At 67.7% G+C, this 112,340-nt stretch carries 109 protein-coding genes, 1 tRNA gene and 4 pseudogenes (1 of these 114 running past the window's edge); 57 read left to right on the forward strand and 57 right to left on the reverse strand.

Annotation, left to right across the window (positions count from 1 at the left end):
• Together GVV77_RS02795 and GVV77_RS02800 are read right to left on the reverse strand one after the other, a co-directional pair.
• Positions 1-199 (reverse strand): annotated as a pseudogene (locus tag GVV77_RS02795) (acyl-CoA desaturase); the annotation flags it as partial.
• 123 nt (positions 200-322) lie between these two features.
• Entirely contained in the window at positions 323-625 is a 303-nt protein-coding gene (locus GVV77_RS02800; RefSeq protein WP_159616218.1) for a hypothetical protein, read from the reverse strand.
• 286 nt (positions 626-911) lie between these two features.
• Between GVV77_RS02800 and GVV77_RS02805 the strand changes: the two genes are divergently transcribed.
• The gene (locus GVV77_RS02805) at positions 912-1,592 is read left to right on the forward strand and encodes a TetR/AcrR family transcriptional regulator C-terminal domain-containing protein (RefSeq protein WP_246199605.1); all 681 of its coding nucleotides are present in this window, start codon (positions 912-914) and stop codon (positions 1,590-1,592) included.
• Between the two features lie 213 nt (positions 1,593-1,805).
• On the forward strand, positions 1,806-2,084 hold the full coding sequence (locus GVV77_RS02810) for a hypothetical protein (RefSeq protein WP_159616222.1): 279 nt from the start codon (positions 1,806-1,808) through the stop codon (positions 2,082-2,084).
• A 255-nt stretch (positions 2,085-2,339) separates the two neighbouring features.
• Here GVV77_RS02810 and GVV77_RS02815 read toward each other — a convergent pair whose 3' ends face one another.
• Complete coding sequence (locus tag GVV77_RS02815) at positions 2,340-3,086, reverse strand: GAF and ANTAR domain-containing protein (RefSeq protein ID WP_246199606.1); 747 nt, start codon at positions 3,084-3,086, stop codon at positions 2,340-2,342.
• Between the two features lie 285 nt (positions 3,087-3,371).
• Positions 3,372-3,620, reverse strand: coding sequence for a hypothetical protein (locus GVV77_RS02820; protein WP_159616224.1), 249 nt, complete (start codon positions 3,618-3,620; stop codon positions 3,372-3,374).
• A 730-nt stretch (positions 3,621-4,350) separates the two neighbouring features.
• On the opposite strand from GVV77_RS02820, the gene GVV77_RS02825 reads away from it, so the two are divergent.
• On the forward strand, positions 4,351-4,632 hold the full coding sequence (locus GVV77_RS02825) for a hypothetical protein (protein WP_159616226.1): 282 nt from the start codon (positions 4,351-4,353) through the stop codon (positions 4,630-4,632).
• 32 nt (positions 4,633-4,664) lie between these two features.
• Here the strand turns inward: GVV77_RS02825 and GVV77_RS02830 are convergent, their stop codons facing one another.
• Together GVV77_RS02830 and GVV77_RS02835 are read right to left on the reverse strand one after the other, a co-directional pair.
• A complete protein-coding gene (locus GVV77_RS02830; RefSeq protein WP_159616228.1) occupies positions 4,665-5,288 on the reverse strand; it encodes a Pr6Pr family membrane protein in 624 nt (207 codons plus the stop codon).
• Positions 5,289-5,567: 279 nt separating this feature from the next.
• The gene (locus GVV77_RS02835) at positions 5,568-6,878 is read right to left on the reverse strand and encodes an AI-2E family transporter (RefSeq protein ID WP_159616230.1); all 1,311 of its coding nucleotides are present in this window, start codon (positions 6,876-6,878) and stop codon (positions 5,568-5,570) included.
• A gap of 213 nt (positions 6,879-7,091) precedes the next feature.
• Between GVV77_RS02835 and GVV77_RS02840 the strand changes: the two genes are divergently transcribed.
• Together GVV77_RS02840 and GVV77_RS02845 are read left to right on the forward strand one after the other, a co-directional pair.
• Positions 7,092-7,520 carry a YidH family protein gene (locus tag GVV77_RS02840; RefSeq protein ID WP_159616939.1) on the forward strand — a complete coding sequence of 143 codons (429 nt, stop codon included), beginning with the start codon at positions 7,092-7,094 and terminating at the stop codon, positions 7,518-7,520.
• A 53-nt stretch (positions 7,521-7,573) separates the two neighbouring features.
• On the forward strand, positions 7,574-7,876 hold the full coding sequence (locus GVV77_RS02845; protein WP_246199607.1) for a DUF202 domain-containing protein: 303 nt from the start codon (positions 7,574-7,576) through the stop codon (positions 7,874-7,876).
• Between the two features lie 324 nt (positions 7,877-8,200).
• Here the strand turns inward: GVV77_RS02845 and rsgA are convergent, their stop codons facing one another.
• Entirely contained in the window at positions 8,201-9,370 is a 1,170-nt protein-coding gene (gene rsgA / locus GVV77_RS02850; RefSeq protein ID WP_201293161.1) for a ribosome small subunit-dependent GTPase A, read from the reverse strand.
• 326 nt (positions 9,371-9,696) lie between these two features.
• Positions 9,697-10,725, reverse strand: a complete 1,029-nt coding sequence (locus GVV77_RS02855; RefSeq protein WP_159616232.1) for an acyltransferase family protein — start codon at positions 10,723-10,725, stop codon at positions 9,697-9,699.
• A 267-nt stretch (positions 10,726-10,992) separates the two neighbouring features.
• On the opposite strand from GVV77_RS02855, the gene GVV77_RS02860 reads away from it, so the two are divergent.
• Entirely contained in the window at positions 10,993-12,000 is a 1,008-nt protein-coding gene (locus tag GVV77_RS02860; RefSeq protein ID WP_159616234.1) for a zinc-dependent alcohol dehydrogenase family protein, read from the forward strand.
• 36 nt (positions 12,001-12,036) lie between these two features.
• Here the strand turns inward: GVV77_RS02860 and GVV77_RS02865 are convergent, their stop codons facing one another.
• A complete protein-coding gene (locus tag GVV77_RS02865) occupies positions 12,037-12,987 on the reverse strand; it encodes a GlxA family transcriptional regulator (RefSeq protein WP_343033034.1) in 951 nt (316 codons plus the stop codon).
• Positions 12,988-13,362: 375 nt separating this feature from the next.
• Here GVV77_RS02865 and GVV77_RS02870 point away from each other — a divergent pair, with 375 nt between their 5' ends.
• Positions 13,363-13,782 carry a hypothetical protein gene (locus tag GVV77_RS02870; RefSeq protein ID WP_159616236.1) on the forward strand — a complete coding sequence of 140 codons (420 nt, stop codon included), beginning with the start codon at positions 13,363-13,365 and terminating at the stop codon, positions 13,780-13,782.
• A 130-nt stretch (positions 13,783-13,912) separates the two neighbouring features.
• Here GVV77_RS02870 and GVV77_RS02875 read toward each other — a convergent pair whose 3' ends face one another.
• The 8 genes from GVV77_RS02875 to GVV77_RS02910 form a co-directional block, all read right to left on the reverse strand.
• Positions 13,913-14,647, reverse strand: coding sequence for an SDR family NAD(P)-dependent oxidoreductase (locus GVV77_RS02875; protein ID WP_159616238.1), 735 nt, complete (start codon positions 14,645-14,647; stop codon positions 13,913-13,915).
• 118 nt (positions 14,648-14,765) lie between these two features.
• Positions 14,766-15,200, reverse strand: coding sequence for a hypothetical protein (locus GVV77_RS02880; RefSeq protein WP_159616240.1), 435 nt, complete (start codon positions 15,198-15,200; stop codon positions 14,766-14,768).
• A 433-nt stretch (positions 15,201-15,633) separates the two neighbouring features.
• Positions 15,634-16,383, reverse strand: a complete 750-nt coding sequence (locus GVV77_RS02885) for an SDR family NAD(P)-dependent oxidoreductase (protein ID WP_159616242.1) — start codon at positions 16,381-16,383, stop codon at positions 15,634-15,636.
• Between the two features lie 112 nt (positions 16,384-16,495).
• The gene (locus GVV77_RS02890; RefSeq protein ID WP_159616244.1) at positions 16,496-17,335 is read right to left on the reverse strand and encodes a sulfite exporter TauE/SafE family protein; all 840 of its coding nucleotides are present in this window, start codon (positions 17,333-17,335) and stop codon (positions 16,496-16,498) included.
• A 43-nt stretch (positions 17,336-17,378) separates the two neighbouring features.
• Entirely contained in the window at positions 17,379-17,807 is a 429-nt protein-coding gene (locus GVV77_RS02895) for a nuclear transport factor 2 family protein (RefSeq protein ID WP_159616246.1), read from the reverse strand.
• 180 nt (positions 17,808-17,987) lie between these two features.
• Entirely contained in the window at positions 17,988-18,947 is a 960-nt protein-coding gene (locus GVV77_RS02900) for an alpha/beta hydrolase (protein WP_159616248.1), read from the reverse strand.
• 49 nt (positions 18,948-18,996) lie between these two features.
• Positions 18,997-19,359, reverse strand: coding sequence for a cupin domain-containing protein (locus GVV77_RS02905; RefSeq protein ID WP_159616250.1), 363 nt, complete (start codon positions 19,357-19,359; stop codon positions 18,997-18,999).
• Positions 19,360-19,407: 48 nt separating this feature from the next.
• Positions 19,408-20,142, reverse strand: a complete 735-nt coding sequence (locus GVV77_RS02910; protein ID WP_159616252.1) for an alpha/beta fold hydrolase — start codon at positions 20,140-20,142, stop codon at positions 19,408-19,410.
• A gap of 158 nt (positions 20,143-20,300) precedes the next feature.
• Here GVV77_RS02910 and GVV77_RS02915 point away from each other — a divergent pair, with 158 nt between their 5' ends.
• The 3 genes from GVV77_RS02915 to GVV77_RS02925 are packed head-to-tail and all read left to right on the forward strand — an operon-like array spanning position 20,301 to position 23,353.
• Positions 20,301-20,660, forward strand: coding sequence for a response regulator transcription factor (locus GVV77_RS02915; protein ID WP_159616253.1), 360 nt, complete (start codon positions 20,301-20,303; stop codon positions 20,658-20,660).
• Positions 20,661-20,669: 9 nt separating this feature from the next.
• Positions 20,670-21,347: a response regulator transcription factor gene (locus GVV77_RS02920; RefSeq protein ID WP_246199608.1), complete on the forward strand. Its 678-nt coding sequence runs from the start codon at positions 20,670-20,672 to the stop codon at positions 21,345-21,347.
• Positions 21,348-21,349: 2 nt separating this feature from the next.
• Positions 21,350-23,353 (forward strand): GAF domain-containing protein, encoded by a 2,004-nt coding sequence (locus GVV77_RS02925; protein ID WP_159616255.1) that lies wholly within the window; start codon positions 21,350-21,352, stop codon positions 23,351-23,353.
• 70 nt (positions 23,354-23,423) lie between these two features.
• Here GVV77_RS02925 and GVV77_RS02930 read toward each other — a convergent pair whose 3' ends face one another.
• The 4 genes and pseudogenes from GVV77_RS02930 to GVV77_RS02945 all read right to left on the reverse strand — a co-directional run bounded on the left by GVV77_RS02930 (position 23,424) and on the right by GVV77_RS02945 (position 26,782).
• On the reverse strand, positions 23,424-24,482 hold the full coding sequence (locus tag GVV77_RS02930; RefSeq protein ID WP_159616257.1) for an LLM class flavin-dependent oxidoreductase: 1,059 nt from the start codon (positions 24,480-24,482) through the stop codon (positions 23,424-23,426).
• A 124-nt stretch (positions 24,483-24,606) separates the two neighbouring features.
• Entirely contained in the window at positions 24,607-24,858 is a 252-nt protein-coding gene (locus tag GVV77_RS02935; RefSeq protein WP_159616259.1) for a hypothetical protein, read from the reverse strand.
• A 160-nt stretch (positions 24,859-25,018) separates the two neighbouring features.
• Positions 25,019-25,393, reverse strand: a pseudogene (locus GVV77_RS02940) (SDR family oxidoreductase); the annotation flags it as partial.
• 60 nt (positions 25,394-25,453) lie between these two features.
• Positions 25,454-26,782 carry a hypothetical protein gene (locus GVV77_RS02945; protein WP_159616261.1) on the reverse strand — a complete coding sequence of 443 codons (1,329 nt, stop codon included), beginning with the start codon at positions 26,780-26,782 and terminating at the stop codon, positions 25,454-25,456.
• Between the two features lie 447 nt (positions 26,783-27,229).
• Between GVV77_RS02945 and GVV77_RS02950 the strand changes: the two genes are divergently transcribed.
• The 11 genes from GVV77_RS02950 to GVV77_RS03000 all read left to right on the forward strand — a co-directional run bounded on the left by GVV77_RS02950 (position 27,230) and on the right by GVV77_RS03000 (position 37,934).
• Positions 27,230-28,588, forward strand: coding sequence for a hypothetical protein (locus GVV77_RS02950; protein ID WP_201293162.1), 1,359 nt, complete (start codon positions 27,230-27,232; stop codon positions 28,586-28,588).
• Positions 28,589-28,762: 174 nt separating this feature from the next.
• Positions 28,763-29,683, forward strand: coding sequence for a metal ABC transporter substrate-binding protein (locus GVV77_RS02955; RefSeq protein WP_159616263.1), 921 nt, complete (start codon positions 28,763-28,765; stop codon positions 29,681-29,683).
• Positions 29,676-30,473, forward strand: coding sequence for a metal ABC transporter ATP-binding protein (locus tag GVV77_RS02960; protein ID WP_159616265.1), 798 nt, complete (start codon positions 29,676-29,678; stop codon positions 30,471-30,473). The genes GVV77_RS02955 and GVV77_RS02960 overlap by 8 nt, the downstream gene beginning before the upstream one ends.
• Complete coding sequence (locus tag GVV77_RS02965; RefSeq protein ID WP_159616267.1) at positions 30,473-31,366, forward strand: metal ABC transporter permease; 894 nt, start codon at positions 30,473-30,475, stop codon at positions 31,364-31,366. Before GVV77_RS02960 ends, GVV77_RS02965 begins: the two co-directional genes overlap by 1 nt.
• Positions 31,367-31,641: 275 nt before the next feature.
• A complete protein-coding gene (locus GVV77_RS02970) occupies positions 31,642-32,817 on the forward strand; it encodes a phytase (protein WP_159616269.1) in 1,176 nt (391 codons plus the stop codon).
• A gap of 29 nt (positions 32,818-32,846) precedes the next feature.
• The gene (ligD, locus tag GVV77_RS02975) at positions 32,847-33,869 is read left to right on the forward strand and encodes a non-homologous end-joining DNA ligase (RefSeq protein WP_159616271.1); all 1,023 of its coding nucleotides are present in this window, start codon (positions 32,847-32,849) and stop codon (positions 33,867-33,869) included.
• Positions 33,870-34,221: 352 nt separating this feature from the next.
• Positions 34,222-35,925, forward strand: a complete 1,704-nt coding sequence (locus GVV77_RS02980; RefSeq protein ID WP_246199609.1) for a GAF domain-containing sensor histidine kinase — start codon at positions 34,222-34,224, stop codon at positions 35,923-35,925.
• A 94-nt stretch (positions 35,926-36,019) separates the two neighbouring features.
• A complete protein-coding gene (locus GVV77_RS02985; protein ID WP_159616273.1) occupies positions 36,020-36,274 on the forward strand; it encodes a hypothetical protein in 255 nt (84 codons plus the stop codon).
• Between the two features lie 13 nt (positions 36,275-36,287).
• Positions 36,288-37,208, forward strand: a complete 921-nt coding sequence (locus GVV77_RS02990) for a hypothetical protein (RefSeq protein WP_159616275.1) — start codon at positions 36,288-36,290, stop codon at positions 37,206-37,208.
• Between the two features lie 59 nt (positions 37,209-37,267).
• On the forward strand, positions 37,268-37,525 hold the full coding sequence (locus GVV77_RS02995) for a PLD nuclease N-terminal domain-containing protein (RefSeq protein ID WP_159616277.1): 258 nt from the start codon (positions 37,268-37,270) through the stop codon (positions 37,523-37,525).
• Positions 37,526-37,538: 13 nt separating this feature from the next.
• The gene (locus GVV77_RS03000) at positions 37,539-37,934 is read left to right on the forward strand and encodes a response regulator (RefSeq protein WP_159616279.1); all 396 of its coding nucleotides are present in this window, start codon (positions 37,539-37,541) and stop codon (positions 37,932-37,934) included.
• Between the two features lie 22 nt (positions 37,935-37,956).
• Here GVV77_RS03000 and GVV77_RS03005 read toward each other — a convergent pair whose 3' ends face one another.
• The 3 genes from GVV77_RS03005 to GVV77_RS03015 form a co-directional block, all read right to left on the reverse strand.
• Positions 37,957-38,481 carry a hypothetical protein gene (locus GVV77_RS03005; RefSeq protein WP_159616281.1) on the reverse strand — a complete coding sequence of 175 codons (525 nt, stop codon included), beginning with the start codon at positions 38,479-38,481 and terminating at the stop codon, positions 37,957-37,959.
• 57 nt (positions 38,482-38,538) lie between these two features.
• Entirely contained in the window at positions 38,539-38,742 is a 204-nt protein-coding gene (locus GVV77_RS03010; RefSeq protein ID WP_159616283.1) for a hypothetical protein, read from the reverse strand.
• A 130-nt stretch (positions 38,743-38,872) separates the two neighbouring features.
• Complete coding sequence (locus GVV77_RS03015) at positions 38,873-39,358, reverse strand: PaaI family thioesterase (protein WP_159616285.1); 486 nt, start codon at positions 39,356-39,358, stop codon at positions 38,873-38,875.
• On the opposite strand from GVV77_RS03015, the gene polA reads away from it, so the two are divergent.
• The 3 genes from polA (at position 39,357) to rpsA (ending at position 45,235) form a co-directional block, all read left to right on the forward strand.
• Entirely contained in the window at positions 39,357-42,119 is a 2,763-nt protein-coding gene (polA, locus tag GVV77_RS03020) for a DNA polymerase I (RefSeq protein ID WP_159616287.1), read from the forward strand. The two genes, GVV77_RS03015 and polA, sit on opposite strands and share 2 nt — an antisense overlap.
• 55 nt (positions 42,120-42,174) lie before the next feature.
• Positions 42,175-43,494 (forward strand): GNAT family N-acetyltransferase, encoded by a 1,320-nt coding sequence (locus GVV77_RS03025; RefSeq protein WP_159616289.1) that lies wholly within the window; start codon positions 42,175-42,177, stop codon positions 43,492-43,494.
• Positions 43,495-43,762: 268 nt separating this feature from the next.
• The gene (gene rpsA, locus GVV77_RS03030; RefSeq protein WP_120168329.1) at positions 43,763-45,235 is read left to right on the forward strand and encodes a 30S ribosomal protein S1; all 1,473 of its coding nucleotides are present in this window, start codon (positions 43,763-43,765) and stop codon (positions 45,233-45,235) included.
• A gap of 265 nt (positions 45,236-45,500) precedes the next feature.
• Here rpsA and GVV77_RS03035 read toward each other — a convergent pair whose 3' ends face one another.
• From GVV77_RS03035 to GVV77_RS03050, 4 genes are all read right to left on the reverse strand, one after another.
• Positions 45,501-46,628: a class I SAM-dependent methyltransferase gene (locus tag GVV77_RS03035; protein ID WP_159616290.1), complete on the reverse strand. Its 1,128-nt coding sequence runs from the start codon at positions 46,626-46,628 to the stop codon at positions 45,501-45,503.
• The gene (locus GVV77_RS03040; RefSeq protein WP_159616291.1) at positions 46,621-47,286 is read right to left on the reverse strand and encodes an IMPACT family protein; all 666 of its coding nucleotides are present in this window, start codon (positions 47,284-47,286) and stop codon (positions 46,621-46,623) included. The genes GVV77_RS03035 and GVV77_RS03040 overlap by 8 nt, the downstream gene beginning before the upstream one ends.
• A 206-nt stretch (positions 47,287-47,492) precedes the next feature.
• Positions 47,493-47,687: a hypothetical protein gene (locus tag GVV77_RS03045; protein ID WP_159616292.1), complete on the reverse strand. Its 195-nt coding sequence runs from the start codon at positions 47,685-47,687 to the stop codon at positions 47,493-47,495.
• A 91-nt stretch (positions 47,688-47,778) separates the two neighbouring features.
• Entirely contained in the window at positions 47,779-48,006 is a 228-nt protein-coding gene (locus GVV77_RS03050) for a hypothetical protein (protein WP_159616293.1), read from the reverse strand.
• A gap of 285 nt (positions 48,007-48,291) precedes the next feature.
• Between GVV77_RS03050 and GVV77_RS18645 the strand changes: the two are divergent.
• A pseudogene (locus GVV77_RS18645) lies at positions 48,292-48,513 on the forward strand (hypothetical protein); the annotation flags it as partial.
• Positions 48,514-48,699: 186 nt separating this feature from the next.
• On the opposite strand, the gene GVV77_RS03055 reads toward GVV77_RS18645, so the two are convergent.
• On the reverse strand, positions 48,700-48,897 hold the full coding sequence (locus tag GVV77_RS03055) for a DEAD/DEAH box helicase (protein WP_201293163.1): 198 nt from the start codon (positions 48,895-48,897) through the stop codon (positions 48,700-48,702).
• 127 nt (positions 48,898-49,024) lie between these two features.
• Here GVV77_RS03055 and coaE point away from each other — a divergent pair, with 127 nt between their 5' ends.
• From coaE to GVV77_RS03075, 4 genes are all read left to right on the forward strand, one after another.
• Entirely contained in the window at positions 49,025-50,014 is a 990-nt protein-coding gene (coaE, locus tag GVV77_RS03060) for a dephospho-CoA kinase (RefSeq protein WP_159616294.1), read from the forward strand.
• 91 nt (positions 50,015-50,105) lie between these two features.
• Positions 50,106-52,184: an excinuclease ABC subunit UvrB gene (gene uvrB, locus GVV77_RS03065; protein WP_159616295.1), complete on the forward strand. Its 2,079-nt coding sequence runs from the start codon at positions 50,106-50,108 to the stop codon at positions 52,182-52,184.
• A 4-nt stretch (positions 52,185-52,188) separates the two neighbouring features.
• Complete coding sequence (locus GVV77_RS03070) at positions 52,189-54,012, forward strand: hypothetical protein (RefSeq protein WP_159616296.1); 1,824 nt, start codon at positions 52,189-52,191, stop codon at positions 54,010-54,012.
• 130 nt (positions 54,013-54,142) lie between these two features.
• Positions 54,143-55,180: a TerC family protein gene (locus GVV77_RS03075; RefSeq protein ID WP_159616297.1), complete on the forward strand. Its 1,038-nt coding sequence runs from the start codon at positions 54,143-54,145 to the stop codon at positions 55,178-55,180.
• A gap of 303 nt (positions 55,181-55,483) precedes the next feature.
• Here GVV77_RS03075 and GVV77_RS03080 read toward each other — a convergent pair whose 3' ends face one another.
• The 5 genes from GVV77_RS03080 to GVV77_RS03100 all read right to left on the reverse strand — a co-directional run bounded on the left by GVV77_RS03080 (position 55,484) and on the right by GVV77_RS03100 (position 60,781).
• On the reverse strand, positions 55,484-55,732 hold the full coding sequence (locus tag GVV77_RS03080) for a DUF2630 family protein (RefSeq protein WP_159616955.1): 249 nt from the start codon (positions 55,730-55,732) through the stop codon (positions 55,484-55,486).
• Positions 55,733-55,833: 101 nt separating this feature from the next.
• Complete coding sequence (locus tag GVV77_RS03085; RefSeq protein ID WP_120168307.1) at positions 55,834-56,109, reverse strand: hypothetical protein; 276 nt, start codon at positions 56,107-56,109, stop codon at positions 55,834-55,836.
• Between the two features lie 291 nt (positions 56,110-56,400).
• The gene (locus GVV77_RS03090; protein ID WP_159616957.1) at positions 56,401-57,669 is read right to left on the reverse strand and encodes an alpha/beta fold hydrolase; all 1,269 of its coding nucleotides are present in this window, start codon (positions 57,667-57,669) and stop codon (positions 56,401-56,403) included.
• Positions 57,670-57,713: 44 nt separating this feature from the next.
• Entirely contained in the window at positions 57,714-58,199 is a 486-nt protein-coding gene (locus GVV77_RS03095) for a GNAT family N-acetyltransferase (RefSeq protein WP_159616298.1), read from the reverse strand.
• Between the two features lie 44 nt (positions 58,200-58,243).
• Entirely contained in the window at positions 58,244-60,781 is a 2,538-nt protein-coding gene (locus tag GVV77_RS03100; RefSeq protein ID WP_159616299.1) for a DEAD/DEAH box helicase, read from the reverse strand.
• 39 nt (positions 60,782-60,820) lie between these two features.
• Between GVV77_RS03100 and GVV77_RS03105 the strand changes: the two genes are divergently transcribed.
• Entirely contained in the window at positions 60,821-61,627 is an 807-nt protein-coding gene (locus tag GVV77_RS03105; protein WP_159616301.1) for a trans-aconitate 2-methyltransferase, read from the forward strand.
• On the opposite strand, the gene GVV77_RS03110 is transcribed toward GVV77_RS03105, so the two are convergent.
• The 5 genes from GVV77_RS03110 to GVV77_RS03130 form a co-directional block, all read right to left on the reverse strand.
• The gene (locus GVV77_RS03110) at positions 61,611-62,006 is read right to left on the reverse strand and encodes a DUF1801 domain-containing protein (protein WP_159616303.1); all 396 of its coding nucleotides are present in this window, start codon (positions 62,004-62,006) and stop codon (positions 61,611-61,613) included. The two genes, GVV77_RS03105 and GVV77_RS03110, sit on opposite strands and share 17 nt — an antisense overlap.
• Positions 62,007-62,079: 73 nt before the next feature.
• Positions 62,080-62,778 (reverse strand): SRPBCC family protein, encoded by a 699-nt coding sequence (locus tag GVV77_RS03115; RefSeq protein WP_246199610.1) that lies wholly within the window; start codon positions 62,776-62,778, stop codon positions 62,080-62,082.
• Positions 62,768-63,394 (reverse strand): ArsR/SmtB family transcription factor, encoded by a 627-nt coding sequence (locus GVV77_RS03120; protein ID WP_159616305.1) that lies wholly within the window; start codon positions 63,392-63,394, stop codon positions 62,768-62,770. Before GVV77_RS03120 ends, GVV77_RS03115 begins: the two co-directional genes overlap by 11 nt.
• Positions 63,395-63,538: 144 nt before the next feature.
• Positions 63,539-63,934, reverse strand: coding sequence for a VOC family protein (locus tag GVV77_RS03125; protein WP_159616307.1), 396 nt, complete (start codon positions 63,932-63,934; stop codon positions 63,539-63,541).
• A 56-nt stretch (positions 63,935-63,990) separates the two neighbouring features.
• A complete protein-coding gene (locus GVV77_RS03130; RefSeq protein ID WP_159616309.1) occupies positions 63,991-64,206 on the reverse strand; it encodes a hypothetical protein in 216 nt (71 codons plus the stop codon).
• 230 nt (positions 64,207-64,436) lie between these two features.
• Between GVV77_RS03130 and GVV77_RS03135 the strand changes: the two genes are divergently transcribed.
• Positions 64,437-65,087 carry an SGNH/GDSL hydrolase family protein gene (locus GVV77_RS03135; protein ID WP_159616311.1) on the forward strand — a complete coding sequence of 217 codons (651 nt, stop codon included), beginning with the start codon at positions 64,437-64,439 and terminating at the stop codon, positions 65,085-65,087.
• 37 nt (positions 65,088-65,124) lie between these two features.
• Here GVV77_RS03135 and GVV77_RS03140 read toward each other — a convergent pair whose 3' ends face one another.
• The 6 genes and pseudogenes from GVV77_RS03140 to GVV77_RS03165 form a co-directional block, all read right to left on the reverse strand.
• A complete protein-coding gene (locus GVV77_RS03140) occupies positions 65,125-65,556 on the reverse strand; it encodes a DUF1801 domain-containing protein (protein WP_159616313.1) in 432 nt (143 codons plus the stop codon).
• A 134-nt stretch (positions 65,557-65,690) separates the two neighbouring features.
• On the reverse strand, positions 65,691-66,551 hold the full coding sequence (locus tag GVV77_RS03145) for an SRPBCC family protein (RefSeq protein WP_159616315.1): 861 nt from the start codon (positions 66,549-66,551) through the stop codon (positions 65,691-65,693).
• Between the two features lie 142 nt (positions 66,552-66,693).
• A complete protein-coding gene (locus GVV77_RS03150) occupies positions 66,694-67,281 on the reverse strand; it encodes a TetR/AcrR family transcriptional regulator (protein WP_246199611.1) in 588 nt (195 codons plus the stop codon).
• 215 nt (positions 67,282-67,496) lie between these two features.
• Positions 67,497-69,032, reverse strand: a pseudogene (locus tag GVV77_RS03155) (glycoside hydrolase family 65 protein); the annotation flags it as partial.
• A 189-nt stretch (positions 69,033-69,221) separates the two neighbouring features.
• Entirely contained in the window at positions 69,222-71,621 is a 2,400-nt protein-coding gene (locus tag GVV77_RS03160; protein WP_159616319.1) for a glycoside hydrolase family 65 protein, read from the reverse strand.
• 42 nt (positions 71,622-71,663) lie between these two features.
• A complete protein-coding gene (locus tag GVV77_RS03165) occupies positions 71,664-72,386 on the reverse strand; it encodes an HAD family hydrolase (protein ID WP_159616321.1) in 723 nt (240 codons plus the stop codon).
• A gap of 278 nt (positions 72,387-72,664) precedes the next feature.
• Here GVV77_RS03165 and GVV77_RS03170 point away from each other — a divergent pair, with 278 nt between their 5' ends.
• Positions 72,665-73,552: a hypothetical protein gene (locus GVV77_RS03170; RefSeq protein WP_159616323.1), complete on the forward strand. Its 888-nt coding sequence runs from the start codon at positions 72,665-72,667 to the stop codon at positions 73,550-73,552.
• A gap of 52 nt (positions 73,553-73,604) precedes the next feature.
• Here GVV77_RS03170 and GVV77_RS03175 read toward each other — a convergent pair whose 3' ends face one another.
• Positions 73,605-74,393, reverse strand: a complete 789-nt coding sequence (locus GVV77_RS03175; protein WP_159616325.1) for an SDR family NAD(P)-dependent oxidoreductase — start codon at positions 74,391-74,393, stop codon at positions 73,605-73,607.
• 240 nt (positions 74,394-74,633) lie between these two features.
• Between GVV77_RS03175 and GVV77_RS03180 the strand changes: the two genes are divergently transcribed.
• The 5 genes from GVV77_RS03180 (at position 74,634) to GVV77_RS03200 (ending at position 78,240) form a co-directional block, all read left to right on the forward strand.
• Positions 74,634-75,131 (forward strand): DUF2975 domain-containing protein, encoded by a 498-nt coding sequence (locus GVV77_RS03180; protein ID WP_159616327.1) that lies wholly within the window; start codon positions 74,634-74,636, stop codon positions 75,129-75,131.
• Positions 75,131-75,409 (forward strand): helix-turn-helix domain-containing protein, encoded by a 279-nt coding sequence (locus GVV77_RS03185; protein ID WP_159616329.1) that lies wholly within the window; start codon positions 75,131-75,133, stop codon positions 75,407-75,409. Before GVV77_RS03180 ends, GVV77_RS03185 begins: the two co-directional genes overlap by 1 nt.
• A 63-nt stretch (positions 75,410-75,472) precedes the next feature.
• Positions 75,473-76,327, forward strand: a complete 855-nt coding sequence (locus tag GVV77_RS03190; RefSeq protein WP_159616331.1) for an oxygenase MpaB family protein — start codon at positions 75,473-75,475, stop codon at positions 76,325-76,327.
• A gap of 290 nt (positions 76,328-76,617) precedes the next feature.
• Positions 76,618-77,199 carry a protoglobin domain-containing protein gene (locus GVV77_RS03195; protein ID WP_159616333.1) on the forward strand — a complete coding sequence of 194 codons (582 nt, stop codon included), beginning with the start codon at positions 76,618-76,620 and terminating at the stop codon, positions 77,197-77,199.
• Positions 77,200-77,241: 42 nt separating this feature from the next.
• The gene (locus GVV77_RS03200) at positions 77,242-78,240 is read left to right on the forward strand and encodes an NAD-dependent epimerase/dehydratase family protein (protein ID WP_159616335.1); all 999 of its coding nucleotides are present in this window, start codon (positions 77,242-77,244) and stop codon (positions 78,238-78,240) included.
• Positions 78,241-78,308: 68 nt separating this feature from the next.
• On the opposite strand, the gene GVV77_RS03205 is transcribed toward GVV77_RS03200, so the two are convergent.
• Positions 78,309-79,091 carry a class I SAM-dependent methyltransferase gene (locus GVV77_RS03205; RefSeq protein ID WP_159616337.1) on the reverse strand — a complete coding sequence of 261 codons (783 nt, stop codon included), beginning with the start codon at positions 79,089-79,091 and terminating at the stop codon, positions 78,309-78,311.
• A 191-nt stretch (positions 79,092-79,282) separates the two neighbouring features.
• On the opposite strand from GVV77_RS03205, the gene GVV77_RS03210 reads away from it, so the two are divergent.
• Positions 79,283-79,630 carry a hypothetical protein gene (locus GVV77_RS03210; RefSeq protein WP_159616339.1) on the forward strand — a complete coding sequence of 116 codons (348 nt, stop codon included), beginning with the start codon at positions 79,283-79,285 and terminating at the stop codon, positions 79,628-79,630.
• A gap of 51 nt (positions 79,631-79,681) precedes the next feature.
• On the opposite strand, the gene GVV77_RS03215 is transcribed toward GVV77_RS03210, so the two are convergent.
• Both GVV77_RS03215 and GVV77_RS03220 read right to left on the reverse strand, forming a co-directional pair.
• Complete coding sequence (locus GVV77_RS03215; protein ID WP_201293164.1) at positions 79,682-80,713, reverse strand: YeiH family protein; 1,032 nt, start codon at positions 80,711-80,713, stop codon at positions 79,682-79,684.
• 30 nt (positions 80,714-80,743) lie between these two features.
• Complete coding sequence (locus GVV77_RS03220; RefSeq protein ID WP_159616340.1) at positions 80,744-81,475, reverse strand: GAF and ANTAR domain-containing protein; 732 nt, start codon at positions 81,473-81,475, stop codon at positions 80,744-80,746.
• Positions 81,476-81,679: 204 nt separating this feature from the next.
• On the opposite strand from GVV77_RS03220, the gene GVV77_RS03225 reads away from it, so the two are divergent.
• Positions 81,680-82,486 (forward strand): GAF domain-containing protein, encoded by an 807-nt coding sequence (locus tag GVV77_RS03225; protein ID WP_159616341.1) that lies wholly within the window; start codon positions 81,680-81,682, stop codon positions 82,484-82,486.
• A gap of 21 nt (positions 82,487-82,507) precedes the next feature.
• Here the strand turns inward: GVV77_RS03225 and GVV77_RS03230 are convergent, their stop codons facing one another.
• Positions 82,508-83,002 (reverse strand): hypothetical protein, encoded by a 495-nt coding sequence (locus GVV77_RS03230; RefSeq protein WP_159616342.1) that lies wholly within the window; start codon positions 83,000-83,002, stop codon positions 82,508-82,510.
• 226 nt (positions 83,003-83,228) lie between these two features.
• Here GVV77_RS03230 and GVV77_RS03235 point away from each other — a divergent pair, with 226 nt between their 5' ends.
• The 4 genes from GVV77_RS03235 (at position 83,229) to GVV77_RS03250 (ending at position 87,816) form a co-directional block, all read left to right on the forward strand.
• Complete coding sequence (locus GVV77_RS03235) at positions 83,229-85,145, forward strand: alpha-amylase family protein (protein ID WP_159616343.1); 1,917 nt, start codon at positions 83,229-83,231, stop codon at positions 85,143-85,145.
• 375 nt (positions 85,146-85,520) lie between these two features.
• Positions 85,521-86,510 (forward strand): CapA family protein, encoded by a 990-nt coding sequence (locus tag GVV77_RS03240; RefSeq protein ID WP_425483339.1) that lies wholly within the window; start codon positions 85,521-85,523, stop codon positions 86,508-86,510.
• A 96-nt stretch (positions 86,511-86,606) separates the two neighbouring features.
• Positions 86,607-86,680 (forward strand) — tRNA-Met (locus GVV77_RS03245).
• A gap of 221 nt (positions 86,681-86,901) precedes the next feature.
• On the forward strand, positions 86,902-87,816 hold the full coding sequence (locus tag GVV77_RS03250) for an NAD-dependent epimerase/dehydratase family protein (RefSeq protein ID WP_159616344.1): 915 nt from the start codon (positions 86,902-86,904) through the stop codon (positions 87,814-87,816).
• Positions 87,817-87,882: 66 nt separating this feature from the next.
• Here the strand turns inward: GVV77_RS03250 and GVV77_RS03255 are convergent, their stop codons facing one another.
• On the reverse strand, positions 87,883-88,527 hold the full coding sequence (locus GVV77_RS03255) for an MBL fold metallo-hydrolase (protein ID WP_159616345.1): 645 nt from the start codon (positions 88,525-88,527) through the stop codon (positions 87,883-87,885).
• Between the two features lie 191 nt (positions 88,528-88,718).
• On the opposite strand from GVV77_RS03255, the gene GVV77_RS03260 reads away from it, so the two are divergent.
• From GVV77_RS03260 to secG, 13 genes are all read left to right on the forward strand, one after another.
• Positions 88,719-89,096 (forward strand): GntR family transcriptional regulator, encoded by a 378-nt coding sequence (locus GVV77_RS03260; RefSeq protein ID WP_246199612.1) that lies wholly within the window; start codon positions 88,719-88,721, stop codon positions 89,094-89,096.
• A gap of 92 nt (positions 89,097-89,188) precedes the next feature.
• Complete coding sequence (gene uvrA, locus GVV77_RS03265) at positions 89,189-92,092, forward strand: excinuclease ABC subunit UvrA (protein ID WP_281350578.1); 2,904 nt, start codon at positions 89,189-89,191, stop codon at positions 92,090-92,092.
• A 59-nt stretch (positions 92,093-92,151) separates the two neighbouring features.
• Positions 92,152-92,823, forward strand: a complete 672-nt coding sequence (locus GVV77_RS03270) for an HAD hydrolase-like protein (protein WP_159616348.1) — start codon at positions 92,152-92,154, stop codon at positions 92,821-92,823.
• Positions 92,810-93,478: a lysophospholipid acyltransferase family protein gene (locus GVV77_RS03275; RefSeq protein ID WP_159616350.1), complete on the forward strand. Its 669-nt coding sequence runs from the start codon at positions 92,810-92,812 to the stop codon at positions 93,476-93,478. Before GVV77_RS03270 ends, GVV77_RS03275 begins: the two co-directional genes overlap by 14 nt.
• A 102-nt stretch (positions 93,479-93,580) precedes the next feature.
• Complete coding sequence (gene uvrC / locus GVV77_RS03280; RefSeq protein ID WP_159616351.1) at positions 93,581-95,620, forward strand: excinuclease ABC subunit UvrC; 2,040 nt, start codon at positions 93,581-93,583, stop codon at positions 95,618-95,620.
• Positions 95,621-95,692: 72 nt separating this feature from the next.
• Positions 95,693-96,592 (forward strand): RNase adapter RapZ, encoded by a 900-nt coding sequence (gene rapZ, locus GVV77_RS03285; RefSeq protein ID WP_159616352.1) that lies wholly within the window; start codon positions 95,693-95,695, stop codon positions 96,590-96,592.
• On the forward strand, positions 96,592-97,623 hold the full coding sequence (locus GVV77_RS03290; RefSeq protein WP_159616353.1) for a gluconeogenesis factor YvcK family protein: 1,032 nt from the start codon (positions 96,592-96,594) through the stop codon (positions 97,621-97,623). Before rapZ ends, GVV77_RS03290 begins: the two co-directional genes overlap by 1 nt.
• Positions 97,624-97,633: 10 nt before the next feature.
• Positions 97,634-98,614, forward strand: a complete 981-nt coding sequence (whiA, locus tag GVV77_RS03295) for a DNA-binding protein WhiA (protein WP_120168237.1) — start codon at positions 97,634-97,636, stop codon at positions 98,612-98,614.
• Between the two features lie 123 nt (positions 98,615-98,737).
• Complete coding sequence (locus tag GVV77_RS03300) at positions 98,738-99,367, forward strand: superoxide dismutase (protein WP_159616354.1); 630 nt, start codon at positions 98,738-98,740, stop codon at positions 99,365-99,367.
• 210 nt (positions 99,368-99,577) lie between these two features.
• Positions 99,578-100,585 (forward strand): type I glyceraldehyde-3-phosphate dehydrogenase, encoded by a 1,008-nt coding sequence (gap, locus tag GVV77_RS03305; RefSeq protein WP_159616355.1) that lies wholly within the window; start codon positions 99,578-99,580, stop codon positions 100,583-100,585.
• A 4-nt stretch (positions 100,586-100,589) separates the two neighbouring features.
• Positions 100,590-101,831, forward strand: a complete 1,242-nt coding sequence (locus GVV77_RS03310; RefSeq protein ID WP_159616356.1) for a phosphoglycerate kinase — start codon at positions 100,590-100,592, stop codon at positions 101,829-101,831.
• 86 nt (positions 101,832-101,917) lie between these two features.
• Entirely contained in the window at positions 101,918-102,733 is an 816-nt protein-coding gene (gene tpiA, locus GVV77_RS03315) for a triose-phosphate isomerase (protein ID WP_159616357.1), read from the forward strand.
• Between the two features lie 45 nt (positions 102,734-102,778).
• Positions 102,779-103,030 (forward strand): preprotein translocase subunit SecG, encoded by a 252-nt coding sequence (gene secG / locus GVV77_RS03320; RefSeq protein WP_159616358.1) that lies wholly within the window; start codon positions 102,779-102,781, stop codon positions 103,028-103,030.
• 151 nt (positions 103,031-103,181) lie between these two features.
• Here secG and pgl read toward each other — a convergent pair whose 3' ends face one another.
• From pgl to tkt, 6 genes are read right to left on the reverse strand one after another with little or no spacing between them, the layout of a single operon-like run.
• On the reverse strand, positions 103,182-103,982 hold the full coding sequence (gene pgl / locus GVV77_RS03325) for a 6-phosphogluconolactonase (RefSeq protein ID WP_159616359.1): 801 nt from the start codon (positions 103,980-103,982) through the stop codon (positions 103,182-103,184).
• A complete protein-coding gene (locus GVV77_RS03330; RefSeq protein ID WP_159616361.1) occupies positions 103,972-104,913 on the reverse strand; it encodes a glucose-6-phosphate dehydrogenase assembly protein OpcA in 942 nt (313 codons plus the stop codon). Before GVV77_RS03330 ends, pgl begins: the two co-directional genes overlap by 11 nt.
• Positions 104,910-106,454: a glucose-6-phosphate dehydrogenase gene (gene zwf, locus GVV77_RS03335; protein WP_159616363.1), complete on the reverse strand. Its 1,545-nt coding sequence runs from the start codon at positions 106,452-106,454 to the stop codon at positions 104,910-104,912. Before zwf ends, GVV77_RS03330 begins: the two co-directional genes overlap by 4 nt.
• A gap of 2 nt (positions 106,455-106,456) precedes the next feature.
• Positions 106,457-108,100: a glucose-6-phosphate isomerase gene (locus GVV77_RS03340; protein ID WP_159616365.1), complete on the reverse strand. Its 1,644-nt coding sequence runs from the start codon at positions 108,098-108,100 to the stop codon at positions 106,457-106,459.
• A gap of 5 nt (positions 108,101-108,105) precedes the next feature.
• A complete protein-coding gene (gene tal / locus GVV77_RS03345) occupies positions 108,106-109,218 on the reverse strand; it encodes a transaldolase (protein WP_159616366.1) in 1,113 nt (370 codons plus the stop codon).
• A gap of 57 nt (positions 109,219-109,275) precedes the next feature.
• Complete coding sequence (gene tkt / locus GVV77_RS03350) at positions 109,276-111,453, reverse strand: transketolase (RefSeq protein ID WP_159616967.1); 2,178 nt, start codon at positions 111,451-111,453, stop codon at positions 109,276-109,278.
• A gap of 411 nt (positions 111,454-111,864) precedes the next feature.
• On the opposite strand from tkt, the gene GVV77_RS03355 reads away from it, so the two are divergent.
• On the forward strand, positions 111,865-112,340 hold the 5' portion of the coding sequence (locus tag GVV77_RS03355) for a heme o synthase (protein WP_159616367.1). Its footprint extends 466 nt past the window's final position; 476 of the gene's 942 nt are visible here — the first part of the coding sequence; it begins with the start codon at positions 111,865-111,867; the stop codon falls past the right edge of the window.

Consider the following 112,340-nt stretch of genomic DNA (forward strand, 5'->3'; position numbering starts at 1 on the left):
CGAGCAGGGCGAACCCGGTCCAGGCCGCCCCCATGGCCAGGGTGAGCAGGGCGAACACCGAGACATAAAAGCGCCGGCGCCGGGTCAGCAGCCCCTCCTTCCGGACCTGCTTCAGCAGAACCGAATACGACGCAACCACGTCATTAGGCTTGGCGATCCGGACTTTGCGCTTCACCGGTACTGCGATGGTTTCACTCATGGGCTGATCCTCAGGAAGTTTCTCGACATACATCTGCCCGGGCGTGGAACCGGCGCCCGGTGAAAGCGGTGTTCCCCCTGCGCGGGCCGGGGCCTGTGCAGGGGGAACACCTCACGGTGGAGCTTAGGAGTTGGTGTAGTGCTCGCGGCTGCCGGACTTGGCCAGGCCGCGGGAGACCATGTAACCGATGGTCAGGAAGGTGATGAGCTTCATGGCGTCGAGGGCGTTGAACACGTCTTCGCCTTCTCCGCCGTCGCCTACAACCAGTGCGGTGAGGGCGGTGGCGAGCACGATGGCGATGTAGGCGAAGAACTCGGTGGTCTTCGTCGAAGCCTTCGTCTCGGTCGAGCGGCGGTCAGCGACCGCCAGGTTGCCGTTGTGGGTGTCGGCGGGGTGGCTGTAACCGTTGTTGTTGTTGTTCGACATGGTAAATCTCCTTTTGGAAGTGTGAAGGGTGAGACCGGTGACGGATCCTTTGGCCCGGACTGAGCGGGATCCGTATCGAGGTAGGGAGCGCGGTGGCCGCGGTCTGCTCCACAGCGTTGCTCTACACCGTAGACTCTACGGTGTAGATTGGAAGATAGCAAGTCGGCTTACTAGATGGTGGATGATTATGGTTTCAGTGAACCGGCACGACGGCCCTGTCCCGGACGACGCGCCTAGAGGTGCTCCCGTTCCGGGAGCGGGCGTCGGGGGAAAGCGGCGAAGCCCGTTGAACAGCCGAATCGTGCTGCAGGCTGCGCTCGAGCTGGTCGATGTGGAGGGTCTGGAGGCCCTGTCGATGCGCCGGCTCGGGCACAAGCTCGACAGAGACCCGATGGCGCTCTACCGGTACGCGGCCAACCGAGACGCGTTGCTGGATGGTTTGACCGAGCTGCTGCTGGATCAATGGGTGATCTCTGAGGCCGAAGACACAGATGCGGCCTGGCAGGATCAGCTGCGAAGGGCCGCCCACCGTTTTCGCTCCCTGGTGCTGGAGCACCCCCACGTTGTGCCGCTCCTGGTGACTCGCCCGTTGTCCACTCCTCTGGGGCTGCGGCCGCTGGGGGCGTTGCGTCCCCTCGAGCAGCTCCTCGCTGTTTTCACCCGGGCCGGCTTTGGACCCTCCGGTGCCCTCCATGCCTACCGTGCCTACTACGGTTTCCTTCTCGGACACGTGATCAATGAGCTCGAGGAGTTCGTCGTCAATCCCGACGAGGACGACACCGGGCTGCGGCTGGGCCTGCACCGTCTGCCCGAACAGGACTTCCCTTACCTGCGACGCCTCGGCTCCCAGTTGCTGGACTACGACGGCGAAGTCGAACTCGACCAGGGCATCACCATCGTCCTGAGTGGCCTCCAATCACAACTCGAGAGCCCGGCGCACGCCCCCGATAAAACCTCCGGCTTCTGAGCCGGCGTTCATTCGCCGACGGTGCCGTGCTGCGGGAAGAAGCTCGGGAAAAAACCAGCCCGCTGTTCCATCCATGCCGCCGGCGGCGACGAATACCGCTTCGGGAGAAGTCCTCCAAGACCGTTGCGCAAGTTTCCGGTCCGACGGGACCGGTCCCACTGCGCCTGGCCCGTGGCCGGTGCTCCGCTGTCAACCGTTAGAGTCAGGTGTCCTGTGAGCGCTGAAGATTTGAACCGCCTGAAGGTCGCCGCCGCCTACAGGGAGGCGGCCGAATTCGAACTGGACCACACGGTGCTGACTCTTCAGGAGGCCGTCGCCACGGCCCTGCGCCATGGTGAGGACCCCGAACTGATCGCCGAACTCACGGACCTGTCACCCTCTGAGGTGCTCAAGCTGCGTGGCGGGCCCGAGGGTGAGGACGCCACCGGCAACTATCTGCTCAGCGACCTGCATTCAGCCCGAATCCAGGCCTCCGGGACTCTGCCCACCTGATCTCACCGCCGGTGCCCCATACTGCGGTACAGCCACCGGGTGTTGCCACAACGCAACCATCTGGACGTGAGGGCCGATCCGGTGCGGAATTCCTCAAGCGTCTCCGGCCACCTCTCCACAGGCGCCAACGCACAACATGAGGGCGCAGGTGCGCTACAGCGACCCGTCAAGCACGCAGCTGGCGTGGGAAAATGGGCACCGCCGGGGCATCGGGTGGGCGTGACGGGGTGCACGCCAACCTAGCGGTTTCGGTACCTATCCGGCCTGGCGGGGCAGTTCGCCGGTGCCGGTGAGATGTTCGGCAATTTTGACGAGCTTGATATTCGAGCGTGAACTGGAGTGTCCGAGCAGGATGAAGGCCTGCGCTGCGGTGATTTTGTAGCGTTCCATCAGGATGCCTTTGGCCTGCCCGATGAGGTCCCGGCTGGCCAGAGCATCGTGCATCTGGGCCATTTTCTGGCTCTCCGCGAACGCCACTGCGGCGTGTGCGGCGACCAGCAGCCCGATCTCCTCGGAATCCGTACCGAACGCGTGGGCACTGCGGCTGTAAAGGTTCAGCGCACCGAGGTTGTCACCTTCGACGAACAGCTGGAAAGCGAGCATGCTCGCCGCACCGAGTGCCGCGGCGCCCGGGGCGAAGCGGGGCCAGCGGTCTTCGGTGGCCATGTCGGGGACACCGACGGTGCGGTGTTCGAACACCGCAGACAGGCAGGGTCCCTGGCCGGTTTCGGCCTGGAGCGCATCGACCCGTTCGGGAAGGTCATCCGAAGGGGCGTGGGACTGCACGGCCTCCCGCCCGGTGACGACGGTGATGGAGGCCTCCTCCGCACCAGGCACGAGGTCGATGGCTGCCTTCACCATGTGCCGGAGGATCGATTCTTCATCTTTTTCGGCTTGCAGGGAACGCGCGAGGTCGCTCATCTGCTCAGCGATGTCCTCCAAAGATGCACTGCTCAGGTCCCCCTGACCGTGCCCGGGGGCTGCCGCGCTGTTATCTACCATCAACCCATTATCCCCGGAATCCGCCTCAACCGACCGGGGACCGATGCCGCGGCTCCTCGGTGCTGGGTGACCCCGGTTCGCGCATCGCTGGCGCTGAAACCGGGGTTACCCACCTTATCTGCGGGAGGTAAGAACGTGGTGTTCCGCGGCAGCAATGCAACGCCCAGATCAACGGCTGAGGAAGGACTGCGCCGACGGGACTCTCCCTTGAGTGAGCTGTCGCGATTTTACTGTCCGATTCTCGGCACGCTCCGGCGCAGCTGCTTGGTCGGTCTCCTGGTTCACTCAGGCTTTATGCTCGCCGCGGTCCTGGCGTCGTTCGGCCTCTCCGGATTTCTCATCCCGGTCGTCGAGCTCCCGTCGCAACTCTTCATTTCGCCCTTCGGTTTCCGGGTCGAGCGATCCGTCCTCGACATACTCGGCGTCCATCTGGCGGTGCACTTTGCTGTTGAGCACACTCACCTCGTCGGCCGGAAGGCCGTCCAGATCCGCAGGAAAATCCTCGCTCGGGTCGAGTTTGCTGTCGCCGTTCATTGTTGCCTTTCCTCGAGGATTGTCGTGCTCCTGAGCATACTGCGTGCCCCCTGCGGGCAGAGCCCACACAAACCCATATGAAGAAGACCGATGCGTCCGCCACGAAAAAGCAATCAAGCCTCCCGTTCACGCCGGGGTGACGCGGAGGGCGGCCGATGCTTTTCATTCCGCTCGCCGCGGTGCCCGCGGTGCTACCGGGACCACTCCTGAATGCGTCGACCGCCGGCTGGGCATGGAACGAAGGAGAACGGGGTCCTGACCCATGCTCGTCGGCTCGGGCTGGCCACGACCGGCAACCGATGGCGGGTTGGATTGCAACGAGTCCGGTCCGATGCATTTGTTTCGTCCTGCAGAGAAGCGCCGCACCCCATCCATGCGGGGTGATACTTTCGTTTGCTTTGGGGCGGCTCCGCCCGGCTGGTGACAGAATCGTTGGTTAAAGGACGGAAGGGTTCTGATGGGTGGGCAGGCAGGCGGTGGGGCCGGGAGGTTCCGCGTCTTGTGGAGTCGCGCGGCGGCGGGCCTTGCTGTGGTCGTCCTCGCGGCATGCGCCCAAGGACCCGGGGAACCGCCCGGGGACCTGCCAGACCCGACCATGGCGTCTTCGACGCCGGCTACTGCCGCCCCGGTATCACCGACCCCGGTGCCGGGCGGGGCGTCCGGGCCGGGGTCGGATCCGGCCACCCCGGGGTGGGGAGCTTATGAGGATCGGGAGGAGGCCTGCACCGCTGTGACCGATGACGTGCTTGCCCTGTCCCTGGTGCCCACTAACGTGCAGTTGGCGGAGGACTCCGGAGATATCAGCGGCATCGGCACCACAATCGGGGACCGGGCTTTAAGGGCGCCCGAGGGAGTCCGAGATTCCTATGCTGCCGCCCGTGAGGTCGTCGAGGAATTCGCGCAGGCCAAGGCAGGGGAAGACGGCGGGGGACCGGAGGCTGAATTCGACCAGAGCCGGTATGAGGCAGCGGTTGAGGGTATCCGGGATTGGCTGACCACCACCTGCTCCTGATTGCCTACGGCGAAGCTTGTGCAGGCCCCGGGTTAGGGCTTCGGGCCGGCCGGGGTCACCAGTCGAGTCAGGCCGATCACCGCAAATGATGTCATAACGATCAATACCGCCAGCACGGCTGCGTAGACTGCTACGGCCCGGTATCCGCCCACCTGCTGCGGGTCCAGGAAGAAGTAGGGGTACCAGCCCGAGACCCGCCCCAGCACCAGGATGTAAGCTCCCCACAGGAGGGGGAACACCAGGGATGCCCACCCGGTTCTCCATCGCAGCCGGTGTCTTCCCGGAACCAGCAGGAGATCCAGCACGGCATACACGGGAAGCATGAAGTGCATCACCCTCGAAGGGATCGATACCCGGAACACATGCCCGACCAGGTCGGCGTTGAGGACCATCATGCCGAAGGTAAGCCCGGAGACCATCAGGTAGGACGCCGCCAGGGCGCGGACGGCTGTCAGCCACTCCTGCTCGGCTCCCCGGCGCGCGAGCGACATGCCCAGTGTGAGCACGAACAGCATGGTGCTGTGGATCGTGAAATAGCTGAATACCTGTCCGGGGCGGCAGGTGTAGGTCAGGAACGCACAGTCCGCCCGGAAATACAGCGCCGCCAAAGCGACCAGCAGGACGGTGGCGCGCACGGCCACGGCGAGGTAGGGCACTGCGACCTCCTTGTCCAGGGCCGATGACTCACTCCGGTGTCGAAAGCCTCCGGGAGCGGAAGCGTGGGGTCAGCGCTTCGGTGCAGCAACGGGTGCAGGAACGACTGTATCCGCTCGGGGGCCGGGAAGGTCAGGAGGTCGATTATGACGGAGTGGATTCCCGGGATGCTGAACCGACATCGTTGCCGTTTGGGACCGACTTGGTGGATTCAGCGCGCGGTGCCGCGCACGTCCGGGCTGGGTGGACGCCGCGGCCCGGCGAGGAGGATTCCTCAGCGGTCAGCTGCCGTCGTCCCCGTTTGAATCGGTTACGTCCTGCCGCGAAGTGAGTGGGGGGCGCGCTGCCAGCCGCGAGGGGTCCACTGAAGGGGGTGAGGATTCAGCCTCGTGATTCCCGTCGTGGTCCTCCGGCAGGGTGCTCGGGCCGCGGCCCTGTTCGTCCATGAGGGTGTAGGTCTCGGCTTCGGTGATCTGCTCAGCACTGATGTCGTCATCCGGTTCCGCGTTCCAGGCTTTGAGCCCGGCCCATGCGACCGCGGTGAGGGGCACGGAAAGGATGGCTCCGACAACTCCGGCCAGGATAGTTCCGGCGGTAAGTGCGACGAGGATGACAAGTGGGTGCACGTTGAGGGTGTGCCCCATCACTACGGGTTGAAGGAAGTTCCCCTCGAGCTGGTTCACCAGGACGACGACGCCGAGGACGATCAGGGCGGTGACGGGCCCGTTGGTGACGAGCGCGACGAGGGTCGCCAGGGCCCCTGCCAGCGTCGCCCCTACCAGCGGGATAAAGGCGCCAATGAAGACAACAGCGGCGAGTGGCAGGGCCAGGGCTACGTCAAGAAGGACCAGGGCGAGTCCGATGAAGAATGCGTCGACGGCCGCGACGATTGCCGTTCCGCGCACGTAGCCGCCCAGCACTGCGACGGTTTGGTCTCCGACTCGTCGGGCGTTCACGAGACGGACGCCCTTGAAGGCCCGGAGCAGGAAGGCCCAGATCTTTTCGCCGTCTTTCAGGAAGAAGAAGAGGATGACCACCAGCAGGAGGGTTCCGGTGAGGAAGCTCGTGGCGGCGCTGAGCCCCGCCAGTGCGGTCGTTCCGGCGGTGGTGCTGGTGGCGAAGTCGAGGGCTGCTTCACGGGCCACCTGCAGTTGCCGGTCGTCGACGGGTAGAGGCCCGTCCTGCACGAAGTCGATCAGCTGGTCCACTCCTTCGACGGCGCTCGAGACCAGCGCGTCGGTCTCGGCGACCACCGCGAACACGACACCGGTGATCAGGCCTCCGATCAAGATGAGCAGCGCACCGAAGGCGAGAGCTGTCGCCAGTGAGCTGGACCACCCCTTGCGTCGAAGCCACAGCACGAACGGACCGATGGCGGAGGCGAGGATGAGCGCCAGGAGCAACGGTATGACAACCAGTCGCACCTGGATGAGCGCGTAGACGAAAACGGTGAACAGGACCAGCAGCAGCAGGATCTGAAGAGCAGTCAGTGCTGCCCTGCCAAGGGGCCTCTCCCAGGGGCTCTGTGCGGAGCTGCCGACAGGAGGTGCCTGCCGTGCAGGGGGTGCCTGTGGTGCTGACGGGGGATTCATGGTGAGGACCTTTCAGTTGGGGTAGGCGACGAGGGGAGCGAATGGCGCAGGCGCTGGGTCCGGGCCGCCGGGAAAGAGCGTTCCGAGGGTCTTGACGTCCGGCCTGTCCGGCTGGCCACTGCGGGGACGAAGGACCATGGCAATGTGGTCAAGGAGCGGAGCGGCGCCCGGCCGGGCCGGGGACCGTTGCATTGCCCTTAGGATAGGCGGGTGATGTCATCCGCGGGTAAAGCCTCCGATTCTGCAGAGGGATCGGAGGCCGGGAGGCAGGTGCCCCGGGGACGGTTCGCGGCGAGGATTCTGGGCGGCGGCGAGGAACCTGATCCCAGGTTCACCCTCGCCAATGAGCGAACTTTCCTTGCCTGGATCAGGACTGCCCTCGGTTTCCTGGCCGGCGGGATCGCCGTGGAGGCTTTCACGTCAGGCATGTTTCCCGTCGGGATCCGCAGGACGCTGGCGGTTCTTCTGCTGGTGCTGGCGATGATGCTCGCTTCTGCCGCGGGTTTCCGATGGTTGGGGATCGAGCGTGCCATGCGGCGCAGAGGCCCGCTGCCCCTGCCCATCCTGATCCCTGTGCTCGCCGCAGGCGCGGCCGTGGCAGCGGGCATTGTTGTCATCTTCGTCCTGGTCCGGCCGGTGTGAGAGGGCGCACCGGCGGACCTGCACACATTCCCCGGCTCCACAGGGATGCCGGGTTGCAGCCGGAGCGGACCACGCTGGCCTGGAACCGGACGATGTTGGCGCTGGTCGCCGCCGGGCTGCTTTTCCTGCGCTGGTTCCCTCGGTACGGGTGGTTCCCCGTCATCATGGTGGTCCTGGCCGCCTGCGCGGCAACGGCCGTAGCGGCCAGCCAGGCACGGCGTCACCACCGCAGCGTTGACGCCATCGGCAAAGGAACGACCCGGGCCGACCCCGCCGCGGTCGGGGCCACCGCCGCCGCAGTCACCCTGCTGGGTGCACTGGCGCTGTATACCGTCCTTGCGCTGCCGCTTCGCTAGGGACAAAGTCTCGTTCTGCTGAACGAACGTGGCGGATCCGATTATCGGTCTGCGCCAGACGGCGCCGTACCCTGTCACTGCGGGGTAGGCCTGTCCGAGGAGGCCTCGGGAGGGGGCGGGGCTGGTGTTTCGATCTTCCCTCACCTGGACTGTCCGGGGTGGTCCGCAAACACGTCTCTATGGATCCATGACTACGGCTGTCAGCAGTAGGTGCGTGCAAGTCTTCTGTGTTGAGGAGCGGGAACGCTTCGAGGTCTACGTGGACGACCGGCTCGCCCAGGCCGCCCACGTGCTGCCCGCGGGCCGGCCGAGCGGCTCGAGGGCTCAGCGCCGCTTCCGCTTTGACCGCTGCTCCTCCTCCCGCTCTGATCTGGCGCGCTCTGCAGAACGCTGGGATCTCCCTCCTCCGACGACTTTTTGGTGCCACTCACGCTGGTACGCCCGGCTGGCTGCGGCATCCTTGCGGCGGGCCAGGGCGGCCATTTCGCGTTGGAGTTTCAGGTAGTTGTTCCAGCGGCGGTCCTCCAGTGTGCCGTCAGCGAGGGCGGCCTGCACGGCGCAGCCGGGTTCCTGTTGATGGGCGCAATCGGAAAACCGGCAAAGGCCGGCGAGTTCGTCCACATCCCCGAACATCTGCTCCATCCCGTCGTCGGCGTCGAACAGCCCGAATCCGCGGACGCCGGGAGTGTCCATGAGGACAGTGCCGTCGGCCAGCGGTACAAGCTCCCGGGAGGTGGTGGTGTGCTTGCCCCTGAAGTCGCCGGAGCGGACTTCACCTGTGTGCTGCACGTTGTGGCCAACCAGGGCGTTGATCAGTGTGGATTTACCTGCGCCGGAGGGCCCCAGGAGGACAAGCGTGCTGCGCGGCGGGAGATGTGCCAACAGGTCCTCGATCCCGTGCCCGTTCTCTGCGGAGGTGGTGACGACGTCGACACCTGCCGCCTGCAGGATGACCTGCCCGACGACGTCATCCGCCGCCTGCTCCAGGTCCGCTTTGGTGACAATCACCAGGGGAACGGCGCCTGAATCCCAGGCGGCGACGAGCGTCCGTTCGAGACGGTTGTGCGTGAGCGGGCGGTCAACCGGAACCACCACGCCGATCACGTCCATGTTGGCAGCCAGGACCTGGGCGGCGGAGGAGTCCTCGAACGCGCGCTTCCGGCTGAGCTCCGAACGCCGGGGCAGCACGCCGAGGATCTGGCGATCACCCGCGCGGTTGGGTCCTATCCAAACCCAGTCGCCAGTGACCGGCACGCCGGCATCAAGCGGGTAGGGGAGGTGCAGGAGCTCCATGCCCACGGCCACCAGGACCAGGCTGCGGTCAACCCGCACCACACGGCCAGGTTCGCAGGGATGGTCCACGCTACAGACAGGGAGCCGGTTTTCGTCGAAGTACTGTGCCACGACGGCGCTGTAGCCGAAAAGGGTTGGGCCGGTGCGAACGGAATTGGATGCAGCAGGACTGTCCAGGCCGGTGCCTGAGAAATTTTTCACTGGAATACCTCGGGAAAGGTCCCCTGGCGCCGGCCACTTCCGGGCAAAAGCCCAAGGTGGTGTGGCGTTCCGCGGGCGGTGCCCTATGCGGTACGGAAGCTGGAGACGGGGGTGGTTGTTTTGATGGTTTCAAGGCGCCGGGGGCACACGGCAGTGACAGTCATCAAAAAACACCTCCCCTCTCCGCTGCGGTCCATCGAAGTGATACCGGACCGGTTCCCAACTCTAGCCTCCGCCCGAGGCTTGCGCCATGGCTCTCGTGATCCGGGACCTGTAAATTGCAGCGGTATTGCCACGCCGCTGGATCGGGCGGCTCCTGCACTAACTCAGAGGTTCCTTGCTCGTTGCCCATCCCTCGTTCGTCTGCCATCCAGTCGGTGCAGCGCGGGCAGTTCGAACAACAGAGTCACTGAGAGGTGCTCGCGGGTTGAGTAGAGCCAGGCGAGCCCGAGCGGGACGCCGATGCCAACCAGCAGCAACAGCGGCAGAACGTACCATGCCCCGGTAGAGCCGATCGCGTCGGCCAGGGCGAGGGTGATCATGATCGGTCCAAGATGGGCGACGTAGAACACGATCGAGTAGCGTCCGACGAATTCGAGTACGGCGGTCACCCGTCCGGCGGGGAATCGGGGGAAGAACCAGCACACGATCACGAGCGCCCCCGCCACGCCCCACGCGAACTCTCCCTGGTACAGCACCTCCCAACCCGCCACGTTCAATACGCCAACAGTCACCGCGCACGCACCGCCACCAGCCAGGACCCATGGCTTCCCGATGATTCCCGCGATCTCCCGCGGATGCCGGGCAGACCAGGCCCCGTAGAAGAAAAACGCCAAGAGAAAGGCCATGGTCTCGGGGCGGCTGCCGTCGCTGAGCATGAACGATATGCCCAATGAGGTGCCGGCGATCAGCAGTGGTGGGACGCGCCGCAGCGGATAGGCAAGGGCGTAAAAGACGAGGATGAACCAGAGGTACCAGAGGTAGGTCGGCGAACTGTAGAAGACCTGGGTCACCGCCGCAGGGCCGAGGTCGCCGCTTGCAGCGAGAATGATCAGCGACCAGAGAACGTACGGCCAGGCCACTTTGGAGACCTTGCCGATGAAGTACTTCCTCCCGGTCCTGGCCATCGACTGCGGCAGCATGATCCCGGACAGGAACATGAGTACGGGCATGCGGAACGGCTCGAGGAAGAGGTTGAACTGGTCGACGCCCGGAGTCGGGCCGACGGTTATTCGAAGGGCCTCGCCCGCATGGAGCACGATGACCAGCAGGATGGCAACCCCACGGCAGCTGTCCAGCCACCGGATACGTGTGTCCGTCAAAGTACTGATGGCGGCCTCCCTGACGAGTCTCATCGATCGAACCTGCGTGCTGCCCCCGGGGTCCCTTAGGTGAGGTTCGGTGTCGGGACGGGTCCGGATGGTCCGTTCCAGCTGGTTCTATATCGGTGATGCCCGGGCGGCGGAGGGAGCATGGCCGGGCACCGCGCGACAGGCGTGTCACTATCCTTGCGGATATTGGCATTGTCGCCACTGGAGGGTGTGGAACGTGTGCGCGAAACTGAGAGAGCACCGCCCGTTCCGGCGCGTAGCCAACCCAGAACCACGATGAGGAACACCGCCATGACTGATCAGATGAAGGCCGTTGTGCTCACCCGTTTCGGAGGCCCCGATGCTTTCGAGCTGCACGACGTCCCCGTACCGAAGGCTGAACCCCGCCAGGTGCGGGTGCGCGTCCATGCGACCGCCCTCAATCCCCTCGATTACCAGGTGCGACGCGGAGACTACGCGGACTACGTCCCCCTCCCTGCGATCACCGGACACGACATCTCCGGCGTGATCGAGGAGGTCGGCTCCCACGTCACCGAGTTCCGCGCAGGCGACGAGGTCTACTACACGCCCCAGATCTTCGGCGGCCCCGGCTCCTACGCCGAGCAGCATGTCGCCGACGTCGACCTCGTCGGCCGGAAGCCGGAGAACCTGACCCACCTGGAGGCGGCGAGTCTGACGCTCGTCGGCGGGACCGTGTGGGAGGCCCTGGTGACGCGGGCTCAGCTCACCGTGGGGGAGACGATCCTCATTCACGGCGGCACGGGCGGTGTCGGCACGATCGCGATCCAGGTGGCGAAGGCGATGGGCGCACGGGTGATCACTACCGCGAAAGCCAGCGACCAGGAGTTCGTGCGCTCCCTCGGAGCGGATGCGGTCATCGACTACACCTCGACGGACTACGTGGGTGCCGCGGCCGAGCTGACGCGGGGCAAGGGGGTCGACGTCGTCTTCGACACGATCGGCGGCGACACCCTCACGAAAAGCCCACTGATACTCGCCGACTTCGGACGCGTCGTCAGTATCGTCGACATCGCGCAACCGCAGAACCTCATCGAGGCGTGGGGCAAAAACGCCGCCTACCATTTCGTCTTCACCCGTCAGAACCGCGGCAAGCTGGACGCACTCACTACCCTGGTCGAGCGCGGCCTCGTGAAGCCGGTCCTTGGCGCGGTTCTTCCGCTCGCCCGGATGGGCGAGGCTCACGCGCTCCTGGAGGACAGGCGGTCGTACGCACTCCGCGGCAAGGTCGCGATCGACGTGGCAGGCGACACCGTCGCGCTGCCCCCTCGCATCTCGTAGCGGGAGGCGCCGGGCACTCGGCGATGACCGCGGTTGTCAGCTCCGCCCGGAGAAGGTCGCGCGGTACTCCGAGGGGGACACATCCAGGAGCCGTCTGAAATGCAGTCGGAGGTTCGATCCGGTTCCCAGTCCGACCTGGTGCGCGATGCGGTCGACCGACAGCCTCGTGCTCTCCAGGAGTTCGCGGGCGGTGTCGACCCGCACCCGAAGGATCCACTGCACCGGGGTGGTGCCGGTCTCTTCGGCGAAGCGGCGCAGGAACGTACGGGGTGACATCCGCGCGTGTGCGGCGAGTCCGGCGATCGTAAGCTGCTGGTCGAGCCGCGTCATGGCCCATTCGCGGGTCGCGGCGAGGGTTTCGCCAGTACCTGCCGAGTTGGTCTTCGGCAGGTACTGGGCCTGGCCCCCGGTCCGGTAGGGGGCGGTGACGAGTCCTCGTGCGATCTCGTTCGCCGCGCTCACGCCGAGGTCGCGCCGAACGATGTGCAGGCACAGGTCGAGACCGGCGGCGGCTCCGGCCGAGGTGAGGATGGAGCCCTCGTCGACGAAGAGCACGTTCGGCTCGACCGTGATCTGCGGATGCCGCTCCGCGAGCTTTTCCGCCGCGTCCCAGTGCGTCGTCGCCCGCAGGCCGTCGAGAAGGCCTGCATCGGCGAGGGCGAATGCACCGTAGCAGATCGACGCGACGCGTGCCCCGCGGGACGCTGCGCTCCGGAGCGCTTCGCACACCTCCACCGGTATCGGCCGCCCCGCCGGAGCGTACCCCGGGACGATGATCGTGTCCGCGTCGGCCAGTGCGTCCAGACCCCGCGGGACCGCGTAGCCGAAGCCCCCGTGGGACGGCACCGTTCCGGCGGTGACCCCGCAGGCCGACACCTCGTAGGGGAACCCCGACTCGGGATGGAACACCTCCGCCGGGATCCCTACGTCCAGCGGGAGCGCCCCGTCGAGCACGAGGACCACCACCTGATGAGGTCGTTGCATCATTCGACTCCGATCCGGTCGACGCGTGCCGACCGCTTCATCATTTTCGCACGTGGGCGCATGACCCGCCTGGAGTCGTTCGGAGTCGTCTTGGGCGGGCTGGTCCGGCCGGTTCCGGCCGGCGCTGGTGTTCCGGGCCGGTGGCGGAAACGCTCGGTGGGCCTTGAGAACCAGGGCCAGCTAAACGAAATCGCCACGCAGACCGATGGTCGCCGTCCCCGGCTGAGCTGAGATCAGCAGTTCCACCACATCCGAGGATCGGTAGAGAGGCGGGCAAGGCAGCGGGGCCGTGTGCCGTTCGAATGCGTGGGGAGGTTCACGGCCCCGCGAGGTTACGATGAAGACGCCCCGGCATTCGCCTCAGGAGAAGGAGCGGACGTGGAAGCCTCACCCGCCCCCGATAGCGCGTTGTCCGTGCAATCCCCCGGGACCGGGCAGGAAGGGCTGATCGCCCTGGAACTGATCAGTTCAGGGGCCTGCGCCCTCGGCGTGGGGCTCGTCCTCGCGGCCCTCCTGATCCGGCTGCTCAACGGCTCCATGATGAGAACCACCGCCGTCCTCGCCGGAACCGCACCCGATGTGGTCCTTCGATGGCACGACCGGTTCAACACCGTGCATGAGGCACCCTGGTTGGGTCAGGTGCCGGACGACGGTGACCGGGACCTCACCGTGTTCTATGCGGCCTCCGACCCCGACCGGTGGCAACTGCACCGTCCCCACCGGGGAGCCGGCATGCTGGCACTGGTCGGGGTGGGACTCCTGCTTGCGGGGGTCACATCGGCTGTGCTCCCGCTGTAGGAACCGGCGGCGAGGGGGATCGATCCTTGGATGTCCAGGCTCGGCCTACGCTCACCCCGGGCCTCCGGGAGAGCTTGCCCACTATGCGCTGACGTCGGAGAGTTAGCGGAGCGTTTCCTCGGCAACTGGTTCAGCGCCGGGGGAGGCGTTCACCGGTCTCGTCGGCGAGGGCCGAGAGGAGCCTGTCCTGGAAAGCCGTGTCATCGGTGGAGGGGTGAGGCTCTCGTCGGTGCTGGTGGTACCAGTAGCCACCGCTGGTGTGCGCTTCAGGGTCCTCGCTGGTGGCGAGCCACTCCTGCGTGCGGTGGCCTAGTTCCAGGCTGTCCGGTGCACCGGCTCCGCCCATCCGGGTGGGTACCCAGCCGGGGTCGACGGAGTTGGACAGAATATCCGGGAACAGGCGCGCCATCGCCGCGGCGAGAGTGGTGACGTAGAGCTTGCTGTCACCGTAGGAGCAGACCCCCTTGCCCTGCCAGTCGACGCTGTCCACCCGCGCTCGGCCGCCGAAGTGGGACCCGCTGCTGAGGTAGACCAGCCGTTCCGGGAGCGGAAGAAGGGCCGTCAAGAGGTACGGGGCAATGATATTGACGGGCATGACATTTCGCCCGCTCCATACGCCGACGTTGTGGATCACGGCGTCCAGCGGTGCCTGGTCGGCCAGTTCGGCGGCGATGTGACGTACGGCGTCGCGGTCGGCGAAGTCTCCGATGACGATGCCGGCACCCTGGTCGGTGAGATGTCGCAGGTGCGCTGCGCGGTCGGCGGTTCGGGCGTGCACGATGACGTCGTGCCCCTGGGTGTGCAGGGCTTCGGCGGTGAGGCGCCCCAGTCCGTCCGCTGAGCCGGTGATGAGGATACGACTCATGATCACTCTCCTTCGTGGGCCGTACGGATGTCAGCGACCGTTCACGAAAACTTCCGACCCCTGAGGAGCTGTCTCCTTGATGTGCTGCTTCGAGGTCGAAGGTTTGCCCAGGAGAAGGTCAGCCGGCTGCCTTCCTGATTAGAGTTCGGAGTTTCTTTTCAGCTGCTTCGGTGATCTCCAGCACCGCGAACGCGGTGGGCCAAAACTCACCGTCATCGAGTGCGGCGTCGTCATTGAAGCCAATTGACCCGTACCGGGATTTGAACTTGGCAGCCGGTTGGTAGAACACGATGACCTTGTCGTCCCTGGCATAGGACGGAAACCCATACCAGGTCTTGGGGTGGAGGTCAGGGGCTTCCTCCGACACGATGATGTGCAGTCGTTCCGCGATCTGCCGATCGGCGCCCTCGAGGCCCCCAATCGCTGAGAGGCAGTCCTCGTACTCTTTTGCGCGCTTGGCAGCGCCCTTCACTCCCTTCATCGCCTTTAGTTCGGCAGCTCGCTGTTTCATGGCGTCGCGCTCGGCGCTCGAAAATCCGCTTGTGTCGCTCATAGTCGGCATCCCTCAGTTCCCCATCCAGAAGTTACTCCCGCCCGCAGGGGCACGAAGTGCGGCATCACTTACCGTAAGCCCGATGACACAGGTGATAACAGCTGCGCCGACCTTACCAACGCGAACATCCCACGTGAAAGTCTCGCAGCTGGACCAGGCCCTGTGATGCCGAAATACGATGAACCCGTAGTCGGATCTCTCTGCGGATCTCAAGCGGAGGGCGAATCCGAAGCGTGGGTCCCGGACCGACCTGGAGACCGTCACTCCGACACGCAGAACTCCTTGCCCCGGGGTCGACCACGCCGATGCCGTCGCGCAGCCAGGGTGAACTGAAGGTCAGGGCGATCAACCCGCACACCATGGCCGATATTCTTTCGGCGCGCCAGTGGCGGGTCAATCGAATAGCAGGCCGGCCCGAACCCTGCTGGAATATTCAGACCTGCGTTTCCCCGCCGTCTGCGAACAGTTCGGTGCCGGTGACGTAGCTTGCCTGATCAGAGGCGAGGAACAGCACGGCGTTGGCGATTTCGGCCGGCCGAGCGAGGCGTCCGAGTGGAACGTTTCCGGCCATTGTGTCGAGCATGCCCTGCGCCTGGCTCGGGTCGGGAGCGAGTCCGCTCAGGCCGGGGGTGTCGGTGGGCCCGGGGGCAATCGTGTTGACCCGGATGTGGCGGCCGGCGAGCTCGGCCGCCCACGTGCGCGTGAACGAACGCAAAGCGGCTTTCGTCGCAGCGTAGACGCCGAACGCAGGGTTCCCCTTACTCGACGCGTTCGATCCCGTAATGATGACGGAGGCGTGATCCGCGAGCATGGGCAGTGCCTTCTGCACCGTGAAGACTGTTCCGCGCACGTTGACGCCGAAGGTCTGGTCGAACGCCTCCGGGGTCAGCTGCTCGAGAGTTGCAAACCCTCCGCCGCCGGCGTTCACGAACAGGACATCGAGGTCCTTCCCTGCGGATGCCACAACAGAGAAGATGCGGTCGAGATCGTCGAGATCCGAGACATCGCCCCTGATTCCTGACGCCCGATCTCCCAATGCGGCGACCGCGGCATTTAGTTCCGGCTCGCGGCGACCGGTGATGAAGACCTGCGCTCCCTCCTCGACGAAGCGTTGGGCGGTTGCGAAGCCGATGCCCGTTGTCCCTCCGGTGATCAATGCGGTTTTGTTCTCAAGCTGTCCCATGGCGGGCCTCTGTTCCTTTGATACGACGCGGACATCTCATCGTAGATTGTTTTTGTCTATATGGTCAGAAATGGAAGTGACATGCGGTCGCGATGACGTTCCCTCCCGTCCCTTAGGTGGCAATCTCGCTGGGGAGGTGCGCGCTGCGGGTTGTCCTGATGGCGCGGACGGCGAGCTGGGCGGCGACGACGAGGAGCAGCAGGCCGAAGAGAATGCCGGACAGCCGCGCCGGCAGGGCCAGCGCGAGTGCGGCACTGGGTATGGAAGCGGCCGTCGCGGCCACCCCAACGATCAGGCCGGCGCCAACGTCGACGGTTCCGGCCCGCCAGTTGGCGCCCGTGCCGATGGCGCTGGTGGGGATCATGACCAGCAATGAGGTGCCTTTGGCGATGAGGTCGCTGATGGCGAAAATTCCGATCAGGGCCGGCACGACGATGATTCCGCCTCCGATTCCGAACAGGCCCGAGAGTATCCCCATGGCCAGGCCGAGCACGACATAGCCCAGGGCGACCAGCGCGGAGAATTCAAGGCTTTCTCCGCGGACCGGCGAGACCAGGACCATGCGTGCTGCGACAAGGAGGATGAAGACGATGAACATCCAGCGCAGCCCCACAATGGGGATTCTTTGCAGGAGGGCGCTTCCGAGCAGTGCTCCGACGATGCCGCCGATGGCGATGAAGGACCCCGCGAGGAGGTCAATCTCACCGGCGAGCAGGTAGGTGGTGGAGCCCACGACCGATGCCGGCACGATCGCGGCAAGCGAGGTCGCGGCAGCCGTGCGCTGGTCGAAGTTCGCCAGAGCCATCAGCAGCGGCACCATGATGATTCCGCCCCCGATGGCGAACAGGCCGGACAGGAGCCCTCCCACCAGTCCGACTCCAATGAGAACAATCCAGGATCCGGTCCCCGCCGCACGGGGTGCCGGCGGGGAACTCTCCTTCACGCCGCTCATTCTCCCTCCTCAATTGGGCGGATGTGCTTCGAGCTGCCGTCGTTCAGTTCCAGGCGAAGAGTGCGGGCTGCTGGCCTGCCAGATCCGGGTCCGCATAGACATGCAGACGGCTGATCAGCGGGCCGCGGAACTCAAAGACATTGCAGAAAAGACCGCTGCTCCGGGCGTCACCAGGGAAAGGCACACCGGAGGCGAGCACCCCGGATTCCGCCCCTTCGACGACGACGCGGTTGTCGCTGGAGGTAAAGGTCATGCGGGACTGCGGGTGGTCGAAGGAGGTCACGGCCGACGTCAGGCCCACGAGGAACGGAACGATCTCCGCTTTCCCATGTGCGAATCCAAACTTCGGGAAGAAGATCTCGGTGTCGTCGGTAAACAGGTCGAGCAGGTTAGGGTCACCGGAGTCGACTCTCCTGAAGTATTCCTTGGCAAGAGCAATCTGCTCTGCTGCGCTGATCTGTTTCTGGTCCATGGTGGTGCGCCTTTCAATTCCTACGTTCAAGGGGGCCCGCGTCACTGGCATGGGGACTGGGGTTCCAAGGACCTCTGTCTGTCGTGGATGGGGAGGGTTCAGCGTAAGTTTTTATTGTCGGAATGGTCAATAAAAGTGGGACGTGTCACTACACTGCCTCCGCCAGCTCACGGGGTTGCTTTAGTCCTTTCCGGTGCCCAGGGCTTTCTGGAGCGAGCGGATTGCCTGCTCGATGGCGGCGGTCGTTCCCTGGGTGACGCGTTCGGGGTTGAGCATCATGAAGTCGTGGGTGACGAAGTTATAGCGGACGCTGGTGGTGGGCACCCCGGCTTCGACGAGTTTCGCCGCGTAGGCCTCGCCCTCGTCCCGGAGCGGGTCGTTCTGGTCCACGAGCAGCAGGGCCGGCGGAAGCCCTCGAAGGTCCTCGAGCGTGGCCCTCAGCGGTGAGACGGTGATCTCCGAGCGACGGCTGACGTCGGGGAGGTAGGCGTCCCAGAACCAGGCCATGCTTCTGGCGGTCAGGAACGGTCCGTCGGCGAAGGTGCGGTAGGACTCGGTGTCCTGGCCGGCGTCCGTGACCGGATAGTACAAGGACTGGTGGACGAAGGTCACGTCGCCGCGCTGCTTCGCGAGCAAAGTCAGGGCCGCGGTCATGTTGCCGCCGACCGAGTCACCGGCAACGGCCATGCGGGACCCGTCCAGGCCCTCCGTGGCGCCCTGCTTCGTGATCCACTGCGCGGTGGCGTAGGCCTGCTCGATGGCCTTCGGGTACTGGGCCTCGGGGGAGCGGTCATATTCCACGAAGGCCAGGGCGGCGTTGGCCCCGGCGCACAGTTCCCGGATAAGACGGTCGTGGGTGCCGGAGTTGCCAAGGATCCAGCCGCCTCCGTGGACGTAGAGGATCACCGGCAGCGTCCCGGTGGCGCCCACGGGTTTGATGATGCGCACCTGTACGTCTCCGACTTCGGCCGGGACGGTGATCCACTTGTCCTCGCCGATCTCGACCTTGTCGACCGGCGCTGCCTGGAGGTCATCGAGCAGTTTGCGGGCACCTTCGACCCCCAGGTCGGCCAGAGCCGGTGGCTGAGCGGTGGCATCGGCGATGATCTGGGCACCTGGTTCGAGCACTACTTTGGACATGGTGGTACCTTTCTTGGCTGCTGCATGGATGGATGATGTGCACTGATGTTCATTCGGCACGTTCCGGTGCGGGGTAGTTGGTGACCAGTGGCTGGTCCGCTTCGACGAAGTAGGTCGAGAGCATTTTCGTGGTGACCGAACCGACGTTCACCGCGTTGTGAATGGTGTTCGGCGGAATAAGGAACGGGCTTCCGGCGTGAAGCTCGAGCGGGGGCCTGTCGTCGAACTCCATGGACACGTCTCCGCGGATGATGTAGCCCACTTCGGGCCCGGGATGGCTGTGCCGGCCGGAGGAGGTGCCTTCGGGGATTTCCACCAGGGTCTGACGGATCCTCCAGCCCTGCACCGGACTGGACGCATCCTGCAAACTGACCCGGGTCAGAGCCGGCTTGGCCTCTTGTGCTTCGGTCATGTTCCTAATCCTTCTGTGCTTGGCAGCCCGTGTTGCCCGGTTATCCTCTTACTGGCGGCCGGTGGTCGCGGCGGCGGCTTCGCGGATGAGGTCAACGACCTGGGCCGCCTCGGGAATCGCCACCGTGTGGGAGCCGCCCTGAAGCTCGATCGTTTTCCGTGACCCGGCGCGCTCGGCCATGAAACGGTGGGCGGCGGCCGGGATGTTCCGGTCCTCGGCACCGAAGAGGAACCATGAGGGCACCGACTTCCACGCCGGCTCTGTGGAGGCCTCCGAGAAGGCGGCCTCCAGGATGGGGCGCTGGCCGACACCCATCACCGCGGCGACCTCCGCCGGGGAATCGGCCGCGAACTGCGCGTGGTAGCGGCTCTGCATGATGTAAAGGTCCCTGCCGCCGGGGACATCCACCGCAGCGAGCGTTTCCCCTAGGGTGGAGCCTTCGAACTTGTTGGCAAGCTCCCCGGGGGTCTCTCCTTCCTCGGGTGCGAAGGCACCGATAAACACCAGGGCTTTCACGTTGGGGTTGCCGGTGCCGCCGCCGCTGATGACAGTGCCGCCGTAGGAGTGCCCCACCAGGATGATCTCGCCGGTGACGTCGGCCAGCAGGGCCCGGAGGTATTCGGAATCGACGGTGACCCCGCGCAGCGGGTTCGCGACGGCGATCGCCGGGTAGCCCTCGGCCAGAAGCGGGCTGATCACCGCGTTCCAGCTCGATGAATCCGCGAACGCGCCGTGGACGAGCACGACGGTGGGCTTGGCGGGGGACGGTTCGGTGATGCTCATGATGTTCTCCCTTGTGCAGTGGGCGCCGGTACCGTGCCCGCGCGGGCCTTTGACAGCTCAAGTCTCGTCCGTCGTCTCCACCGCCGCGCCGGGGATACCCGGAGTAATGCTCTGGTAAACCCCCCTGCAGAAGAGCAGACTGAGTGGGAGGCTGGGGGATGGCCCAATTCGTGCTCGTCGTCGATGATGATGAAAGGTTTCGGGACTTGGCCAGAAGACTGCTCGAGAGCTGCGGGTACGCGCCAGGGGGCGATGCTGGCAACGTGGCCGAGGCATTGCGTTGTGCCGCCGCCGCGCGGCCCGACATCGCACTTGTCGATATTGGGCTTCCTGACAGCGACGGCCTGGAACTGAGCCGGCAACTCACCGAAGCACCGTATTGGGTTCGGGTAGTGCTGATTTCCGCCGATAGCGACGCAACCTCGGCAGAGGAAGCCGCCGCGGCAGGTGCGGACGGGTTCATTCCGAAAAGCGAATTGTCGTGCTCGACGCTTCGGTCGATTCTCGGCGACGGGTAGGGAAGGTTGGTGAGTTCACCCGCACCGTCCCCGGTGCGTGTTGCCGTCGGAGAGGACGATGTACTCCTCCGTGAGGGAGTGACGCGGGTGCTCCTGGGTGCAGGGCTAGATGTCGTCGCTTCGACCGGGGATGCGACCAAACTTCTCGCCATGGCTTTGGTGTTCCGTCCCGATGTCGTCGTCGTCGATGTTCGAATGCCTCCACATCACGGTGACGATGGCTTGCGTACCGCCATCGAAGTCCGCAAACGCCTGCCCGGTACGGGAGTGGTGCTGCTGACGCAGTACTGCGAGCCCGAATTCGCGATCGATCTGATCGGTGATCGGCCGCAAGGCGTCGGATACCTCCTCAAAGAACGTGTGGGGGACGTCGACGATTTCGCAGCGGCGGTTCGACGTGTTGCCCATGGAGGAAGTGCCCTGGATCCCGAGGTTGTCACACGGATGCTGCGGCCGCGCACTGTCCCCTCCGAGTTCGCTGATCTCACCGACCGCGAGCGCAGTGTCCTGGCCTGCATGGCAGAAGGATTATCGAATCGAGGCATCGCCCATGCGCTTCTCATCAGCGAAGCGGCTGTCGAGAAGCACGTCACGGCGATGTTCCGGAAGCTCGGGCTCGCCCAGCTGACCGATGGCCACCGCCGGGTGCAGGCCGTGCTCCGCTACCTCGCCGCTCAGGGCCCCTGATCATGAGCCCGTCCGAGCTTCCAGTTCCCGATCATGACCTCGAAGGGTTACAGAGACTAGCCAGCGAAGGGCGCTCTCTCCGCGACATCGCTGACCTCGTTGCAAGAGCGAGCCGCACTGAAGATGTGTTTCAGTTGGCAGCGATTGAGGCATCCCGGCAACTTGACGGTGACGCGGTCACGATCACTCGATACACCGCTGGCGACGAAATCATGGTCGTGGCGGCCCATGCCGGCCCAACGCCGATCGGCACCCGCATAAAGTTCGGACCGGGTACCCAGCCGCATCGAGTACGCCATCAGAAATCCAGCGTGCGTGTTGATGACTTCAGGCTCGAGGTCAACGCTGCGCTCGCCGAGAAATATGGGCTTCGGGCGTGCGTTTCAGTACCGGTGATCATCGAAGGCGTCGTCTGGGGTGCGTTCTCAGCCACCTCACTCACCGGGCCCCTACCCAGACGTACTGAGGACAGACTCGAGAGCTTCGCTCAACTCGTTGTGACGACGATCGCCAACATCGAAGCCCGGGAGGAACTGCGCGCTACCGCCCAGCACGATCTCGCGATACGGCTTTTGGCCGAGCAATCAGTCACGGGCGCCTCATCCGAGAGGGCGCTGGCGATGACAGTGGCTCACGCGCTCACCTTACGAGGCGTTGCGCGGGCGACCATCAATCCCGGCCCGATGACGCTATTCTCACCTTCACGAAGCTCGACCTCGATGGCGGACGATCATCCATCCCTGTCCTATCCCATCCAGACCCACGAGCGCACGTGGGCGTATCTCGAGATTGAAGCACGGACCCACCCACTACCCGACACGACGGACGCGCGATTAAGGAACCTCACACAGGTCACCGGCCAGGTCGTATCCGCAATCCTGACGCGCCTGCACCTACGCCACCTTGCCGAGGAGCAGACAGCACTTCGCAGGATTGCCGAACTCATTGCAAGCGGCGCAGCGCCATCGACCGTCTTCCACTCCATCGCGGCAGAACTGTCCCGTCTGCTCGCTGACTCGCCGGTCGTGATCGTACGATTCGACGCGGACGGACCGGTGATCGCGGCGGCCTGCCAAAGCGGAATCGCCCCAGGAACAAGACTCCCCGCGGTCAAAGAAACACCTGACGAGCGGAGCCCGCGCGGCTCACGACAGGTCGACGAGATAACTTCCGCCGTGCGTTGCGTGTTCGGCGGCGACGCAGGAGCCCACGTCGGGGTACCTGTCACAGTCGCAGACAATTTGTCCGGCGCTTTGCTCGCTGCGCCCCGTCCGGATTCCCCGGCGGACACTGGCGGGACCGATCTGGAAGCCTTTGCTGATCTCGCTGCGGCCACTTTTGCCAACGCCCGGGCCAGGGAAGCGCTCATCGCATCAAGGGAGCGCATGGTCAAAGCCGCAAACGACGCACGGCACCAGCTGCAACGCGATGTGCACGACGGAGCGCAGCAGCGGTTGGTACACACCATCCTGGCGCTCAAACTCGCCCGCGACCGGGGCGCGCACGGCATGTCCACGGCCGCCCTCATTCAGGAAGCCTTGACGCACGCCGAGGAAGCCAACCGGCAACTGCGGGACCTGGTGCGGGGCATCCTGCCCGTCGCGCTCACCCGAGGAGGTCTCGTGGCCGGCATCGAATCCTTCGTCACCGACCTGCCGGTGCCCGTCACCTTGCACCTGCTGCTGCCCAGGCTTCCCGGGACTGTAGAGACGACAGGGTATTTCACCGCCGCCGAGGCGATCACGAACGCCATCAAGCACGCATACGCAGAGCATGTCGACGTCGCCGCCTGGCTCTCGGAAGCAGGCGACGAGCTTCACCTACGCGTGCGCGATGACGGCGTGGGCGGGGCCGACCCCGACATGGGAACCGGACTCACTGGACTGACCGACCGCATCGAGGCCGCCGGTGGGACGATCACCATCACGAGCCCACCGGGATCCGGCACGGATCTCGAAGTGACTCTTCCACTGTCCCCGGCTTCGCAACACGACCGGGACAGGTGATCGGAGCCGCATCCGGATCGTTTCAGCCTTCCCGCCCTGCAGTGTGTTCAGCGTTGAGGGAGCGCGGCTCCTACTGCGGGTCCCGGGCAACTTCCGCCGGGGACCATCCCAAGGCGGGACCCAGCGTGGTTGCCATGTCGGTGAGGATCTGGACATAGTCCTCATGATCGAAACTGAACGGTAAGGCGAAAGCCACCTCATCGACCTCCTGGAAGCCGGCATGCGCGTAGAGCTGTTCCGCGATCTGATCGCTGGTGCCGATGAGATCCGGAGCGAACAGCATCCTTCTTGGCCCCTGCGGTGCCCGGGTGCGTGGTAGACGTTCGTGCACGTACTGTTTGTACTTCTCCCGCTGGCTCGACGACGCCGAATCGGTCGGGATGACCACCAGGCCCTGTGAGACCCGGGCCGATCCGGGCGCTTGGGGTGATGCCGCCGCCGCTTCACGGTAGGCGCGGATCTGAGACTGCTGGACCAGGGCGAAGACGGGGTCCTGGTCCTCGTCGGGGAAGATCACCCCGCTGGAGAGCAGGTTGAACCCATTCGCTGCGGCCCAGACTGCCGACCTCCTGCTCCCTGCCCCATACCACAGGCGTTCCCGGAGCCCGGGGGAGTGCGGCTCGACACGGTCGGAAAACTCCTCGACCACGCCCTGCCGTCCGGAGAATGCCCGTACCGGTTCCCCCGCGACAAAGCGGGCAAAACGATCCACGCGTGCGTAACTGAAGTCCTCCGACGCCGACGAATTCGGGTACAGCTCGTCCTTCACCGTGTCGTAGTGCATCGGTTCCCCAACACTCAGGCCCGGATTGATCCGCCCGCCGGAAAGGAGATCGACGGTGGCCAGATCCTCAGCCAGGCGCAGCGGGTTTTCCCAGCCCATTGGAGTCACTGCAGTGCCGAGCTCAATCCGGGAGCTGCGCTGGCTGGCGGCGGCCATCATAGCGACAGGCGAGGAAATTCCGAACTGCAGGTGCCGGTGGCGCAGCCAGGCGCTGTCAAAACCCAGCCGCTCGCCGAGTTCGATGATCTGCAGGGTCGACTCGTGCCCCGCGGCCGGATCCGCCGGATCGAACAAACCGATCGTAAGGAATCCGAGCTTGCGTAGCGGGCGCGGGGAGACGGGCATGGGATTCCTTCGAAGGATCGGTGTAGGACTGATCCCAGACTATGCGCCGGGTCTCGCGGCGCCTGCGAGGACGAAGGAAAGTTTCCTTTCGCGTCATCGACGCCGCCCTCCCCGCATCTACTCCCTATCCCCGCCGGCGGGACCGGATCGCGACACCGTCCTGGGAGTGGATCAGACGGCGTCCCCGCCCCTCACCGAGCTGGATCCACAGCATGCTGCGGTCCTCTGCGAGATCGTCGACCCACCCGGGGAGGCTGTGTCCATCGACCGGCTCAACGGTCACAGCCTGCCCGCGGCGCAGATCCTTCCAGTTCATCCCGGTTTCCGGTGCCGCGATGCCCGCTGCACTCTCTTGCCCGTCAGCTGCCTGTGACACGCCGGCCTCCTGTCCCGCCCCGCATAATTGATGTGTTCCAAGGCTTTCACGAGGAGGTGAACGTGCCATTAACCGGCCGTGAAAACGCCGCCTGCCATCCCTCCGCGATCCTGCCGCCGGCCACACGGAATGCGTCACCCTGTCTTTCGGACCGTGGCCGTTACCGCGCGGACCAGCCGCCGTCCATCGTGTAGCTGGCGCCGGTGACCATCCCGGCGTCCTTCGAAGCCAGCCAGGCCACCAGCGACGCTGATTCCGTGGGCTCGACCAGGCGCTTTATGGCTGATTCGGCAAGCATCACCCTGGCCAGGACCTCGACTTCGGCGATGCCGTGAACGCGGGCCTGCTCTGCCTGCTGCTTCTCCACCAGGGGGATGCGGACGTAACCGGGGTTGATGCAGTTGGACGTAGCGCCATGGCCGCCCCCTTCGCATGCCGTCACCTTGCTCAGCCCTTCAAGGCCATGCTTGGCGGAAACGTTGGCGCTCTTGAACGCCGAAGCGCGGAGTCCGTGCACGGAGGACAGGTTGATAATCGTCCGGCGGCACAGCGGTCACCGTCGGCGCCGTTGTATTCCTACCGCCGGGTGGGGCGGCTAGTTTCTGAGATCTATGGCGGCGTGCCAGTACCGAGCGTTGGATCTCGCGGCGGCCAACACCACCAGACCGGTCTGGCCGGTGACGTTTTGTTTGGTTGTCGTGGGGTCGTTGATGTCCAGGTCGGTACTGCTGCTGATGATGGGCGTACCGGGGCCGGGCGGGAAGGAAACGTTGTCAAGCGGCGCCTTCTTGTAATAAATGGTGCCGCCCCCCTCCGGCGCGACCGCGAACATCCAAACCTGACGGCGCTCCTGGTCGATCATGACCATGGGCCGGGTGTGGGCGTCCTCGACAGCGCCAAACGGCGCGCTGGTCCAACGGGCGTTACTATCTCGGACCAGGAGCGCCACCAAGGTTTGGCCGGGTTGCTGAGCGGATGTTTTGATCGCTGCGTAGAGACGGCCGCTGCCGTCGGTTGTCAGTTGCCTGAGGTTTAGATGGTCGTTCGCGCATCCCCCGGTGCAGTTGTTTCCTGCCCCGTAAGCGATCTCTGTCTGCCACGATTTCTCCGGCTGACCGTCCTGGTGGATGGCCAAGTAGAACCTCTTTTGCTCCGACCGCTGGTTGCTCCACATGACTGCGATCTTGTTGCCCTGGAAGGCCGTGACTGCGGAGATGTCGTCGTGGTGCGCCTGCGCGTTGGTTGTCGGCAGCACAAACGGTGTTCCCCACGCCGAGTCGCTCGTCGTCGAGTGGTTGACGTGGACACGGTTGGTGTTATCAGCCGAGACGACGGTGTAGGTGACCCATAGCTTGCCGACGGAGTCTTTGGCCACCGTAATCGATTCCGAGCTTCCCTGGTGAAGGGTGACGGGGAATCCGGCGTCTCGTGAGAAGGTCTTCGTCGATGGGTTGTAGCTGAAGCGGTGAAGCTCTGCGGACCCGGAGGTCACTGCCTCCCGAGATGGTGGCGAACCCCATTCCGAGAGCACAGTCGTGCCCGACACAATATAGAGCTTGCCGCCCCTTTCGTCCCACAGCGCGTCTCCGCGCGCATTCGGCCGGGCGTCAACGACCGTTTCCGTCTCCTGCCACTCCTGCGTTGCGGCGTCGAGCCGATGGATTTTCGTCGCATTTGCGGACGCGCTCCACAACAGCCCCCACCAAGTCCCGTCCTGGATCCACAGCTTGCTCTGGGCCTTGTCCGCGGTCGGGGTTCTCACGCCGTCGCCTGCGTATGATGGCCCAGGTACTCCCACGTCGGCCGCCTGGGCTGGGAGGGGGAGCGCGACCGTGACGGCTACCGCGAACAGCAGAGCTATGAAAAGGCGCAGCAAACGCATGGGGGCGCGCTCGCGGTTATGTCGTTGGACAGGTTTGGTCATGATTGTTCTCCAATAGGAGGCAGGGCTTTGCGAAGGACGCCAGCCCTGTCATGAATAGCTGAAAACACGGTGCCTGCTCGGCGACAAGATAATTCGCGGCGGCGGCTCCTGGCCGCACTTTCCTCTGGCAACCACAACTTAAATCCGCCTACTGGGCGTGTCAACGACTGTGCCTACCCTAAATGAAATGAAGGTAGGGGCAGGAGGAGGCGCGTTTGCCTCGGCGCACGGAACGTTTTCTTATATCTCGACATCCTGTCCTGACCGGCCTGGCGCATCGTTTCGACGGCCTGACCAGCGCTCCGGCGGCCACTGTTGAGGCCGATCCGAGGTCACGAGGGTGAGGTGCATACCCGAACTATATGAGAATCATTCTCAAAAGCGAAGCCGGGGAGGCCGGGGGGCTCTCCTTTGCTAATGATAATGATTTACGTTTAGCATGCTGATATGCCGATAGTCACCCGCACCCTTTGCCTGTCCACCGCCATGGCCGCAGCCTTTGCTCTGAACTCCTGCGCCACGCCCGGATCCTCCGCGCCCAAAGCCGGCGCCCCCACGAATTCCGCCTCGTCCGCCGCCGGGGAGGAGGATGGAAATGCCGACCGCCAGGAGGTGGACGGGCTGGCCCCGCGCGCCGTGCTGACCTACGACGGCGGCCTGATGACCGTTGACACGGAGACCGGTGAGGTGGTCGCAAAGACCGAGACGGACGGCTTCCTGCGGCTCAACAACGCCGGCGACGGCCGGCACCTCCTGATCAGCGACGGTGATGAGTTCCGCATCTTCGACAGCGGCCTGATCGCTGAGGGGCATGGGGATCACGACCACTACTACGAGACGGCACCGGCCCTGACCGGCGCCGGCATCGCGGCCCCCGAGGCCGCGCACGTCGTCGCGCACGAGGGCAGGACCGCCCTTTTCGCCGACGGGACCGGGGGGATCACCGTGATGGATTCCGCCGCCTTCAGCGACGGCAAGGTGACTCCCGGCGAGGTCGAGGAACATTCCACAGACACCGCCCACCACGGCGTCGCCGTCCCGCTCAGCAACGGGGACCTGCTGTTGACCCAAGGCACCGCGGAGTCACGGAACACGGTTCAGGTGGTCTCTCCCGACGGGAAAGTCCTCGCCGAAACCACCGACTGCCCGGGCGTCCACGGCGAAGCCTCCGCCCAGGCCACCGATCAGGGCGATGTGGTGACCCTGGGCTGTGAAAACGGGCCGGTGATCTACCGCGACGGCGCGTTCTCCAAGGTGCCCGTGGAAGAGCAGTACCAGCGTTCGGGCAACCAGTTCGGCGACCACGGCTCACCGATCGTGCTCGCCGACTACAAGACCGATCCCGACGCCGAGCAGGAACGGCCCACCCGGATCGGGCTGATCGACACCCGCGCCGCGTCCATGAAGACCGTGGATCTGGGGTCGCCCTACTGGTTCCGCTCCCTCGCCCGCGGAGCCGAGGGTGAGGCGCTGGTTCTGACCTACGACGGTGAACTGAACATTCTGGACGAGGAAACTGGTGGCATCGTTCACGAGGTCAAGGTCACCGGGTCCTGGGAGGAACCGGCGGAGTGGCAGTCACCCGGCCCGGCCGTGAAGGTCGGCACCGACGGATTCGCCTACGTGACCGAGCCCGCCACCAAAAAACTGCACGTCGTCGACGTCGCCGCCGGCACCCTGGTGGACAGCCTCGACCTGCCCGAAACACCAGTGGAACTCGCGGTCCTCACCGGGGAAGCGGAAGCACCGGATCACGACCACGAAAACAACCACGACCACGCCCAGAACGAGGAAGAGGACCACTAACCCGGCTCTGCCGTGGCGGCTCCGGCGTGGAGCCGCCACGGCGTCATGCTCCCTGATGCTCCCACCGGGCACCATCGGATGCGCCGCGTTCCGGGGACCGCATCCTTCGGGGACTCCAACTTTCGGGGACCGCATCTCCAGGGCGCCGATCCGCACCACCAACCGAGGATATTCATGATCTCCCTTCCGCGCCGCACACTCGTCCTGCCGGTGCTGGCCGCCGTCACCCTGTCCGCATGCGCCCCGTCCGCGCCGACGGGCACAAACGGCGAACCGGCGTCGCTGAAGGTGCTTGCATCGTTCTACCCGCTCCACTACGTCGCAGAGCGGGTGGGGGGAGAGGAAAGCGCCGTCGGCTCGGTGACCCCACCCGGCGCAGATCCACACAATCTCGAACTCTCGCCGGCGAAGGTCGCCGAACTGGCGCGCGCGGATGCATCCGTGCTGGTCTACGCCTCCGGATTCCAGGCCGCCGTCGATGAGGCGGTCAGCCAGGTCTCCCCGGAGCAGACCGTTGATGTGGCCGACGCGGCTGACCTCTCACCCGCCGACGGGAGCAGCAGCGCCCCGGACTCCGGTGGAGCCGACCCACACTTCTGGCTTGACCCGCAGCGTCTTGCCGCAGTGGCCGATGTGGTCGCACAGGGTTTCAGCGAGATCGACCCGGAAAATGCCGAGACATATACGGCCAACGCCCAGGAGCTGAGCCAGGAACTGTCTTCTCTCGATGAGGAGTTCTCCACCGGCCTGGCGGACTGCGAACGGCGCACAATCGTCGTCGCCCATGAAGCCTACGGATACCTGGCCGACAGGTACGGTCTCAAGCAGACGGGCATCTCCGGAATTGACCCTGAATCCGAACCGGCACCGGCGCGCATAGCGAAGCTCCGCAGGGTCATTGAGGGCCGGAATGTCACGACGATCTTCACCGAGTCGCTCGTGAACCCCAAGGTGGCCGAGGTTCTGGCATCGGACCTCGGAATGAAAACGGCCCTGCTTGACCCTCTTGAGTCGCTGACGGACCCGGGTAAGGATTACCTCGACGTCATGCGGAACAACCTGGCCGCACTGCGCGGGGCCCTGAACTGTGAGTGAGTCCACCGGCAGCCGCGCGGCGGTCCTGGTCGACGGTCTCCGCGTACATCTGGGCGCAAGCCGGGTGCTGGACGGGATCAGTCTGCGGGTCGCAAGGGGTGAGACGCTCGCCCTGCTCGGCGCGAACGGTTCGGGGAAGACCACCCTGGTGAAGGTCCTCATGGGACTGGTCCCCATCACCGCAGGGCGGGTGGAGCTTCACGGTTCGGACATTCAAAACCGGCGTTCCGTTCCGTGGTCACGCATTGGGTACGTGCCCCAAAGGGTGAACTCCAATCCGGCGATGGCCGTGACCGCCGAAGAGGTTGTGGCATCGGGACTGCTCACCGACCGGAATCTTTTTCCGGGACGCCGCGGGCGCGGGCGTGTGATGGAAGCACTCGAACAGGTCGGGTTGGCCGGACGCGCCGGAGATAGCGTGCACATCTTCTCCGGCGGGCAGCAGCAGCGGGTGCTCATAGCGCGCGCCATGGTCCGCCGGCCGGAGCTGCTCGTGATTGATGAACCGATGTCCGGAATCGACAGGAAGTCCCAGGAGGCCCTGGCTGCCACCCTGGGAAAACTGCAGAGCGAGGGCACCAGCATCGTGGTCGTCCTCCACGACCTCGGTGTGCTGGCCCCGATCGTTGAGCGCGCCGTGGTTCTTGAGAACGGGCGCGTAGTGCACGACGGCGCACCGCCCTCCTCCAGACCCCCGAGCCCGGACCAGGACCACCTCCACGGTCAGGTGCGCGGGCAGCCGCCGCGTTGCACCGCACCTGTGATCGCTGCAGGCTGGCGGGGGCAGTAATGGAATTCTTCGACACTTTGAGCACCATGCTCTCCAGTTCACTGATGCAGCGGGCCTTGATCATTGCGGTGCTGGTGGGTGTGGCCGCACCGGTGATCGGAACCTACCTGGTGCAGCGCCGGCTGGCACTGCTCGGCGATGGCATCGGCCATATCGCCCTGACGGGGGTGGCGATGGGATGGCTCGCCGGGGCTGCGGCCGGCAGCGCTTCTGCGGACGCGCTGGCGGTGCCCGGCGCCGTCATCGCCTCGGTCGCCGGTGCGCTTCTGATCGAGTTCGTCCGAGAGCGGGGCCGGACCAGCGCGGATGTGGCGCTGGCGCTGTTGTTCTACGGCGGGATCGCCGGCGGCGTCCTGCTCATCGGTCTTGCCGGCGGCACAGCGGCAAACCTGACGGGATATCTGTTCGGGTCGATTTCCACCGTGGACCAAGCCGATGTCTGGCTCACCGCTGGCCTGACGGCCCTCATCTTCGGCGTCGGTCTTGGCTTGCGCCCGGCGCTGTTCTCGCTCTGCTACGACGAGGAATTTGCGCGTGCGAGCGGCCTGCCCGCCCGGGCTCTGAATATTCTGGTCGCCGTCACCACCGCGCTCACCGTGTCGATCTCCATGCGGGTGGTGGGGGTCCTGCTGGTTTCCGCGCTGATGATCGTTCCCGTCGCGATCGCCCAATTGGTCACCGCATCCTTCCGCACGACCATGAGGCTGGCGATGGCCCTGGGAGCCACCGTGTGCGTGGTCGGATTGTCGATCACCTACTACCACCCGCTGTCCCCTGGAGCCACGATCACCGCACTCGCGATCGCCCTCTACGCAGCACTGGCGCTGATCCGCCCCCTGACGCTCCGCAGGCGTCCGGCCGGCTCCCCCTTAGAGACAGTAAATGAGCGGTAGCGGCACACGGGAGGGACCGGCGACGCGCGCGACCCGGCAGCGGTCGTTTCGAGATCTCCGACGACGAGATGATGAACGCTTTTGCTTCCGGCAGGTCTCCGCCTCAGCCTCCGCACCATCCGCCTCAACAAGCCTTTCAAATGAGTTAAAGCGGACTCTTGAGCGCATGCTTTAGGCCCCGTACGCTTTCGTTGTAGCTGGGGGAGCGAATTGCCAAGCAAGGAGCCCTTCTGCGCCGCCTTCGTACAGCGCACCGGCCAACGGATAGGAATGCCATGGCCCACTCCGTAAGTGTTCGACGCACGCTGATCCGGCTCGCGGTCCTGCTTGTCGCGGTTTCAGCTGCCGCCCTCGCAGTCCTCAACTTAGTCATCGCCCCGCAGGGCACCCCGCAGGCGGCTTCGGCGGGCGCTCCGGTTCCGTCCGAAGAGACAAAGCCCGTTCCGAGCGCCGAGGACGCGGCGGACGACACCGCCATCTGGATACACCCGACGGATCCGTCGCAGAGCGTGGTGATCGGTACGGACAAGACGGCTACCGGGGGCGTGGGGGTCTATGACCTATCGGGGCGCCAGATACATTTCTACCTGCACGGCAGCATGAACAACGTCGATCTTCGGTACAACTTTCCGTTGGGAAGTGAGCGCATCGCCCTCGTCGGTGCGACCGAGAGGAATGAGGGGTCGACCGGTGTTCGGTTCTATAAGGTGAACACTGCGGATCGGTCTCTGACCGAGGTGGGGCGCATCACCACTCCGGGCAGGCCTCGCGGCTTCGCCATGTACCACTCGCCGGTCTCTGGGAAGTATTTCGCCTTTGTGCATGATTTCAATACCAACGAGGTAACTCAGTTCGAACTGGACGGCTCCACTGGATCGGTTCAAGGGACTGCCGTGCGTACCTTCGACAACGGCGGCAGTTCGGAAGGCATCGCGGCAGATGATGAGCTGCAACGTGTCTATGTGGCCGAGGAGGAGGTCGGCTTGTGGCGGTACGGAGCTGAGCCGGGGCACGGTTCGATCCGGACACTCGTGGACCGCACCGAGGCAACCGGTGGACGGATAGTGGACAACATCAAAAATCCCGCCATCTATTATGGTCGGGAGGGGACCGGTTATCTGATTGTGTCGAGTCAGGGTGGATCCAACTTCGTCGTCTACAACCGCGGTGACAACGACTACATCGGCTCCTTCGAGATCGGCGATGGAGACAGCGTCGACGGTGTGAGTGGTCAAGACGGCATTGACGTGACCAATTTCCCACTCGGACCTTCATATCCCGCTGGACTCTTTACCAGCCAGGACCATACCAACACCGATGCGGGCAACGACAACAGTGGTAACCAGAACCACAAGCTTGTCTCCTGGCAGCGAATTGCCGATTCCTTCAACCCCAAGCTGCTCGTGGACACCACTTTTGACCCGCGTCAAATAGGAGCAGAGGACAAATGAGCGCGGGCCCCGCGGAGTAGGGTGCTCCCATGGCCCGCGAAGAAACCACCCTGTCCGTCCCCGGCCCTCATGGCGCCCGCGACGTCCGCATCTCAAGTCCCAGCCGGGTGCTCTGGCCCGAGCCCGGCCTGACGAAGCTCGACCTGGCGCACTACCTCATCCGGGTGCAGGAGGCGTTCCTCGCCGCGAACGGTGACCGGCCGGTGTCCCTGCAGCGGTTCTCCGGCGACATCGACGGCGAGCAGTTCTTCTCCAAAAACCCCCCTAAGGGCACACCCGACTTCATCCGCTCAGTGCCCGTGGTGTACCCCAGCGGCCGGTCACACCCGCAGCTGGTCCTCGATGAGCCGGCCGCCGTGGTGTGGGCCGCGCAGATGAACACCCTCGTATTCCACCCCTGGGCCTCGCGGGCCGGCAACCCCGACAACCCCGACCAGCTGAGGATCGACCTCGATCCCCAACCCGGCACCGGTTTCGAGGAGGCCGTCCCAGCCGCCCTTGAACTGCGCTCGGTGCTCGCCGAGGCCGGACTGACCTCCTTCGTGAAGACCTCGGGCAACCGCGGGCTCCACGTTTTCGCCCCGATCCGCCCGGACCACGAGTTCCTCGAGGTCCGCCACGCCGTCATCGCCGCCGCCCGCGAACTCGAGCGCCGCATGCCCGACAGGGTGACGACAGCGTGGTGGAAGGAGGAGCGCGGGCAGCTCGTCTTCGTCGACTACAACCAGGCCAACCGGGACCGCACCATGGCGGGGGCGTACAGTCCGCGCCCGCTGCCCCATGCCCCGGTGTCCTGCCCCCTTGCCTGGGACGAACTGGGCGCGGCGGACCCCCGCAGCTTCACGGTGTTGACGGTGCCGGCGCGGCTGGAGGACCGGGGGGACCCGTGGGCGGACATGCACTCCGAACCGGGCACGATCGACACGCTGCTCGGCTGGTGGGAGCGGGACCTGGAGGCGGGCCTCGGGGAGCTTCCCTTTCCGCCGGACTATCCGAAGATGCCCGGTGAGCCCCCGCGCGTCCAGCCAAGCCGGGCGCGGGCCAAGGGATAACGGCCTCCCGCATGTGACGCCGGGGGGGACACGCGGGGTGGCGCTCGGCGGGAGAACACCCGCAGAATGGACAATGTAGGAAAAATTTAGGAAAAGTTCAGGAAAGACGCAGGATTGCAGGGACGCGGCGGGGCGAAGGAGCGCCTCCCGCGGGAGGTCGCGTTGCGGGCAGGCTGGGGTGCTGACCGGTGGAAGGGGATCCTTCCGCTGCCAAGTGGGTTTGCCGAAGTCGGGGGAGTGCAATGGCCGGAATCGATGCGATCTACGTGCTGCCGGTGGAACGGCCGCCGAAGCGGGGACGCCTGGAGGCGCCCCCTGCCGGGCCGGGCCGCGCCGCGGGCGGTGGACGGTGGTGACGGCGTCAGCTCCGGGCCCCCGCCGCGCGTCCGTCGCGCAGTCCTCCCTGTCCGGCGCGGAGCAGGTGCTGAAGGACTTCCTGCCGCACACCGAGGACCTCCTCCACACCCAGGAACGACTGCAGGGCCTGCTCTCGGCGGTCATGTCCCTCGCGGAGAACCTCAGCCTCGAGGCAGTGCTTGACCGGGTGGTGACCTCCGCCTGCCAGCTCGTTGGGGCGCGGTACGGGGCCCTGGGGGTGATCGGACCCGACGACGCACTGACCCACTTCGTCACGGTCGGCATGGAGGAGGACCAGGCCCGCCTCGTCGGGGAAATGCCCGAGGGCCGCGGCGTGCTCGGGCACCTGATCCGGGACCCCCGGCGGATCCGCCTGTCCGACCTCAATGAGCACCCTCAGGCCAGCGGCTTCCCCGAACACCACCCGCCGATGCGCACGTTCCTCGGCGTTCCGGTTCGGGTGCGCGGGGTGGCCTTCGGGAACCTCTACCTCACCGAGAAGGAGGGCGGGGAGCACTTCACGGCCGAGGATGAGGAACTCGCCGTGGCGCTGGCCGCGGCGGCAGGCGTCGCCATTGAGAACGCGCGCCTGTTCGAGGACGCCACGCGGCGCCAGCGGTGGCTCGAGGCCGGCATGGACGTCAGCGAACGGCTGATGGGCAACCCGACGGCGGAAGCCGCGGGCCTCGACCTGATCGCCGAAGGGGCCCTCGAGCAGTCCGACTCCGCGGTGGCGATGATCGCCTTCCCCGATCCAGGCGGCCGCGTGCTGCGCTGCGGCACGGCCGTCGGCGACAGCCACCTGGTGAAGGGCCACGCCATCGCCGCCGACAGCACGCCCATCGCCCACCTGCTGACCACCGGAGAGTCCGTCCTGTGCCGCGCCCCTGATCTCTGGGCGGGGGCGGCGGCCGCTGAGGAACTCGGTCCCGTCCTGGTGGCGGCACTGGGCCACAAAGGCACCCACGCGGGGATCCTGATCCTTGCCCGCCCATTCGGAGCGCCCGGGTACGGGCAGGTCGACGTGGAGATGAACGAGGTGTACTGCTCGCGCGCAGCACTGGCCCTTGAGCTGGCCCACGCCCACCTGATGCGGGAGCAGCAGATCGTCTTCTCCGACCGGGACCGCATCGCGCGCGACCTTCACGACCTGGTGATCCAGCGCATCTTCGCCGCCGGCCTGAGCGTACAGAGCCTGCGCCGCCACACCACGGACCCGGTCGCGCAGCAGCGCATCAACTCCATCACCGGGGAACTTGATGAGACGATCCGGGGACTGCGGGACACCATCTACGCGCTGGGTGACAACGGCGGGCGCGAGCGGCTCAGCTCCCGGATCGTCCGGGCGGTGCAGGACGGCACCTGGCAGGCGGGCACGACGCCGGAACTGCAGATGCGCGGCCCGGTGGACGGCATTCCGGAACCTGTGGCCGGTCACCTGCTGGCTGTGCTCTCGGAGGGCCTCTCGAACGCCCTGCGGCATTCGGGGGCGCTCCACATCACCATCACCGTCTCGGTGCGGGGCGGGCAGGTGAAGCTGCTGATTGAGGACGACGGGAAGGGCTTCCGCAACCCAGGGCGCACCAGCGGCCTCTCCAATATGCAGCACCGTGCGGCGGCGGTCGGGGGAACATTTGTCCCCGTGAGCGCCCCGGGCCATGGAACGAGGCTCTCGTGGACGGTACCCCTTCCACGGTGAGGACCGGTGGAGGACGAAAGCCCCTGTGCAGGAGCCGGAACTTGAGCTTTACTTGTGCCGACGCCGCAGCACCGCCAATGGATCGGAGCATTCAATGAGCCTTGAGGAAACCTGGGACAAGCTGGACCAGCCCACGCGCCGATGGATCACGACGAACCGCGGATGCAGGGTGCTTCCGCGCACGGTGGCCGGAGCCGTCCGCCGTGCCGCGGGGCACCCGGAGGTCGACACCCAGCACGGCCAGATGGAGCTGACGCCCGAGGACCTGCGCTTCATCGCGCGGATGTCCGATGAGGCCGCCGGACAGCAGCTGGCGGCGCCGCTGAATCCGCCGCTCCCTCAGGGGTAGGAAGGGCCGGCCAATGCAGCACAGAACAGCCCCCCTGGACATCGATATCCGCCCGCTTCCGGCGAAACGTGCCGTGGTGGAGGGTGAGAGCTTCGCCGTCGACGTCGAAGCCGTCGCCGAGCGCGACGTGGTGGCCGATCAGGTGGTGCTCGAAGTGGTCCAGGTGATCGACTACGGGTACGGCCGCACCAACCTCCACGGCGTGATCTACACCGCGCGGGACCGCTCCACCCACGTCATCTCGCAGCAGCCACTGCCGCCGGCCGGCAGGGTGATGGCGGGGGAGACCTACCGGACCCGCGCCGTCGTCGCCGTTCCGGCGCTGAACCTTCCCTCCGTGCGGGGGGAGCTGATCAGCATCTCCTGGATCCTTCGGGTGCGCATGTCCGCCCGTAATGATCAGGAATCCGTGGGCGAGGGAACGTTCACCGTCCAGTCGGCCGCGGCGGGCTGCAGTTCCGATGCCGTCCAGGATCCGGAGGCCACCGTCCAGTGGACGGCGTCCCTTGAACTGGTCGAGCTGCCCGCGCGTGTCCTGACCAACGCGACACCGGTCACCGGACGGCTCCGGGTTGCCCTGCACCACGGAACGCTGCGTTCGGTCCGGGTGGAGCTCGTGATGCTCGAAGCGGTCGCCTATGGGCCCACGCCCGCTGGCCAATCCGGCGACCGCCCGCAGAAGCACCCCCGGCACACCGAAAACACGATCGCCGCGACCACCCTGACGGATGGACTGCCCGCCGCTGGGGCGGAGGCCGTGCTTCCGTTCGAGGTCGCCACTCCGCGTTTCCTGCCCTCACCGTCGCTGGATACGGGGAAGTTCCGGGTGCGCTGGCAGCTGCGGATCACCGCCGATGTTCCGCACCGTCCCGATCCGCAGCTTCGGGTCGGCCTGGTCGCAATCACGGCGCCCCAGGCCGCGCATTCCTCGTAGCACCGCTCAGCCGGAACCGGCGCCACGGGCGCTCTGCGCCACCGACCGAAGGATCAACCATGACGCGAAGCGCCCGGGCCCGTGCGGACCGCAGGAAGTCCTGGAAGGACCTCAGCCGGGTCCAGCGCAGGGCCGTGATGGCGCTGGGAGCTGTGCAGGTGACCCTGATGGCCGCCGCACTCACCGACCTCGCGCGGCGCCCTGCCGCCGCCGTCCGGGGCAGCCGCGCCGCCTGGGCCGTTGCGTGTTTCGTCAACTTCGCCGGGCCGATCGCCTACTTCCTCTTCGGGCGCCGCCACCCGGCCGCCCCGCGTTGAGTAGACTTGCCGAATGCAAGACGATAAGCCAGCGCGAGCCGCGGTGGTCATTGAAGACGACGATGACGTCCGGGACCTCCTGCACGCGGTGCTTACGGGGTTCGGCTTCACAGTGCACACCGCCCCCGCAGGTCAGGCCGGTGTCGAAATGGTGCGCCGGATCGCCCCGCAGGTGGTGACCCTCGACGTCGGCCTGCCCGACATCGACGGGTTCGAGGTGGCACGGCGGATCCGCCGGTTCTCCTCCACGCTGATTGTCATGCTCACCGCGCGGGCCGACCCACGCGATGAGGCCCGCGGCGCGGAGGCCGGGGCCGACGAATACCTCACCAAGCCCTTCCGCCCCGCCGAACTGCGCCGCCGCATCGAGGACGGGCTGAACAAGCGCAGCGTGCCGGTCCCTTCCTAGGCGGCACCGATCGAGGCGCTGCTCAGTGGCTGCGGACACCCCGCCGTGAGATCAGCCGCGGGGCGATCCACCGGTCGGCCGCAACGCCCGTGACGAGGGAGTAGACCGCCTTGTGGAGGTAATCCACAGTCTTTTCCCCGACCGGCCAGAGCGACGGCGGCGCACCGGCGCCCGTCGCGTTCTCCAGGGTCTGGTCGAAGGCGAGGCGCACCACGGTGTGGGTGGCGTTGGCGGTCCCTCCGCGGATGCCGGTCATGGCCCAGACGCCCCGCAGGGCCCCGAGCACCGCCCCGGTTCCCCAGTGCATCGCGGAGTTGGCCGCGGCGGGCTTGGCCCGGTCCGACACCGGCCGGCCCAGCAGCGTGCTCAGCGTGCGTCCCGGCACGTATGAGTCCGGCCGTTTGGTGAGCGCCTGTTCGATTTTTTCGCCGAGGGTCATGGCGGCGGCGCCCACGAGGCCCGCACACGCCCCCTGCACCGCGGACCCCAGGATCAGGGTAAGCCGCACCCCGGTCGAGCTACGTACCCGCCTCTTGCGCCGTTTCATCTGTGCACTCCTGTCCCGCCGGCAGGACCGACGGCTGACGCCCGCCCTGGCCGGCTGTCACTGATTGTCGTTGTCCTCGCCGCGGGCATCGTCACCCTGGTCGGTATCGATGCCGTTGTTGTCGTCGTACTGCGAGGACTCCTCGGGTGAGGAGCCTCCGCCATCCTGGTTGTCGGCGTCGTCGCAGCCCACGAGGAACATTGCGCTGAGGGCGAGGATGAGCGGGTATTTCTTAAGACCGTCGGCTGCCACCGTTCTCACTTCTCTCCGTCTTGGTCCACCTGCCTGCGCTTAAACCGTAGGACGGCGGGCTGGGGCGGGGAAACGATTTGAGCCGGACGGCCGGCAGCAAAGAGAGCGCTGGCAGGCTCTGGCCTCCCGTGTTAGCGCCCTAGCGGGCGTCGCGGATCAGGTTGGTGATCCGCGCCGTGGAGAGCCGGCGGCCCTCCTCGTCGGTCATCACCACCTCGTGCGTGGTCAGCGTGCGTCCAAGGTGGACGGCGGTGGCCGTCCCTGTGACCGTCCCGGCGGCGATGCTGCGGTGGTGGGTTGCGCTGATCTCGATTCCCAGGGCGTGCCGTCCCGGGCCGGCATGGATTCCGGCGGCGAAGGACCCAAGGGTCTCGGCCAGCACCAGGTGCGCGCCGCCGTGGAGAATTCCGGCCACCTGCTCGTTGCCGGCGACCGGCATTGAAGCCACCATGCGTTCGGCGCTCATCTCGGAGAAGGTGATGCCCATCTTCACAGTCAGGCGCCCGATCCCGTGCCGACCCAGCCAGCCATGCATCTCCGGGGGCACCCCGGCGGCGGTGAGTTCCTCGGCATACGGGTTGGCTGCGGAGCGGCCCGCGGGCGGCTGAGTGAAATTGTCGACCATGGGAACTAGGCTGGCACCTGTGAGTGAAACAACCAAACCTGGATCCACCCTGCCCGCCCCGAGAACAGCGACGGGACAGCGCAACCGCCTCCTGGTCATCGATGGACACTCAATGGCGTTCCGGGCGTTCTACGCCCTGCCCCCCGAAAACTTCTCCACCGACACCGGCCAGCACACCAACGCCGTGTACGGGTTCACCGCAATGCTGATCAACCTCATCAAGGACCAGAAGCCCACCCACGTGGCCGTCGCCTTCGACCTTGACACCCCGACGTTCCGCTCCGAGGAGTACACCGAGTACAAGGCGGGCCGGTCCCGGACGCCCGAGGAGTTCCACGGGCAGGTCGACCTGATCATCAAGGTGATGGAGGCCATGCGCATCCCCACTATCTCCATGGACGGCTATGAAGCCGACGACATCCTGGCCACGCTCGCCACCAAGGCAGCGGCCGAGGACTGGGACGTCCAGGTGGTCAGCGGGGACCGAGACGCCTTCCAGCTGGTCAACGACCGCGTCACCGTCCTGTACCCGAAGCAGGGTGTCACCAACATCCCCCAGATGGACGCTCAGGCCATCGAGGAGAAGTACTTCGTTCCGCCGCACCAGTACTCCGACCTCGCCGCGCTTGTCGGAGAGAGCGCCGACAACCTGCCCGGCGTGCCCGGTGTCGGACCCAAGACGGCCGCCAAGTGGATTAAGCTCTACGGCGGGCTGGAGGGGATACTCGAGAACCTCGACTCCATCGGCGGCAAGGTGGGCGACGCGCTGCGCGCCCACGCCGATGACGTCCGCCGCAACCGCCGGCTGAACCGGCTGCTCACCGACCTGGACCTGCCCGTGGACCTCGATGCGATGGTCTCCCAGCACCCGGACCGCTCCGCCGTCGAGGACCTTTTCGACTCCCTGCAGTTCAACACCCTGCGCAAGCGGCTGTTCGACCTGTTCGGCGAGGAAGAGGCCGAGGAGACCGGGGACGAGATGACCCCGCCGCCGCACGTTGTCCTCACCGACGCCGCGCCCCTGACCGCGTGGCTGAACTCCACCAACCAGGCCCCCGCGGCGGTCCACCTCGCCACCGAGGCCACCACCGGGGGCACCGACGTCACCGGGATCGCCATCGTCACCTCCACCGCGGCCGCCTTCGTGCCGCTCGAGGGGCTCGACGCCGAGGCGGAGCAGGTGCTCGCGCACTGGCTGGCCGACCTCGACGCGCCCAAGGTGGTCCACGACTTCAAGGAGGCCTACAAGCTGCTCGCCCCGCGCGGGCTGCACCTGGCGGGCGAGGTGGACGACACGGCCATCTCGGGCTACCTGATCCAGCCGGACCGCCGCAGCTACGACCTGGCCGACCTGAGCCAGTACCACCTGCGCCTGACCCTCGGCACGGCGCCGGGCAACGCCTCCGGCCAGCTCGCCCTCGAACTCGGGGAGAAGGACCTCGCCGGTCCCGCCGTGATGCGCGCCTTCGCGGCCCTGCAGCTCAGCGAGCACTTCGCCGGCCAGCTCGTCGAAAAGGGCGCCAACCAGCTCCTCGGTGAGCTGGAGCTGCCCCTGTCCGAGGTCCTGGCCGAGATGGAGCTCACCGGCGTCGCCGTCTCCGTCGAACGCCTCGACCGGCTCCTCGACGACTTCTCCAAGACCATCAGCACCGCCGGGGCCGAGGCGTTCCGCATCATCGGCAAGGAGATCAACCTCGGCTCGCCCAAGCAGCTCCAGACGGTGCTGTTCGAGGAACTCGGGCTGCCGAAGACCAAGAAGATCAAGACCGGGTTCTCCACCGACGCCGACGCTCTCACCGACCTGATTGTCAAGACCGGCCATCCGTTCCTCGAGCAGCTCCTGGCCTACCGCGACGCCACCAAGCTCCGGCAGACCGTCGAGGGCCTGCGGAAGTCGGTGGCCGAGGACGGGCGCATCCACACCACCTACGCCCAGACGGTCGCCGCGACGGGCCGGCTGTCCTCAATCAACCCGAACCTGCAGAACATCCCGGTGCGCTCCGACGAGGGCCGGCGGATCCGTGAGGTGTTCGTCGTCGGGAAGGGCGCCGACGGCAGCCGCTACGAGACCCTGATGACCGCCGACTACTCTCAGATCGAAATGCGCATCATGGCCCACCTCTCCGGCGACGAGGGCCTGATCTCCGCGTTCCGCGAGGGCGAGGACCTTCACCGGTTCGTCGGCTCGCACATCTTCGGGGTCGCCCCCGAGGAGGTCACCAGCGCCATGCGCTCCAAGGTCAAGGCGATGTCCTACGGCCTGGTGTACGGGCTGAGCTCCTTTGGGCTCTCCAAGCAGCTGGCCATCTCCGTCGACGAGGCGCGCACCCTGATGCGCGACTACTTCGAGCGGTTCGGCGCGGTGCGCGACTACCTGCGCGGCATCGTCGAACAGGCGCGCAAGGACGGCTACACCTCAACCATCGAGGGCCGGCGCCGCTACCTCCCGGACCTCTCCAGCGACAACCGCCAGCTGCGCGAGATGTCGGAGCGGGCGGCCCTGAACGCGCCCATCCAGGGTTCGGCGGCCGACATCATCAAGAAGGCGATGCTCGGCGTGGACGGCGCGTTGAAGGCCAAGGGCCTGTCCTCGCGCATGCTGCTGCAGGTGCACGACGAACTGGTCCTCGAGATTGCCGAGGGGGAGAAGGACGTTGTCGAGGCTCTGGTGCGCGAGCAGATGGCCGGCGCGGCCGACCTGTCGGTGCCCCTGGATGTCTCTGTCGGAACCGGGCTGAGCTGGCACGAGGCGGCGCACTGACCAATCCTCGGCGGCCTGTGGTGGAGGGCGCATAATCCGGCTAGGGTCTTGGAGCGTGAACACACAGACGACGACGCCGGGCACCTCTGCCGAACTGCGTCTTGAGAAGTTCCAGGTCACGGCGGGGGAGGACACCTCGCCGGGAGGACGGTTCGCCAACTGGTTCTACGCCGTGGGGGTCGGGTTTTTCGAGCCCCGCGCCGACGCCGAGGACTACCCGGCCTACGTGAAGGCGTTCACCGCCGACGGGCGGGTGCTGGTCGGCGTGCACGACGATGCACCGGGTGCCCTGTCCGTCGACGGGGCCGTGCCGGTGGCGACCTACGCCTCAATGCGGAACACCCTCAATGCCGGGGGGCCGGAGCCGCTCCAGGCCCACCTGATCACCTCCGTCACCGTGCGGCCCTCCCACCGGCGGCGTGGCCTGCTGCGCCGGATGATGACCGAGGACCTGCAGGACGCGGCGGCCGCCGGTGTGCCCGTGGCGGTGCTGACGGCATCCGAGGCCACCATCTACGGGCGGTTCGGCTTCGGCTGCGCCACCTTCACCTCGAGCGTGACCGTGGACGTGCGGGAGCGCTTCGCCGTGCTCGGCACCCCGTCCGGGCGGACGGAGCTGGCCGAGCCCGCCGAGGTCCCCGCGCTCTCCGGGGAGGTCTTTGCCCGCTTCCATGCCCGCACCCGCGGCTCGGTCGGGCGCCAGTACTCCTACGCGCGCCGTGTCTCCGGCCAGTGGGGCCGGGAGCGGCCGGTCGAGGACAAGGCGGTGCGCACGGCGGTGCACTACGACGACGCCGGCAACGCCGTCGGCTACGTGGCCTACCGGTTCGAGGGGTGGTCCAAGGAGCCCTACACCGTCAGCATTCTCGACCTGGTCGCCGGCACCGAGGAGTCCTACCTCGCCCTCTGGCGGTACCTCGGGGCGATGGACCTCATCCAGGAGATCACCTGGGACGGCGCGGCCGTGGACGACCCGCTGCCCTGGGCGCTTGCGGACCGCCGCTGCTACCGGGTCACCGGCGTCGAGGACGTCCTGTGGGTGCGCCTGCTCGACGTCGCCCGGGCCCTCGAGGGCCGGGGGTACCGCAGCAGCGGGCGGCTGGTGTTCGAGGTGGCCGACGCGCTCGGACTCGCGGGCGGCACCTACCAGCTCACCGTCACCGGCGGCCGGGGACGCGTGGAACGGGTCGACGCCGATTCGGAGGTCGACGTGGCGCTGGACATCGCCGCGCTCGGCTCGCTCTACCTGGGCGGAGTCAGCCCCGCCGCGCTCGTCGGTGCCGGGCTGGTGGAGCAGCGCACCGAGGGCGCCATCGAGCTGCTCAACGACCTGTTCCGGGACGCCGAAAACCCCTACTGCATCACGCATTTCTAGGCGCCGGCAGAGCGGGACGGCACTACCGGCCCGCTTTGACGGGGTTGGCTCCCGCCGTTAGACTAGACGGGCGCGTATTGCGCTGTGGTTCGGGCCGGCATCCGCCGTGCGAGTTCCCGCGTAATACCAATAGAACCGCTCTTTAGGTTTTATCCAATCTGTCCGCTTCCGGACATCGGATTCCCCTGGATGGCCCGGCTTTTTCGGCCGGATTTTCCAGCGTCCGCTTTCCGGATCAAGAAAACTTCCACAACGGAGCCCCAACTACATGACCATCACCACCACCGAGAAGCAAGGTGCCCCGCAGGTCGCTATCAACGACATCGGCACCGCTGAGGACTTCCTCGCAGCAGTCGACGCGACGATCAAGTACTTCAACGACGGAGATCTCGTCGAAGGTACCGTCGTCAAGGTCGACCGCGATGAAGTCCTGCTCGACATCGGTTACAAGACCGAGGGTGTCATCCCTTCCCGTGAGCTTTCCATCAAGCACGACGTTGACCCCGGAGACGTCGTCTCCGTTGGCGATCAGGTCGAAGCCCTGGTGCTCACCAAGGAGGACAAAGAAGGCCGTCTGATCCTGTCCAAGAAGCGCGCTCAGTACGAGCGTGCCTGGGGCGACATCGAAAAGGTCAAGGAAGAAGACGGCGTCGTCACCGGTACCGTCATCGAGGTCGTCAAGGGTGGTCTTATCCTCGACATCGGCCTGCGCGGGTTCCTGCCCGCGTCGCTCGTCGAGATGCGCCGTGTGCGCGACCTGGCTCCGTACATCGGCCAGCAGATCGAAGCGAAGATCATCGAGCTCGACAAGAACCGCAACAACGTTGTGCTGTCGCGTCGCGCCTGGCTGGAGCAGACCCAGTCCGAGGTCCGCTCGACCTTCCTCAACAAGCTTGAAAAGGGCCAGGTCCGGCCGGGCGTTGTCTCCTCGATCGTCAACTTCGGTGCGTTCGTGGACCTCGGCGGCGTCGACGGTCTGGTTCACGTCTCCGAGCTGTCCTGGAAGCACATCGACCACCCGTCCGAGGTTGTCGAGGTCGGCCAGGAAGTCACCGTCGAGGTTCTCGAAGTCGACCTGGACCGCGAGCGGGTTTCGCTCTCGCTGAAGGCCACGCAGGAAGATCCCTGGCAGACCTTCGCCCGGACGCACGCTCTGGGCCAGGTTGTTCCCGGTAAGGTCACCAAGCTGGTTCCGTTCGGTGCGTTCGTCCGCGTCGAAGACGGCATCGAAGGCCTGGTCCACATCTCGGAGCTGGCAGTCCGCCACGTTGAGCTTGCAGAGCAGGTCGTTTCCGTTGGCGACGAGCTCTTCGTCAAGGTCATCGACATCGACCTCGAGCGCCGCCGCATCTCCCTCAGCCTCAAGCAGGCCAACGAGGGCGTCGACGCCGACAGCACCGAGTTCGACCCGGCACTGTACGGTATGGCTGCCGAGTACGACGAAGAGGGCAACTACAAGTACCCCGAGGGCTTCGACCCCGAGTCGAACGAATGGCTCGAAGGCTACGAGACCCAGCGCGCCGCTTGGGAAGCTCAGTACGCCGAGGCCCAGGCCCGCTGGGAGTCCCACAAGAAGCAGGTTGTGCAGCACGCGTCCGACGACGCCGCTGCCGCCAACGAGCCCGTCGAGTCGAACGCAACGAGCTACTCCTCGGAGCCCGTCGCCGCTGAGACCGGTTCAGGCACCCTTGCCTCGGATGAGGCGCTTGCGGCTCTCCGCGAGAAGCTGACCGGAGCCTAACCCTCCGGCTTACGCCGAACACTGAGAAGGACCCCCGCCGTTTGGCGGGGGTCCTTCTTTTTGGCCCGGGACGGCAGGGCTGGTGGTGTGGCCGGTCTTCATCCAGGGTGCAGTTAGAACCGGTGGAGGGGCGCCGGGCCGTAAGTGCTGCGTCCTCGATGGGCCAGGGCGGAATCCCTTAAATCGAGGGTGCAGTTCGAACCGGTGGAGGGGGTCCGGGCCGTAAGTGCTGCGTCCTCGATGGGCCGCCGCCATGCTGCGTGGGTCAGCGGCGGACCGAACAGGTGATCGTGAACCGCTGGTTGCGGTCGATCTGGCGGGTCGGGCCGACGATCCGGGACAGGGCGGGCCGATACGCGAGGTGGCTGTTCCAGACGGTCCAGAGTTCCCCGCCCGGGGCGAGCACCCGGGCCGCATCGGTGAACAGCTTCACGGCGATGCCTGCGTGAACGGTGGCGCCGATATGGAAGGGCGGATTCAGGACGATCAGGTCCGCCGACCCCTTCGGCTGGGACGACAGCGCGTCGTCGCGCACCACGTCCACCCGGTCCCCGACGGCGTTCGCGCGCGCAGTCTCCCTGGTGGAGGCCACGGCGGAGGCCGACTGGTCCGATGCGATCACCCGCAGCCCGGGCCGGGTCAGCGCCAGGTAGGCGGCGATGGCGCCGTTGCCGCAGCCGAGGTCGATGGCCGAATCCGTCGCCGCCGCGGACGCGAGGTGGGGGAGGAGGAACCGGGTTCCGGGGTCCAGGGCCGCCCCGCCGAACGTCTCGCCGAACGCCCGCAGCACCAGCGGGTGGGGGAGGCCGACGTCATGCCGCTGCGTGAGCGGGAACGCCGCGCTGCCGGCTGGCAGCGGTCCGGAGGCGGTGAGGACCCGGGATTTCTGCCGGGCCAGCCCCGCGGTGACGGAGCCGAAATACTTCTGGAGCACCGCGGTCATGGCCAGGCTCATATGCTTGAGCCGCCCTCCAGCGTAGACGGTGGCCGAAGGATCGGCATAGGCGGCGATGTTCCAGGCGGCCTCCTCCAGGGCGTCGAGGGAGCGCGGAAGCTGGAGCAGCACCGTGCGGGCATCCCGGAGGAGCTCGGGACCCAGCCCGTGCCGCTCATATCGTCCGGACGCGCCCACCGCCCCGGCATTGCGGGCAAGCGCCAGTTCGTGCGAGAGCGGATCCTGATGGACGCGCGGACGGGGGACCCCGTGCAGCAGGGCCGCTCCGAGGGTGAGGGCGCCGTAACGGTCGCCGAGGGTGACCACGCCGGTGGGCTGCTCGGCGAGCCTGCCGGCCGCCGAGTCCAGCAGCAGCCGGTCGGTGGCGTCGTAGGCGTGCAGGTTGGGCGCCTCGACGTCCGGTCTGCGGCTCAGGCGGTCGAAGTCGAACTCAGTCATGGTCCACCCACGTGGTGCCTGCAGGGCGGGACACCGAGGCCCCGGCGGTGGAAGCGGCAAGCCGCCGCTGGAAATCCTCATAGCTGTCGGCGCCGGATTCAAGCGCCACCTCGATGAGCGCCTCCTCGGGGGTGTAGGTGGTGCCGAGGACGATCGTGGCAGCGGCGCGCAGCTCGTTTTCGACCCGCCCGGCCTCGGCGTGCGCCACCGGCACCGTGTGGAGGGTGAGGAGGCGGCGGCGGACCAGGGGTGCTCCGTCCAGCGCCCGGGTCACCGACTGGGAGTAGGCGCGGATCAACCCGCCCGCGCCCAGCAGGATGCCTCCGAAGTACCGCACGACGACGGCGGCGGTGTCGCTGAGGTCTGCCGCGCCGTGGCGGCTGAGGGCTTCGAGCATCGGGGCGCCGGCGGTGCCGGCCGGTTCGCCGTCGTCGTGTGCCCGCTGGATGGTGCGCCCTGCTCCGATCAGGTAGGCGCTGCAGTGGTGCCGCGCCGTCGGGAATTCGGTGCGCAGCTGTGCCAGGAGGCCGTCCGCTTCGGTTTCGGTTCCCGCCCTGCGCAGGACCGTGATGAACCGGGACCGGCGGATCTCGAGCTCGTTCCGGTGTTCGCCCCGAACCGTTGAGTATGCGGTGGGGTGCCGGTGGAGAGCGGTCATTCCTGTAATCCTAGCCGGTGGGGTCCGACGAACTCAGGCCGTGGACTGGAGCATCCCCTACGGGAGTCGCTTCCGACGCCGCGGGTGCCTTTCTTCCGGGTCTACCCCGGGTCGCCCGACCCGGAATCCGGGCTGGGGGTACGCTCCACTCCGGCACATCCGTGCTGTAGGGTGCGCGCGGTGGCGGCGGTCGATCGTCGATCAGTTCATTCGGTGTGGATGCTGTCCCTGCTGTGCCGTGCCTCTTGGAGGGTTTTCCTGAGTTCGGCCGGCGTCTGATCGGGCTGGGCGTTGCCGAGCAGCACCGCCGCCGCGGGCAGCGCCGTGCTGGGGGTCGAGCGCAGGGGGAGGTCCATGAGCCGCGCGAAAACCGAAGTCAGGTCATCAAGGGGTACATTCATCGTTGGCGCTCCACCCGGCTTGGATTCAATGCCAGGCAACGAATTCAGCATACACAGCGACCACCGGCGCCCTCCGCGTCCTGAGGCGGGATCAGATCACCAGAAGTCCATTCGAGTTGCCGTCGGCCTGATCGCACAGGGTGAAGACTGTCTGAGGCGAAATGGCGGCGGCCTCGGCTACGGCGGTGACGCTCCCGCCGCTGTTGATCGCCTCGAGGACCGTCAACTGCAGCTGGGTGGCCGCCTGGTCCCGGGAGAATTCGGCCGACTCAAGCTGAGCTGCGGCGACGGCCAGTGATTTGAGGTAGTCCAGGGTCATGACGTATTCCTTACGGCGTGCGGCGGTCGTGCCGCTGAGTTTGGAGGCAGGGCCGGGGCCCGCTGCGGGAAAGGGAAGGGCCCTGCCCCGCTGGGGGAGGTCTCCGGTGGGAAGCGGCGGCCGGCCGGAGGGTCCGGGAGGCTGGTGTGCGCGGGCTGGAAGGAAGCACTCACTGCGGTTGGCCGGCTGTGCGGGTGGTGTTTATCCACTCGGTTATCGTCAGACTTCGCTCCATGGCTGCTCCAAACGAGGTTCCATGGCTGACTGCTCAACCTCTCTCAGAGTATGGGCCGGAGGGGGTGTTGGCAACAGGCATACCGGCCGCTCCGCGTGGGCTTCTCCGCTTCCTTGCCGGAACCGTTCAGGCCTTTGTGCGCTGGCGGCACCGCGAAACGAGGAGGAGATGTGAGCGAGTCCCCTGCACGCGGCGAACTGCCGCTGCCCGACTACGACCCCATCCCCTTGGGCACCCTTCCTTCGCGGATCACGTCCCTGAATGAAGGCGGTCTGGAGGCGCTGCTTGCCTATGAGCGGGAGCACGGGAACCGGCCGCCGGTGACCAGGTGCGTAAGCACCGGCTGGAGGCGGCGTGAGGCGGCGCCGAGCTGGCCGACGACTCGGGGCGCAGAGTATGCCCGAGATGGGGCAGGGACAGGCGGCTCCCGGCTGAGCCCGCGACGTCCGGGCCGCCGATCAACCCACCGTCGCACGGCTACCCCACCAACCCCGCTGGGTGGACCCTCGGCCCGGCACCTGGTAGATCGCCGACTTCCCGGAACCGGTCGGCATCACGCAGAGGACGTTCCTCCCCTCCAGCAGCGCCTGCATCGCCTGCCGCTGCCCGGAGCGGAAATCGTCCCATCCGAAGACCGAGGAGGCCAGCTCCCTCAAGGTCCGAAAGTGATGGTGTCATGACCTCCTCTTGGATTGTAGTAAGCCTGCTCGGCGTAATAGGCAGGGCAACCGGTGAGGTGCCGGGATTGACAGCCGGGGCGTCGCTCCGCGCTACCCTTGGCGGATGCTGAGAGTTGGTTTGACCGGAGGGATCGCCGCCGGCAAGTCCCTGGCCGCCGGGCGGCTGAGGGCGCTGGGCGCCGTCGTAATCGACGCGGACGCCCTCGCCCGCGAGGTGGTGGAGCCCGGCACCGAGGGGCTCGCCGAGGTGCTAGACGCCTTCGGAGGCGAGCTTGCCACCGCGGACGGCTCCCTCGACCGCAGGGCTCTCGGGGAGATCATCTTCGGCGACCCCCGGGCGCGGGAACGCCTCAACGGCATCCTTCACCCCCGCATCCGGGCGCTCGCCGAGGCCCGCACCGCCTCGGCCCCGGCCGGTGCCGTCGTCGTCGAGGATCTGCCCCTGCTCGTTGAGACGGGCCAGGTGGCCCGCTTCCACCTCGTCGTGGTGATCGACGCCCCCGAGGACCAGCGCATCGACAGGATGGTGCGTCTGCGCGGCATGACCGCGGAGGCGGCGCTCAGCCGTCTGCGGGCCCAGCTCGGCCCGGACGAGCGGAACTCCGCGGCCGACGTCGTCATCGACAACGCCGGCAGCGAGGCCGACACGCTCGCGCACCTCGAGGCGCTCTGGCAGCGCCGGATCCTGCCCTTCAACGCCAACCTCCTCGCCGGAGTCCCCGCGCTCCGGGGCCCCCTCGACCCCGTCGAGCCCGACCCGACATGGCCGGCGCAGGCGGAACGGCTGAGCACCCGGCTCCGGCGCGTTGACCCGCGGGTGCTGGATGTCGAACACGTCGGGCCTACAGCGGTGCCCGGGCGCCGGTCCCCGGATGTGCTGGAGTTCAGGCTGGCGGTGTCCACCCGGGCCGACGCGGCGGCACTGCGGCCGCTGCTCACCGCGGCGGGGTTCCCGCCCGCCCCCGGACGGACGGGCGCCGGGCATCCCGCTGCCCGCGGGCGCCTGGGGTTCCACTCCAGCGCCGATCCGGGACGGGCGGCGGAGGTCCACCTTGAGCTGGCCGGCTCCACGGCGGTTCCCGGCCCGCGGTAGGGGCGGCCGGTGCGGTGCCGGAGCGATCCTGCGGTTCCGCCTCCAGCTAAGCGGAAGCTGATTGTCCGCATAACGCGCTAACGTACTAGATATGAGTCTTGCCCAGGATATTAAGCGGGTCGTAGCTCCCTTCGAGGTCATCAGCGATTATCAGCCGGCAGGCGACCAGCCGGCGGCCATCGCCGAACTGAGTACCCGGATCAAGGCAGGGGAGAAGGACGTTGTCCTCCTTGGAGCCACCGGTACCGGAAAGAGCGCGACGACGGCCTGGCTGATCGAGCAGGTCCAGCGGCCGACCCTCGTGATGGTCCAGAACAAGACCCTTGCGGCGCAGCTGGCCAACGAGTTCCGCGAACTGCTGCCCAATAACGCCGTCGAGTACTTCGTGTCCTACTACGACTACTACCAGCCCGAGGCCTACGTTCCGCAGACGGACACCTTCATCGAGAAGGACTCCTCGATCAACGAGGAGGTGGAACGGCTCCGGCACTCGGCCACCAACGCCCTGCTTACGCGCAGGGACGTCATCGTTGTCGCCACGGTCTCCTGCATCTACGGCCTGGGTACGCCCGAGGAATACATTGACAAGATGGTGACCCTCCGCAAGGGCCAGGAGATGAACCGGGACGCGCTGCTGCGCCAGTTTGTGGGCATGCAGTACACGCGCAACGACATGGACTTCCACCGCGGCACCTTCCGGGTGCGCGGCGACACCGTGGAGATCATTCCCATGTACGAGGAGCACGCCCTGCGGATCGAGTTTTTCGGCGACGAGGTTGAGAACATCTACACCCTCAACCCGCTCACCGGCGACGTCATCCGCGAGGAGGAGGAGATGTACGTCTTCCCCGCCTCGCACTATGTCGCCGGGCCGGAACGCATGAACCGTGCGATCAAGGCCATCGAGGACGAACTGCAGGTGCGCCTTGCCGAGCTTGAGTCCCAGAACAAGCTGGTCGAGGCGCAGCGGCTGCGGATGCGGGTCACCTACGACCTGGAGATGATGCAGCAGATGGGCTTCTGCAACGGCATCGAGAACTATTCACGGCACATCGACGGCCGGGGGCAGGGCAGCGCCCCGCACTGCCTGCTCGACTACTTCCCCGACGACTTCCTCCTCGTCGTCGACGAATCCCATGTGACCATCCCGCAGATCGGCGCGATGTACGAAGGGGACATGTCGCGCAAGCGCACCCTCGTCGACCACGGGTTCCGCCTTCCGTCGGCGATGGACAACCGGCCGCTGAAGTGGGACGAGTTCCTCGAGCGCATCGGGCAGACGGTCTACCTCTCGGCGACGCCGGGCAAGTACGAGCTCGGGAAGTCCGACGGATTCGTGCAGCAGATCATCCGGCCCACCGGGCTGGTGGACCCGGAGATCGTGGTGAAGCCGAGCAAGGGTCAGATCGACGACCTGCTTCACGAGATCCGGACCCGCGTGGAGCGCGACGAGCGCGTGCTGGTGACGACGCTGACCAAGCGGATGTCGGAGGACCTCACGGGATACCTCCTCGAGCACGGGGTGAAAGTGGAGTACCTTCACTCCGACGTCGACACCCTGCGCCGGGTCGAGCTGCTGCGTGAGCTCCGGCTGGGAACCTTCGACGTGCTGGTGGGCATCAACCTGCTGCGAGAGGGCCTCGACCTTCCGGAGGTATCACTCGTCAGCATCCTCGACGCCGACAAGGAGGGGTTCCTGCGCAGCTCCACCTCCCTCATCCAGACGATCGGGCGGGCCGCCCGCAACGTGTCCGGCCAGGTGCACATGTACGCCGACCGGATCACCGATTCGATGGAACGGGCCATCGACGAAACCAACCGGCGCCGGGCCATCCAGGTGGCGCACAACCTCGAGCACGGAATCGACCCGACGCCGCTGCGCAAGCGCATCGCCGACATCACCGACACCATCAACCGCGAGGACGCCGACACCCGGGAGCTCCTCGAGGCCGCCGCGAAGGGGCGCAAGAAGAAGCCCGGCCAGGGCGTGCACCGCGAGGGGCTCGCCGCCGTGCCGGCCGAGGACCTCACCGACCTCATTCAGCAGCTCACCGACCAGATGCACACGGCGGCCGCGGAACTGCAGTTCGAGCTCGCGGCCCGGCTCCGCGATGAGGTGGGGGACCTGAAGAAGGAACTGAGGCAGATGCAGACCGCCGGGCACGCGTAACACCATGCCGGAGCGGGGGGACGGCTTCGCGGAGATCCGCGTGCACGGAGTGGGGGAGCAGGAGCACCTGAGCAGCATCACCAGTGCCCGGGTGACCCGGCTCAACCCCTGGGCCGAGGCCGTCGACCCTCCGCTGCTTCCGCCCCACCGCCTGAGCCTGATCAACTGGTCGCGGTCGAACCGCCGGAGGACCGGCTTCCTGTGGTATCTGGCCTTCCCGTTCACGCTGGCCAACGTTGCCGGCCGCATGCTCGAGCGCCCCGGGCACGCCACCGCCGCGCGGTCGGCGGTGCTGCTGCACGTGGGCTCGGTGCTGCTCACCCTCAGCCAGCTGGCCTGGCTGGTGGTCCTCGGCGAGACGGTCCTCGAGCACGTGGCCGGTCCCCTCGGCCTGCCGGGCGCCGCCGAGGGTCCCGCCCGGGGCATCCCCGCCGCCGCGGCGACGGCCCTGGCCGCATTCATCGCGTACCGGTGGTTCCGGGTCATCCGGGTGCAGCATGAGGTTCCCCGGCGCAGCCGCACCGCGGCCCAGCTCCACGCCGGCGCCCTCCTCGCGGCCGGAGCGCTGCTGGCGCTGACCCTCCCGGCGGGGACCCTTTCCCCGGCGTGGCCCTCGACCCCCGGCCCCGACGGCGTCCAGCGTCTCGACGCCATGGCGCTGTGGATCGCCCTGAGCCTCGGCGCCCTGATGCTGCCCACCATCGTCAGCCCGCTGCGCCGGCGCGCCGGGGTGGGAGCAACCGGCCGCTCCCGGGCCCCGGAGGGCGCCGCCGCCGGCCTCCTCCTGCTCGCCCTGTTCCTCATGCACTCGGTCAACGCCCTGGTCCGGATGCTCCTGGACGGCCTCCTCGGCTACGTCGTGCGGCTGTTCGGCAGCCAGGAGTACGACGCGCCCACCGTGCGCGTGCTGCTGGCCTGGGACGACCCGATGGACGCCGGCGACAGCCGGCTCGACCTGTTCCCGCTGCTCGCCCTGATCGCCCTGGCCGGGCCCGTGCTCTCGGCCGCCGCGGTGCTTCTGCTGGACCGGCGGCTCGGGCTGGGGCCACTCTTTGGTGCCAGGGAGCCGCGCCTGCGGTGGTGGCACCGCGTCGTCGCTGGGGCCCCCGCTCTCCTTCCGCGCGTCCTGCCCGCCGGCACGGCACTGGGCGCGGGGGGCATGGGCGCAGCCATGATCCTCGGGGAGGGCCGGCTGGGCGGGCCGTGGCTCGCCCTCGCGGTGCTGCTGCTCCAGCTGGCCGGCGCCGCCGCAGTCCTCACCCTGCTGCTCGGGCAGCTTCGGACGGTGCAGGAGGTGCTCGGCAGGGCCGCCGACGCGGCCGGCTTCTGGCCGGTCCGCGACCACCCTCTGGCCGGTGCCTCCTACCGGGAGGCGGTCATCGCAGGCATCGAGCAGGAGGCTGCCCGGCTCGGGCCCACCCGGGTCGCGCTCGTCGGGTACAGCCAGGGGAGCGTGATCTGCGCCTGGCTGGTGGCGGAGACCCGGGCCCTTCGGGGCTGCCGGGAGCTGCACCTTGTCACTACCGGCTCGCCGCTGGTCTCCCTTTACGCCGCATTCTTCCCGGCCTACTTCACTCCCGGGTGGTTCGGGACCGTGGCCGGGCGTTCCACCGGGTGGGCGAACTTCTGGCGCGCCACCGATCCCGTCGGCAGTCCCGTGCCCGGCGCGGTGAACGTCGAGCTCACCGACCCCGACGCCGCCGGCACTGTGCAGGGCCACGGGGGGTACTGGAACGCCCCCGAGGTGTCCAAGTATGTGGCGGCGGTCGCGGCGGGCGGACGTGATTCCCCATATCAGCACCCCGCCGGTAGGATTGACCCTACGTAGGGGAGTATCCCAAGCGCTACGAACGTCAACACGCAGGGCAGTGACGCCCCGCCGGGCGTAGCGGTCGGCTGGCAGGGTGCCACGGCGGAGAGACTTACGGACCTCCATCGCGATCCTCGAAAGGCGCTCCATGCCCGAATTACCTCTTGCTTTCGAAGTCGGCACCTTTGTCGTTCTTGGAATCATCCTCCTGTTCGACCTGCTGCTCGTGGTGAAGCGCCCGCACGTGCCCTCGATGCGTGAGGCCGGCCTCTGGGTGGCCTTCTACGTCTCCCTGGCGCTGATCTTCGCGGCGATCATGTTCATCTTTACCGGCCCTGAGTACGGCGGACAGTTCGTCGCCGGCTGGGTGACCGAATACAGCCTGAGCATCGACAACCTGTTTGTCTTCATCATCATCATGGCGCGCTTCTCCGTCCCGCGGAAATACCAGCAGGAGGTGCTGATGGTGGGCATCATCATCGCGCTGATCCTGCGGGGCATCTTCATCGCCCTGGGTGCCGCCGTGATCGAGAACTTCAGCTGGGTGTTCTACATCTTCGGAGCATTCCTGCTCTACACGGCGTACAAGCAGGCAAAGGACACGGGCGAGGACGAGGAGGACGCAGGGGACAACAAGCTTGTCGCCAAGCTGCGCTCGGTGCTGCCCATGTCGGATCACTACGACGGCGGCAAGGTCCGCACCGTGGTGGACGGCAAGAAGGTGTTCACCCCGATGCTCGTCGTGTTCGTCACGATCGGCCTGACCGACCTGCTCTTTGCGGTCGACTCGATTCCGGCCATCTTCGGGCTCACCCAGAGCGCCTTCATCGTCTTCACCGCGAACATCTTCGCGCTGATGGGCCTGCGTCAGCTGTACTTCCTGCTCGGCGGGCTGATGACGCGGCTGGTGTACCTCAAGCACGCGCTGTCGGTCATCCTCGCGTTCATCGGCGTCAAGCTCGTGCTCCATGCCATGCACGTCAACGAACTGCCGTTCATCAACAACGGAGAGCACATCGAGTGGGCTCCGGAGATCCCGACGTTCGTCTCCCTCGCCGTCATTGTGGCGACCATCGTCGTGGCCGTCGTCGCGAGCCTGCTCAGCTCGCGCGGGCGAAGCGCGAAGGTTGACGAGGACCTCGCCGCCGCCGATGCCAAGGCGCGGAACTCGGACCTCGAGAGCTGACCGACACGACAGGATCGGGCCCGGCACCAGCGCAGAGCGCGGGTGCCGGGCCCGATGTGTTGGGGGCTCCCCCAAAGGGACCGCTAGATCGTGAAGGAGCCCCAGCAGGCGCCCGCTCAGCTCCCGCAGCCGCTCGGCGGCCGGCGGATCAAACGCCCACGCGTGGGCCCTTGAGGTCCTCCGGGCTCAGGTGCCGCCCGATCCCCGTGGGGCTGGTGCCCGGCGGCGTGAACGAGCAAGAGGCCCCCACCGCCGGAGCGGTGGGGGCCTCTTGCCTCTGTTGCCTGGATTCCGGCGCCTCAACTACTTCCGCGGCAGGTATCCCTCAACCTGTGAAATGGGCCGCGGCGCTGCCTTGTCCGGGTCGTCGCCGAACTCGCTTCGAGCGCGGCGCTGCCGCAGCAGATCCCAGCACTGGTCAAGGTCCTGCTCAAGGCGCTGCAGCCGGGCGGCATTCTGCCCGCCGCGGGCGCTGTCGTCCCCTGCGCTCCGGAGGTCGTGTTCCTCCGTCACGAGAGACTTGATGCGTCCGAGAATATCCTGGTCGTCCAACATGGTTTCCTCCTCAATAGCCCTGGTTCACAGGGTACTGAGGCCTGGCCGGGTTGAACAGGGGCCTGCGGCTGCGTGACGTCGTCCGCCGGGCCGCACCCCTAGCTTTCGCCGGTGCGGGTGGTGCCGAACATGAGCGTGCGGCGGCGCACGTCGTAGTAGACCGTCTTGGCGGTGGACAACAGGTCCTGCAGGTTGTCCGCGTCGTCGGGGTCGAGGGTCAGGACTTCCTCCCAGGCACCCTGGTCGAGGACAAGCTGGAGGGTGTAGGTGCCGGGCTGCCCGGCTTCCCCGGCGATCCATGAGAACTGGTAGTGGCTGAGCTGGCGTACCTGGATGCTGTCGTCCGTCATCGGCTGTTCTGCATTTGAAGTCATCGCTTTCGCTCCTTCGCGGCCCGGGTGCTTCCCGGGCCCGGTGTCGGGCTGGGACGGAGGCCGCTGCGGCGTCCGTTCGGCGGGGGCGCCGCCGGTCGCACCAACCTAACTTCGGCACGGCCCCAAGTAAACGGGCGGCAAAAGTGATGAAACCCTTGACTGACAAGGCAGGTGCTGCCGGGAACCACGACCCCGCTTCGCGCGCGTCACTGCCTGCACCGGCCCCTGTGCTCGCCGCCGGCCCGTTCCGCCCGCGGGAGGCGCCGGGCCGGCACCCGTCGCCGGCCGGCCCTAGTGGTCCCCGGTCATCTCCAGGAGCCGGTTGAAGATCGCCTCGCCGTCATCGGAGATGCCGTCGTGGTGGAAGTCCGCCGTCTCCCAGACCCGCAGGCCTTTGACCGCCGCAGCGGTCCGGAGGGAGAGGCTGCGGTCGACATAGATGTCGTCCCGGTAGACGGCCGCCGCGGCGGGCACCGTGTTGCGCCGCAGCGCCCCGGGGTCGTAGAGGGGCCCCCAGTCCTCCTTCCGGGCGAGCAGTTCAGCGGTCTCCCGCAGGGGCGCGAGGGACGGATCCTCCTCGAAGTACCAGGGGTAGATCATCTCTCCGGTGAGCAGGGTGTCGGCGGCGTCGGGCCGGAACTGCGGATAACGCCCGAGCACCCGGTCGGCCGACCACGCCGAGGCACCGCCCTGACAGTAGATCGACTCGTGCATCACGGCGTAAAGCGGGTTGGAGCTGCGGGAGACGAGCGCGCCCACCTGATCGAGGAAGACCTGCGAGAGCCTCGGCCCGCCGGGGGTCAAAAGGAACGCGTCCTCGAGCAGGTAGTGGAGGGCGTCGACGCGCGTATTACCGCCGAGGAAGGAGCCGATCATCTGGAGCCGGCGGACGCTCAGGCGCTCCCCGGTCGGCAGGTGCTCCTCGACCTCCTCGAGGTGCCGGGCGATCCGCGTCAGCAGGCCGCGGTCGCCGGGGTACCAGCCGAAGTACTCCCGGTTGCGCTCCTCCACCCGTGCGTAGGTCGCCGTGTACACCTCGTCGGGCGAGCCCTGAAGGGGCGGCAGGCCGCCGGTGATGAGCGCCCGCTCGACGCCCTCCGGGGCGAAGGAGAGGTAGCTCAGCGCGCAGAACCCGCCGTAGCTCTGCCCGAAGATGGTCCAGGGGGCTCCCACCAGGCGCCGGCGGATGAGTTCGGCATCAGCGACGATCGAATCGGCCCTGAAGTGGGCCAGGTACTCGGCCTGCTCGGCCGGGCCGCCCCTGGCGGCGAGGGTCAGGGCGTCGGCGGGGGTGGACAGGCCGGTGCCGCGCTGGTCGAGCATCAGGATGCGGAAGCGTTCGGCGGCGGCCTTCATCCAGCCGGCGAGCTGCGTCGTACGGTTCCCGCGCCCGCCCGGGCCGCCCTGGAGGAACAATAGCCAGGGCAGGGCCCCGACGGCGGCATCGTCGTGATCGGTGGAGGTGTATTCCCGGGCGAAGACCGAGATGGTCTCGCCGTCGGGCCGGGCGTGGTCAAGAGGGACGGTGAAGGTGTGGCCGGTGGCACGCAGGCCCCGCATCTCAAAGGTGGGCCCGCTGGAGAAGCCGTCGCCCGCCGCGGCGCTCACTGTGCGGCCGTTCCGGCGAAGCCGCTGAGGGCGGCGCCGGTCAGCCGGAAGGTGGACCACCCGGACTGCGGGCGGGCACCCAGGCTCTCGTAGAAACGGATGGAGGGCTCGTTCCAGTCGAGCACCGACCACTCCACCCGGGCGTAGCCGCGTTCCGTGGCGATCTGCGCGAGCCGGCGCAGCAGGGCCTTGCCGTGTCCGGCGCCGCGTGCGCCGGGGCGGACGTAAAGGTCCTCGAGGTAGATGCCGTTCACGCCCTCCCACGTCGAGTAGTTGAGGAACCAGAGGGCGAAGCCCTGGATCTCTCCGTGCGCCTCGGCCACGTGGGCGTACACGGAGGGGCTGGCGCCGAAAAGGGCCTCCTGGAGCCGGGGGACCGTGTTCTTCACGGCATCCGGTTCCTTCTCGTAGATGGCCAGGTCGTGGATGAGCTGGAGGATGGTGGGGACGTCGCCGGGACGGGCTTCGCGGACGGTGTTCATCCTCCAAGCCTATCGAGGGCCTGTGCCGCGGCGGGGACCGTATCCTACGGCGCGCCCACCCCGGTGACCTCCACCACGGGGGTGCCGGCCGCGTCGGAGGCGGCCAGGTCGATGACGGCGTTGATGCCCCAGTCATTGTTGCCGGCGGGATCCTTGAAGATCTGCCGGACCTTCCACACACCGGGCAGTTTCTCGATGATGAGCAGGTTCGGCCCGCGCGCCTCCGGCCCGTCGTCGATATCCTCGTATTCCTCGAAGTACCCGTCCAGAGCCTCGGCCCACCGGTCCGCCGTCCAGCCGGAGTCGGCATCGAGTGCCCCCAGCGCCTCGTCGCGCTCGTCGGCGAACAGCTGCACGCGCTGGAACATCTCGTTGCGCACCATCACCCGGAAGGCGCGCTCGTTTGAGGTCAGCGACGGCGGCTCCTCGGGCAGGTCAACCTCGGGGCCGGTGTCGATTCCGGCCGGTTCGCCGGCGCTCAGCCGTGCCCATTCGTCGAGCAGGCTCGAGTCGACCTGCCGGACGAGTTCGCCGAGCCATTCGATGATGTCGCTGAGGTCCTCGCGCAGCGCGTCCGTCGGAACTGTCTGCCGCAGCGCCTTGTAGCAGTCGGCGAGGTAGCGCAGGAGGATGCCCTCGGACCGGGTGAGGGCGTAGAACGCCACGTACTCCCCGAAGCTCATCGCCCGCTCGTACATGTCCCGCACCACGGACTTCGGGGCCAGCTCGAAATCGCCGAGCCACGGGGCCGCGGCCCGGTAGACGTCGAAGGCCTGCTGCAGCAGCTCGGCGAGGGGCTGCGGGTAGCTGATCTCCTCGAGCCGGGCCATCCGGGCGTCGTAGTCGATGCCGTCGGCCTTCATGGCGGCGACCGCCTCGCCGCGGGCCTTCTTCTCCTGGGCGGAGAGCACCTGCCGGGGCTTCTCCAGCGTCGCCTCGATGACCGAGACGACGTCGAGGGCGTAGGCCGGCGCCTCGGGGTCGAGCAGTTCGAGGCTGGCGAGGGCGAACGGGGACAGCGGCTGGTTGAGGGCGAAGTTCGCCTGCAGGTGCACCTTCAGCCGGACCTGGCGCCCGTCGGCGTCCGGCTCGGGCAGCTTCTCCACGATCCCCGCGGCCACCAGTTCCCGGTAGATTCCGATGGCCCGGCGCATCAGCCGCAGCTGCGAGGAGCGGGACTCATGGTTCTCCCCGAGGAGCCGCTGCGCGGCCTTGAAGGGGTTACCCGGGCGCTCGAGCAGGTTCAGCAGCATCGAGTGGCTGACCGTGAAGGAGGAGGTCAGCGGATCCGGTACGCCGTCGACGAGCCGCTCATAGGTGGGCTTGCCCCAGGAAACGAACCCCTGGGGCGGCTTCTTCCGCACCACCTGGCGAAGTTTTTTCTGGTCGTCGCCGAACTTGGAGACGGCCTTGGCCATCGCCTTGGTGTTCTCCACGACGTGTTCCGGGGCCTGAACCACGACGGTGCCCGCGGTGTCGTAGCCGGCCCGGCCGGCCCGCCCGGCGATCTGGTGGAACTCCCGGGCGTTGAGCAGGCGGGTCCGGACGCCGTCGTACTTGCTGAGCGCCGTGAGGAGCACCGTGCGGATGGGGACGTTGATGCCGACGCCGAGGGTGTCGGTGCCGCAGATGACTTTCAGCAGGCCCGCCTGCGCCAGCTGCTCCACGAGCCGCCGGTACTTGGGGAGCATGCCCGCGTGGTGCACGCCGATGCCGTGGCGGACAAACCGGTTGAGGGTCTTGCCGAACCCCGAGGAGAACCGGAAGGTGCTGATCAGTTCGGCGATGCGGTCCTTCTCCTCCCGGCTGCACACGTTCACACTCATCAGGCTCTGCGCCCGCTCGATGGCCTCGGCCTGGCTGAAATGCACGACATAGACCGGGGCCTGGTTGGTCGAGAGCAGCTCCTCGATCGACTCCTGCACCGGGGTTTCGACGTAGTAGAAGTGAAGCGGAATGGGCCGGTCCACCGAGGTCACCGTGGCGGTGGGCCGCCCCGTCCGGGTGGTGAGCTCCTTCTCGAACAGGCTCACGTCGCCGAGGGTGGCGGACATGAGCAGGAACTGGGCCTGCGGCAGTTCAAGCAGCGGCACCTGCCAGGCCCAGCCGCGCTGGGGGTCGGAGTAGAAGTGGAACTCGTCCATGACGACGGTTCCCAGTTCCGCGGCGGCGCCCTCCCGCAGCGCGATGTTGGCGAGGATCTCCGCGGTGCAGCAGATGATCGGGGCGTCGGAGTTGACGCTTGAGTCGCCGGTGACCATGCCGACGTTCTCTGCGCCGAAGATCTCGGTCAGGGCGAAGAACTTCTCCGAGACGAGGGCCTTGATCGGCGCGGTGTAGTAGCTGGTCCGGCCTTCGGAGAAGGAGAGCAGGTGCGCCGCGATGGCCACGAGGGACTTTCCGGAGCCGGTGGGGGTGGCCAGGATGACGTTGCTTCCCGAGGCGAGCTCGAGCACCGCTTCGTCCTGCGCGGGGTACAGCGCCAGCCCGCGGGAGCCTGCCCAGGCGGTGAAGGCCTCGTACACGGCGTCCGCCTGGTGGAGGCCGGACGGGTGGGCGGGGAGATGCTCTTGGATCCTCATGGTGCTTTCAGCCTACCCGTGGTGCGGTTAGCCTGAGCTATGCGATGGGACCCCCGGAAGTACGCCGAGTTCGCCGACCAGCGCGGACGGCCGTTCTTCGACCTGGTCTCCCGCATCGGCCACCCCGGCCCGCGGCGCGTCGTCGACCTGGGCTGCGGGCCCGGTGACCTTACCGCGGCCCTTGCCCGCCGGTGGCCGGCGGCCGAGGTGGTCGGCATCGATTCCTCGCCGGAGATGATCGCGCGGGCGCGGGACGTCGGCGGGCGGCCGGCCAACCTGACGTTCACCACGGGCGACGCCGGCACCTGGCTGCCCGGGCAGGAGGACGACGTCATCGTTTCGAATGCGCTGCTGCAGTGGGTGCCCGGACACCGGGAGCTGCTGCGGAAGTGGGCGGCCGCGATGGGTTCGGGCGCCTGGCTGGCCTTCCAGGTTCCGGGAAACTTCGACGCGCCCTCGCACGCGCTGATGCGCCGGCATGCCAACTCCCCCCGCTGGGACTCCGCGCTGCGGGGGGTGCTTCGCCACGCCGATGCGGTCGACGAACCCGGCGGGTACCTGCGCCTGCTCGCGGGCGAGGGGCTGCAGGTCGATGCCTGGGAGACGGTGTACCACCAGGTGCTGCAGGGGGAGGACCCGGTGCTCGAGTGGGTGCGCGGCACCGGGCTGCGCCCGGTTTTGGCGGCCCTGCCCGAGGCCGAGGCGGCCGAGTTCGAGGAGGGCTACGCCCGGCTGCTGCGGCAGGCCTACCCGGCCGAGTCCTTCGGCACGGTGTTCCCCTTCCGGCGGATCTTCGCCGTGGCGGTGAAACCGCCGGCCGCAGCGGGCGCTACCGGGAGGCCTTGATCCGGCGCCAGCCGCCGGCCCGGTTGTTGGCGATGATCTGGCGGATCATGGCGGTCAGGGCCGGTGCGTTGACCGTTTCGCCCTCGCGGTAGGCCACGGTGCGAGCCGTGGCATTGCCGTACCCGGCGGTGATGATTCCCTCCGGGTCCGGCACGATCGCCCCGTCGTAGAGGAAGACATTGACGTGGTCCTTCGCCGCCAGGAACGCGCAGACATTGCCCTGCAGGACGAAGTACGGCTGGACCCGCCGCTTGATGGTCTCGGTGACCTCCGGGTCGGCCTCATGGATGAGCGCGCGGACCTCTGTGAGGATGTCCCGCTGCCACTGCGGCAGTGCGGCAAGGTAAGCATCGACGCGCGGATCGGTTGGGGAGTCCATGAGGGAACCCTGCCACCGTCACCGGCGCCGGGCAAGCAGACGGCAGAGGTTGACCGCCTGCGGGGCGGCTGGCTCAGGCGTAGGCCTTCTCGAAGAAGGCCTCCCACTCCCCGGGCTGGACCTCGGCCGGCGCGGCCGCGCCGGTGGTGAAGCGGTGGACCGTCAGGCCGACGGGAGCGCCCCAGGCGTTGCGTCCGAAGAACCTGTAGAGGGTGTCGGCGGACCGCAGCCCGAGGAAGTGTTCATTCCGGTAGTCGACCTCGACCTCGGTCGGCCCCTCACCGGGCAGGTTCACCACGGGCCGCTCGCCCTGGGCGGCCCCGTCCAGCCCGAGAGCGTCAAGGAGCCGGGTGAAACCCTCAGGGACCTGTGACGCCGCGGGGGCCTGGATGTCGGTGAACGCGACGTCGAGCCCGTCGAAGTGGCGCAGGTACTGGTCGAGGGTGTGGAGGTAGAAGGCGGTGTGGGCGGAGGCGCCGTCGTACTGCTCATCCCAGTTGTCGACGAAGATCCCGCTGTGCACGTAGTGCAGCCGGCAGCCGTTGTCTCCGTGGGGAGTCAGGACGTGTTCGAGCTGGTTGAACCAGCCGTCCGGCCCCTCCATGCGGCTGATGTGGTGCCGCGGAAACTCATTGACGATCCGCTCCGCCTCCCAGTCGTCGGTGGGGAACATCCACGCGGGCTCGGCCTCGGTCACGGCCTTCCAGACCCGTTCCGGCGGGGCGCCCAGCGTGGTGTCGACGATGATCTCGAAGGACCGGTCAGTGCTCATTGTGCTTCTCCTTTGAAACGGGGCGTGATGCGCTTTCTTTCGGGGTGGGGTGGAGGGCAATGATCAGCCGGTGGCGGCGCCCTCCGGGGGTGTCTGCGGGGGAATCATAGGTCTCGACGAGGCGGGCCACGGCGGTGCCGAGTTCCTCGACGAAGGCGGCCCGGTCCGCGGCGGATCGAAAGGAAAGCTCCCCGTCGATGCCGAAGGTGGCAAGCTGCCGGTCCGCCTTCGCTGCGCCGGCGATGAGCCGCCCCAGTTCACCGACCATGCGCGATGCGAGGGCGAGGAGCCAGAAGGCCGAGAAGCGGTCGGCGAACCGGGCGGGGTCCGGCGCCACGGGCTCGAGCACCGACGGGGTGATCACGTAGGACGCGGCCGTAGCCTGTACCAGGCGCTCGGTCATGTTCCCCCGCCGGCGTTCCTCGACGAGGGAGACCAGCCCGACGGCTTCGAGCGCTCGCAGGTGGTAGTTGATTTTCTGTCGAGGAAGCTGCACCTTCGCGGCCAGGGAGGACGCCGAGCCGGGTTCGGCAAGTTCCTCGAGCAGCCGCGACTTGATGGGGTCGAGCGAGGCGACGGCAGCGTCCCGGTTGTCGATGGCGTGGATTGAAAGCATGGCATTAGACTGCCACCGACAAAATAAACAGTCAAGGAAAAAACTATTGTCGGCCCGCTCTCCCGACGGTCGATGCGGCGCAGCCCCTGCACCTCCCGGGCAGTATCCGGTCTGCGCCCGCTGGCCGGGCCATCCGCCTGCCGGCTACCCCTCGCCGGTCCGTGGGCGGCCGAGGTCGGTTCCCGCCGGCTGCCAGAGTTGTATCGAGTTCCCTTCGGGGTCCTGAAGACCCGCAAAGGTGCCGTTGGGGTATTCGTCGGGATCGCGTTCAACTGGGATGCCGGCCGCCTCGAGCTGGGCGACCATGGCGTCGAGGTTTCGCACCCGGAAGTTCACGGCCCACCCCCGGCCCGGGGCGAGCGGCGGAGAGTCCTGATCCATGCCGGTAAACACGGTCGGCCCCTGCTCCTGCCACCACGGCGGCGTGTCGTAGCTCTGAGGCGGCGGGGCGACCCCAAGGTGCTCCTCGTACCACTGTCCCAGCCCCGCAGGATTGGAAGAAGCGAAAAAGAACCCACCGATACCACTCACGCGTTCCATGGGGGAAACCTATGCCGCTTCGACCGGCACGGCAAGGGGGGAGCGGCAGACGTGCCTCAGGTCCCGGGTGCCCGGTTCACCAGGTAGGTGGACCCGTCGGAGTTGCGCACTACCTCCCACTGCTGCAGCTGACGCTGGCGGTCCTGCTGGGCGGCGTCGTCGCGGTAGACGACAGGTCCGGCCACCGAGCCCTGCTGTGCCGGCCCGAAGAACATCCGTAGTTTCCCCGTGATTCCCATGAACCGAACAGCAAAACCGTCATTGCGCGCCATCTTCGAATCCTTCCGATCACCCATCCCGCGGCTGAGCCGCAGCGTCCTGGTTTACTTAGTGTACTAACTATCCGAAGGGCGGCTAAATTCCCCTGCGGGCCGTCGGTTCGCTTCGGGCATCCGGGGGCGGGCCCGACCTTCCCTCGGCACGGGGGAGCCAGGAGCCGCCGTCATCGGTCGTGCCTGTTCAACTACAGCCCCGCAGCCGGCCGTCTTGGTAGATTGGCGGCATGCCGGCATGGACTACGGGGGGTGCAGCGGGTCACGCCATACTGCTCGGAGACTCGATCTTCGACAACGCCGGCTACGTTCCGGGCGGCCCCGATGTGGTGCGGCAGCTCTGCGGCGCCCTCCCGCCGGACTGGCGGGCGTCCCTGCTGGCGGTCGATGGGGAGGTGATCGCCGGCGTCGAACGTCAGATCCGGTCCCTGCCTTCCGATGCCACACACCTGGTGGTCAGTGTTGGAGGCAACGACGCCCTTCGATCCGCGTACCTGCTCGACGAGAAGGTGGCCAACGTTGCCGCAGCGCTGGTGCGGTTGAGCGCTGCCCAGCGGCAGTTTGCCGCCGCCTACGACGCGATGCTGGAGGCAGTGACGGCGGTGGATCTTCCCGTGGCGGTGTGCTCGATCTACGACACGCCTCCGGGTGAGCCGAACCAGCCGGTCATCCGGACCGCGCTTGCGGTGTTCAACGACTGCATCACGCGGGCGGCGTTCTCGCGCGCGGTGCCCCTGATCGATCTGCGCCTGATCTGCGACGAGGACGCCGACTACGCCAATCCGATCGAGCCGTCGGTCCGAGGCGGCGCAAAGATCGCGCGCGCCGTGGCGTCCCTCCTCACGGACTCGGAGCTGCCGCGGTCCGCCGTCGTGGTCTGAGGGTCCGGACGGCCGCCGCTGTGCGCTCCGGGTCCGCTCAGGCGGGCGGAACGGTGAAGTCGGTGGTGGTCATGTGGGCGTATCCAATGCGGATCAGGTCCTCAAGGACGCCCATGTCCACCTTGGCCAGCGAGGTGACGTAAAGGCACGCGACGCTGGTGCGGTGCGGACCGAGCCGCTCCAGAAGCCCGGCCGCTTCCGGGGCGCCGGTCAATCCGTAGAGGACCAGGGCCGAACTGCGCGGCGAGAACCCGACGGCGAGCGCGTCACCCTCGCGTCCCGAAGCATAGCGGTAGGAGTACCGGCCGAAGCCCACCATCGAGGGCCCCCACATGACGGGAGGGGCACCGGTCACCTGCCGCATGAGGGCCAGCAGTGCCAATCCGTCGCGCCGGCGGGAGGCGTTCGGGACGCTCTCAAGGAACGCCGCCGGATCGGTGTCGGTCGGCTGGGTCTTGTTCTCTGCCATGGGGTGTGCGCCCGCTCTTTCTCCTGGGTCGATGTGGCGCCAGCCTAGGCGGCGCGGGCCCGCCGACACAAGAAGCCCGCGGCCGGGCGGCCGCGGGCTTCGTGGTGTCTCTCCCGGGAGGGCGGGAGCCTAGGTCAGCGGATCGGCCGGTCGCCGCGGAGCGGATCGTCGCCGCGGTCCGGGAGGCGGTCCGCCGCACTCGTGGTATCGCTCTGCGCGGTCCCGTCGGATTCACCGTCGACATCGGCCAGGCCGTTGGTCTGGTCGAAGGGCGAGGACACGTCCCGGTCGGCGACGTCGTCGGAGGCAACGCCGGCCGGAGCAGTCACGGTCCCGGTGACGGGAGTCGTGGTGACCGGGGTGGCAGTCTGGTCCACCTCCGTGTCGGAGTCCTTGCTGCGCCCGGCGGCGGCAACACCGACCGCGGCAGCGGCGGCCAGGCCGACAGCTCCGGCCACGACCTTGCCCGAAACCCCGGCCTTGCCGGAGTCGCCGCGGGATTCGGCCGCGTGCTCGACACCGGGGGTGCCGACGGCGCCGCCCTCATTGACGGAGCCGCGCCAGGCGCCGCTGGCGTATCCTTCGGACTCGATGAACGCCTTGAACCGCTCAAGATCGCCTTCGGCCTGCTTCTCGACGACGTTCAGCTTGTCGCCGACCTTCTCCACGAGTCCCTCGGGCTCGTACTCGAGGAACAGGGTGACGGAGGTCTGGCTGCCTCCGAGGTCCTCGAAGGTCACTGAACCGGCGTTGGTGGCGCCCTCGGTGGCCGCCCAGGAGACCTTGCGGTCCGGCACCTGCTCCAGGATCCTCGCCTCCCACTGGCGCCGGATTCCGCCGATCTCGGCCACCCATTCGAGTCGGTCGTCGCTCAGCTGGGTCACACTCTTGATGCCGCCCATGAACTGGGGGAAGTCCTCAAACTGGGTCCACTGGTTGTAGGCAGTGCTCACCGGCACGTTCACCAGGATGCGCTTTTCGACCTTCGTGCTCATCGTGTCTCCTTCAATCGGAACGGGCGGTGACGAACCGGCAACGATTCGTCAGTATGCTTACTATACATTCGCCCGGGGGCTGTCGCTAGGGCACGACGCTCCGCCACGGCGCCCATCCGGGGCGCCGGAGGAGCGTTTCCGCTCAGACCCGGACGGCCAACTGGTGCTGGTCGATCAGCCACCGCGCCAGCGGCATGGCGCGCCGGGCGGCCTGGGGGTCGCACTCGGCAGCCGCCACGATGGCGCCCTTCATCAGCAGCACCCAGGCATGGGCGAAGCCCTCGGGGTCAATCAGGCCCGCCTCCCCAGCGAGGGTCTGGACGCCCACCCGCATCTTTGTTAGGTACTCGGCGCTGGCGCGGCCCAGCGGGTGGCTGTATCCCAGCTCGAACAGGACCTTCACATAGGAACAGGATTCATAGTCCGGCCGGTGGAACCACTCGTCGAGGACGTCGAAGATGGCGAGCAGCCTCTCCTCGGGGGTGTTCCCCCGCCGGGTGGATTCCGCGACGAGGTAGCCGTCAGTGAAAAGCTCCTCCCGGCGGGCGAGGAAGGCGAGGACCAGGTCGTCCTTCGACTGAAAGTGGTAGTAGAAGGTCGCCTTGGCGATCCCCGCCTCGCGGATCAGCTCGTTGACGCCCACGTCCCGAATGCCGCGCTGCATGAAGAGCCGGTAGGCCGCGGAAAGGATCCGCTCGCGGGGCTCCGCGAGCTCCGCCTGCATTGCCATGGCATGTCCTAACCCGTGGATGGGGAGCGGCGGCGGCTGGCGGGCTTCACGGACGGTCCGGTCCGCGGCCCGGGCGGGCCGCCTTTGCTCCTACCTGCGATTGTACGTTCCCCGGCGCCCGGGAGCCCTTGATTTCTGCCTCAGTGGGCCGCCCGCTGGTCGGCCGACGGGGCCTGCTGACCGGTCGACGGGGCCCGCTGGCTGGTGGGGCGTGCCTGCACGATGGGCATGCCTGCGGTTGCGAAGCTGCTGCGGAACACCGACGGCACCGGCGCCTCGCGGGCAGGCAGCAACACCGTCACCTCCCGGGCGCCCACCGAGACCAGTTCGTCCCGCACCTGGACGTCGAGGGGGCCGTCGCCGTCGAAGCTCAGAGTGATCGATCCGCGGACCAGTTCGACCTGCAGCGTGCCGCCGCGGAGCTTCAGGTGGAATGCCAGGGAGGTCCACGCCGCGGGCAGCCGCGGGTCGAAGTAGGGCACCGGGCCCTGGTCACGGAAACCGGCAAAGCCATTGACCAGTGACAGCCACACCCCTCCGGCGGCGGCGATGTGGACGCCGTCGATGGTGTTCGCATGGGAGTCGTCAAGGTCGATGAAGGCGGCGTCCGTGAAGTGGGCCAGTGCGACGTCGCCGTAGCCGACCTCCGCGGCCATAATGCCCTGGACGCAGGGCGAAAGCGTTGAGTCGCCGGTGGTGAGCGGATCGTAGAAGTCGAACGCGCGCTGCTTCTCCGCAGCGGTGAAGTCCTGCCACTGGAGGAACATGGCCAGCACGGTGTCCGCCTGCTTAAGCACCTGGTGCCGGTAGATCACCAGTGGGTGGAAGTGAAGCAGCAGCGGGTACTGCGAGCGGGGAGTTGACCAGTCCCACGGTTCGAGGGTCATGAAGTCGGCGTCCTGGGAGTACACCTCGAGGGTGTCGTCGTAGGGCATCTGCATGCGCGCAGCTGCCTGCAGCCACAGGTCCCGTTCGCCTTGGTCGACGCCGGGGTGCTGAAGGTCCGCGGCGGCGCGGAGGTTGAACCTGGCCATGACGTTCGTATAGAGGTTGTCGTTCACCACCGCCGTGTACTCGTCCGGACCGGTGACGCCATGGATGTGGAAGGCGCCGCGCTTGCCGAAGAAGCCCAGGGACATCCACATCCGCGCCGTCTCGATAATCAGGTCGGCGCCCTCGGACTGTCGAAAGGCGGTATCGCCGCTCGCCCAGCTGTACCGGTTGGCCGCGAAGGCGATTGCGGCGCCGATGTGGAACTGGGCTGTGCCGGATGCGTAGTAGGCGCTGGCCTCCAGCCCGTTGATGGTGCGCCAGGGAAACAGGGCTCCGTCAACGTTCAGCTCGTCGGCGCGCATTCGGGCTTCGGGAAGGAGTGCGTGGCGGAACTCAAGCACCTGCCGCGCGCCGCGGGGGTTCGAATAGGTGAGGAAGGGAAGCAGGTAGATCTCCTGGTCCCAGAAATAGTGGCCCTGGTAACCCGAGCCGCTCACGCCCTTGGCCGGGATTCCGGCGACTCCCGCCTGCGCCGTGCCCTGCTCCAGATGGAACAGGTTCCACCGCACGGCCTGTTGGAGTTCCTCCTGGCCCCCGATCCGGATATCGGCGGTCGACCAGTAACGCCGGTAGTGCGCCGCGCTCTCGGCGAAGATCGCCGCAGTGCCTTTCAGGGCCGCTTCAGCCGCCTCCTCGATGTCGGAACCGTCACCGGCGGTGGTGAAGGCATAGGCGACGCTCTTCTCGAGCAGCAGGGGCGGAAAGGATCCGCTCGCGGGGCTCCGCGAGCTCCGCCTGCATTGCCATGGCATGTCCTAACCCGTGGATGGGGAGCGGCGGCGGCTGGCGGGCTTCACGGACGGTCCGGTCCGCGGCCCGGGCGGGCCGCCTTTGCTCCTACCTGCGATTGTACGTTCCCCGGCGCCCGGGAGCCCTTGATTTCTGCCTCAGTGGGCCGCCCGCTGGTCGGCCGACGGGGCCTGCTGACCGGTCGACGGGGCCCGCTGGCTGGTGGGGCGTGCCTGCACGATGGGCATGCCTGCGGTTGCGAAGCTGCTGCGGAACACCGACGGCACCGGCGCCTCGCGGGCAGGCAGCAACACCGTCACCTCCCGGGCGCCCACCGAGACCAGTTCGTCCCGCACCTGGACGTCGAGGGGGCCGTCGCCGTCGAAGCTCAGAGTGATCGATCCGCGGACCAGTTCGACCTGCAGCGTGCCGCCGCGGAGCTTCAGGTGGAATGCCAGGGAGGTCCACGCCGCGGGCAGCCGCGGGTCGAAGTAGGGCACCGGGCCCTGGTCACGGAAACCGGCAAAGCCATTGACCAGTGACAGCCACACCCCTCCGGCGGCGGCGATGTGGACGCCGTCGATGGTGTTCGCATGGGAGTCGTCAAGGTCGATGAAGGCGGCGTCCGTGAAGTGGGCCAGTGCGACGTCGCCGTAGCCGACCTCCGCGGCCATAATGCCCTGGACGCAGGGCGAAAGCGTTGAGTCGCCGGTGGTGAGCGGATCGTAGAAGTCGAACGCGCGCTGCTTCTCCGCAGCGGTGAAGTCCTGCCACTGGAGGAACATGGCCAGCACGGTGTCCGCCTGCTTAAGCACCTGGTGCCGGTAGATCACCAGTGGGTGGAAGTGAAGCAGCAGCGGGTACTGCGAGCGGGGAGTTGACCAGTCCCACGGTTCGAGGGTCATGAAGTCGGCGTCCTGGGAGTACACCTCGAGGGTGTCGTCGTAGGGCATCTGCATGCGCGCAGCTGCCTGCAGCCACAGGTCCCGTTCGCCTTGGTCGACGCCGGGGTGCTGAAGGTCCGCGGCGGCGCGGAGGTTGAACCTGGCCATGACGTTCGTATAGAGGTTGTCGTTCACCACCGCCGTGTACTCGTCCGGACCGGTGACGCCATGGATGTGGAAGGCGCCGCGCTTGCCGAAGAAGCCCAGGGACATCCACATCCGCGCCGTCTCGATAATCAGGTCGGCGCCCTCGGACTGTCGAAAGGCGGTATCGCCGCTCGCCCAGCTGTACCGGTTGGCCGCGAAGGCGATTGCGGCGCCGATGTGGAACTGGGCTGTGCCGGATGCGTAGTAGGCGCTGGCCTCCAGCCCGTTGATGGTGCGCCAGGGAAACAGGGCTCCGTCAACGTTCAGCTCGTCGGCGCGCATTCGGGCTTCGGGAAGGAGTGCGTGGCGGAACTCAAGCACCTGCCGCGCGCCGCGGGGGTTCGAATAGGTGAGGAAGGGAAGCAGGTAGATCTCCTGGTCCCAGAAATAGTGGCCCTGGTAACCCGAGCCGCTCACGCCCTTGGCCGGGATTCCGGCGACTCCCGCCTGCGCCGTGCCCTGCTCCAGATGGAACAGGTTCCACCGCACGGCCTGTTGGAGTTCCTCCTGGCCCCCGATCCGGATATCGGCGGTCGACCAGTAACGCCGGTAGTGCGCCGCGCTCTCGGCGAAGATCGCCGCAGTGCCTTTCAGGGCCGCTTCAGCCGCCTCCTCGATGTCGGAACCGTCACCGGCGGTGGTGAAGGCATAGGCGACGCTCTTCTCGAGCAGCAGGGGTGCGCCTTCATCGACCGCCAGCACGTACCGGACGACGCTCTCGTCCTGGTCGGCCTGGGTGGTGAAAGGCTGCTGGGGACCAGAGATCCGGTGGTCGACGGCGACGCCGATCTTCTGCTTGGACTCGGAGGTCTCCCAGGCGAGCCGGAGCGAGCCGTTGCTGCCCTCCAGCCGCAGGGGCAGCAGCACCCGTTCGGCGTGCCGGCCGGAGCGGCGTGGATCGTGGCTGGAGTGGTCCTCGGCCGGTTGGTCCTGCCGGTTCACGATTGAGGAGGTGATGTCGACCGATACCTGCCGGTCCGTCGTCAGCTCGAGGGTGATGGCCAGGCCGCCGCGCGTCTGCTGCCCCACGGCCCGGCGCTCCACCGTGGTGACCGTTGCCCCGGACCGGCACGCCCAGGTCACCCGGCACTCGTACAGGCCGGTGGTGAAGTCAAGGGTGCGCCGGTAATCCACGACGGCGGAGCCGGCGAGGGTGAGGGTTTCGCCGTCGATGACGACCGTGAAGTTGTTGGCGTCCGGCACGTACAGGATGCGCTGCCCGGTGCGGGCGAAACCGAAGGCATTCTCCGCGTGCTGGATGTCCCAGGTTTCATGGAAACCGTTGATGAAGCTGCCGGGCAGTTCGGCATCCGCCGGGGACCAGTGGGCTCCCCGCACACCCAGGAAACCGTTGCCGACGGCGAAAATCGTCTCGAGCGCCCCGGTGTCGCCCGCCTCGAAGCAGGTCTCCACCAGTTGCCAGGGGTGGCAGGGAAAACGGTCGCGGTCGGCGTTGATCAGTGCCATGATCGGCAGCCCTTCGGAATTGGTGGGCGGGGGAGCGGAATGCTAGAGGAGTTGGTCAAGGTCATCAACCACCAGGGTGGCGCCGGCGTCGAGCAGGTTCTGCCTGCCGGCTCCGCGTTCGACGCCGATTACCGAATGGAAGCGGCCTGCGCTGCCGGCGCGGACGCCGGAGACGGCGTCCTCGACCACAATGCAGGACGCCGTGGGCAGCCCCAGGAGTGCGGCGGCATACTCGAAGGTGGCAGGATCGGGCTTGCCGGGGAGTCCCGCCCCGGCCGCCGCCGTCCCGTCAACGACGACCGGGAAATATTCCTCGAGTCCGGCGGCGCGGAGGACTGCGGCGGCGTTCCGCGAGGATGAGACCACCGCGAGCTTCAGGCCGCGCTGCTGGGCTGCCTGAACGAAACGCACCGATCCGCTGAACGGGCGCACCCCACGCGAGGCGACGATGTCGTTGAACAGCCGATTCTTGCGGTTGCCGAGCCCGGATACGGTGTCGCTCGCCGGGTCGTCGTCGGGCGGGCCCTCCGGGAGGACGATGCTGCGGGAGGCGAGGAAGTCTCGCACCCCGTCGAAACGGGGCTTTCCGTCGATATGGGCGAAGTAGTCGCTGCCGCTGTAGGGCCGGCGTTCGGGCCAGCGGGCCAGATACCCTTCGAAAAGTTCACGCCAGGCGGTCTCGTGAACTTCGGCCGTAGGTGTGAGGACGCCGTCGAGGTCGAACAGTACCGCCGACGCGTCCATCCAGGAATAGAGGGCTTTCATGGTCGTGCTGTGTCCGTGCGGACCGCTGCATTGCGGGAGAGAGGCCCGGGCCCGCGGCGCGTTTGAGGCTGCGGTGCTCTGTGGAAGCCGGTGGCGCCCATGAGAAATCCTTCAGCAGTGAGACCCTCAGTAAACGGCAGGGAAATTCTGAGCTGCGTTCTGGTTTCCACTATACAGACAGGTCGTTCTACTTCGATAGACGTGTTACGTGATCGCCGTGGAGGCAACCGGTCCGCGCCCAGGGCGGGCAGTGCCCACCGGTATGGCACCATCTCCCTATGCGGTGGTCGGGGGAAACGGGGCGCGGGGGCTGGATCGGTCCCCGGCTTTCAGGACGGGCGGGATCGGTCGGCAGCGTGGTGCCCGCCGGCTTCGAGGCATACGCGCGGGTGCTCCACCCGCCCCGGGTCACCACAGGGCCCTGGGCCACCACAGGGCCAGGTGCGGAGTTTCCGGCCGCGCACACCCGATGGTCCTGGGAGCGGGTTGCCGCGCACACGGGGGCGGTCATCCACCCGCAGGTGCAGTGGGCCAGGATCGCCGGTGGCGCGGACAGTACCCTTCGACTGCCTGGCGGGTGGGACGTCGACGCGCCCGCCTCCGGGTATCTGGAACCGGAGCTCCTGGCGGTGTTGATGACAATGGCACGCGGGACAGCCACCACCGCTGCGCCGCTCACGCTTGGGCTGTGGTCCGGCTGGGACGTGGCCGGTGCGGATCTGGTGCCTTTCACCCGGGCGGGCGCTTCGGGCCGGGACCGAAGGACTGCCCGCGACGAGGCGGGGTCCGCGTATGCGGCGGCGGTCGACCCCGCTGTAGCCCTTGCCCTGGCCGGAGGGCCGTACCTCGAGCTGCCCGGCCGGCGCTACATCCTGCTCGACGCCACCGCGGACGAGCTGACCGACCCCACCTGGCCGCTGCGGGCAGGCATCGGCTGGTTCGGCGGCATCCCCGGTCCGATGCCCCAGCTGATCTGGCCCAGGGACCGGGCCTGGTTCGTCGGTTCGGAGGTCGACTTCGACTCCACAATCGTCGGCGGGAGGCACACCTTCATCGACGCGGTGCTGGCCGAGCCCGTCCTCGAGGCCCTGAGCGTGGATCCAGGCACCGACCTGACCTCCGAGGGGGACCGGATCAACCGACGGCACGATCCGCCGCCCATCTGACCCGGGCTTTTCGCCGCAAGGCGCGGTTCCCGCTTTCCGGGGGAAGCGAGGCCTACCTCCGTCCGGTGACCGCCCCGGCCAGACGCGCAACGGTCCGGCGCGGAAGGAGCCGCGGAGCGGAGGCGGTCAGCCGGTTCGCCCTTCCCGAGACGACGCTCGGCGCGGACCTGCGCCGGTCGAGCTTGGTCAGCGCCAGCGTAACGACCTCGGAGGGAGCCTGCATCGATCCCACCTGAGCGTCCTCCCCGGCGACGTCGAAGAATTCAGTGCGCGTGGCCCCTGGCGATAAGGCGAGCACCCCAAGGTTCGAACGCCGGGCCTCGACCCAGAGGGCCTCGGTGAAGCTGAGGACAAACGCCTTCGTGGCCCCGTAGACCGCCATTAGGGGCACCGGCTGGTAGGCGCCGGTGCTGGCGATGTTGATCAGGACTCCCTTCCCGGAGGCGAGCATGGCCGGATAGAAGGCGCGGGTGAGGCCGACCAGGGCCGCGACGTTCAGGGCGATCTCCTCCTGGACCCTCTCCGGATCCTCGTCCTCGAAGCGTGCGCGGGTGGCGAACCCCGCATTGTTGACGAGGGTGTCGACGCTCAGGCCCTTCGCCGCCACCGCGGCGGCGAGCGCCGGTCCCGCTCCCGCCCGGGCGAGGTCGGCGGGAATGACGGTGACGGTCCTTCCCGTCGCCCGGCGCAGTTCCTCCGCCAGTGCCTCAAGCCGGTCGGCGCGGCGCGCCACGAGGATGAGGTCCGCTCCGCGGTGGGCCAGCTGCCGGGAGAACTCCTCACCGAGCCCGGAGCTGGCTCCCGTGATGAGCGCAGTGGTTCCTTCGTAGTTCCGTGCCATGCCGTTCCGCCTCTTCGCTCGGTGAACATCCGTTCACGCTCTAGGTTTACACGCAGCGGGCCCCGGTGGCCGCCGTGGTGGGCGCCCGTTTCGCCGGATCTCCGCCAGCGCCGGCCCGGAGCGGCTGGGCCGCTCGGCCGTTCGCGAGGGGGCGCGCGTGGGGTATGTACCTGTCGTAAGTCTTGTAATTTCTATTGATGATCGATATCTTTAGATTGTTGGACGGCTAAGGGAGAAAAAATGGGAAATCTAACGGTCATCGCATTGCGCGTCGTGCTTGTGATGATGTTCGCGGGGTCATTGTTCGTTCAGATTGTGATGGTTCCCCTGCTCGGGGTGGACCTGCGCGAAGCCGATCCCGACGTGGCGGCGATCCGCACTCCGCTCGTCGTCCTCACGGTGCTGATCATCCTCGCCCTTCAGGCGGCGGTGGTCTGTGTGGGGGGGCTGCTGACGATGGTGCGGCGGGGAACCGTGTTTTCCTCAAGCGCCTTCCGGCTCGTCGACATCGTCATCGGCGCCTTCACCGCGGCATCGTTGCTCACCTTCGGGCTGGGCGTCGCCCTCGCCCCCGGCGAGGCGGTCGCACCCGGGGTGGTCCTGTTGATCGGGGGAGTGGCGGTCATGATCGCCGCCGTGGCCCTGATAGTGCTGGTGCTGAGGGCGCTGCTCGCCCAGGCCGTGGACCGGGACGCTGAAGCGCGGAAGCTCCGCACGGAGCTGGACGAGGTGATTTGATGGCCATTGTGGTGCGGATCGATGTTGAACTGGCGAAGCGGAAGATGAGCGTGGGCGAGTTCGCCGAAAGGATCGGCCTGACGCCGGCGAATGTGGCGGTGCTGAAGAACGGCCGGGCCAAGGCGGTTCGATTCACGACCCTGGAGGCCATGTGCAGGGTGCTCGGCTGCCAGCCCGGTGACCTGCTGGAGTGGGTCGACGACGACCCCGGGGATCCGGGAGCGCCGGGCACCTCCACACCCTTCAATGCCGCCCCGAAGCAGGCAGAAGGCCAGTGACCGGGGCCCGGACGCCCGCCCCGCGCCGCGGTGTCGCCTGCACAGGGGGCTTCAATGCCTAGGATGGAAGCGTTTTTCCCCCCGGCTCCGCCGGCGGGGCAACCCGGGGACCCAGGCCTCTTCGGCCCGGCGTCGGCGGCGTGGCGTATCGGCAGGGAGCGGATCCTGCTCGCCGCGGGCCCGGCCGCCCTCCTGCTGCAGCTGGCACACCCGCTGGTCGCGGAAGGGGTTCGGGCCCACAGCAATTTCTCCTCCGACCCGCTGCGCCGGCTGCGGGGCACCCTGGACGCCGTCCTGACCATCACCTTCGGTGACCAGAACCAGGTACGCGCCGCCGCCCGGCACGTCCATCGCCGACACCGCCCGGTGCGCGGAACATTGCCCGACACGGAGGGTCCGCTGCCGGCAGGAACGCCCTACCGCGCAGACGATCCGGACCTGGCACTCTGGGTGTTCGCGACGCTCGTCTGGACGGCGGTCACCGTCACGGACGGTTTCGCCCGCCCGGTCCCGGAGGCCGAACGGGATGCGTACTACCGCGACATGACCGGGCTGGCGCACCAGTTCGGAATCCCCGCCCGGGTGCTCCCTAAGGACTATTCCGGGTTGGCGCGGTATGTGGACGGCCAGGTCCGCGATGTCCTGAGCGTCGGGCCGACGGCCTCGGCCCTCGCAGGGCAGATCCTTGCGCCCGACCCGCCGATCCTGGCACCACCGGCACGGGCCGCAGCCAGGGTGCTTGCGGCCGGAGTGCTCCCGCCTGCCGTGCGGGACGCCTACGGACTTCCGTGGCGGCACCGCGACCGGACCGCCCTGTGCGCCCTCCAGTGGGCAAGCCGGCGCACGCTTCCGCTGCTGCCGGCCGGCCCCCGGTACTGGCCCCACTACCGCGTCGCGCTGGACCGGTTCGGCGCCTGAGCGCTGGGCAGGCGGGCATCGGCGCCCTGTCATTCTTTGATTTCCATTCAGGGCGAATTTAGACTACGAGGACCGTCAGCGCCGCTGCGCGGACCACGGCATACGCGCCCCTCCTCCTGCGCGAAGATCAGCCCGGGGCGGAGGCGTAGGTTGCATTCTCAGCGGGAGGACCCGCGGAGGTGCACGACCCGCCCGGCCCCGTCGGGCACCGACCCCGGCCGGTCCGGTTCCCATTCCACGCAGGCCACCGCCGCTGACCGGCCTCCCCCCGCTACTCAGGAAGGGCCGCCATGAACGGACCCCGCGGTTACACCTATGGCAGTGCGGATCTGGAAACCAGCCCCGTTTCACTCGACGACCTTCGGAAGATCGAAGAAGCCATCCTGTGGACGGACGCCGACCGGCAGGCACTCCTTCGGGCCCGACCGATCCTTGAGCCACGCACCGACGAGATCCTCGACGTCTGGTACGGCTACGTCGGTAACCACCCGTTCCTCATCGAGAGCTTCGCCGGCGCCGACGGAAGCCCCGATCCGGACTACCTTTCGGCGGTGCGTGAGCGCTTCAAGGTCTGGGTCGTCGATCTGTGTTCACGCGAGCACGATCAGGACTGGCTGAACTACCAGCACGAGGTGGGCCTGCGCCACACCTCCGCGAAGAAGAACGTCACCGATGCGGTGGAGTCTCCGGCAGCCGAGGTCAGGATGCGGTACCTGATCGGGTTCATCGTCCCCCTGACGGCGACGATGCGCCCGTTCCTCGCTGAAGGAACCTCGGATGCCGAGGAACTGGATGCGATGTACACCGCCTGGTTCAAGGGCGTCACCCTGACGGCGATTCTCTGGTCGGAGCCCTACAGCACGTCCTGGTGAGATGGCCTTCCGCCGGGGCAGCCCAGCTGATTTGATGGCCGAATGAAACTACTTGTCCTTGGCGGTACCGCCTGGCTCGGCCACGAGATCGCCCGGCATGCGGTGGAGCGCGGCCATGAGGTGACCTGTGCCGCGAGGGGACGCTCAGGTGCGGTTCCCGGCGGTGCGTCCTTTGTGGACGTCGACCGCGACGACGATGCAGGGCTTCGTCGGGTGGCCGGAGGCCGCTGGGATGCCGTCGTGGACGTCTCCCGGCAGCCCGGCCAGGTCCGGCGCGCGGTCCGGGATCTCCGGAACGCCGGCTACTACCTCTTCGTCTCCTCGGGCAGCGCCTATGCGGATCAGGGCCCGGCCGGCCAGGACGAGGACGCGCCCCTCCTGCCACCCCTCGACTCCGACGTCATGGACACCATGGAGGCTTACGGGCCAGCCAAAGTGGCATGTGAGCAGGCCGTGGTGGAAGCCTTCGGCCCCGCACACAGCATGATCGCCCGCGCCGGACTCATTGGAGGACCCGGCGACGGGTCCGGCCGCACCGGGTACTGGCCGCTGCGGTTCGCGCACCCCTCCAACCCCAGCGGGTCGGTGCTGATCCCGGAAGCGCAGGATCTGGCCACGCAGGTTATCGACGTCCGGGACCTCGCGGCGTGGGTGGTCACCTGCTGCCAGGAGCAGCGCAGCGGGGTGTACAACGCCATGGGGCATAGCTGGTCCTTCGCCGACCATATCGCCGCGGCCCGCCGGGTCGCCCGGCACGACGGACCGGTGGTGACGGCGGACGCGCCGTGGCTGCACGCTCGGGGTGTGGGCGAGTGGGCAGGTCCCCGTTCGCTGCCCCTGTGGCTGAGCGATCCGGACTGGCAGGGGATGAACGCCCGGTCCAATAAGTGCGCGCTGGACGCGGGCCTGGTGCTGCGCCCCCTCGAGGAAACGCTGAAGGCGGCCCTGGAGTGGGAGGAGGCACAGGGGCCCGACAGCCCGCGAAGGGCTGGACTCACCCGCGACGAGGAGCGGGAGCTCCTTGCGGCGCTGTCCGGGTAGGGACGCGAAGGGCGCCTGCGGGTGCATCACGTTGCTGGTACCCACCAGTTTTTGAACCTGCCTGCGGGTCAGCCGGGGACGCGCAGGTTTACCGTACCGCGGATCCCGCTCTCCGGCCGCCGGGCCTGGAAGATCATCAGGGGACTGGTGGCCGCCATCGGCTCGCGGTGCCACCCACCCCAGGCTTCTACCGAGGTGAAGCCCGCTGCACCGAGATCGGCTGTGACCTCGTCGATCCCGCGGAAGGCCAGGGTCGCATGTTCCGTGATCGTCTCAGGTGCCTGCTCACCCGGCGCGGTCAGAAGGTTGTGGCTGGTGAAGGCGACATCGCCTGTTTCCCCGACGGACGTGACCTCGAACCATTCCACCAGGTCGCCTACCGCTGTCTGACGGGTGCTGTAGGTCTTGTCCCTCGTCCAGTGTTCCCACTCCCTGGCGGTCGGGTTGCGCCGCTCGAACGCGAGGGATCCCCCCGGGCGGAGGCCGCGGTAGATGTCGGCCAGGGCGCGGTGCCAGGCCATGCCGACTATGTGCTGGGCGGTGTTGCCGCTCATCACCACGAGGTCGGCCTCGGCCCCGCCGATGGTCCCCGAGTCGCCCAGACGCCAGGACACCCGCTCCGCTCCAGGTCGGGCGCGGGCGAATGTGAGCATCGACGACGAGGGGTCGATCCCGACCACCGTCCGCTCGGGCGCGGCGAGCGCTACGGTAAGCACGCCCGTTCCGCATCCCAAATCCACAATCGAACGGGCGTCCACCTCGTCGGCGAGGGTGCGGAAGAAGTCGTGGTCCGCGCCCCCGGGATTGTCTGTGTCGTAGAGCCGCACAAGACGCGGATCGTAGTCAGCCATAGATCGACCCTACCAATCGCTCCGGGTACGGGACATGCCGCGTCGATGGGCCACTGTGCCCCGGAGGGGGAGACGCAAAGGCAGCGAAGGGACCGCCGGTCCACCCGGTCCGGCCGCCCTGTTCGGGAAGCTCTTTCGGAGGTACATTGGGCGCAGGTGGGGTCCCAACGGCCCGCCCCGAGGTGGAACCAATGACCAGCAACAGGCGCCCGGCTCAACCCGGGCTGTGGCTTACCGTGGCGGGGGCCGGCACACTTGTCCTCGCCGCGGCCCTTCTAGTGCCGGGCATCGATGCCTTCAACCGGGCCACGTTCGGCGGCAGCGGCAGTGCCGCAGAAGCCCTGACCCTCCTCGGGCTCGGAGCGGCCGCCCTGCTGGCAGGGGCTGTGGCCCTGATCGCTGGCCGCCGGTATTCCGCCGCGGAGATGAGAAGGCCCCGGACCTATTCCGACCGGCACTACGACCACACGCGCCCCGCCGAGGACCGGCCCGTAAATCCGAACGACACCGGTCTGCGGGGCTACCAGACGGGCTTCTGACGCCGGAAGGCGGTCCGCCGGTCCGAAGCCGGTCCCGGCAGCGCAGGGCTCCTAGGCGGTGACCAGGACGGCACCGGCGAGGGTGACCGCCCCGAGGAAGACCGTCGATACGCCGCCGAGGATCAGACTGCGCCCGCCGGTGCGGGCCAGCTGGGGAATGTGGATTCCGGCGCCAAGGCCGAACATCGCGGCCGCCAGCAGGAGCGTGGCCGTGACCGAAGCGCCCTGCAGCACCGGGGCCGGGACGAGGCCGGTGGAACGGACAAGGACCAGCGCCAGGAACCCGACGACGAAGAGGGGTACGGCCGGCGTCGAGCCGGTGCCGGCCGCGCGCGGGTGTTCCTTCGAGCGGCTGATCCCGAAGGAGACCAGGGCGGCCACCGGCGCCAGGAGGACAACCCGGCCGAGCTTCACGACCGTCGCCACCGCCAGGGCCGCAGCGCCGGCGGTGCTCGCGGTCGCCACCACCTGGGCCACCTCGTGCACGGCCAGGCCCGACCACAGGCCAAAGGTCTCCTCGGACAGCCCCAGGAGGCCGCCCACCACCGGAAGCCCGAGAATCACCGCGGAGCCGTACAGCGTCACCATGGCGACGGCACTGGCCACCTCGTCGTCGTCCGCGTCTACGATGCTCTGCATCCCGGCGATCGCCGAGGCGCCGCAGATGGAGAACCCGGCGGCCATCAGGGTGGACGCGGCCCGGCTCAGGCCCAGGCGCTCGCCGATGTACCGGGTGAGGAAGAAGCTGACGAACACGGAGGCGACGATGAGACCGAGCACAGGCAGGCCAAGGCCCACGATCTCCGGGAGGGAAAGCTGAAGGCCCAGCACCACCACGCCAAGGCGAAGGAACCTTTTGGTGGCCGCGCGGATGCCCGGGTTCAGGCGAGGGTGGAGAAGTCCGCTGTTCCGCATGAGCAGGCCCAGCCCGAGGGCGATGACCAGGGCACCGGCGAATCCCTGAAGGTTCGCCAGAAGGACGGCGAGGGCAACCGCGGCCGCCATGACCAGGAACCCCGGCGCATAGCCGAGCGCGGCGGTGAGGGGGCGCGGCAGGGTCACGGGGTCGCTTTCGGAAGGCACGGAGGCGTCATCAGCGCCGCACCGGCGGGGCTAGTTGGTGAAGTGGGTGGTTGCGGGCGCCGTCGCGACCGACTGCACCAGCTGTTCAGCGAGGACACGGAGTTTGACGTTCTGGTGGCTTGAGGCCCGTCGGAGGATCTGGATGGCCTCCTGCTGGGTGCAGCGGTTCTGGGCAATGATGATCCCGACCGCGATGTCGATGTTCGTGCGAGACTCCATTGCCGCCTGCAGGTTCGCGGCGGCATCCTTGTGCGCGGCCAGCTGCAGGGCGAGTTCGAGGGTGCTTGCCGCTTCCGCCGCGTACTCCTCGACCTGACTCACGATGTCGGCGGTGAAGACACCGGGGGCCTCCGCGTACAGGTTCACCGCGGCGCCGCCGTCCCCACCGGTCATCAGGGGTACCCCGAGGACTGAAAAGTAGCCGCGGCCCTCGATCGCGGTGAGGTATTCGGGCCACCTGGGATCAGTGCGCGTATCCTGCACGACGGCGGTCTCCCCGGTGCGGATCGCGGTCAGGCAGGGCCCGTCGCCGTAGCCGTACTGGACCTCGTCGAGCTCGGTTGCGGCGACGCTGCTGCTGGCCACGGTGGTGGCCCGGTCGTTGCGCTTGAGCGTAATTCCGCACTGCGTCTGGACCCCAGGTTCGAGGATGGTTGCGGTGTGGGAGGCGAACGCTTCAAGGAACAGTTCGACGTTCCCGGACTTAAGAATCAGCTGCTGGAGCTGGCGCGCCACCGAATCACTTCCCGCATCTTTCCGCATTGCATCAGCTTAGGGCCAGGACCCGCCGTTTAGCTCATCGGGAGCGGTGCCCAAAACTTTTTTCCGGATCCCGCCCGGTGAACCTTTGGCTTTCCTGCAACCCGGGCGTGAAATAGCCTCGGAGGTGGACCGCGTGCCGGTCCGCGGTCTTGATTCCAGGGCCCGGCACCGCCGCCGGGCCCGCAACGCATTCGAGGTTCTTCGGTGGATGAGCAGAGGCAGCAGGAGCTGGCGTCGCGTGCGGCATCCGAGGCAGGACTCGACGCCGAGGAGCTGTGGATCCGGTACTTCGCCCTCGGAGGTTCGCTCGCCCAGATAGAGATCGATGCGTACCTGCAGGGGCTCCAGAGCATTCCCTCCCTCGAACGGGACATCCTCTCCCACACACTGCGCGAGGCCCTTGAGGAGACCGGCCGGGAGCTGCCGGATTCCGGTGGAGGTAGCGGCGGGGCGGAGCCCCGGAATGGAACGAGCCGTGCAGCACGGGCGGATCCCGACGATCCCCTCGAGTTACTCGGCGCGGCAGGTGCGGTCTTCCTCACGGCGGAGCAGGCTGAGGCCCAGCGGATGCGGGCCCTGCTTGAGACGGGCCTCCTTGATTCACCGCCGGAGGAACGCTTTGACCGGATCACGCGGCGGGCCCGCGAGCATTTCGGTGTCTCCTCGTCGATCGTGGCACTGATCGCCGAGCACCGGCAGTTCCTCAAATCGGTCATCGGCGCGGTCGGCCAGAACCTCGAGCGGGAAAGCACCTTCTGCAACCAGACGATCCGCAGTGCCGGGCCCATGGTGGTGTGTGACACCCTCGCCGATGATCGATTCAAGGCGAGCCCGCTCGTGGTCGGCGAGCCCCACATCCGCTTCTACGCGGGGCACCCGCTGCTGGGTCCGGGCGGGTGGACCATCGGCACGATCTGCGTCATCGACCAGAATCCGAGAGGCTTCACCGATGAGGACCGGCGCGTGCTCCGGTCCCTGGCCGAGGCCGCGCAGAGGGAGGTCACACCGTAGGCAGGCCCGATCCCGAAGCCCTCAGCGCGTTGAAAGGCCTTCGCTGTCGAGGGTGAGGGCGAGCTGGTGCGCCTCTCCGGGGCACTGGGGGCCGTTGGGACGGACCACCTCCGCGGTGGCGCGGACCGGAGCAAGCACCCGCGTTTGCCCATCCCGACCGGTGGCCGTTGCCCGGATCTCCACCTCGCCTGCGGAAAGGTCCAGCGGTGCGAAACCAACCAAGGTGCCGTCCGGGCTGGCCGACGCGGCGCAGATTCCGTCGTCGTCGCAGCCCTGGTCAACGGACACCGTTCCCGCACTCAGCGCCACGTCGGCTTTCGTGCACCGGCCCTCCCGGCAAATCTCCAGCTCGAGCGCGGCGACCCCGCGGACAGAGTCGGCTGCAACGGTGGTCGAGACGCCATCGACCGCCCCTACCGCGGTACATCCGGCACCGAAGGGCGCACCGCAGCCGCCGGCGAGCAGGAGCGTTCCACCGAAGACGGCGGAACGCAGCCAGGGCGCTCGGAAGGGCATGCCTCACCCTAGCGCGGGCGGGCGTATGGCGGGACCGCTTCCCGTCGTCCCGTGCGGGTCCGGGGGACCAGGATCCCGGCTGGCGTCCGGGGACGGGGCCCGTGCACCCGCTCCCGGTGCAGGACGGCACCCGCGCAGGGCACGCCTCCGACCGCCCGTCAAGGCGGCGCCGGGTGTGCCTTTGCCTCCGGCCCTGCGGTCGGTGCGCCTGCAATAGGCTGTGCCCATGGTTTTCCAGAAGCACCTCGGTGAAGAGTCCATTCCCGCGGAGGTCCTGGCGGCCCGGCGTCCGGGGACCCCGGACGCCGACTGGGACTCCTTCGAGGCACGGTTCCGCAGCGAATTCCCCCGCCTGCGGTCCCTCTTCCGCCGAATCTACGGCGGTGGCGCTGACGACGAGCTGGTACTGCTGGCGGCGGAGGCGGCCGAGGCGTGGCAGCGGCGGCCCGCCGGGCTCAAGGCGCTCGACGCCGACCGGGCCGCGGCGCCGGACTGGTTCCAGTCCAACCGGATGCTGGGCGGGGTCTGCTACGTCGACCTGTACGCCATCGACCTCTCCGGGCTTCGGGCGCGCATTCCGTACTTCCGTGAACTGGGCCTCACCTACCTTCACCTCATGCCGCTGTTCCTCGCGCCGGAGTCGAATTCCGACGGCGGCTACGCCGTCTCCAGCTACCGGGAGCTGAACCCGGCCCTGGGCACCATTGAGGAACTCGCCTCGACCGCCGCCGAACTTCGGGCGAACGGCATCTCGCTCGTCGTTGACTTCATCTTCAACCACACCTCGAACGAACACGAGTGGGCCCGGAAGGCGCTCGCCGGCGACCCGGAATTCGAAAAGTACTACTGGATCTTCCCGGACCGGCAGATGCCGGATGCGTATGAACGCACCGTGCGCGAAATCTTCCCGGACGACCATCCAGGGTCCTTCGTGCCGCTGCCCGACGGGCGCTGGGTCTGGGCCACCTTCCATTCGTTCCAGTGGGACCTGAACTACCGCAACCCCGCGGTCTTCCGGGCGATGGCGCAGGAGATGCTCTTCCTCGCCAACCAGGGCGTGGAGGTGCTGCGGATGGATGCCGTGGCGTTCGTGTGGAAGCAGCTGGGCACCGCCTGTGAGAGCCTGCCCGAAGCGCACCTCCTCCTCCAGGCGTTCAACGCGGTCTGCCGGCTCGCGGCGCCGTCACTGCTCTTCAAGTCCGAGGCGATCGTGCATCCGGACGAGGTGGTGCAGTACATCAGCCCGGGGGAGTGCCAGCTGAGCTACAACCCCCTGCAGATGGCACTGATCTGGAACAGCCTGGCCACCCGGGAGGTCTCCCTTCTGGCCCAGGCCCTCGAGCGGCGCCACGCCATTCCGCCCGGCGCCGCCTGGGTGAACTATGTGCGCAGCCACGACGACATCGGCTGGACCTTCTCCGATGAGGATGCAGCCGAGTTCGGCATCGGCGGGTACGACCACCGGCGCTTCCTCAATGCGTTCTTCGTCAACCGTTTCCCTGGCAGCTTCGCCCGCGGCGTGCCGTTCCAGGAGAACCCGCGCACCGGGGACTGCCGCATCTCGGGCACGACGGCGTCGCTGGCCGGGCTGGAGGCCGGCGACGCCGGCGCCGTGGGCCGGATCCTGCTCGCCCACGCCATCGTGCTCAGCACGGGGGGCATCCCGCTGATCTACCTGGGGGATGAGGTGGGCCAGCTCAACGACTATGGGTACACGCAGGACCCGGGCAAGGCCGGGGACAGCCGGTGGGTCGGGAGGCCCGACTACCCGGCGGCCCGCTACGCGCTGAGGGCTGATCCGGCCACCGCGCCGGGGGCGATCTTTCAAGGCCTGCAGCACCTGATCCGGGTCCGGGCCGCCACCCCGGAATTTGCAGGCGGCCGGCTGGTGCCCTTCGGGACCAACAACCCGTCCGTCCTGGGGTACCAGCGGCCGGGTGCGCCCGGGGCGAAGCCCTCAGTGGTCCTGGTCCTCGCGAACTTTGCCGACTCCCGACAGGAAGTCACCGCGGAGACACTCTCCGGCCTGCCCGGTTCCGCCGTCGACCTCATCTCGGGCCAGGAGATGGCAGTGACGGCCGGGCTCGGCCTCGAGCCCCATGGTGTGCTGTGGCTCCGCTTCTCCCCGGAGGGTCCTGCCTGAACACCATCGAGAACTGAACACCATCGAGAACTGAACACCGTCGAGAACTGAACACCGTCGAGAACTGAACACCGTCGAGAACGGCTGGGACTGCCTTGGCTCCGCGGGGACCTATCATGGGCGTTATCACCCCGAGGAGACCCCATTTCACGCAGCCAGCCACCGCGCGCCCGACGGAGAGCGCCCTACGGCACCGCCGCCCTGATCAGCCTCGCGCTGCTCTGCTCCGGCTGCCTGCCCGGCGCCTCAGGTGACCGGGAGGCACCGGCCGGCTCCGCTGCTCCGGCACCGCCGGGTGCATCCTCTCCTTCGCAGGAGGCCTGTGACAACTGCCTGGACGTCGTCGTCACGGGGGACCTGCTGGTCCACCCCCAGCTGTGGGACCAGGCGGCAGCGGACGCCGCGGTCACCGGCAGGACGCCGCTCGACTTTGAACCGCTCCTCGCCGGCCAGCGTCCGTACCTCGCGGCGGCTGACCTTGCGGTGTGCCACCTGGAGACCCCGGTGTCAGACCCGGAGGGGCCCTATACCGGCTACCCGACGTTCAACGTGCCGCCCCAGATCCTCACCGCGGCCAGGGAGGTCGGGTACGACGTCTGCACCTCGGCTAGCAACCACACCCTCGACGCCGGACCCGCAGGAGTGCTGCGCACCCTCGCCGCCCTCGACGCGGCCGGCCTTGAACACACGGGTTCCTATGCCAGCGCCTCAGACGCGGAACAGCCCCTGATCCTCGATACGCCGGACGCGAAGGTCGCCCTCATTGAGGCCACCTACGCCCTCAACGGCCAGATGCCCGACCAGCCGTGGCGGGTCGACCTGCTCGACGTCCCGGCGATGGTCGCCAAGGCCCGGGCGGCACGGGAGCAGGGCGCCGACGTCGTCCTTGCAGCCCTCCACGCCGGGGACGAGTACGCCTCCGTGCCCAACGCACAGCAGACCGAGGCCGCTCATGCGCTCGCCGACAGCGGGCTGATCGACTTTATCTACGGGCACCACACGCATTCGGTCCTGCCGATCGAGAAGTACAACGGCACGTGGATCGCCTACGGGCTGGGCAACGCGGTGACCGAACTGTCCCCGGTCTACGACGTGAACAACGAGGGCCTGGCGGTCCGCGCGCGATTCAGCCGGGACGAGACCGGGCAGTGGTCGGTCAGTGACCTCGCCTGGCTTCCGTCGGTCATCGTGTCGAACCCCTACCGGTGGTGCGCGCTGGGCCCGGACCGCCCTGCCGGGTCGTGTTCGACGCCCGGCCACGAGCAGGCGGTCAAGGAGCGCACCCGGTCGGTGGTCGAGTCGCTCGGGGCGGCCGCCGCGGGAGCCCACCCCTGGGATCTCGCTGCAGAGGAAAGAGCGCAGTAGCGGGCACTCTGCCAGCAAGGCACGAACCAGCGGACGCCCGGATGCGCCGGGCGGATTCGCTAATTCGACCGCCGGGCTGTAGCGTTCTTACTACGCCGCGGGGTGGAGCAGTTCGGTAGCTCGCTGGGCTCATAACCCAGAGGTCACAGGTTCAAATCCTGTCCCCGCAACGAAGGCAGAAGTCCCGGTCCCGGGTAGGGGCCGGGACTTCTGCGTTAACCGGCCGCAGTATCCTTCCCATGCCTGAACGGCTCCCGCCCCGGTACCTCCCCACGGGCGGTGGAACGAAACGGGTGGGATCGTCCCATTCCGTTGGCACCCTCCTGCCTGCAGTCCGACACTGAGTCCCGGAACGCCCGCTCGGGCGCCATAGGTTCAACTGGAGGAAAAAATGCGTGTACTAGTGGCCGGCGCCGGCGGCGCCATCGGACGTCCCATCGTCCGTCACCTCGTCTCCTGGGGTCATGAGGTGTGGGGAATTGCTCGGGCAAACGAGGGCGCCGCGCGCATCGCGGCTGACGGCGCGACGCCGGTTATCGCGGACGTGCTCGACCTGGCGGATGTGACACGCGCGGTCGCGGCCGTGCGGCCCGAGGTCGTGATCGACCAACTCACGGCCCTGCCGCGGCACTACTCGCCGCAGGCGATGCGCGACACCCTCGCCAGCTCCAACGAGGTCCGGGTGCTCGGGGGAGCGAATGTTCAGAAGGCCGCCCTCGCCGCGGGAGCGACACGTTTCATCGCTCAGTCGGGCTCCTACTTCTACCGGCCGGGAGAGGGGCTCGCTGAGGAATCGGAGCCCTTCGTCGCCGACGGACCGCCCCTGGTCGACGGAAGCGCCGCAGCCTTCCTCCAGGTCGAAGACCGGATCCGGTCCCTTCCCGAGGGCACCACCGGGCTCGTCCTTCGGTACGGTTTCTACTATGGCCCGGGAACCTGGTACTCGCCCGACGGCGACATGGGCGAGCAGGCACGGGCCGGGCAGCTGGGCGTGCTTGGCTCCGGTTCCGGGATCTGGTCATTTGTCCATGTGGACGACGCGGCGGAGTTCACGGCGCGGGTCGCCGTCGAGTCCCAGGCGACCGGGGTGGTGAACGTTACCGACAGCGACCCCCTTCCCATGCGGGACGTCATGCGGACCTTCAGTGCCTTCGCCGGGGGTGTCGAGCCGGCCGAGTACCCGATCACCGAGGCGACAGACGCGGACGGGGTGTTCTACGCGACGAAGATGAGGGGTGCGAGCAACCGCCGCGCGCGGGAGGAGTTCGGGTTCAGCCCGCGCCGGCTGGAATGGCTCCGGCCGTAAATCCGGCCCGGAGCGCGTTCGGCCGGCCCCGCCTGCCGTTCCGCAGCCGTGAGGCCGGCGGCACCTCTACCAGCCGCGCTCGAACCACTCCGCGAGGTGCGGCCGCTCGGCGCCCAGCGTCGTCCCCTTCCCATGGCCGGGATGGACCAACGTGTCATCGGGAAGAAAGTCGAACACCCGCTCCTTCACGTCGGCGAACAGCGAAGCGAACCGGTCGGCGTCGCCCTGGGTGTTGCCCAGCCCGCCGGGGAAGAGCGAATCGCCCGTGAAAAGGTGCGCCGGGCCCTCCGGGTCGCGGTACAGCAGGGCCACGGAGCCCGGCGTATGTCCGCGGAGGTGGATGGCCTCCAGATCGAACCCGTCGAAGGTGCCGACGTCGCCGTGCTCGAGCGGCACGTCGGTCGGCACCTCGATGGCGGGGACGTCGGCGGCGCCGGCGGCCGTGCGTGCCCCGGTCGCCTCCACGACCGCGGCCAGCGCCCGCACGTGGTCCCAGTGAGAATGCGTCGTAGCCACGAGGACAAGCCGGGCGGCGGCGGGGGTGTCCCGGGCACCCTCCGCCAGCAGGCCGGCGAGGGCGGGCGCATCGTCGGCCGCATCGATCAGCACCTGCTGCCCGGATCCCCGGGCGGTGAGCAGGTACACGTTGTTGTCCATTTCGCCCACCACGAGCCGGCGGATCACCACTGATGAAAGCTCGGCAAGAATCATGGACCCACCCTAGGCCAGGAGCGGCGGCCCGAACGCTCCGATGGGGGCGGGCTTCACCTTGGGGCGCATAGCGGCCGAGCACCTCAGCCGACGTCCCGTTCGCGGTATTGTGCACGTAACAGGGCCCCGGAGGGGCGGTTCGGCATGCGCGGCACTTCAGGGGCCGCCGCGCCCGGCGGAAGGGGGCAGCAGTGGAGAGTGAAATACCCGAATGGCTGAAACTCGATCCCTCGAGCCCGTATCCGCCCTATGAGCAGCTGCGCCAGCAGATCGTCGAGGCGGCGAACAGCGGGCGCATTGCCGTCGGCGTGCGCCTGCCCCCGGTGCGGACCCTCGCGGCGCATCTGGGAGTCGCGGCAAACACCGTCGCCCGCGCGTACCGCGAGCTGGAGCGGGCGCAGATCGTGGTGACCCGATCCCGCGCCGGAACGGTGATCGCCGCGGCCGGGGATGAGGCCCGGCGGCGGGCCGCCGAGGGGGCGGCGGATTACGCCCGCATCGTCAAGGCCAGCGGGCTCAAGGAAGACGAAGCCGTGGCCTATCTGCGGGCGGCATTGCGCCGAGCGTGAACCGGTCCGGCGCGTCGCACCGGTGTGGCGCGAATTAAACCGTATTCGAATATGTCTTCGAAGCGGGATTGAATTACAGTGGAACGGTGTCTATAGCCAACTCCCTGGAACAGCACTCTGCTGACCCGTTGATTCCGCACCCTGACCTGTCGCGCCTCGTCGTGAAAGGTGCGCGCGAGCACAACCTCAAGAACGTCGACCTCGACATGCCCCGGGACGCCATCATCGTCTTCACCGGGCTCTCCGGGTCGGGGAAGTCATCCCTCGCCTTCGACACGATCTTCGCCGAGGGCCAGCGCCGGTACGTCGAGTCGCTCTCGGCCTACGCACGCCAGTTCCTGGGCCAGGTGGACAAGCCCGACGTCGACTTCATCGAGGGCCTCTCGCCGGCGGTGTCGATCGACCAGAAGTCCACGAGCAAGAACCCGCGGTCCACCGTGGGCACCATCACCGAGATCTACGACTACATGCGCCTGCTCTGGGCGCGAGTGGGCCGCCCGCACTGCCCCATCTGCGGCGAGCCGGTGGCCAAGCAGACCCCGCAGCAGATTGTCGACCAGCTGCTCGAACTCGACGAGGGAACGCGCTTCCAGATCCTCGCGCCCGTGGTCCGCGGCCGGAAGGGCGAGTTCGTCGACCTGTTCCAGGAACTCTCGGCCAAGGGCTACTCCCGCGCCCGCGTCGACGGCGAACTCATCCAGCTGACCGACCCGCCGAAGCTTGGCAAGCAGTTCAAGCACACCATCGAGGTGGTGATCGACCGCCTCGTGGTCAAGGAGGGCATCTCCCAGCGGCTCACCGATTCGGTCGAGACCGCCCTGAAGCTCGCCGAGGGGCGCGTCCTGGCCGACTTCGTCGACCTGCCCGACGACGACGCCAAGCGGGTCCGGGCGTTCTCGGAGCACCTCGCCTGCCCCAACGAGCACCCGCTGGCCATCGACGAGATCGAGCCGCGGTCCTTCTCTTTCAACAACCCGTTCGGTGCCTGCCCCGTCTGCACCGGCATCGGAACGAAGCTCGAGGTCGACGAGGAACTCGTCGTCCCGAATCCTGACCTCAGCCTCGCCGAAGGCGCCATCGCCCCCTGGTCCCTCGGCACCGCCACCCTCGAATACTGGACCCGGCTCCTCGAAGGACTGGCGAAGGAACTGAACTTCAGCATGGACGTCCCGTGGCGCAAGCTTCCGGACCGTGCCCGCGAGGCGGCCCTGTACGGCAAGGACCACAAAGTGGTGGTGCAGTACCGCAACCGCTTCGGTCGTGAGCGCAAGTACAGCACGGGTTTCGAGGGGGCCGTGCAGTACATTCACCGCAAGCACCTCGAAACCGAGTCGGACCACGCCCGCGACCGGTACGAGGAGTACATGCGGCAGATCCCGTGCCCCGAATGCGGCGGCGCGCGGCTCAACCCGGCGTCACTGTCGGTGCTCATCAACGGCAGGTCCATCGCCGAGGTGGCGGCCATGCCGATGCGCGACTGCAGCGACTTCCTGAACAACCTCGTCCTGACCGGGCGCGAGGCGCAGATCGCCAACCAGGTCCTCAAGGAGATCCAGGCCCGCCTGACCTTCCTGCTCGACGTCGGCCTCGAGTACCTCAACCTCGAGCGCGCCGCCGGAACCCTCTCCGGCGGGGAGGCCCAGCGGATCCGCCTGGCCACCCAGATCGGCTCAGGCCTCGTCGGGGTGCTCTACGTGCTCGACGAGCCCTCGATCGGTCTGCACCAGCGTGACAACCGGCGCCTGATCGAGACCCTGACGCGTCTGCGCAACCTCGGCAACACCCTGATCGTCGTCGAGCACGACGAGGACACCATCCACGAGGCGGACTGGATCGTCGACATCGGCCCCGGCGCCGGTGAACACGGCGGCGAGGTGGTCCACTCCGGCCTGCTCAAGGACCTGCTCACCAATGAGAAGTCAATCACCGGCGACTACCTCTCGGGCCGCCGGAAGATCGAGATCCCGGCCAAGCGCCGGAAGATCGACAGGTCGCGCCAGCTGAAGGTCGTCGGCGCGCGCGAGAACAACCTGAAGAAGCTCGACGTCTCCTTCCCGCTCGGCGTCCTGACCGCGGTCACCGGGGTCAGCGGCTCCGGTAAGTCGACGCTCGTGAACGACATCCTGTACAAGGTGCTCGCGAACAAGCTCAACGGCGCCAAGCAGGTCGCGGGGCGGCACAAGCGCATTGACGGCCTCGACCACCTCGACAAGGTGATCCACGTCGACCAGAGCCCGATCGGACGCACGCCACGGTCCAACCCCGCAACCTACACCGGGGTGTTCGACCACATCCGCAAGCTCTTCGCCGAGACCACCGAGGCGAAGGTCCGCGGCTACCTGCCCGGGCGGTTCTCCTTCAACGTCAAGGGCGGGCGCTGCGAGGCCTGCTCCGGTGACGGCACCCTGAAGATCGAGATGAACTTCCTGCCCGACGTCTACGTGCCCTGCGAGGTCTGCCACGGCGCCCGGTACAACCGGGAAACCCTCGAGGTGCACTACAAGGGCAAGACCATCGCCGACGTGCTCGACATGCCGATCGAGGAGGGCGCCGAGTTCTTCGCCGCGTTCAGCCCCATCGCCCGGCACCTGAACACGCTGGTCGAGGTAGGCCTCGGCTACGTCCGGCTGGGCCAGCCCGCCACCACCCTCTCGGGAGGGGAGGCGCAGCGCGTCAAGCTCGCCAGCGAGCTGCAGAAGCGCTCCAACGGCCGCAGCGTGTACGTGCTCGATGAGCCGACCACCGGCCTCCACTTCGAGGACATCCGCAAGCTCCTCCTGGTCCTGCAGGGCCTGGTGGACAAGGGGAACACCGTGATCACGATCGAGCACAACCTCGACGTGATCAAGAGCGCGGACTGGGTGATCGACCTCGGGCCCGACGGCGGCTCCGGCGGCGGCGAGGTCATCGCCACCGGCACTCCGGAGCAGGTGGCGCGCAGCGAGAGGAGCCACACCGGCACCTTCCTCGCGGAGATCCTCCCGGCGTCCTCCTGAACATTCCCCGCGGGGAATAGGAGTGCGGGGGGCGGGGGGCGTTGTGGCAAACTTGCCCGGTGACTAATTCGCAGGCGCTCGTCCTCTTCGACCTCGACGGAACCCTGATCGACCCCGCCGGGTCGATCACCGGAGGCATCGAAGCGGCCCTGCGGGAGCACGGGCTGCCCGTGCCGGACCCGCGCGTGCTCTCGAGCATGGTGGGCCCCGCACTGGTCACCTCGCTGCGGAGCATCGCCGGCGTACCCGAGCACCTCATCGACCCGGTGATGGGCGCCTACCGCGCCGGCTACCGCTCCATCGGCATGGCCCAGAGCCGCCCCTACCCGGGGATCGCCGACTGCGTGCGCGCGCTGCGCGCGGACGGGGCCCGGGTGGCCGTGGCCACCCAGAAGCCGGAGTGGCTCGCCGAGGAACTGCTGACGGCCCAGGGAATGATCGGGCTGTTCGACTCGGTGCACGGGGCACCGCGGGACGAACGCGCCGCTGCTGCACTTCCGGGAAAGAAGCCCATCATCGCTGCGGCGCTGGCGGAACACGCAGGCCGCTACGGCCGCGCGATCATGGTCGGGGACCGCTCGCACGACGTGCTCGGGGCGGCCGATAATGGGCTTGGCTGCGTGGGGGTGTCCTGGGGCTTCGCCGCTCCCGGCGAGCTCGAGGAGGCCGGCGCGATCGCCGTCGTCGACAGCGCAGACAAGCTCCTGGAGGTGCTGCGTGGGAATCTATGACCTCACCCGCAGCACCACGCGCGGCCTCATTGCCGGTCTCTGCCGGCCTACCGTTGAAGGGCTCGGGCATGTCCCCGCCGAGGGTCCGTTCATCGTCGCGGCCAACCACCTCTCCTTCCTCGACAGCGTCCTCATCCAGGCCCTGATGCCGCGCCGGGTGGCGTTCTTCGCGAAGGCCGAGTACTTCACCGGCACCGGCGTCAAGGGGGCGATGATGCGCTCCTTCTTCGAGGGTGTCGGCTCGATTCCGGTGCAGCGGGGCGAACAGGCGGCCAGCGTGCAGGCCCTGAAGACCCTGCTCGACCTGCTCGAGGAGGGCAGCGGCGTCGGCATCTATCCGGAGGGCACCCGGTCCCGCGACGGGTTGCTCTACCGGGGACGGACCGGCGTGGGCTGGCTGGCGCTGACCATCGGAGCGCCGGTGGTCCCGGTGGGCCTGATCGGGACCGAGGCGCTGCAGCCGGCGGGCAGCAACGGCATCCGGCCCCAGCACTTCACCATGAGGATCGGCGCACCCCTGTACTTCGAGAAGACCGGACCGGGCCATCCGCTGCCGGCCCGGCGCAGCGCCACCGACACCATCATGGACTCCATCGCCGCGCTCAGCGGGCAGCAGCGCTCCGCCAGCTACAACAAGGGCGCGCCCGCGGAATAGCGGGCCCCACCGCTCCGCCGCCCGGTGCGCCCGCACCGCAGCACCGGTGCGCGCAGGGCTGAAGCGTCAGGGCCGCCCGGTCAAAGAACATAGGATTGAGCTGTGGCAAACCCAGCAAGCTACCGCCCCAAGGCGGGGGAAATACCCCAGGACCCCGGAGTGTACCGGTTCCGCGACGAGCATGGCCGGGTCGTCTACGTCGGCAAGGCGAAGAACCTGCGCTCCCGCCTCAATTCCTACTTCGCGAACCCGCAGGGGCTGATGCCCCGCACCCGGGCCATGGTCCACACCGCCGCCGGCGTGGAGTGGACGGTCGTGGGAAGCGAACTCGAGGCCCTCCAGCTCGAATACACGTGGATCAAGGAATTCAACCCGCGCTTCAACGTGATGTTCAGGGACGACAAGTCCTACCCGTACCTGGCGGTGACAATGGGGGAGAAGTTCCCCCGAGTGCAGGTGATGCGCGGCGATAAGAAGAAGGACACCCGGTACTTCGGGCCCTTCTACCCCGCGAAGGCCATCCGGGAGACCGTTGACACGCTCCTGCGGGTCTTCCCGGTGCGCACCTGCAGCACCGGCATCTTCCAGCGTGCCGAACGCTCCGGCCGGCCCTGCCTGATGGGCTACATCGACAAATGCTCGGCGCCCTGCGTCGGGCGGATCTCCCCGGAGGACCACAAGGCCCTCGCCGGAGAGTTCGTGGCATTCATGTCGGGCGAGGCCAAGCGCTTCATCACCGGGCTCGAATCGAAAATGGCCGCCTCGGTCGCCGAACTCGACTACGAAGCCGCGGCACGGACCCGGGACGACATCGCCGCGCTCCGGAGGGTCTTCGAACGCAATACGGTCGTCCTCAGCGAGGACACCGACGCCGATATCTTCGCCCTGACCGAGGACGAGCTCGAGGCCGCGGCGCAGGTCTTCCATGTGCGCGGCGGGCGCATCCGCGGCCAGCGCGGCTGGGTCGTGGAGAAGGTCGAGGACATGGATACCCCCGACCTGGTGGAGCACCTCCTGCAGCAGGTGTACGGCGAGGGCGGAGCCGGCAACGACCGGATTCCACGCGAGGTCCTCGTGCCCGTGATGCCCAGCAATTCCGAGCAGGTCCTAGAGTGGCTGCGCGGACTCCGCGGGGCACGCGTCGACGTGCGGGTACCGGTCCGCGGCGACAAGGCCACCCTGATGGGCACGGTCCAGCAGAACGCCGCGGACTCCCTGCGCCTGCACAAGAGCCGGCGCGCCGGGGACCTTACGACGCGGTCGGCGGCGCTGACCGAACTGCAGGAGGCGCTCGAGCTGCCGCAGCCGCTGATGCGCATCGAATGCTTCGACATCTCCCACGTCTCCGGCACCAATGTCGTCGCCTCCATGGTGGTGGTCGAGGACGGACTGCCGCGGAAGTCGGAATACCGCCGCTTCTCCATCACCGGCGACGCCGCCCGCGACGACACCGCCTCGATGTACGACGTGATCTACCGCCGGTTCCGGAACTACCTCGCCGGCCGCATGCCTGAGGACACCGGCAACGGCACCGGCTCCCCGGCCGACGGGGAAGGCACCGGTTCCCTGGCGGCCCCCGGCGCGGATGACGGGGCGGAGGCCGTTCCACTGGCGGACACCACGACGGCGACGACGAAGAACCGGTTCGCCTACCCGCCGAACCTGGTCGTCGTCGACGGCGGCCCGCCCCAGGTGGCCGCGGCCTCCCGCGCGCTGGCGGACCTCGGCATCGACGACGTCTTCGTCGTCGGCCTCGCCAAGCGGCTCGAGGAAGTGTGGGTGCCCGGCAGCGACTTCCCCGTCATCCTGCCGCGGGCCTCGGAGGGACTGTTCCTGCTGCAGCGCATCCGTGACGAGGCCCACCGCTTCGCCATCAGCTTCCACCGCCAGAAGCGCGGGAAGTCGATGACCGAGTCGGCCCTCGACGGAATCCCGGGGCTTGGGCCGTCGAAACGCAAGGCCCTGCTGAAGCACTTCGGTTCGGTGAAGAAGCTGAAGGCAGCCTCGGTGGAGGACCTGCTGGAGGTCCCGGGCATCGGTCCGGCCATGGCCGAAGCCATCCGGAACGGGCTGGCCGGCGGGGCGGTGCAGGACGCTGCTCCCGCTGTGAACCTGACCACGGGCGAGATCCTCGATTCTTAGCTAGGCTGAGGACGGCGCCCGCTGCCTGCGGCGCAGCATATCCGCACCACCTACGCCGGAACGGACGCATACATGACTGAGGCTGACAGCCTGACCCCGGTCAAACCCACCGAATCGGAGCTGCTGGTCGTCACAGGCATGTCGGGTGCCGGACGCAGCACGGCGGCTCACGCGCTTGAGGACCACGGCTGGTACGTCGTCGAGAACCTGCCGCCGCAGATGCTCGGGACGCTGACCGAGCTGGTGGCCCGCATGCCCCAGTCCATCCCGAAGCTCGCCGTGGTGATCGATGTGCGGAGCAAGAAGCTGTTCAACGACATCAAGGCCGCCCTCGCCGCGCTGCGTGCGGCCGGGGTCAACTACCGCGTGCTCTTCCTTGACGCCGACGACGCCGAACTGGTCCGCCGGTTCGAACAGGGCAGGCGCCCCCACCCCCTGCAGGGCGACGGCCGGATCCTTGACGGCATCGCCGCCGAACGGGACGTGCTCAAGGAGGTGAAGTACGCTTCCGACATCGTGGTGGACACGACCGACTTCAATGTCCACGCGCTGGCCACCGCCGTCACCGAACTCTTTTCGGAGTCCGGGCCGATCGTGCTGCGGCTCAATGTGCTGAGCTTCGGCTTCAAGTACGGCCTCCCCGTCGACGCGAACTTTGTGGCCGACGTCCGGTTCATCCCCAACCCCCACTGGGTGCCGCAGCTCCGCCCGCAGACCGGGCTCGATGAGCCCGTGCGGGAGTACGTGCTGGGTGCCGCCGGCGCCGCGGACTTCGTCAGCCGCTACGTGAACGCCCTGATCCCGGTGCTCGACGGCTACCGCCGCGAGAACAAGCACTACGCCACGATCGCGGTCGGCTGCACGGGAGGCAAGCACCGCTCCGTTGCGGTGACCGAGGAGATCGCCCAGCGGCTCGCCCAGCTGCCCGGGGTGCAGGTGGCCTCCCACCACCGGGACCTGGGGCGGGAATAGTGGCACTGTTTTCGGGGCCGCTGCCCCTGATCCCTGTTCCGACGGCGAACCGGCGCGACGGGGAGCCGGTGGAGAAGACGCCCTCGGTGGTGGCGCTCGGCGGCGGCCACGGGCTGTCCGCCTCGCTGTCCGCGCTGCGCCTGCTGACCCAGGACCTCACCGCCGTGGTCACCGTCGCCGACGACGGCGGGTCCTCCGGCCGGCTGCGCAGGGAACTTGGGGTGCTTCCGCCCGGGGACCTGCGGATGGCGCTTGCCGCCCTGTGTGATGACACGGACTGGGGCCGCACCTGGCGCGACGTCATGCAGCACCGCTTCACCTCAACCGAGGGCGTCGACGGCTCGCTCGATAACCACGCGCTGGGAAACCTGCTCATCGTGACCCTCTGGGAGCTGCTCGGCGACCCAGTGGCGGGCCTGCAGTGGGCCGGAGCGCTGCTGGGGGCCCGCGGCAAGGTCGTGCCGATGGCCAGCGTGCCCCTGACCATCGAGGGGGATATCCTCACCGAGTCCGGGGGAGGGCTGCGGGTGAAGACCATCGTCGGGCAGGCCCAGCTGGCGGTCGCCGCCGAGGGCGGGAATGTCAGCAACGTCCGGCTGCTCCCGGAGGCGGCGCCGGCCTGCAAGGACGCCCTCGAGGCGATCGAACTGGCCGACTGGGTGATCCTCGGCCCGGGCTCCTGGTACACCTCGGTGCTGCCGCACCTGCTGCTTCCCGAGCTCCGTGACGCGCTCTGCCGCACCTCCGCCAAACGGTGCCTGACGATGAATATGACGAATGACACCAAGGAGACCCAGGGCATGACCGCCGTGGACCACCTCGCCGTGATCAAGCGCTACGCGCCGGAGTTCACCGTGGACGTCGTGCTGGCCGATCCTGCGGTCGTGGGAGACCGTGCCCAGTTCGAGGCGGCGGTCGCCGGGATGGGGGGCCGGGCCGTTCTGGGTAAAGTGGGTTCTTCAACCGGAAAACCCGTCCATGATCCGCTTCGTCTCGCAACGGCGTACAAAGACATGTTTGGGGAGAACTAGGAGTGAACTGGTGGCGCTGACTGCGGACGTCAAAGAGGAGCTCTCGCACCTCGAAGTTAAAAAGTCCTCGGTACGCAAGGCCGAGGTGTCCGCCCTGTTGCGGTTCGCCGGCGGGCTGCACATCATTTCGGGCCGGATCGTGATCGAAGCGGAGGTCGACCTCGCGTCGACGGCACGCCGGGTCCGCTCGGCCATTGCCGAGGTCTACGGGCACAACAGCGAAATCATCGTTGTGTCCGGCGGCGGCCTGCGCCGCGGCAACCGCTACGTGGTTCGGGTGGTGCGCGACGGTGAGTCCCTCGCCCGTCAGACGGGCCTGCTCGATACCCGCGGCAGGCCCGTGCGCGGGCTGCCCTCCGCCGTCGTCAACGGTTCCGCGGCCGACGCCGAGGCCGTCTGGCGCGGCGCGTTCCTGGCACACGGGTCCCTGACCGAGCCGGGCCGCTCGTCCTCCCTCGAGGTGACCTGCCCGGGCCCGGAATCCGCGCTGGCCCTCGTGGGCGCCGCCCGCCGCCTCGGCATCGCCGCCAAGGCGCGGGAGGTCCGGGGCGTGGACCGCGTGGTGATCCGCGACGGGGACACCATTGCGGCGCTGCTCACCCGCATGGGCGCCCACGACGCCCTCATGGTGTGGGAGGAACGGCGGATGCGGAAGGAGGTCCGTGCCACGGCGAACCGGCTGGCGAACTTCGACGACGCCAACCTGCGCCGGTCCGCGCAGGCAGCGGTGGCCGCCGGGGCCCGCGTGGAGCGGGCGCTGGAGATCCTCGGCGAGTCCGTCCCGGAGCACCTCCGGTACGCGGGGGAGCTGCGGGTCGGCCACAAGCAGGCAAGCCTCGACGAACTCGGCCGGCTCGCCGACCCTCCGATGACGAAGGACGCCATCGCGGGCAGGATCCGCCGGCTGCTGGCCATGGCCGACAAGCGGGCGCAGGAGATCGGGATTCCGGGAACCGACGCCAATGTCACCGCCGACATGCTGGACGAGTGAATCGTTGCATAGGATGGGAGGGCAAGCCTGCCGCTTCGGCGGCGGGACCACGGCGGTTCTTCTCCGGCCTTCACCGGCCCGGAAGCGGCCCCGGAAAGGTACACCATTAGATGGAGGAAATTCGTGAGCCAGTACATGCTGCCCGACCTTGATTATGATTATGCGGCCCTTGAACCGCATATCTCCGCGCGGATTATGGAGCTGCACCACAGCAAGCACCACGCCACCTATGTCAAGGGTGCCAACGACGCGCTGGCACAGCTGGCGGAGGCCCGCGAAAAGGGTGAATTTGGGAATATTCCCAAGCTGTCGAAGGACCTGGCCTTCCACCTTGGCGGCCACACCAACCACTCGATCTTCTGGAAGAACCTCTCCCCGGACGGAGGGGACCTCCCCACCGGTGAGCTGGCTGCCGCACTCGACGACGCGTTCGGTTCCTTCGAGGCCTTCCGCAGCCACTTCAACGCCGCCGCCATCAGCCTTCAGGGCTCCGGCTGGGCGGTCCTCGCCTACGAGCCGCTCGGCGGCAACATCGTGATCGAGCAGCTCTACGATCAGCAGGGCAACGTTCCGGTCGGAACCATTCCGCTGCTCATGCTCGACATGTGGGAGCACGCCTTCTACCTCGACTACGTGAATGTCAAGGCCGATTACGTCAAGGCCTTCTGGAATATCGTGAACTGGACCGACGTCGCGGCACGGTTTGACCGCGCCCGGTCCGGCGCATCGAGCCTGGTCGTCCCCGGCGTCTAACGCCCGGTTGCGTTCCGCCTGTGCCCGCCCCTGCGGGTCGGGCACGCGCGTCGGGGTGGGGGCGCAGGCCCCCGCCCCGACGCACCGCAGAACCTGATGGACCGAAAAGGATCATCGGACCCGCACAACGGCGTGCAGCGCAAGCAGCTGCCGGACCGGCCGGACAGGCCGGAGGCCCGGCAGCCTCACTTAATAAGGAGATGGAAACCAGTGACTACCCGTATTGGAATCAATGGCTTTGGCCGGATCGGCCGTAACTACTTCAGGGCGGTGCTCGATCAGGGCGCGGACCTGGAAATCGTGGCGGTCAATGACCTCACCAGCCCCGAGACCCTGGCCCACCTGCTCAAGTACGACTCCGTTGCAGGGCGCCTGGGCGTGAGCGTTGAGGCCGACGGCGGGGACCTCGTGGTCGACGGCAAGCGGATCAAGGTCCTTGCCGAGCGCGACCCCGCAAGCCTGCCCTGGGCCGACCTGGGCGTTGACATCGTGATCGAATCCACGGGGTTCTTCACCAAGGCCTCCGATGCGCAGAAGCACATCGACGCGGGGGCGAAGAAGGTCCTGATCTCGGCTCCGGCCTCCGACGAGGACTTCACCGTGGTCCTGGGCGTCAATGACGGGGACTACGACCCGGCGAACCACCACATCATCTCCAATGCCTCCTGCACCACCAACTGCCTGGGCCCGCTGGCGAAGGTCCTCCAGGACTCATTCGGCATCGAACGCGGTCTGATGACCACCGTCCACGCCTACACGGCTGACCAGAACCTCCAGGACGGGCCGCACAAGGACCTGCGCCGCGCCCGCGCGGCCGGCATCAACATGGTGCCGACCTCCACCGGAGCCGCCAAGGCCATCGGCCTGGTCCTGCCCGAGCTCAAGGGCAAGCTCGACGGGTATGCCATCCGCGTCCCCGTACCCACCGGCTCGGCCACCGACCTGACCGTCACGGTCGGCCGGGAGGTCACCGTCGACGAGGTCAACGCCGCCTACAAGGCCGCCGCCGAAGGCCCCCTGAAGGGCTACCTGACCTACACCGAGGACCCGATCGTGTCCTCGGACATCGTCGGAGACCCGGCGTCCTCGATCTTCGACTCCGGGCTGACCAAGGTCATCGGCAACCAGGTCAAGGTTGTGTCCTGGTACGACAACGAGTGGGGCTACTCGAACCGCCTCGTTGACCTCACCGGAATCGTCGCTTCCAAGCTCTCCTGACCCGGTGGGCTACGCATCGATTGACGACCTCCTGGCGGAAGGGGTCCGCGGCCGGCGGATCCTGGTCCGCTCGGACCTCAACGTTCCCCTTGACGGCTCCCAGCGGGTCACCGACGACGGGCGCCTCCGGGCGTCGCTTCCCGTGCTGCGCAAGCTCAGCGAGGCAGGCGCCGCCGTCATCGTGATGGCTCACCTCGGGCGTCCCAAGGGTGCGCCCGAGGCGAAGTATTCGCTCCGCCCCGCCGTCGACCGCCTGGCCGAGCTTGCGGACTTCCCCGTGACGCTCGCGGGGGATACCGCCGGCGAGCAGGCACGGGCAGCAGCCCAGGCCCTCTCCGACGGTGAGGTCCTGGTGCTCGAGAACGTGCGGTTCGACCCGCGCGAGACCAGCAAGGACGAGGGCGAACGCGCAGCACTCGCACACGAGCTCGCGGGGCTCGCCGGCAGCTCGGGGGCGTACGTCAACGACGCTTTCGGTGCCGTGCACCGCAAGCATGCAAGCGTGTACGACCTCGCCGCGATCCTTCCCTCCTACCAGGGCGACCTGGTAAAGGCGGAGGTCGAGGTGCTCCAGCGGCTGACCACGGACCCCGAGCGGCCTTTCGTGGTCGTCCTGGGCGGATCGAAGGTCTCCGACAAGCTGGCGGTCATCGAGAACCTGCTGGGCAAGGCCGACCGGCTCCTGATCGGCGGAGGAATGGTCTTCACATTCCTGGCCGCCCAGGGGCACAAGGTGGGTGGCTGCCTGCTTGAGGCCGACCAGCTGGATACGGTGCGCGGCTACCTCGACCGGGCGGCCGAGGCGGGCACCGAGTTCGTCTTCCCGACGGATATCGTGGTCGCCGAGAAGTTCGCGGCCGACGCCGGCTCCAGTGTGCTGGCGGCGGATGCGATCGAGTCCGGCCCCTACGGCGCCGGCGGGATCGGCCTCGACATCGGACCGGCCAGCGGCTCCGATTTCGCGGCGCACATCGCGCAGGCGAAGACCGTGTTCTGGAACGGGCCCATGGGCGTGTTCGAGTTCGAGGCGTTCGCCGAGGGGACCCGCGTGGTTGCGCAGGCCCTCGTCGAGGCGCAGCACAACGGCGCCCTGACGGTGGTGGGTGGGGGAGACTCCGCCGCCGCGGTCCGGGGCCTCGGGTTCGAGGACTCCCAGTTCGGCCACATCTCCACCGGAGGTGGGGCAAGCCTCGAATACCTCGAAGGCAAGGAGCTTCCCGGCCTGACGGCGCTCGAGCGCGCCTGAGGCCACCGGCACGGGAACATTTCCGCCGCAGGACCCGCCCGCACGGGTGGGTCCTGCGGCTCCTGACGACTGAAAGAGAGTTCGCTATGACCACCTCGACGAACGGCGTATTCGACCGGCGCCCCCTGATCGCCGGTAACTGGAAGATGAACCTTGACCATGTCCAGGCCATCACGTTCCTGCAGAAGCTCGCGTGGACCCTCGACGACGCCAACCACGACTTCGGCAGGGTTGAGGTGTCGGTGTTCCCTCCGTTCACCGACCTGCGCGGTGTGCAGACCCTCGTGAAGGGCGACGACCTGCCCGTGGTGTACGGCGGGCAGGACCTCTCCCCGCACGACTCCGGCGCCTACACCGGGGACATCTCCGGGCAGTTCCTGAAGCGCCTCGGCTGCACGTACGTGCTGGTGGGCCATTCCGAGCGCCGCACTGTCCACGCCGAATCCGACGAGCTGCTCAACACCAAGGTGCACGCCGCGTACCGGCACGACCTCGTGCCCGTGCTCTGCGTCGGGGAGGGCCTTGAGATCCGCCAGGCCGGCACCCACGTGGAGCACACCCTCGAACAGCTCCGCCGGGGCGTGGCCGGCCTCGACGCCGGTCAGGCCGCCGGGCTTGTCGTGGCCTACGAGCCCGTCTGGGCGATCGGCACCGGCGAGGTGGCCGGACCGCAGGACGCCCAGGAGATGTGCGCGGCGATCCGCGCCGAACTGGGCGAACTCTTCGACGGCGACACGGCCGCGAAGGTCCGCCTGCTCTATGGCGGATCGGTCAAGGCCGCCAACGCCGGAGCGATCCTCAAGGAACGCGACGTCGACGGCGTGCTCGTCGGCGGTGCGAGCCTCGACGTGTCCGAGTTTGCTAGTATTGTCAGGTTCGAACAGCACCTGGTCACAGGCTAGTCGCGCCTCCCCGCCACCGGCGGGTCTCAGCCTTGAAAGGGCCCCGTGGAAATTCTCCGAATCATCCTGCTCGTACTGCTGGGCGTCACCAGCCTGCTCCTGACGCTGCTGATCCTGCTGCACAAGGGCCGCGGCGGCGGCATGTCCGACATGTTCGGCGGCGGCATGACCTCAAGCATGGGCTCCTCAGGAGTTGCCGAGCGCAACCTGAACCGTTTCACCGTGGCGCTGGGCCTGGCCTGGGGCACCGTGATCATCGCTCTTGGACTGATCCAGCGGTTCCTCGGCGACTCCTGACCCTCAGGACCGCCCCGACCCCGCAGCGTGCGGAATGAACCGCACGTCACCGGAACGAACAGTCAAGCCCTAACGAGAAAGCCCCGCCGCTTCCGGATGGAAGCGGCGGGGCTTTGTCGTCAGCGGGCGAGCGTGTCCGCCCGAGGGCCTGCTACTGCTCGGCGTCCTCGCGGTTGATCAGGCGGCCCGGGAGCTGCACGGCAGCCTCCTGGTCGATCAGCCACAGGGTCTTGTTCCGGCCGCGGGCACCGGCGGCGGGAACCTGGACAGAACCGGCACCGGCAAGGGCCAGGCCCACCGCTCCGGCCTTGTCCTCACCGGCCACCGCCAGCCAGACCTCCTCCGCCGAGCGAATGCTCTCCAGCGTGAGGGAGATCCTCTCCGGCGGCGGCTTGGGTGCGTCGGCGACGCCCACGACGGTCGAGCCCTTCGTCCGGATCCCCGCCAGCTCCGGGAAGAGCGAGGCGATGTGGGCGTCCGGGCCGACGCCGAGCATCAGCACGTCGAACCGCGGGAGCCGCGGATCGGCGGCGTCGTCCAACGCTTCCGCGTCGGCCGCTTCCTGCAGCCGTGCCGCGTAATCGGCGGCGGCGGCGTCCTGGTCGGGGAACTGGTCGCTGGAGCCGAACTCGTGGACCTTCGCCGGATCCACGGCAAGGTGGTTCAGCAGTGCCTCACGGGCCTGCACCGCATTGCGGTCGGGATGACCGGCCGGCAGGAACCGCTCGTCGCCCCACCAGAAGTGCACCTGCGACCAGTCCACCGTCCGGCAGGTGGGGGAGTCCCACACGGCCTTCAGGGCAGCCGTGCCGATGGAGCCTCCGGTCAGCACCACCGTGGCCGTCCCGCGCTCGTTCTGCACATCGACGAGTCGGGTGATCAGGCGAGACGCCACTGAGGCGGCAAGCAGGGTCGGGCCGGGGTGGATACTGATCTTTGGCTCAGCGTTCACTGGTCTGTACGCTCCTTAGGTTCGTTTTCGCAAGGCCTTCGGTGATAACTTCCCCGAATACGTCGTCCGGGTCAAGTCGACGAAGCTCCTCGGCGAGGCACTCCTCAAGGCTGCGGCGCGGCAGCGAAATCCGCTGGACCGGCTGGCCGGGCTGGTGCAGCTCGGCCACATCCCGGCCCGGACGGTGAAGCTCGATGTCCCCGTTGTCCCGGGCGAGCCGAACCCGGTGCAGCCCGGTACCGGCGGGACCGGCGGCAATCGTCACCGGCGCATCCAGTGCCTGGGTCAGCCACGCGGCCAGGAGGACCGTGCTGGGGGAATCCTCGGCGCCTTCGACCGTCACCTCGGTGATCGTCGACGGTTCGGCCTGGTCGAGGACGGCCGCGAGCTGAATGCGCCAGTTCGTCAGGCGCGTCCAGGCCAGGTCCGTGTCGCCTGCTGAATAGGTCTTCTGCAGGGTGAACAGCGCCGCGGCCGGGTCCGCCTCGTTGGAGGAATCGGTGATCCGGCGGTGGGCGATGGCCCCGATGGAGGTCTGGGCCGCCGCCGCCGGCATGTGGTGCGGCCACCAGGCCACGATTGGGGCGTCCGGCAGCAGCAGGGCCGACACGAGGGACTCATTCTCGTTTGCCAGGTCCCCGGAGCCGCGGAGCACGATCACCTCGGAGGCGCCGGCGTCACCGCCCACCCGGATCTGGCCGTCGAGGCGCGTGGGGTCATCGGGCGATCCCTGGGCCAGCACGATGATGCGGCAGGGGTGCTCCCGGCTCGCTTCGTTCGCTGCCCGGATCGCCTCCTCCTCGGCCCCGGCGCGGGTGATCACCACGAGGGTGAGCACCCGGCCGAGGGCGACGACGCCGCCCCGGTCGCGCAGGCTCGTGATCTCCTTGGAGACCTTCGAGGTGGTGGTATTCGGAAGATCTACGATCATGGCCTTCTCCAGCTTCTGCCATCGGCGGCCAGCAGCTCATCGGCGGAGGATGGACCCCAACTGCCCGGCCTGTACTTTTCGGGCTGCTCGTCCAGCGACGCCCAGAACTTCTCGAAGGGATCCAGGATCTGCCAGGACAGTTCGACCTCCTGCTGGCGCGGGAACAGCGGCGGTTCGCCCAGCAGCACATCGAGGATCAGCCGCTCGTAGGCCTCGGGGCTGGACTCCGTGAAGGAGTGGCCGTACCCGAAGTCCATGGTGACGTCGCGGACCTCCATTTGCGTGCCCGGAACCTTCGAACCGAACCGGATCGTCGCCCCCTCGTCGGGCTGGACGCGGATGACGACGGCGTTCTGGCCGAAGTCGTCCTCGTTGTGGTCGAGGAAAAGCAGGTTCGGGGCGCGCTTGAACACGACCGCGATTTCCGTGACGCGGCGGCCAAGGCGCTTGCCGGCGCGCAGGTAGAACGGCACACCGCTCCACCGGCGGGTGTTGATGTCCAGGCGGATCGCGGCGAAGCTCTCCGTCGTGGAATCGGCCGGGATGCCGTCCTCGTCGAGGAAGCCCTTGACCTCCTCGCCGCCCTGCCAGCCGCTGTCGTACTGGCCGCGGGCGGAGTAGCAGGTCAGGTCCTCGGGGAGCCGCACGGCGGCGAGGACCTTCTCCTTCTCCGCGCGCAGGTCCTCGGCGTTGAAGGAGATGGGCTCCTCCATGGCCGTGAGGGCGAGCAGCTGCAGCAGGTGGTTCTGAATGACGTCCCGAGCGGCGCCGACGCCGTCGTAGTACCCGGCGCGTCCGCCGATGCCGATGTCCTCGGCCATGGTGATCTGCACGTGGTCGACATAGTTGGCGTTCCACAGCGGCTCGAACAGCTGGTTGGCGAAGCGCAGGGCCAGGATGTTCTGGACCGTCTCCTTGCCAAGGTAGTGGTCGATGCGGAACACCGCGTCCGGCGGGAAGACCTGCTCGACGATGTTGTTCAGTTCCCGGGCCGACTCGAGGTTGTGTCCGAACGGCTTTTCGATGACAACGCGCCGCCACTGGCCGTCTCGGGGCTCGGCGAGCCCGTGCTCGGACAGCTTCTGGCACACAATCTCGAAGGCCTTCGGCGGGATCGAGAGGTAGAACGCGTGGTTTCCGCGCGTTCCCCGGGTCTCGTCAAGCTCGCTCAGCGACTCCTGGAGGCGGACGTACGCGTCGTCGTCGTCGAAGTTGCCTTGGACGAAACGGATTCCGGCCTCGAGCTGCTCCCACACCGTGTCGTTAAACGGGGTGCGCGCATACTGCTTGACGGAGTTTCGGACCTCCTCGGCGAACTGCTCGTGCGTCCAGTCGCGCCGGCCGAACCCGATGAGGGCGAAGCTGGGCGGGAGCAGGCCGCGGTTGGCGAGGTCGTACACGGCGGGCATGAGCTTCTTGCGGGCGAGGTCACCGGTGACTCCGAAGAGCACCAGCGACGACGGCCCCGCGATCCGGCTCAGGCGCCGGTCGCGGGGATCCCGCAGGGGGTTTGCCTGTTTGGGGGGAAGGGTCTCGTGCATGGCTAGCCGTTCTGCTGGGATTCCCGGCCGGCTCCGGCCAGGAAGTCAATGACGCCGCTGAGCTGGCTCAGCCCCGCCGCGCGGTCTGTCAGGTGCAGGCGGACCACGGGCCGGCCGTGGGTCTCGAGCACCTGGGCGTCCCCGGCGGCCTGGGCCGAGATCAGTTCCCCGAAGGTGAAGGGCAGTCCCGGGATCTCCAGGTCGGAGCCGGCGGCGCCGGTGATCTGGAGGTACACCCCGGAGGCCGGGCCACCCTTGTGGAACTGGCCGGTCGAGTGGAGGAACCGCGGGCCCCAGCCGAAGGTGACGGGCCGGCCGGTCAGGGCGGCCAGCGGGCTGCGCAGTTCCTCGAGCGGTGCCTGGGCGTGCCGGTCCAGGTAGGCCTGAACCGACAGGTAGCCGGTGGGTTCGAGGGTGCCCAGGAGAGCCTGGAGGGCGTCCCCGACGGTGGTGGCGTCACCGAGCAGTTCCGCGTCGCCGCGGATCTCGATGGCGCCGTCGACGAAGTTCGCCGGAGCCGGAGCGGGCTGGGAGTCAAGTAGGCCGCGGGCGGCCTTCTTCGCCGCCTCCACGTCGGGCTGGTCGAAGGGGTTGATTCCCAGCAGCCGGCCCGCGACCGCGGTGGCGAACTCCCAGACGAACATCTGGCTTCCCAGCGATCCACTCACCACCGCGCGGGTCTGTCCGTCGGCGGACACCTCGGCGTCGGAACCGGCCAGGACGACCGGGACGACGTCGTCGGCCACCGTGGCGACCTCGGGGGAGTCCAGGGAGGCCACGACGGGCAGCAGGCCCGTGCCGAGCTTCCCGGTTGACTCCGCGATGAGCTGCTCGGCCCAGTCGGCGAAGCCCGGCAGGCCGGAGCCGCCGTCGGCGAAGACGATCTTGTCGCGCAGCGGCTTGGTGCCGCCGAGCACGGCGCCCAGCCGCAGGCCGGCGTTGTCGGGGCCGTCCTCACTGAGGAACTCGGAGATCTCCTCGGCATCGGCCATGAGGGCTTCGATGTCGGCGCCGGCAAGGCCCGAGGGGACCAGTCCGAACGCGGTCAGGGCCGAGTAGCGTCCGCCGACGTGCGGGTTGGCGTTGAAGACCTGGCGGTAGCCGGCCTCCCTCGCTGAACCGTCGAGCGGCGAACCGGGATCGGTGACGATGATGATGCGGGACTTCGCATCGATGCCGGCGTCGGTGAACGCCTTCTCGAAGGCCCGGCGCTGCGAGTCGGTTTCAACGGTGGAGCCCGACTTCGAGGACACCACGATCGCCGTCTCGGCGAGGCGCTCCGCGAGGGCGGCGCTGACCTGGTCGGGGTCGGTCGAGTCGAGGACCACGAGGTCGACCCCCGCGGTCCGGGTGATGACCTCGGGGGCCAGGGAGGACCCGCCCATGCCGCACAGCACGAACCGGGAGACGCCCTCGGCCGCGAGCTCCCCGCGGAGCTGTGCGATCTGCGGGATCAGCGCGCGTGACTCGTCAAACAGGTCGATCCAGCCGAGGCGGATGGAGGCCTCAGGCTCGGCGTCGGGGCCCCAGAGGGTGGCGTCCTTGGCCATGAGCCGGGAGGCGACCTTGTCCTCGACCAGGGTGGAAAGTGATGCGTCGATCGCGTCCGCGGCCGCGCCGGAGGCGGCGAGCTCGAATGAACCCATCGCTATCAGCGTCCTTCGGTGTCGAGTGCGGTCTGGACGGTCTCGAGGAGTTCGGACCAGCTGGTCACGAACTTGTCGAGGCCTTCGGTCTCGAGCTGCTCGACGACCTCCTTGTAGGAGATCCCCAGGCCATCGAGGTCGTTGAGGATGGTGTTGGACTCCTCGTAGGTGCCGGTGACCGTGTCGCCTTCGATGACGCCGTGGTCGGCAGTCGCCTCCAGGGTCTTCTCCGGCATCGTGTTGACGACGCCCTGCGCGACAAGGCCGGTCACGTACAGGGTGTCGGGCAGTGACGGGTCCTTGACCCCGGTGGAGGCCCACAGCGGACGCTGGGGGTTCGCGCCGGCACCGGCGAGGACCTGCCAGCGCTCGGTGGCGAACTGCTCCTCGTACACCTGGTAGGCCAGACGGGCGTTGGCGAGCCCGGCCTTGCCCTTGAGGGCCTTGGCTTCGGGGGTGCCCAGGGCGTCGAGGCGTCCGTCGATCTCGGCGTCGACGCGGGAGACAAAGAAGGAGGCGACGGAGTGGATCTTGCTCAGGTCGTGCCCGTTCTCCTTCGCCTTCTCAAGGCCGACCAGGTAAGCGTTGATGACCTCGCGGTAGCGCTCGAGCGAGAAGATCAGGGTGACGTTGACGCTGATTCCCGCCGCGATGGTCTCCGAGATCGCCTCAAGGCCTTCGACGGTGGCAGGGATCTTGATCAGGACGTTGGTGCGCTGGACCTTGGCGTGGAGTCGCTTGGCCTCCTCGATGGTTCCCTTGGTATCGCGGGCCAGGCGGGGGTCGACCTCGATCGAGACGCGGCCGTCGAAGCCGCCGGTGCGCTTCGCAGCTTCGGCGAAAATGTCGCAGGCCTGGGCGACGTCGTGGGTGGTGATGTCGAAGACCGCCTGGTCGAGCGTGGCGCCGGCCTGGGCCAGGGCGCCGACCTGGGAGGCGTAGGACTCGCCCTGCTTCAGTGCGGCGGCGAAGATGCTGGGGTTGGTGGTGACACCGACGACGTTGAGCTCTTCGATGAGCCGCTTGAAGGCACCGGAGTTGATGCGTTCGCGGGACAGGTCATCGAGCCAGATCGAGACGCCGGCCGAGGAAAGGTCGGCCGTTGGGTTGGAAGTCATTTGATTCTCCTTTGAGTCCGCGTTCACGGACACTTGTGTCGGACGGAAGCGGACGGGCTACTGGTGGTCGCCGGTCTCGGTGGCGCGGGCGCCCGACGGCATCGCCGGGGTGCCGTTGGCTGCCAGCGGGGTGCCGGCGGCGGCGCTGATTGAGTCGCGGGCGGCGGCCACGACGGCCTCCGCGGTGATGCCGAACTCGCGGTAGAGGGTCTTGTAGTCGGCCGAGGCACCGTAGTGCTCGAGGGACACGGCACGGCCGGCGTCCCCGAGCAGGCCCTGCCAGCTCTGGGCCACGCCCGCTTCGACGGACACCCTGGCGCGGAGGCTGCGCGGCAGCACCGACTCGCGGTACGCCTCGTCCTGGCTGTTGAACCACTCGAGCGAGGGCACCGAGACGACGCGGGTGGCGATGCCTTCGGCTTCGAGGGTTTCGCGGGCCGAGACGGCCAGCTGCACCTCGGAACCCGTGGCCATCAGGATGACCTCGGGGGCGCCGTTGCGTGCCTCGGCGAGGATGTACGCGCCCTTGGCCACGCCTTCGGCCGAACCGAAGGTGTCACCGGTGGCTGCGCCGTCGCCGCGCTCGTACGTGGGGATGTTCTGCCGGGTCAGCACGATGCCAGCGGGGTTCTGGGTGTTCTCCAGGATGGTCCGCCAGGCCACGGCGACCTCGTTGGCGTCACCGGGGCGCACGACGTCGAGGCCGGGGATGGCGCGCAGCGAGGAGAGCTGCTCAACGGGCTGGTGGGTCGGTCCGTCTTCGCCGAGGCCGATGGAGTCGTGCGTCCAGACGTAGATCGCCGGCACGCCCATCAGGGCGCCGAGGCGCACTGCCGGCCGCTGGTAGTCGCTGAAGATCAGGAAGGTGCCGGAGAACGCGCGGGTGCTGCTGTGCATGACGATGCCGTTGACGATGGCTGCGGCGGCGTGCTCGCGGATGCCGAAGTGCAGCACCCGTCCGTACGGGTTGCCCGACCATGCCTCGGTCTGCCGGCTCGTCGGCACGAATGACGGGGAGCCTTCAATGGTGGTGTTGTTCGACTCGGCGAGGTCGGCGGAGCCGCCCCACAGTTCCGGAAGGACCGGGCCGATGGCGGTGAGGACCTTGCCGGAGGCGGCGCGGGTGGACATGTCCTTGCCGGCGGGGAACTCGGGCAGTGCCTCCTCCCAACCTTCGGGGAGGGTGCGGGAGGCGATGCGCTCGAGCATCTTCGCCTCGTCCGGGTGGGCTCCACGCCAGGCGTCGAACGTGGTGTCCCAGTCGGCGTGGGCGCTGGTGCCGCGTTCAACGACCTTCCGGGCGTGCGCCAGGACCTCGGGGTCGACGTCGAAGTGCTTCTCCGGGTCGAAGCCCAGGGCCTGCTTCAGCGCGGCCACCTCATCCTTGCCGAGGGCCGAGCCGTGGATCTTGCCGGTGTTCTGCTTGTTGGGGGCAGGCCAGCCGATGATCGTCCGGAGGGACACGATCGAGGGCTTCGAGGTTTCATTCTTCGCCGCGACCAGGGCGGCATACAGCTCGGCGACGTCCTCGACGTACTCCCCGGTCTTCGTCCAGTCGACCCGCTGGACGTGCCAACCGTACGCCTCATAGCGCTTCAGCACGTCCTCGGTGAAGGCGATGTCGGTGTCATCCTCGATGGAGATGTGGTTCTCGTCATAGATCACCACGAGGTTGCCGAGCTCCTGGTGGCCGGCCAGCGAGGAGGCCTCGGAGGTGACGCCCTCCTGGAGGTCGCCGTCGGAGGCGATGACCCAGATGGTGTGGTCGAAGGGGCTCTCACCCTGGGGGGCTTCGGGGTCGAACATGCCGCGCTGGCGGCGCTGGCCGAAGGCGAAACCGACGGAGGTTGCCAGGCCCTGGCCCAGCGGGCCGGTCGTGATCTCCACGCCCTTGGTGTGGCGGTATTCGGGGTGCCCCGGGGTCTGCGATCCCCAGGTGCGCAGCGCCTTGAGGTCATCGAGTTCCAGGCCGTAACCGGCCAGGTACAACTGGATGTAGAGAGTCAGCGACGTGTGGCCGGGGGAGAGGACGAACCTGTCGCGGCCGGTCCATTCCGGGTCGGACGGATCATGGCGCATCAGTTTCTGGAAGAGCAGGTAGGCGGCGGGAGCAAGGCTCATCGCGGTACCCGGGTGGCCGTTGCCCACCTTTTCCACTGCGTCCGCGGCGAGGACGCGGATGGTGTCCACCGCCTTATCGTCCAGTTCGCTCCAGTTAAGTTCCTGCTCTTGCATCTGTGCCACGTTGACCGGGCCTTTCTCTGTCCAGGTCGGCCAGCGCCACGGCGCCGTGGGGAGCTGGGGGCAGGGGTACGCGGAGGCACCCGCAGCCTGCTGGCCGTTCACCGTTGAATCCTGCATTTATCCGTATATTCCCAGTGATGCAGGCACCCCCGCAGGAGGGCCCCTTGGGCTTCAAAACCAACCATATCCCTTCCTCGCATCAAAGGAAGTTCACTGGGTAACAAGTCAGAGATGTTGCCGTCCATTCCCCAAAAAGTCACGAAACGTTGGTGAGCAATATCACGGGTGGTTGCTTCCGGCATCCACCCCGCGCGGCGGGGTAGATAGGGCCCGATTTCTACGCGGCGTAAAAGGGTATGATGATTCTGTCTTTTGCCCCAAAAGAAATGAAAGTGTTGCCTTGTGAAGACCCAGCAGGTTTCTGCGCCGGCACGGCCGCCCCGGGCCCGACGGGGCGTCGGGCGCAAAGCCAGGGCCTATCTCGCCCTGACCAAGCCGCGGGTGATCGAGCTCCTGCTGGTGACGACCCTTCCCACGATGATCTTCGCCCACGGCGGGTTCCCGCACCCGGGGCTGATCCTCGCCACCATGGTGGGTGGGGCGTTCGCAGCCGGCAGCGCCGGCGCCTTCAACTGCTACATCGACCGCGACATGGACAAGGTGATGCACCGGACGGCGAACCGCCCACTGGTGACGGGGGAGGTCACCCCCCGGGAGGCGCTGGTCTTCGCCTGGGCGCTCGGCGCCGCGGCCATCGGCATCCTGTGGTGGGGCGCGAACCCGCTGGCGGCCTGGCTGGGCGTCGCCGCGATCTTCCTCTACGTCGTTGTCTACACCCTCATCCTCAAGCGCCGGACCGCGCAGAACATCATCTGGGG

The sequence above is a fragment of the Arthrobacter zhaoguopingii genome, from assembly GCF_009828605.1.
Taxonomy (GTDB): domain Bacteria; phylum Actinomycetota; class Actinomycetes; order Actinomycetales; family Micrococcaceae; genus Arthrobacter_D; species Arthrobacter_D zhaoguopingii.

Coding starts and splice junctions, on each gene's coding strand:
- GVV77_RS02800 (WP_159616218.1), bottom strand. CDS start 625: ATGTCGAACAACAACAACAACGGTTACAGCCACCCCGCCGACACCCAC.
- GVV77_RS02815 (WP_246199606.1), bottom strand. CDS start 3,086: ATGGTAGATAACAGCGCGGCAGCCCCCGGGCACGGTCAGGGGGACCTG.
- GVV77_RS02820 (WP_159616224.1), bottom strand. CDS start 3,620: ATGAACGGCGACAGCAAACTCGACCCGAGCGAGGATTTTCCTGCGGAT.
- GVV77_RS02835 (WP_159616230.1), bottom strand. CDS start 6,878: ATGAATCCCCCGTCAGCACCACAGGCACCCCCTGCACGGCAGGCACCT.
- GVV77_RS02840 (WP_159616939.1), top strand. CDS start 7,092: ATGTCATCCGCGGGTAAAGCCTCCGATTCTGCAGAGGGATCGGAGGCC.
- GVV77_RS02855 (WP_159616232.1), bottom strand. CDS start 10,725: ATGAGACTCGTCAGGGAGGCCGCCATCAGTACTTTGACGGACACACGT.
- GVV77_RS02860 (WP_159616234.1), top strand. CDS start 10,993: ATGACTGATCAGATGAAGGCCGTTGTGCTCACCCGTTTCGGAGGCCCC.
- GVV77_RS02865 (WP_343033034.1), bottom strand. CDS start 12,987: ATGATGCAACGACCTCATCAGGTGGTGGTCCTCGTGCTCGACGGGGCG.
- GVV77_RS02875 (WP_159616238.1), bottom strand. CDS start 14,647: ATGAGTCGTATCCTCATCACCGGCTCAGCGGACGGACTGGGGCGCCTC.
- GVV77_RS02880 (WP_159616240.1), bottom strand. CDS start 15,200: ATGAGCGACACAAGCGGATTTTCGAGCGCCGAGCGCGACGCCATGAAA.
- GVV77_RS02885 (WP_159616242.1), bottom strand. CDS start 16,383: ATGGGACAGCTTGAGAACAAAACCGCATTGATCACCGGAGGGACAACG.
- GVV77_RS02890 (WP_159616244.1), bottom strand. CDS start 17,335: ATGAGCGGCGTGAAGGAGAGTTCCCCGCCGGCACCCCGTGCGGCGGGG.
- GVV77_RS02895 (WP_159616246.1), bottom strand. CDS start 17,807: ATGGACCAGAAACAGATCAGCGCAGCAGAGCAGATTGCTCTTGCCAAG.
- GVV77_RS02900 (WP_159616248.1), bottom strand. CDS start 18,947: ATGTCCAAAGTAGTGCTCGAACCAGGTGCCCAGATCATCGCCGATGCC.
- GVV77_RS02905 (WP_159616250.1), bottom strand. CDS start 19,359: ATGACCGAAGCACAAGAGGCCAAGCCGGCTCTGACCCGGGTCAGTTTG.
- GVV77_RS02910 (WP_159616252.1), bottom strand. CDS start 20,142: ATGAGCATCACCGAACCGTCCCCCGCCAAGCCCACCGTCGTGCTCGTC.
- GVV77_RS02915 (WP_159616253.1), top strand. CDS start 20,301: ATGGCCCAATTCGTGCTCGTCGTCGATGATGATGAAAGGTTTCGGGAC.
- GVV77_RS02925 (WP_159616255.1), top strand. CDS start 21,350: ATGAGCCCGTCCGAGCTTCCAGTTCCCGATCATGACCTCGAAGGGTTA.
- GVV77_RS02930 (WP_159616257.1), bottom strand. CDS start 24,482: ATGCCCGTCTCCCCGCGCCCGCTACGCAAGCTCGGATTCCTTACGATC.
- GVV77_RS02945 (WP_159616261.1), bottom strand. CDS start 26,782: ATGACCAAACCTGTCCAACGACATAACCGCGAGCGCGCCCCCATGCGT.
- GVV77_RS02950 (WP_201293162.1), top strand. CDS start 27,230: ATGCCGATAGTCACCCGCACCCTTTGCCTGTCCACCGCCATGGCCGCA.
- GVV77_RS02955 (WP_159616263.1), top strand. CDS start 28,763: ATGATCTCCCTTCCGCGCCGCACACTCGTCCTGCCGGTGCTGGCCGCC.
- GVV77_RS02965 (WP_159616267.1), top strand. CDS start 30,473: ATGGAATTCTTCGACACTTTGAGCACCATGCTCTCCAGTTCACTGATG.
- GVV77_RS02970 (WP_159616269.1), top strand. CDS start 31,642: ATGGCCCACTCCGTAAGTGTTCGACGCACGCTGATCCGGCTCGCGGTC.
- ligD (WP_159616271.1), top strand. CDS start 32,847: ATGGCCCGCGAAGAAACCACCCTGTCCGTCCCCGGCCCTCATGGCGCC.
- GVV77_RS02985 (WP_159616273.1), top strand. CDS start 36,020: ATGAGCCTTGAGGAAACCTGGGACAAGCTGGACCAGCCCACGCGCCGA.
- GVV77_RS02990 (WP_159616275.1), top strand. CDS start 36,288: ATGCAGCACAGAACAGCCCCCCTGGACATCGATATCCGCCCGCTTCCG.
- GVV77_RS02995 (WP_159616277.1), top strand. CDS start 37,268: ATGACGCGAAGCGCCCGGGCCCGTGCGGACCGCAGGAAGTCCTGGAAG.
- GVV77_RS03000 (WP_159616279.1), top strand. CDS start 37,539: ATGCAAGACGATAAGCCAGCGCGAGCCGCGGTGGTCATTGAAGACGAC.
- GVV77_RS03005 (WP_159616281.1), bottom strand. CDS start 38,481: ATGAAACGGCGCAAGAGGCGGGTACGTAGCTCGACCGGGGTGCGGCTT.
- polA (WP_159616287.1), top strand. CDS start 39,357: ATGGGAACTAGGCTGGCACCTGTGAGTGAAACAACCAAACCTGGATCC.
- GVV77_RS03015 (WP_159616285.1), bottom strand. CDS start 39,358: ATGGTCGACAATTTCACTCAGCCGCCCGCGGGCCGCTCCGCAGCCAAC.
- rpsA (WP_120168329.1), top strand. CDS start 43,763: ATGACCATCACCACCACCGAGAAGCAAGGTGCCCCGCAGGTCGCTATC.
- GVV77_RS03035 (WP_159616290.1), bottom strand. CDS start 46,628: ATGACTGAGTTCGACTTCGACCGCCTGAGCCGCAGACCGGACGTCGAG.
- GVV77_RS03040 (WP_159616291.1), bottom strand. CDS start 47,286: ATGACCGCTCTCCACCGGCACCCCACCGCATACTCAACGGTTCGGGGC.
- GVV77_RS03045 (WP_159616292.1), bottom strand. CDS start 47,687: ATGAATGTACCCCTTGATGACCTGACTTCGGTTTTCGCGCGGCTCATG.
- GVV77_RS03050 (WP_159616293.1), bottom strand. CDS start 48,006: ATGACCCTGGACTACCTCAAATCACTGGCCGTCGCCGCAGCTCAGCTT.
- coaE (WP_159616294.1), top strand. CDS start 49,025: ATGCTGAGAGTTGGTTTGACCGGAGGGATCGCCGCCGGCAAGTCCCTG.
- uvrB (WP_159616295.1), top strand. CDS start 50,106: ATGAGTCTTGCCCAGGATATTAAGCGGGTCGTAGCTCCCTTCGAGGTC.
- GVV77_RS03070 (WP_159616296.1), top strand. CDS start 52,189: ATGCCGGAGCGGGGGGACGGCTTCGCGGAGATCCGCGTGCACGGAGTG.
- GVV77_RS03075 (WP_159616297.1), top strand. CDS start 54,143: ATGCCCGAATTACCTCTTGCTTTCGAAGTCGGCACCTTTGTCGTTCTT.
- GVV77_RS03085 (WP_120168307.1), bottom strand. CDS start 56,109: ATGACTTCAAATGCAGAACAGCCGATGACGGACGACAGCATCCAGGTA.
- GVV77_RS03090 (WP_159616957.1), bottom strand. CDS start 57,669: ATGCGGGGCCTGCGTGCCACCGGCCACACCTTCACCGTCCCTCTTGAC.
- GVV77_RS03095 (WP_159616298.1), bottom strand. CDS start 58,199: ATGAACACCGTCCGCGAAGCCCGTCCCGGCGACGTCCCCACCATCCTC.
- GVV77_RS03100 (WP_159616299.1), bottom strand. CDS start 60,781: ATGAGGATCCAAGAGCATCTCCCCGCCCACCCGTCCGGCCTCCACCAG.
- GVV77_RS03105 (WP_159616301.1), top strand. CDS start 60,821: ATGCGATGGGACCCCCGGAAGTACGCCGAGTTCGCCGACCAGCGCGGA.
- GVV77_RS03110 (WP_159616303.1), bottom strand. CDS start 62,006: ATGGACTCCCCAACCGATCCGCGCGTCGATGCTTACCTTGCCGCACTG.
- GVV77_RS03115 (WP_246199610.1), bottom strand. CDS start 62,778: ATGAGCACTGACCGGTCCTTCGAGATCATCGTCGACACCACGCTGGGC.
- GVV77_RS03120 (WP_159616305.1), bottom strand. CDS start 63,394: ATGCTTTCAATCCACGCCATCGACAACCGGGACGCTGCCGTCGCCTCG.
- GVV77_RS03125 (WP_159616307.1), bottom strand. CDS start 63,934: ATGGAACGCGTGAGTGGTATCGGTGGGTTCTTTTTCGCTTCTTCCAAT.
- GVV77_RS03130 (WP_159616309.1), bottom strand. CDS start 64,206: ATGGCGCGCAATGACGGTTTTGCTGTTCGGTTCATGGGAATCACGGGG.
- GVV77_RS03135 (WP_159616311.1), top strand. CDS start 64,437: ATGCCGGCATGGACTACGGGGGGTGCAGCGGGTCACGCCATACTGCTC.
- GVV77_RS03140 (WP_159616313.1), bottom strand. CDS start 65,556: ATGGCAGAGAACAAGACCCAGCCGACCGACACCGATCCGGCGGCGTTC.
- GVV77_RS03145 (WP_159616315.1), bottom strand. CDS start 66,551: ATGAGCACGAAGGTCGAAAAGCGCATCCTGGTGAACGTGCCGGTGAGC.
- GVV77_RS03150 (WP_246199611.1), bottom strand. CDS start 67,281: ATGGCAATGCAGGCGGAGCTCGCGGAGCCCCGCGAGCGGATCCTTTCC.
- GVV77_RS03160 (WP_159616319.1), bottom strand. CDS start 71,621: ATGGCACTGATCAACGCCGACCGCGACCGTTTTCCCTGCCACCCCTGG.
- GVV77_RS03165 (WP_159616321.1), bottom strand. CDS start 72,386: ATGAAAGCCCTCTATTCCTGGATGGACGCGTCGGCGGTACTGTTCGAC.
- GVV77_RS03170 (WP_159616323.1), top strand. CDS start 72,665: ATGCGGTGGTCGGGGGAAACGGGGCGCGGGGGCTGGATCGGTCCCCGG.
- GVV77_RS03175 (WP_159616325.1), bottom strand. CDS start 74,393: ATGGCACGGAACTACGAAGGAACCACTGCGCTCATCACGGGAGCCAGC.
- GVV77_RS03180 (WP_159616327.1), top strand. CDS start 74,634: ATGGGAAATCTAACGGTCATCGCATTGCGCGTCGTGCTTGTGATGATG.
- GVV77_RS03185 (WP_159616329.1), top strand. CDS start 75,131: ATGGCCATTGTGGTGCGGATCGATGTTGAACTGGCGAAGCGGAAGATG.
- GVV77_RS03190 (WP_159616331.1), top strand. CDS start 75,473: ATGGAAGCGTTTTTCCCCCCGGCTCCGCCGGCGGGGCAACCCGGGGAC.
- GVV77_RS03195 (WP_159616333.1), top strand. CDS start 76,618: ATGAACGGACCCCGCGGTTACACCTATGGCAGTGCGGATCTGGAAACC.
- GVV77_RS03200 (WP_159616335.1), top strand. CDS start 77,242: ATGAAACTACTTGTCCTTGGCGGTACCGCCTGGCTCGGCCACGAGATC.
- GVV77_RS03205 (WP_159616337.1), bottom strand. CDS start 79,091: ATGGCTGACTACGATCCGCGTCTTGTGCGGCTCTACGACACAGACAAT.
- GVV77_RS03210 (WP_159616339.1), top strand. CDS start 79,283: ATGACCAGCAACAGGCGCCCGGCTCAACCCGGGCTGTGGCTTACCGTG.
- GVV77_RS03220 (WP_159616340.1), bottom strand. CDS start 81,475: ATGCGGAAAGATGCGGGAAGTGATTCGGTGGCGCGCCAGCTCCAGCAG.
- GVV77_RS03230 (WP_159616342.1), bottom strand. CDS start 83,002: ATGCCCTTCCGAGCGCCCTGGCTGCGTTCCGCCGTCTTCGGTGGAACG.
- GVV77_RS03235 (WP_159616343.1), top strand. CDS start 83,229: ATGGTTTTCCAGAAGCACCTCGGTGAAGAGTCCATTCCCGCGGAGGTC.
- GVV77_RS03250 (WP_159616344.1), top strand. CDS start 86,902: ATGCGTGTACTAGTGGCCGGCGCCGGCGGCGCCATCGGACGTCCCATC.
- GVV77_RS03255 (WP_159616345.1), bottom strand. CDS start 88,527: ATGATTCTTGCCGAGCTTTCATCAGTGGTGATCCGCCGGCTCGTGGTG.
- rapZ (WP_159616352.1), top strand. CDS start 95,693: ATGACTGAGGCTGACAGCCTGACCCCGGTCAAACCCACCGAATCGGAG.
- tpiA (WP_159616357.1), top strand. CDS start 101,918: ATGACCACCTCGACGAACGGCGTATTCGACCGGCGCCCCCTGATCGCC.
- GVV77_RS03330 (WP_159616361.1), bottom strand. CDS start 104,913: ATGATCGTAGATCTTCCGAATACCACCACCTCGAAGGTCTCCAAGGAG.
- zwf (WP_159616363.1), bottom strand. CDS start 106,454: ATGCACGAGACCCTTCCCCCCAAACAGGCAAACCCCCTGCGGGATCCC.
- GVV77_RS03340 (WP_159616365.1), bottom strand. CDS start 108,100: ATGGGTTCATTCGAGCTCGCCGCCTCCGGCGCGGCCGCGGACGCGATC.
- tal (WP_159616366.1), bottom strand. CDS start 109,218: ATGACTTCCAACCCAACGGCCGACCTTTCCTCGGCCGGCGTCTCGATC.
- tkt (WP_159616967.1), bottom strand. CDS start 111,453: ATGCAAGAGCAGGAACTTAACTGGAGCGAACTGGACGATAAGGCGGTG.